The following is a 97,577-nucleotide window of genomic DNA, read 5'->3' as shown; positions in this document are numbered from 1 at the left end:
TTATGGAGAGTTTGATCCTGGCTCAGAGTGAACGCTGGCGGCGTGCCTAATACATGCAAGTCGAACGATGAAGCTTTTAGCTTGCTAGAAGTGGATTAGTGGCGCACGGGTGAGTAAGGTATAGTTAATCTGCCCTACACAAGAGGACAACAGTTGGAAACGACTGCTAATACTCTATACTCCTGCTTAACACAAGTTGAGTAGGGAAAGTTTTTCGGTGTAGGATGAGACTATATAGTATCAGCTAGTTGGTAAGGTAATGGCTTACCAAGGCTATGACGCTTAACTGGTCTGAGAGGATGATCAGTCACACTGGAACTGAGACACGGTCCAGACTCCTACGGGAGGCAGCAGTAGGGAATATTGCGCAATGGGGGAAACCCTGACGCAGCAACGCCGCGTGGAGGATGACACTTTTCGGAGCGTAAACTCCTTTTCTTAGGGAAGAATTCTGACGGTACCTAAGGAATAAGCACCGGCTAACTCCGTGCCAGCAGCCGCGGTAATACGGAGGGTGCAAGCGTTACTCGGAATCACTGGGCGTAAAGGGCGCGTAGGCGGATTATCAAGTCTCTTGTGAAATCTAATGGCTTAACCATTAAACTGCTTGGGAAACTGATAGTCTAGAGTGAGGGAGAGGCAGATGGAATTGGTGGTGTAGGGGTAAAATCCGTAGATATCACCAAGAATACCCATTGCGAAGGCGATCTGCTGGAACTCAACTGACGCTAAGGCGCGAAAGCGTGGGGAGCAAACAGGATTAGATACCCTGGTAGTCCACGCCCTAAACGATGTACACTAGTTGTTGGGATGCTAGTCATCTCAGTAATGCAGCTAACGCATTAAGTGTACCGCCTGGGGAGTACGGTCGCAAGATTAAAACTCAAAGGAATAGACGGGGACCCGCACAAGCGGTGGAGCATGTGGTTTAATTCGAAGATACGCGAAGAACCTTACCTGGGCTTGATATCCTAAGAACCTTATAGAGATATGAGGGTGCTAGCTTGCTAGAACTTAGAGACAGGTGCTGCACGGCTGTCGTCAGCTCGTGTCGTGAGATGTTGGGTTAAGTCCCGCAACGAGCGCAACCCACGTATTTAGTTGCTAACGGTTCGGCCGAGCACTCTAAATAGACTGCCTTCGTAAGGAGGAGGAAGGTGTGGACGACGTCAAGTCATCATGGCCCTTATGCCCAGGGCGACACACGTGCTACAATGGCATATACAATGAGACGCAATACCGCGAGGTGGAGCAAATCTATAAAATATGTCCCAGTTCGGATTGTTCTCTGCAACTCGAGAGCATGAAGCCGGAATCGCTAGTAATCGTAGATCAGCCATGCTACGGTGAATACGTTCCCGGGTCTTGTACTCACCGCCCGTCACACCATGGGAGTTGATTTCACTCGAAGCCGGAATACTAAACTAGTTACCGTCCACAGTGGAATCAGCGACTGGGGTGAAGTCGTAACAAGGTAACCGTAGGAGAACCTGCGGTTGGATCACCTCCTTTCTAGAGTACAAAGTAATAAGTCTCACAACTATTACTTCAATATATAAACTCAATTGATTCTTGTTTAGATTTCAAAGATTGATGATAAAGCTAATTGTTTATGGGGAATTAGCTCAGCTGGGAGAGCGCCTGCTTTGCACGCAGGAGGTCAGCGGTTCGATCCCGCTATTCTCCACCATTTATTAAGGGCCTATAGCTCAGCTGGTTAGAGTGCACCCCTGATAAGGGTGAGGTCACAAGTTCAAGTCTTGTTAGGCCCACCATAAAAAAGATTTGAATAAAAAAGCTTTAAAATCTAAAGCAAGTATATAAAGTAGATTAAATATAAAATATAAACTCTATACTTAGATTTATTTTTATCTTTAACTATAAAAGAATATACTTTTTAATAGATATAAATAGCATATACATTATGTATTTATATTTATAATGATTATGTTAATATATATACTTCCTTTAGGTTTTAAACCTAAATGTTCTTTTTAATTATCATTGTTAAGAGTCACAAGCAAGTTTTAATAAAAACAATTTTACAGGACTTGTTAAAGGATAAAACCTATTTATCTTTTCTTTGGTTTAACTTATATCTTTTAATTATCTTTATTTCTATAATAAAGAGAATATTAGATTTAAGATTTGTAAATTAAAGACAAGTTTCAAACTCACAGCTTAGTTAAGACTAAATCATTTAGTTTTATATTAAGTGTTTGAATGCTTTCCGTCTTAAGATAAAGAAGTCTTATCATAAAAACTTTAACAAGGAAGTGATGCGTTTTAGAATCAATAAAAAAGGTAGAAGTTAGGTTATATCTAACTTTTATGCAAATTGTTTTTTTAGCGATTAAGAATTGAAGCTTTATCTACATTAATTTTTTAATGAATGTTTAGTTTATTTCGTTTTAAGCCTAATATCTTTTAGGTTGGCGGGGTAGGCCTTTAGCTTTGGTTCTTTAGGATGAGCTTTGCTCATCTGCTAAAAGAACATCAAAAGGTAAGCTACTAAGAGCGAATGGTGGATGCCTTGACTGGTAAAGGCGATGAAGGACGTACTAGACTGCGATAAGCTACGGGGAGCTGTCAAGAAGCTTTGATCCGTAGATTTCCGAATGGGGCAACCCAATGTATAGAGATATACATTACCTATATAGGAGCGAACGAGGGGAATTGAAACATCTTAGTACCCTCAGGAAAAGAAATCAATAGAGATTGCGTCAGTAGCGGCGAGCGAAAGCGCAAGAGGGCAAACCCAGTGCTTGCACTGGGGGTTGTAGGACTGCAATGTGCAAGAGCTGAGTTTAGCAGAACATTCTGGAAAGTATAGCCATAGAGGGTGATAGTCCCGTATGCGAAAAACAAAGCTTAGCTAGCAGTATCCTGAGTAGGGCGGGACACGAGGAATCCTGTCTGAATCCGGGTCGACCACGATCCAACCCTAAATACTAATACCAGATCGATAGTGCACAAGTACCGTGAGGGAAAGGTGAAAAGAACTGAGGTGATCAGAGTGAAATAGAACCTGAAACCATTTGCTTACAATCATTCAGAGCACTATGTAGCAATACAGTGTGATGGACTGCCTTTTGCATAATGAGCCTGCGAGTTGTGGTGTCTGGCAAGGTTAAGCAAACGCGAAGCCGTAGCGAAAGCGAGTCTGAATAGGGCGCTTAGTCAGATGCTGCAGACCCGAAACGAAGTGATCTATCCATGAGCAAGTTGAAGCTAGTGTAAGAACTAGTGGAGGACTGAACCCATAGGCGTTGAAAAGCCCCGGGATGACTTGTGGATAGGGGTGAAAGGCCAATCAAACTTCGTGATAGCTGGTTCTCTCCGAAATATATTTAGGTATAGCGTTGTGTCGTAATATAAGGGGGTAGAGCACTGAATGGGCTAGGGCATACACCAATGTACCAAACCCTATCAAACTCCGAATACCTTATATGTAATCACAGCAGTCAGGCGGCGAGTGATAAAATCCGTCGTCAAGAGGGAAACAACCCAGACTACCAGCTAAGGTCCCTAAATCTTACTTAAGTGGAAAACGATGTGAAGTTACTTAAACAACCAGGAGGTTGGCTTAGAAGCAGCCATCCTTTAAAGAAAGCGTAATAGCTCACTGGTCTAGTGATTTTGCGCGGAAAATATAACGGGGCTAAAGTAAGTACCGAAGCTGTAGACTTGCACACAACTTAGATTATTTAAGTTTAGAATATAAAAAACTAAGTTATATGTTTTAAGTTATATTTTTACTGATTTTTATAGAGTAAAGATAGAAACAAAACTTAGTAAAATCAGTAAAAATATTCTTGGTTTAAAGTTTAAGTAGTTTAAGTTGTGTGCAAGTGGTAGGAGAGCGTTCTATTTGCGTCGAAGGTATACCGGTAAGGAGTGCTGGAGCGAATAGAAGTGAGCATGCAGGCATGAGTAGCGATAATTAATGTGAGAATCATTAACGCCGTAAACCCAAGGTTTCCTACGCGATGCTCGTCATCGTAGGGTTAGTCGGGTCCTAAGTCGAGTCCGAAAGGGGTAGACGATGGCAAATTGGTTAATATTCCAATACCAACATTAGTGTGCGATGGAAGGACGCTTAGGGCTAAGGGGGCTAGCGGATGGAAGTGCTAGTCTAAGGTCGTAGGAGCTTATACAGGCAAATCCGTATAACAATACTCCGAGAACTGAAAGGCTTTTTGAAATCTTCGGATGGATAGAAGAACCCCTGATGCCGTCGAGCCAAGAAAAGTTTCTAAGTTTAGCTAATGTTGCCCGTACCGTAAACCGACACAGGTGGGTGGGATGAGTATTCTAAGGCGCGTGGAAGAACTCTCTTTAAGGAACTCTGCAAAATAGCACCGTATCTTCGGTATAAGGTGTGGTTAGCTTTGTATTAGGATTTACTCCGAAAGCAAGGAAACTTACAACAAAGAGTCCCTCCCGACTGTTTACCAAAAACACAGCACTCTGCTAACTCGTAAGAGGATGTATAGGGTGTGACGCCTGCCCGGTGCTCGAAGGTTAATTGATGGGGTTAGCATTAGCGAAGCTCTTGATCGAAGCCCGAGTAAACGGCGGCCGTAACTATAACGGTCCTAAGGTAGCGAAATTCCTTGTCGGTTAAATACCGACCTGCATGAATGGCGTAACGAGATGGGAGCTGTCTCAAAGAGGGATCCAGTGAAATTGTAGTGGAGGTGAAAATTCCTCCTACCCGCGGCAAGACGGAAAGACCCCGTGGACCTTTACTACAGCTTGACACTGCTACTTGGATAAGAATGTGCAGGATAGGTGGGAGGCTTTGAGTATATGACGCCAGTTGTATATGAGCCATTGTTGAGATACCACTCTTTCTTATTTGGGTAGCTAACCAGCTTGAGTTATCCTCAAGTGGGACAATGTCTGGTGGGTAGTTTGACTGGGGCGGTCGCCTCCCAAATAATAACGGAGGCTTACAAAGGTTGGCTCAGAACGGTTGGAAATCGTTCGTAGAGTATAAAGGTATAAGCCAGCTTAACTGCAAGACATACAAGTCAAGCAGAGACGAAAGTCGGTCTTAGTGATCCGGTGGTTCTGTGTGGAAGGGCCATCGCTCAAAGGATAAAAGGTACCCCGGGGATAACAGGCTGATCTCCCCCAAGAGCTCACATCGACGGGGAGGTTTGGCACCTCGATGTCGGCTCATCGCATCCTGGGGCTGGAGCAGGTCCCAAGGGTATGGCTGTTCGCCATTTAAAGCGGTACGCGAGCTGGGTTCAGAACGTCGTGAGACAGTTCGGTCCCTATCTGCCGTGGGCGTAAGAAGATTGAAGAGATTTGACCCTAGTACGAGAGGACCGGGTTGAACAAACCACTGGTGTAGCTGTTGTTCTGCCAAGAGCATCGCAGCGTAGCTAAGTTTGGAAAGGATAAACGCTGAAAGCATCTAAGCGTGAAGCCAACTCTAAGATGAATCTTCTCTAAGCTCTCTAGAAGACTACTAGTTTGATAGGCTGGGTGTGTAATGGATGAAAGTCCTTTAGCTGACCAGTACTAATAGAGCGTTTGGCTTATCTTTAATAAAGCATCACTTCCTTGTTAAGGTTTTTAAGAAAGCTTTGAATATAGATAATATTTAGAGTTTAATAGAAATCTTTCAAGTAAAGTTTATATTAGAACTTGCTCTTAACATTGTTTTTTAAGTATTCTATATAAAAACTTATCAAAGATAAAAGATAAGTAAAGAAGAAAGAAAAACAAAAGAAGAAAGAGAATAAAGAAAAAAGTAAAGAAATAAAAAGATTAAGCTTTATTTTTTAAATTCAATCTTTCAAAGAATATTTAAATAACAATGTCCGTGATTATACAGATGTGGAAACGCCTTGCTCCATCCCGAACCAAGAAGCTAAGCACATCGTGGGTGATGATACTACGCCTTACTGGCAGGGGGAAAGTAGCTCATTGCGGACTTGTTAAATGTCTTCATTGCTTACTTTATATATAAATCCTATGTTTATTTTTATTGTTGTTTTAGATGGTGTTTGAAATAGTGTTTAAAAAAAGAGTTTGTTACTGGTTAGGGTTTTTAGAGAGAATAGGGTGTTTTTAGGGGTTTGGAAAGTTAAGTATATTTGTATGGATTGTATAAATTTAGTTCTTTTAAAAAAGTTGTTTGCGTGATCGGCTACTTGGTTTATTGATAGAATTTTAAATAAAAAATAGAAATTAATATATAAATTCACGATGAAATTGTTAATTTTATTAATTATTAAGTTTAATTAACATAAACTTTATATATAAAAGTTAATATAATTTAAATAAGATAATTTATATCTTAAACTATTTATTTCATAATTATATTATCTTAAAAATTTTATTTATAAGGTGTATCTTATGAAAAAGCTTATTTCTAAGGGAAAGGTTTTAACCCTATTACTTGGGGTGGGATTTGCTTTAAATGTGAGTAGTGCAGAAAATTCAAATGTTCTTATTCAAGGAGAAGCTGCACAAGATGGCGATACTAAACCAAGAACGCTTGAGGGTTATGTGCACCAAGAAGATGCGTTTTTTAAATATCTTAAAGAACATCATCCTATGTTTAAATATGAAAAAGAAGGTCGTATAGTAGGTAAATATGCTATTAGTGATAGGGAAGAAGAATATGTAGAATTTTCTAATGGTCCTACTTTTGCACAGCAAAACAATCTAGCTCATACTTCAGTGACTTATCGTTTAGGAATGGAATCTTTTTTAGATTTTCCAAATAAATTTGTAGGTCCAAAAAAATGTGGTGAATGTCATCCTGCTCAATATAAAGCTTGGGAAAGATCACGTCATGCAAAAACCGTTCGTTTTCCTGATGAGTTTGAAGAAGTAGGAAATGATTTAAAAAAACCTATGTATAACTCACAATCTACTATTTTACCAGATGGAATTTATCCTGATGATGTCTATGCTGTAATTGGAACACCTAGAACAAAATATGGTTTTATTGATAGATGGTTGGTTCGTGGAACTTATCATGTTGAAGATGGAAATCTTAGTAATATGACAGGAAAAATTGTAGCTGGCGGCAATCAATTCTCAAGGCTTTGGAGTGAGTTTTTAACACCTGAAATGACCAAAAAAATAGCAGAATTTTCTCCAGGTTTCCCTACTACTATGGAACAATTTGGAGGTAATGGCTCTCAAGTTTGGGGAACAAATTCTTATGCAGCACAATATCGTAAAAATATGCTTTTTCAGCCTGCAAGTTCTTATTGTGAAACCTGTCATAGTTTTAAATTTGATTTTAAAAGCAAAGAAGAATTTTATAAAGCTTTAGGAAATACTCAAGAGCTTAGAAAACATACAATTTCAAAAGGTATTTCTTGTGAAGAATGTCATGGTGCAGGTGCTCATCTTTATGGTGCTAGAGGTGCAGGTATGCCATCAAACTGCGAAAGATGTCATCAAAGATTTTCTTATAATGAAGAAGATGCTAAGAAAAATCCTAGAAAACCATTTAATGCCTTCTTCAAATCTAGCTGTCCAGCTTGTGGAACTGAAGGTGCGCAAATGTATAGTTCAGCTCACTATGATAAGGGTATGAGATGTTCTACTTGCCACGATCCTCATGAGGTTACTTTCAATGATTGGAAAGATGGATATACTAAAGTAGGGCTTAAAAAAACTTGTACAGATTGTCATGACACACAAGCTAGCTTCTTTAAACAAGGAGGAATTCATTCAAAAGATAATTGTACAGCTTGTCACATGCCAAATATGATGAGTTGTGAAAACTTTGGAGCAGTTCAAAATCCCGATAAAGGTGGATTTGATAATGTTAGAGCTTCTCACATTTGGAAAATAAAAGTTGATAAAACTGCTAAAACTCTTAATCCGCCAGAAGGTAAAGAAAGATCTCCAAAAACTCCAGGATGGACCATCGCTAGAGATGATGATGGAAGATTTTTCCTTGATTTAATGTGGGCTTGTGGACGTACAAGTTTTAGTGATCCAAATTTAATGGGGTCAGGTGCAAGTGGATGTCACAGTGCGGTTCAATCAAATTTACCTAAAAAACTTCATTTTACAGATCAAGAGACTATCTACGACATTGTTGTAGGTTGGCAAAAACCTGTAAAAGATGGATATGAAAATATTCTTAAAGGCGTGAAAGAAATTGATAAAGCTATGGCTGAAAATCCTAAACTTTCTGTAGAGAAAAAATCTCGTGTTATTACTTTGGCAAATCAAGCAAGGGCTATTGCAGAAAAATTGCAAAAAGATGGTTCTTGGGGTGTGCATGGTCCTGTTTACTCCAAAAAAATAGTAGATGAGGCTTTGGTTTATATACAAGAAGCTAAAAATATTTTAAAATAAAATTTTCGCCCATTTTTTGGGCGAGTTTAAGGAGTAAATTTTGAAACAAAGTTTAATAAAATTTATATTGCTTGCTGTTTTTTGTTTTTCAACCCCTTTTTTACTTGCCGACGGAAAAATTCAAATAGGTATAGTTGAAGGTGTAACTCCTATCAGCATGAAAGATGCTGAAAAACTTTTAGGGCAAAAAAATGTATATTTTGTGGATGTTAATTCCAAGGAAGAAAGAGAAGTTGCAGGTAATATACCTAATGCTGTTTTAGTTGATGCGCAAAATTGGCAAAATTTATTACCTGATGATTTTAATGCAACTTTAATTTTTTATGGGTCGAATCGTTTTACTTTTGATGCTTCTAATATTGCAAATTTAAGCCAAAAATTAGGCTATACCCATGTTTATGTTATGTTAGATGGTATAGAATCTTGGGTGCTTTCTGGAAGAAAAGTTCAAAAAGAACAAATAGAAAAATGGCAAAACGCTAAAAATTTAGATGATTTTAAAGATAGTATTCATTCAAGAATGTATTTTGGAGATGTTCCAAGTTGTAGGGATTGCCACGGAAAAGGCGAAGATAAAAAATCTATTCGCTACAATAATGCTGCAAATTTAGATCTTATCAATAAAAACTGTGCAAGTTGTCATAAAGATATAGATAAAGAATTTAAACACAGCATTCATCAAAATATCAGCCAAATACAACTTGATAAAGATGGAAAAAAGAAAAAAATTCCAACTTGTACCACTTGTCATGATATCCACAACAACGATCCGTTAATGAATGCAATGACCTTAAAACAAAGAAGTGATTTTAAATGCGGTGAATGTCATCAAGATAAACAAGATCGCTATCATGATACTTTTCATGGTAAGGCTATGGTATTAAATAGTCCCGGTAGTGCTCCAAAAATCGCAGCCTGTTATGATTGTCACGGCAAACACAATATTTTAAAAGTTGAAGATTTAAACTCAACCCTATCGTCTTTAAATCGTGTTCAAACTTGTGCACAGTGTCATCCAAATTCTAATGAAAATTTTGCCAATTTTATTGCACATGCTGATCATAGTGATGGAGAAAACTATCCTTTACTTCACGGTGCTTATATCTTTATGACCGCTTTAGTGATAGGAGTTTTTGTATTCTTTGGTTTGCATACTTTACTTTGGAGTATAAGACTGATTTTAGCAAGATTTTCACATCCTGCAGAATGGAAAAAAGCAAAAGAAAATGCACACAATGACAAGGTTTTAATCAAACGTTTTTCAACCTTCCATAAAATTCAGCATTTCTTTATGGCGGCAAGTTTCTTAGGACTTGCTTTCTCGGGTTTGCCGCAAAAATTTTATACCGCTCCTTGGGCACAAACCATGATAGATCTTATAGGTGGACCAATCGGTGCAACCATAGTGCATCATATTAGTGCTATTGTTATGTTTATAGTCTTTTTCTCTCATATTGGAGAAATCATACTTGTAAACTGGAAAAGAAGAGATTTAGTGCGTGATCCACAAACAGGAAAACTTGATAAAATGAAAATTTTAAAAGCCCTTTTTGGACCTGATTCTTTAATGCCAAATTGGCAAGACTTTAAAGATATGAAAGCACATTTTAAATGGTTCTTTGGCATGGGCGAAAGACCACAATTTGACCGCTGGACTTATTGGGAAAAATTTGATTATCTAGCAGTATTTTGGGGTATGTTTGTTATAGGACTTTCAGGATTGGTTTTATGGTTCCCTACTTTCTTTAGTACCTTTTTACCAGGTTGGATGATCAATCTTTGTTCTTTAGTGCATTCTGATGAAGCTTTACTTGCAACAGGATTTATCTTTGCAATCCACTTCTTCAATACTCATTTTAGAGCAGATCGCTTCCCTATGGATATGGTAATTTTCTCAGGAACCCAAAGTGAAGCCGAGATTAAACAAGAAAGAAATGCGTATTATCAACGCCTAAAAGAAAGCGGAAAGCTTGAAAGTTTATATGAGAAAAACTCTAAATTTAATTCTTATAAAGGCATTGCTAAATTAGCAGGTTATTTGATGCTGATTACAGGAATGATCTTTTTATTCTTGATGATTTATGCTTTTATAGTGGATTTATTAAAATAATAATTGCCTAGATTTTCTAGGCAATTTTAAATGAAAGGATTTGATGTTAAAAAAACTGATTTTAGGATTTATAATATTATTATTTTGTGCTTGTAATGATGAAAAAATAGATGAAAATATTCTTTCCAAAGGAACAAAAACTACAGAACAATACAAACAAGATACAAACAATCTTGATCTCAACTCTTACAAAGAAATCGCAGAATTTTTTAAAGACAATCAAAATATTGTTTTTTCTGACAAACCTGTGCTAATTATTTTTAGTGCAAATAATTGTGTTTATTGCGATAAATTAAAACACGAAATTCAAAACAACAAAGAAGTTCAAAATATCTTAAAAAACACATATAATTCTTATTATATCAATACAAGTTATCATAAAATTCATAATTACGACAATAAAAAAACAAGCACAGAAGAACTTTCAAGAGAATTTAATATAGACGCTACGCCTACTTTGGTATTTTTTACTCCTAAACATAAAACTTTACTAATTTATCCTGGTTTTATGAGTGCTAAACGCCTTGCTTTGACTATGGAAATTTTAAAAGATGAAAAAAATCAAAAGCTTAATGAAGATGAGCTTTTTAAAACACTTTTTCTAGCATACAAGGAGAAAAATGTTTAAGAAAATCTTTTTTTCCTTTTGGATGAGTCTTATTTTACTTTTTATCTATGCTCTTTCTTGTGCAGTAGCGACTTTTGTCGAAAATGATTTTGGCACAAATGCTGCTAAAGCCTTAGTTTATAATGCTTTATGGTTTGATATCTTACACCTTTTGCTTTTAATCAATCTTATAGGTATTATTTTTATACACAAACTTTTACAAAGAAAAAAATATGCTTCCTTGCTCTTGCATAGTGCTTTTATAGTAATTTTACTTGGCGCTGCAATCACGCGTTATTTTGGCATAGAAGGAGGTATGCACATTAGAGAAGGACAAAGTTCTGATATCATTGTGACAAGAGATGAATTTATAGCCTTAATGCTTTATAATGATGAAGGTAAGGTTGTAGAATATCAATCCTTTGGAGTAGCTTTTAATCCTTTACTCCATAATAGTTTTGAAAAAAAAGTTTCCATGCAGCAAAATAAAACTATAAATTTAAAACTACTTGATTATGAAAAAGCTCCTAATGCAATGAGCAATCCTATCATCAAAATGCAAATTTCTTTTAATAATGAAAGCAAAGAAATTTTACTCACTCCAAATTACAACAATGAAAATGTTTTACCTTTTAGACTAGGAGGTGAAATTTTTGCACTCAACTGGGGTCCTGAAGAGATCAAACTGCCTTTTTCTTTGGCTTTAAAAGATTTTATCCTAGATCGCTACGCAGGTTCTATGAGTCCTTCTTCTTATGCTTCAGATATAGAAGTGATCGATCAAGATAAAAGTTTTGAGTATAAAATTTTTATGAATAATGTTTTAGATTATGGCGGATATAGATTTTTTCAAAGTTCTTATGATCAAGACGAACAAGGCACGATACTTTCAGTCAATAAAGATCCTGGAAAAATTCCAACCTATATAGGCTATACTTTGCTGACTTTAGGTTTTTTATGGATTTTATTTGCTAAAAACTCAAGATTTCAAAAATTATCAAACTATCTTAAAAATCAAAAAAATCTTTTATTAATTCTTTTTTGTCTTTTTGCTTTTAACATAAAAAGTTTTGCCGATGAAAATACCTTAAAGCTTATACAAAATATCAAAGAAAATTCTGCAAAACATTCTATACTTTTTGGAAGCTTACTTGTGCAAGACTTTGATGGCAGGATAAAACCTATCGATACTTTAGCGATGAATTACATCCATAAAATTACCAAAAAAAATGATTTTTTAGGTTTAAACTATAATCAAATTTTTCTTGGTATGATGATGTATCCACAACATTTTAGACAAATAAAAATGATTAGCGTAAAAACTGCAAAGCTAAAAGAAATTTTAGGCGTGGATAAAAATGAAAAATATCTTGCTTACGATGATGTTTTTGATGGAGATTTTTACAAACTTTCAAACTATATAGAAGAAGCAAACCGTAAAAAACCTACTTTAAGAGATCAGTTTGATAAAGATATTTTAGCTCTTGATGAAAAAATCAACACCGCTTTTTATATCTATAGCGGAGAAATTTTTAGAATATTTCCTGATCCAAGCCAAAAAACCTATACTTGGTATTCTCCTGCTACACCTATGCCTTTTGATTTAAAGGATATAGAAAATATACAAAGCTTATTGGCAAAATATTTTTTTGATTTTGAACAAGCTCTTAGTACCAAAGATTTTTCTAAAGCCGATGAAAGTTTAGAAAGACTTAAAAATTTCCAAAATTTTTATGGATCAAATCTTATCCCTACACCTACTCAAATTTCTTTAGAGCTTTTTTTAAATCATTATAATATTTTTGACAATCTCACCCCTATTTATCTTTTACTAGGTAGTATGCTTTTTATCTTATTAGTCTATGAAATTTTAAGCCTTAAAAAAGCTCCAAAAATGCTTAAAAATGCCATTTTTATTCTCATTGCTTTAAGTGTTTTAGCTCATGCTTTAGCTTTAATCTTTCGTTGGTATGTAGGAGATCACGCTCCTTGGAGTAATGCTTATGAAAGTATGGTTTATATAGCTTTTGCTTGTGCTTTTGCGGGACTTGTTTTTTATAAAAGATCTTCTTTAGCACTTTGTACTGCAAGTATTATGGCTGGAATTTCTCTTTTTGTAGCACATCTTGGTTTTATGGATCCACAAATTACAAATCTTGTGCCCGTTTTAAAATCCTATTGGCTTAATATCCATGTTTCTATCATCACTGCAAGCTATGGATTTTTAGGACTTTGCTTTTTGCTTGGAGTATTTAGCTTGATTTTATTTATGTTAAGAAATCCAAAAAAAGCTCAAATAGATCAAAGTATTTTAAACTTACATTGTATCAACGAAATGGCGATGATAATAGGACTTGCTTTACTCACTATAGGAAATTTCTTAGGTGGAGTTTGGGCAAATGAAAGCTGGGGGAGATACTGGGGTTGGGATTCTAAAGAAACTTGGGCTTTAATTTCTATTATTATTTATACTATGATTTTACATCTTAGATTTATCTCAAAATTTAACAATCCTTACACCTTTGCAAGTGCGAGTGTTATAGGATTTTATTCTATTTTGATGACTTATTTTGGGGTAAATTTCTATCTTTCAGGATTGCATTCTTATGCAGCAGGAGATCCTGTGCCTGTGCCTAAATTTTTATATTTTTTCATTGCTTTTACAGTGATTTTAATTTTAGGAGCATTTTTTAAAAGAAGACTTAAAAATCCTGTATAAATTTACCCTTGAAATTTCAAGGGTAAATAAGAAGTTAGAATTCTTTTCTTGTATCCATAGAACCTACGATTTTTCCAGTTTTTGGATCGACCATGATAGCATTTACATCACCCATATAAGGTTCTTTTGTGATTTTATAGCCCATTTTTTCAAGATTGTTTTGCACATCTTTGATGATTCCAAAAGGCTCTGTTCTGATTTCATCAGGTAGCCACTGCATGTGAAATCTTGGAGATTCTACCGCTGTTGATATATCCATTTTATGATCGATCACATTTGAAATCACTTGTAAAACTGTCGTGATGATCCTAGAACCACCTGGGCTACCTACTACCATAAATACTTTTCCATCCTTTAGTATGATAGTTGGACTCATAGAGCTTAAAGGTCTTTTTTTAGGTTCTATAGCATTAGCTTCTCCGCCTACAAGTCCGTATAAATTTGGCACGCCTGGTTTGATTGAAAAATCATCCATTTCATCATTGAGTAAAAACCCTGCCCCTTCAACCGCAGCGCCTGAACCATAACTCGCATTGATCGTATAGGTAATGCTTACAGCATTGCCTTTGCTATCTAGTACAGAATAATGAGTGGTATTATGTCCTTCGTGAATTTGTCCTAAACCAGGTTTTACTTTTGAGCTTGGTAAAGCCTTATCTTTTGGAATTTTTGCATAAATTTCTTTAGCGTATTCTTTGCTTGTAAGTTTATCAAGTGGGATTTTTACAAAATCAGGATCGCCCATGTATTCTGATCTATCCGCATAAGCTTGACGCATAGCTTCAGCCATTATGTGTAAAGTTTTAGAGCTTGCAAAGCCTAAATTTTCTATATTGGCATTTTCCATGATATTTAAAATTTCGATGATATGAGCACCCCCACTGCTAGGTGGCGACATGGAAATGATATCATAACCCCTATAAGTGCCTTCTACAGGTTTTCTCCAAATAGCTTGGTATTGTGCTAGATCTTCTTTGGTGATAATGCCTTTGTTTTTAGCCATATCCGTTGCTATTAAATCAGCGATTTTTCCCTTATAAAAAGCATCAGGACCTTCCTTTGCGATAAGTTTTAAAGTTTTTGCTAGATCTTTTTGGACAAACAAATCCCCGCTTTTATAAGTGCTGCCATCTTTTTTAAGGAAATATTTGCTTGAACTAGGAAATTCTTTAAACATATCTTTAGCTTCTAGCATGGTTTGTTCTTGTCTATCATTGATGAGATAACCTTTTTCAGCTAGTTTTATAGCAGGAGCCATCAAGTCTTTTAGTTTCATAGTGCCGTAGCGATCAAGCATAGCACTCATACCTTTAACCGTTCCTGGTACTCCAGCAGCTAGATAACCTATAGTTGAAGCATCTTTTATAACTTCTCCTTTGCTATCAAGATACATATCTCTGCTTGCTTTTAAAGGTGCCATTTCTCTAAAATCAAGCGTGGTATTTTCTCCATTGGCTAGATGAATGACTGCAAAGCCACCACCACCTATGTTTCCTGCTGCAGGATGCACTACAGCCAAAGCATAACCTACTGCTACAGCTGCATCTATGGCATTTCCGCCTTTGTCAAGAACTTCTTTGCCTATTTTATTGGCTAGCTCGTGACTTGATAAAACAAGTCCTGTGCCCGTTTTATCTTGTATAGGTGGATTAGCTGCACCAAAACTTAGCGTGATTGAAATCGCAAATATAGCTAAATAACGCATTTTACTCCTTTTTAATGATATATAGAATTATTGTAACAAAACTAGGGGTATTGATAAATTTAAAAAATGATATATTTTTATAAAAATATTTAAAATTTTAAAATTTTGTATCAAATATTCTCATTTTATATAATTATTTTTTTATAAAATTACAAAAAGTAACTTTTAAATTTTATACCAAACTTGAGATTTTTTTGCTAAAATATTTAAAATTTATTGAAAGTGTAATATGAAATTTGAAGCTATAAATGAAAAAGAATTTTTAAATCCCTACCACCGCAAAAAGCCTATCTTAGAAACAGAACTAAACGAATTTATCAAAACTTTAAAAGACTATAAAATAAATTTAGAAAATAATCTCAAAAACAACGAAGATTCCCTTGTAGCAAACGCTCTTAGCAAATTTTTTGAAAATTTATCTTTCCAATGTGAAGTAAAAAGCATACATAAAGGCAACAGCGGTATAGACTTGGCCTTAAAAAAAGATGGTCTTACTCAAGTCATCATTGAAGCAAAACTGCCTCATTCTAGAGAATTTTTTAGTCCAAGCAAACCTAATTGCAAGGCTTTGCATGAGTGCATTTTATACTATCTTCGTGAAAGAAAAGCGTTAAATTCATCGCTTAAGCACATCATCATCACGGATTTTTATAGCTTTTTTATCTTTAAGGCGGATTTGTTTGAAGAGCTTTTTAACAAAAGCAAGTATTTTAAAGAAGCTTTTGAAAATTTTGAAAGCAAAAACTCGCTTTTTAAAGGCAATACCGACGAAATTTATCAAGAATTTGAAAAGATTTTAAATGGCGATAGCACTTTAAAAGGGCTTTTTGTGGATTTAAAACCTATCTTAGAACAAGATAAGTTAAGCTTTGGTAAGCTTAAGCCTTTGTTTAAAATTTTTAGCAAAGATTGTTTGCTAAGTGAGTTTAACCCTAACGATGCAAATTCACTCAACAACGCTTTTTACAAAGAACTTTTATACATCTTAGGGCTTTATGAGAGCAAACAAAACTCAAAACTCATCATCACAAAAAGCGAAGAAAGTAAAGAAGAGCAAGGAACTTTCTACACCGCTATAAATTCTAAGCTCAAAGAAGAAAATTTTGAAACCATCTTAAAGCTTTTGATCTTATGGCTTAATCGCATTTTGTTTTTAAAGCTTATAGAGTCAAATTTGGTGCGTTTTAATGATGATAAAAATTTGAAATTTTTAAATTTCAAAAAATCCCTGATTTTGACAAGCTTAGCGAACTTTTCTTTGAAGTTTTAGCCAAAGAAAAAAGCACGAGAAAGAAAAGCGAATTTGCTTATCTGCCTTATTTAAATTCTTCTTTGTTTGAAAAACAAAGCATAGAAAACACGCTTGAAATTTCAAGCTTAAACAATGATTTAAAGCTTTTTTACTATAAAAACACCGTGCTAAAAGATGATAAATGCAAGGCTAAAAAAGGACAAGTGGGGCTTTTGGAATACTTGTTTGAATTTTTAGATAGCTTTGATTTTGGTAGCGATGATGAGCAAAGCGAAATTTTAAGCCAAAAAGAACTCATAAGTTCAAGCGTTTTAGGAAATGTGTTTGAAAAACTCAATGGCTACAAAGAAGGGAGCTTTTACACGCCAAGCTTTATCACTTCTTATATGTGTAAAGAAAGCATCACAAAAGTTGTGCTTGATAAATTCAATGCTCAATTTGATCTTGATGCTAAAGATATAAGCGAGTTAAGAAGATCTTTAAGGAAAGAAGATAAAAAGATACAAAAAGAGCTTTTAAACTCTATAAAAATTTGCGATCCTGCGGTGGGAAGCGGGCATTTTTTAGTTTCTGCTTTAAATGTTATGTTAAGCATTTATGATGAGCTAAATCTTTTTGATGAAGAGTTTTACCTAGAAGTGCAAAACGATGAAATTCTCATCACGGGTAGAAAAGGCGAGTTTATAGAGTATAAACGCCCAAGCGCGCCTAAAGATAAAGCCCATCTTATCCAGCAAGAGCTTTTTTACACTAAAAAAGACATCATAGAAAACAACCTTTTTGGAGTCGATATCAACCCTAACTCATGCGAGATCACCAAGCTAAGGCTTTGGATAGAGCTTTTAAAACATAGTTTTTATCAAAGCTTTGATGATGAGAATTATCACGATCTTAAAATATTGCCAAATATCGATATAAACATAAAATGCGGAAATTCTTTGGTATCTTACTTTGAAACAGGCAAAAGCCTAAACCACTATCCTAACATCAAAGAACGCATCAACAAATACAAACGCACAGTAAAAGACTATAAAGAAGGCTTTTACACAGATAAAAGCCACATCAGCCAAGAGATAAAAAATCTCAAAATTTCTTTTAAAAATTTCTGCTTTGCGGATAAATTTAAAAAAGAAATGAAAGGCTTTAACGATAAATGTGAAAAATACTCTAAAAAATACGGAAATTTCTTAGCCATAAATGATGAAAATTTGAAATTCTTTGTTAGTGCGAATTTGACTCTTTTTGACTTTGATGAAAAAGAAGCCACAAAAGAATTTGCAAATCTTAAAAAAGAATACGACAATATCTTTAACCTAGAAAGCAATCATCCTTTTGAATGGCGTTTTGAATTCCCTGAAATTTTGGACGATGATGGAAATTTCAAAGGCTTTGATCTCATCATCGGCAATCCGCCTTATATAAGACAAGAGGAGCTTAAAGAACTCAAGTCCCATTTAACTAAAAATTATAAGGTTTATAAAGGCACGAGCGATATTTATACTTATTTTTATGAACTAGGATTTAATGTTTTAAAAGATAGGGGGGGGGGTATTGAACTATATCACTTCTAACAAATACACGCGTGCAGGATATGGGGAAGCTTTGCGTGAATTTTTGCTTAAAAATGTTAAGTTTTTAGAATACACTGATTTAAACGGCATAAAAGTTTTTGATAGTGCTACAGTGGATACTTCCATACTTTGTTTTGAAAAATCAAAAAGCAAAGATAATAAATTCAAATACCTTGCCCTAAGCAATGAAATTTTAAAAACTTGTGCTTATGACATTGGCTTATATAAGGACTATGCAGAATTTTCACAAAATTCTTTAAGCAAAGAAAGCTTCACTTTTAGCGATGAGAATACCAGTGCCTTAAAGGCCAAGATAGAACGCATAGGAACTCCGCTTAAAGAATGGTATGGGCTTAATATATATCGTGGAATTTTAACAGGCTATAATGAAGCCTTTATCATCACTACTGAAAAAAGAAATGAAATTTTAGCAAATTGCAAAGATGAAGTCGAAAAAGAACGCACCGCTAAACTCATACGCAAAATGCTACGCGGTAGAGATATAAAAAGATATAGTTACGAGTGGGCAGGACTTTGGGTGATAAATACTCACAATGGTTACAAAAATCAAAATGGAGAAAAAGTAGAAGCGATAAATATAGAGCATTATCCTAGTTTAAAAAAGCATTTTGATGAATTTTATCCACAACTAGAAAAAAGAGCTGATAAAGGCTTGACTCCTTATAATCTTAGAAATTGTGCTTATTTAGATGAATTTGAAAAGGAAAAGATAGTTTGGAACCCAGTAAGCGGAGAATATTTATTTTCTTATATTAAAGAACATATATTTTTTAATAATTCTTTGTTTATGATGACTTTAGATGTTTTTAGTTTGAAGTATATATTAGCTTTTATGAATTCTAATTGTTATAAATGGCTAATTACTTTAAAAACAAATTTAATACAAACAGGTTCTTATGCTTATGGAGCCAAAGATAAAATAGAAAGACTTCCTATACCAAAAATAAATTCAAAAAATGAAAAATTAGCAAATGAGCTAATAAGTCTAGTCGATGAGATTTTAAAAGCCAAAGAGCAAGACAAAAACGCAAATACCCAAGAACTAGAAAATAAAATCAATTCTTTGGTTTATAAACTTTACAACCTAAACGAAGAAGAAATAAAAATCATAGAAGGGAAATAATGGAAGAACTAACAAAAGAACAAATACAAATCATAGAAGAAGAAATAAAACAAATTTTAAAATTAGATTTTTGTTGTTTTGTCGATAATGTATTTTACATTGATTTTGCTCCTAAAATAGAACCTTACGACAATCAAAATAAAACTGCTATCGAAGAACAAAGAATAATACAATGCTCTTATGATGATTTATTGTATTTGTTTAAAACCTATCCTTTAATGTTTAATCATTGTATATTTGATTATAAAATAGATAAGAAAACATCCATAGAACAAATCAAAAAACTTTCTTTTTTAAATTGTAATTTTAAAAAAGAAATTTATTTAAATTTTCAAGAATGCTTAGATATTTTTCAAATGGATAATTGTGTATTTGAAGATAGGGTTGCCATCAAAGGAAAATTTAACGATAATGTTTATTTCAATAATTCTATTTTTAAAAATTACGCTAATTTTCACACTTGTGAATTTGAAAAAACAGCTTGTTTTTATGGGGTGAGATTTGAAAAAGTTCCAAATTTCAGTGCTTGTTATTTTAAGGAACCAAAAGCTGTAAATTTAACAAATGTAAATATAGACAAATTAGATTTTAAATCATTAGAACAATATATAAAAGATAATTATAAAGATGAAAGTTGCAAAAACGAAACCAAAGAAATGCAAGATAAAAAAGAGATTTTTAAAATTCAAAACGAACATCAATTAAGATATGCCAAAAATTTAAAAGACTCTTTCAGGGTTATAAAAGATGTTTTAATTACTCAAAACGATAAATTAGAAGCTCAAGAATGGCATAAATTAGAACTTTATGCGAAAGAGAAAGAGTTAGAAATTCAGTTAGGCGGTGATAACAAAGATAGTATTAGAAATAATCGAAAAATAAAAAAACTGCAAATAAAAAAAATAATTATGAAGTTAATATGTTTTCAAAATTTAAAGATCTAGGCGACATATATGTAAAAATTTGCGATTTTGTTGTTTGTTTTATAATGCTTATAGGAAGATCAATCTTTGGTTTTTTATTATCAATTATTGAGATATTTTGCAATGTTATAAAAAGTATATGCAAAATAATACAAATTATTTTATCTTGCATATTTTGTATAACTTCAATCGACAGAATTTTAAAGCTTGAGTATTTAAAATTTTATAGAAAAATTAGTAGTTCTGGAAAAACAATGCTAGATTATACCTTGTGGTTTGATTACATTTTATTGCAAGTTTATAGAAATACAAGCGATCATCATACAAATTTCTTAAAAATTTTAAATTTTACAATTTTAATGATTTCATCATATGCTATTTTCGGTTTATTATTTTTAAATAATATGGATTTTATATTATCTTTTGATCCAATGACAATAGCTACAACAAATTATATCGTTTTATTAATGTTATTAATTATTTTTATTGACCTTACAAGGCAGTTATATCAATATGGTGCTATTTTATTATTTCTTATTTGTGGTCTTTTTATAATCAGCATAGTATCATTTTTATCGCCAACATGCATTCCAGCTTTTTATTTTTTAATTTATTTTGCAAGCGTATTAATTTCCTATCTTTTATTTATCTGTAAAATTAAACTTTTTATTTTTATTTCGAGATTGTTTGCATATACTTGTCTAATTGGAGTTGTTATTTTAAAACCCCAATTTATCAATCCTTTTGTAGGAATTTTTTCATCAGATAAACTTTATGAAAGTAAATTTGAAAAAAGGTTAAATGACTTAAATGCAAGTGCTATTATAAACCTTGTAAAACTATCTCAAAAAGATTTTAATTTCATTAAAGAATATATAAATATTTCTTTTACGGAATTAAATTCAGCTAAGACTTTGATAATAGCAAATAAAGAAAAATTAAAAGAAATTTTATCTAAAGTGTATAATGATAAATATGTAAGTGATTATAAAAAGGTTTTAAATGAGCTAGAAAATAACACATCAAATGTAAAAAACATCATAGAAGAAATAGACAATAAAAACAACAATAGCGTTGTATCTGCTCAACTTAATAAATTTTTAAAATTAAATTTTAGTCAAGAAATAGATATTTTATATGCGATAAAAAGTAATTTTTCTATATCTGAAAAACTATCACCTGAGCAAATGGCTCTTTTTGATCAAAAAGACAGTCAAGATAAATTAAAAAGTGTCTTGGCTCTTTTGAAATTTAAATCAAGTTTTGAAGGAATTTTGGAAGTAATAAATCAAGATGAAATTATCCAAAACACCATAAAATCTACCAGTGTTTTATATAACATTATCCTTTTGCTTTGTATATTCTCTCTCCAAAAAACCGCACGAAAAAATTCCATAGTGCCAAGTTGAAAGGTTAAGTAAAGGGTTAAAATGAAAGAATTTGATGAAAAATTAGCACAATATGGAATTTTTACTATAAATGTTGTGGAAAATATAGATTTAATTAAAAAAGAAATTGTTTTAGAAAATATCAGTATAGAAAGAATAGATTTTAATATTTTACAAGAAAAAGGCATTAAAAGATTAATTATAAAAAATAGTGAAATTTTAGAAATTTATTTTTCTAAGACAAATAATTTTTTTATATATTTTTTAAATTGCGATTTCAAATGTAAATTAATTGCTAAAAAATGTATTTTTCAAGATCAAGTCAAATTTATAAAATGTATTTTTGAAAAATGTGTCGATTTTAATGCTTCAAAATTTAAATCAAAAGTCAGTTTTGCAATTTCAATTTTTAAAGAAAATGCTAGATTTATAAAAACTGAATTTTTAGCAAAATGTAATAATCATAAAATTATTGAAAATAATTTTAAAGAAGTAAAATTTTGTAATAATGTTACTTTTAGAAGAGCAAAATTTGAATCAAAAGTTAGCTTTGCAATTTCAATTTTTAAAGAAAATGCTAGATTTATAAAAACTGAATTTTTAGCAAAATGTAATAATCATAAAATTATTGAAAATAATTTTAGTGAAACTATTTTTTATAATAAAACTAATTTTTATAAAGCAAAAATTGTTTCAAAAATAGATTTTAAGATTTCTCGTTTTAAAGGTGAGATTAGATTTGCTGAAACTAAGTTTTTATCAAAATTAGATAATGAAATTGCAAATAATTTTAGAGAAGTTGTATTTGAAGATAAGGTTTATTTTAATAAAACAAAAATTAATACTCAAATAAATTTTAAAATGGCAAAATTTAAAAATAATGTTGAATTCGTAAATTTACACAACAATGTTAGTTTTAATAATGTTAATTTTAAAGGCATTGTAAATTTTGAAAATTTAAATATTAATACTTTAAATTTTAAAAATGTTATATTTAACAATATAGTTAGTTTTGATAATATTAGATTTGATAATAATTGTAAGCCAAATTTTGAAAACTGTACTTTTTCTGATCAATTTAATATAGAACATAAATATATAGAATATAAATTTGATGAGATTGAAAAAACACAAGAATATGATAAATTATTAAATTATAGAGATTTATTTAGAAAATTAAAAAGCAATCGTATAGCTCATCATAATCTAATTGACGCTTCAGAATTAAGAGCTCAAGAGCTTTATGCTAGAGAATTAGAATTAAAACATAAAGAAAACAAAAGTTTAAAAGAAAAAATAGAACGATGGCAACTTATCTTTTATCGCAAGCTTTGTGATCATCATACAGATTTGCTTTTAAATTTAAAATGGTTGGTTGTAGTGATAGGCTTGTTCGCTTTACTGTATTTTGTTTCACGAATGATTCAGGATATTAGCTTGTTAAAAGCTTTAAATCAATACGGAGTATGTTTAAGTATAGTTGGTGTTTTTAATTTGCTTTGTTTGTATTGGTTTGGATGTATAAAAAAAATTGATTTTTTTGTGTATCTTAATTTGATTGTAGTTTTATGGGTGATATGTTATATGTCGAAAATAATCTTTGGAATAGTAAATATTATAGGTGATAAGAGTTATAATGGCTTTGAAAATGCTTTGATTACGATTTATACCATACTTTTAGCTTTAGTCCTTTTCTCACTCCAAAAAACCGCACGAAAAAATTCCATAGTGCCAAGCTAAAAAAGATAGGAAGGATAAAATGATGAAAGAAACACCTAAGATCTTAGAAAAATGTTGTGAAGAAACACATCAAAATCATAAGAGTGAAGGTAAAAGTGAAGATGAAATTAAAAAGATTTTGTCTGAAGTTTTATCTATAAATGAACAAAATATATTTACTCCAAGTCATAAAGAAACAAATGGAATAATAAAAAAAATAAAAGAAAAAGAAGACTTTAGGCAAAGCGATGGGTTATTTTCTGATGATGAAAAATGGTATTTGGTTTGTGGCAAAGAAGATAGCAAAATAGATATATCTTTATATAATAATAAAGTAAAGAAGATTCCGTGTAATGTTATTTTTAATAATTACAATATTGATTTACATATAGATGAGTTAAAAGGCGTGAAAAAAGATAATACAGAGACAATTAAAAACCATCTATATTTTTACAATTGTGCTTTTGAAAAAGGATTAATCAAATTAACAAATATTATTTTTGAAAAAACATTAACCTTTAATCAGTGCGTGTTTTATAATAACTTAGACATACATCAAAACCAATTTTTAGATCATTTGGTTTTTATAAATTGCCATGATAATCAAGATAAAAAAATTACATCCTTAGATTTGCAAGAAAACGAATTTAAAGGATATTTTTTTATAAAAAACTGTGCTATAGAAAAAATAAATTTGTGGAAAAATAAATTTAAAAATAGATGTTATTTTATGGATTCTGTTTTTGGAAACAAAAACAATGAAAATATTAAATTAAATTTTTCAAATGCTCATTTTGAAGATAATGCTTATTTTAATAATTCTGAATTTTATAGTTATGCTGATTTTCACGAGTGTGAATTTGATGATATAGCTTGTTTTTATGGAGTAAAGTTTGATAAAACTCCGAATTTTTCTCAAGCGATTTTCAAAGGAAATTTAAATGTTGTAAATACAAATTTAAATTTTACTTTTGATAATTTAGAAGAAAAAATCAAACAAGAATATGAAGATTTTAATAAAAATATAGAAAATAAAAAACCTTTAGATAAATTTGCAAATGATTTTAGAGATTCTTTTAGGATTTTTAAAAGTGCTTTGATAAAAGATAATAATCTTTTAGACGCTTCAAATTTTCATAAATACGAGCTTTATTGTAAAGAGATAGAGCTAAAACAAAATTGGGATAAAAAAGGTGAGAATGTAAAAAATACGACAGATTTAGAAAAAAATGTTTCGAGAATTCGGGATTTTGTGGATTTTTTACTTTTAGGATTTTATAGAAAGCTTTGTGATCATCACACAGACTTTTTAAAGGTTTTTAATAATCTTATATTATTAATTGCTTTGTATGCTTTGTTTGTTTTTGGTTTTACTTGGCTTCACGATGATAAACTAGAAGATACAAGAGCGATTTTAACTTTATTTGGATTTTTTGATAAGCTTAAGTTTTGTTTTGATATCGGAGTTGGTATTTTGATAGTTTTAGGGTTTATTTTAGTATTGTATAAGATAGATAAAAATTTTATCAAGTCTTTTTTGAATATTTTAAAAATTTTTCAATCTTTATCTCATATAAGAAAATGGTTGCTAAAAATCTTTAAAAAAGAAATTTTTGTAAAACTTTCTTTAACATTAAAGATAATATTATTAGATTTAGGATTTTTGGTAGAAAGTTTAATTATTATATTCTTTATCTCTTGTGTTTTTTATGTGTTATTTTCATTATTTGGATTTTTTTTAAATTTAGGTAAAGACTTTGGATATTCACTACTTATAAATACTTTGTTTGTTGGTTTATATATTTATTTAGTTTATACCAAATCTTTGTTTTTTGGTAGATATGTGGTGCTTATCTTTTCATATATAGTATTTATTATAATGCTCATAAAACAACCTAATGTAATTCACCCTTTAATAGGAAAAATCGCAAACGAATCTGATAAATTTTTTAATTATCCAAGCTTAATAGTGCTAAACATATTATATACCATACTTTTAGCTTTAGTTCTTTTCTCACTCCAAAAAACCGCACGAAAAAATTCCATAGTGCCAAGCTAAGCCTTAAAGCTTAGCTTGAAATTTTATCATCAGTCTTTTAAATAGTATTCTATAGTAGAAACCACTCTTATGGTTTTGATGTAAGGGGTGTTTTTATCTCTGTTGCTGATGCTAAATTGTCCTTGAGAAGCCTTTTTTATCTTGCCTAGATGGCTGTTTGAGTCTTGTGCGAATTTTATCGCTGCATTTCTAGCATTGAGCGTTGCTTCTTCTATCATTTGTGGTTTTATCTCATTTAGCTTGGTGTAAAGGTATTCTATGTCATAATCATCGATTTTTGTTACTATGCCAAATTTTGCAAGACTTGAAATGTTTTCTAGTATGCTTTTTCCAAGCTTTACATTTTGAGTATAGATGAGTAAATTCGCAGTGCCTATGTATCGGTATGTAGCTTGAGTGTCGTTGCTATAAGGATCGCTTAAACGATCTATGATATTTGGCGAGTTGTAGCTGATCTCATCTTCTTTTATGCCTTGTTTTTCTAAAAATTTGATGATATTTTCTTTATCTTGTTCTAGTTCTTCGTATAAATTTGTAAGATTGTTGTTTGACCTTGTGAATTTTATAGGAAGTATCAAAGTATCTGCTTCGACTTCTTTTTGGCTTAAACCCTTTACACTTACACTTCTTTCAAGTGTTTTAAAATCACTTAAAGCCTTGTTAAATCCAAAAGCTAGAATCAAACTTGCCAAAACTATGGCTAAAGCCATAAAGATATTATTTGTTTTCATTTTTTCTCCTTTATTTTGATTAGAAAATATATCATATTTGCAACCAATACGCAAGCACACATTACAAAAGCAAGGATTATCGGCGTATTTGCGTTAATAGCCCCAACCACGAAGGAGATAAAGCCTGCAAAACCAAATTGTACCGTTCCAAGCACCGCAGAAGCAGTTCCGCTATGCTCTTTAAACCTTGCCATAGCTAAAGTCGTGGTATTGGGTGCGATGAAACCGAGCATAGCGATACTTGTAAAAATACTAAGTTCAAAAAGCAAGAAATTTGGGTGAAAAAAGGCATTTACAAGTAAAATCACAGTCGATATAAACATTATCATCAAAGCTTTTGCCAAAATTTTTTCGCTTTCGTATTTTAAAACCAATCTCGCATTGATATTTGCACAGATAACAAAACCTAAAGCATTTGCCCCAAAAAGTAAGGCAAATTTTTGCTCACTTAAGCCAAAAAACTGCGTAAAAACAAAGCTTGATCCTGTGATATAAGCAAACATCGCCGCCAAAGCAAAAGAAGCACATAGTATATAAACTAAAAAGCGTTTATCGCTTAAAACAAATTTGTAGCTTTTCATCGCTTCATGATGGGAAAATTTTTTGTTTTTAAGATGAGGTGCGGACTCTTTTAAACCAAAAAGTATCATCAAAAAAAGTAAAATTCCCAAAGCAAACAAAGTCGCAAAAATACTATGCCATGAAAAATACTCTAGCAAAATTCCCCCAAAAGTTGGTGAAAGCATAGGAGCAAGAGAACTAAAAACCATCATCAAAGCAAAAATCCCTGCAGCTTCTTTGATCTCAAACAAGTCATTGACAATAGCCCTTGCGATAACCACACCTGCACAACCCCCAAGTGCTTCAAAAAATCTCAAAGCGATAAAAGCATAAATATCATCGATAATCACACAAAACAAACTCGAAACGATGAAGAAAAATATCCCTACCAAAGCTGGAATTTTACGCCCAAAAATATCACTTAAAGGCCCATATATAAGCTGTCCTAAAGCAAAAGCGATAAAAAAACTTGCGATACTAAGTTGGGTTAAAAAAGAATTAGTTTGAAAACTTTGCTCCACATGAGAAAGTGCAGGCAAATACATATCTGTAGAAAGCGGTGCTATGCTTGACATCAAAGCAAGAATAACGATGAGTTTAAATTTAGCAAAGCCGTGAATTTTGGTGTGTTTTTGCATTTGTAATCCTAATTATTCTAAAAGAATGATTTTAACAAGTCAATCTTAGAATAATCTTTGTTTTTCTATGTTAAATTTAGGGAAAAATTCTAAGGAAATTTTTATGCTAAATTTAAACCAAAATGAACAAATCAAATGCCCAAGTTGTGGAAGTTTTATCGATATCAGCGCTGCTTTATATGCTCAAATTTTAGATAAAGCTAAGCAAGAAATGCTAAAACAAAAAAAAGAATTTGATGATGAGGTAAATGCTAAAAGAGCTGAATACACCAAAGCTTTAAATGATTTAAAAACTCAAAAGATAGAACAAGAAAAACTCATAAGCGAGCAAGTAAGCCAAAAGCTTCTTTTAGAAAAGCAAAAATTTGAACAAGAACTTCTTACACAAAAGCAAAATTTCCAAAAAGAATTCAGCGAGAAATTTAACAAAGAGCATGAAAATGAAATGAAAATCATGCAAGAAGAACTAGAGAAAAAAAGCAAAGAACTTAGCGAGTTTTTAAGCATAAAGGCTGAAAATGAAAAACTTAAAAGAGAACAAAAAGAAAATGAAGAAAGATTGAAATTTCAAGCCAAAGAAGAGGCCTTTAAAGAATTTAAAGAACAAGAAAGCAAAAATTTGGAATTTGAAAGAGAAAAAATGCGTCTTGAATTTCAAAAAAGCACTCAAGAGCAAGATCTTAAATACAAAGAACTAGAAACGAATTTTAAAAGCGTAGCTCAAAAGCTAGAAGACGCACAACGCAGGATAGAACAAGGCTCACAGCAACTCCAAGGCGAAGCAGCTGAACTACTCATAGAAGAATACATACAAAGCGAGTATTTAAGTGATGAAGTAAAAGAAGTGCCAAAGGGCGTAAATGGAGCTGATTGTCTGCATATAGTAAAGGATAATTTTGGAAATATTTGCGGTAGTATTTTGTGTGAGAGTAAACGCACTAAAGAATTTAATAAAGAATGGCTTGATAAACTTAAACTAGACAGTATAGCTGCAAAAAGCGATATAGCGGTTTTGATCACAAAAACTATGCCAAAAGATAAAGAAAAAGCGCATTTTAAAGAAGGAATTTTGATTTGTACTTTTAATGAATTCAAAGGTGTTTTAGCGGTGCTTAGAGAAAGCATTATAAACGCTTACAAACTCAAAAATGCTTTACAAAACAAAGATGAAAAAAATCACATTTTATACGAATACTTAAATTCTAAGGAATTTAACACGCAAATCACTTTTATACTCAAAACTTACCAAAATATGAAAGAAGAGTTAGAAGCTGAAAAAAGGGCTTTGCAAAATATATGGAAAAAAAGAGAAAGAGCTATAGAAAATCTAAGTTTTAATTCCACTGCCATAGTGAGTTCTTTAAATGCGATATTTAGCGACTTACAAGGTGGAAATTTGATAGGCGAAGAAGGGATTAAAAGTCTTGAAAATTTAGCAAAAGATGAGGATTAATTTTGGGCTTAGCCCAAAATTAATCATTCTCCTGGGAAGTGATTTGGATTTTTCCAAGGTCCGTATTTTACTTTTATGTATTCTTTAGGGTCTAAATTTTGTTGCGGTGAGGCAAAATACTCAGGTTTTAATGATGGGGATTTGCTATAAGCTGTATCAAGTCCTGCACGATTTTCTGTAGTGGTTATAGGCATTCTTACAAAACCTGTATTGACATAAGCTGCTATATCTAGTGCATCTTCATCGCTTAATATAGGATTATCTGCACTCGCACCAAAAGGCATGGCTGATTTTAAAAATCTTGCTAAAAATGGTATCATAGCCATGTGTCCACCATCAGGATAGATAAGTAAAGATGGATATAAATGTCCGCTACCTTGTTCGTAATTATCATTTTTTACCCCAAGTCCTCTTTCGCCATGGCAAGCAACGCAATTTTCTTCAAAGAGTTTTTTTCCACGCACAGGGTCAGCTGGGCGATTTGGAAAATTCATCTTAGCGAAAAAATCTCCTTCAAGCTTTACGCCGTCTTTGATACCATAAGCTTCTTTTAGCCATTTAAAATAAGCTAAAATTGCTTTCATTTCTTTAGAATCATTAGGAAATCTATGAGAGTCAGTTCCGCCCATTCCGCGAATTCTATCTTCAACAGAGATGATTTTCATCGTTTCTATATCAAGTCTTGGATAATTGTTTAGGACATTTAAAAATGGAATAACATATTTTTTTGTCCCTGGTAAACCATTGCCGTCATTGTCCATGTGACAGGAAATACAGTTTACTTCGTTGCTTGTCTTTTTTAGCTTGCTATAGGGTCCTAGAGTACTTTCTGTCTTGCTTAAAAGCTCTATGCCATAACGGATTAAATCCCCTTGCTTGCCTTTTGGAACATCATTGATGCTTAAATTTTTATTTGGCCATTCTTGCACAGGTCTTTTGGAAAGTTCCTTAAAATACTCTACTCCTTCCTTGTCGCTTAATTCTTCTCCTACTTTGTAATCACTCACGCTTTTAGCACTAAGACTCAAACTAAGACATAAACCAAGCAATAAAATGTGTTTTTTCATGATTTTCCTCCTTTTTATTTGCAGTTCAAATTGATTTTAGTGTATTTTTTCTTAAATATTAAGCATAATAAGAATAATTTAAATAAAATTAAATTTTAAAGTGTTACTAAAAGTAATATATTTTTAAAGTATATAATTAATATTTATTAAAATTTTATGATATTAACTTTATGTTAATTATTTAAATAGTTTGTTTTTTATAGAGTTTAGATTTTCTTCTAAATTTTTGAAATTGTTTTCTAAATCTTTTTTTATATCTATAAAGAAAGGATTGCTTAAAGTAGCGATAAGATAATGATTTTCTTTAGAAAAGATATGATTTAAAGTGAAATTTTTATCTTTAAGTTTGATATAAATTTGGTCTTCGTTTTCAAAGCTAGGATTTTTGTTTGCACTTAAAATTTCGAGTAAAATTCCGCAAAAAAAGCGTTTGTTTTCGTCCAAAAACTGAATATCATAAATTTTAAAATCCTTAAATTCAAAGCAGTTTTGACTTTTAAATTCTTTCAAATCCTTTGTAAGCCCTAGTTTTAAAAAGTCTTTTTGGCTTAAACTTTGCTTTTTAAATTTCGCCCCAAAACGACGCAAAAACAAATTTAAAGCATCAATTTGTAATTCTTTTTGTGCGAGTTTTAGTTTTTTGGCTGTAAAACGAAAGAAAAAAACACCTACAAAAACAGCTAAAATCACTGCGATTAAGGCATCTCTTATAAAAACAAAGGCTAAAAAACCTACAAGTAAGGCTTCGATAATGCTTAGGAATTTTAAGATTCCTAAGCGTTTAAGTATATAAAGTCTATTATTTTCTAAGCTTTTTAAATCCATTAAGATTTTGCTTTTTCCATTCTTTTTCTTTGAGTTGGATCAAGATAGCGTTTGCGAACACGCACATTTATAGGAGTAACTTCTACAAGTTCATCTTCTTCTATCCACTCTAAAGCTCTTTCAAGGCTTAATTTTCTAGGTGGTACAAGTTTGATTGCATCATCGCTTCCACTCGCTCTTACATTGGTAAGATTCTTTCCTTTGATAGGATTAACATCTAAATCATTTGGGCGAGAGTGCTCACCTATAATCATACCAGTATAAACTTTAGTTTGAGGCTCTATGAAAAGCACTCCACGCTCTTGAAGGTTAAACAAAGAATACCCCAAAGCCACGCCATTTTCCATAGAAATTAAAGCTCCATTGTTACGCTTTTCAACCGCGCCGCTAAAAGGACGGAATTCTAAAAAGCTATGATTCATCACGCCTTCGCCTTTAGTATCGGTTAAAAACTGGCTTCTAAAACCTATAAGTCCGCGTGCTGGAATTTCAAACTCAAGTCTTGTTTGTCCATCGCCTGTTGGTGCCATGGTTTTCATTTCAGCTTTTCTTTTGCCAAGTTTTTCTATTACCGCACCGCTAAATTCCTCAGGCACATCGATAACTAAATGTTCAAAAGGTTCTGTTTTAACCCCATCTTCAACCTTTACGATAACTTCAGGTCTTCCCATACAAAACTCAAAACCTTCACGACGCATATTTTCAGCTAAAATAGTGATTTGAAGTTCGCCCCTACCGCTTACTTTAAATTTGCCTTCGCCTGTGCTTTCGTATTTCATAGCGATATTAGTTTTTATTTCAGCTTCTAAACGTTCAGCAATTTTATTTGAAGTTACATGTTTTCCTTCAGTTCCTGCTAATGGGCCATCATTTACAGAAAATACTATGCTTAAAGTCGGCTCTTCAATGTGTAAAGGATCAAGTGGCATAGGATTGTTTGGATCTACAACGCTATCACCCACATCTAAAGCTTCAAAACCTGCTATAGCTACGATATCTCCACTTCCTGCTTCTTCAATATCCATTTTTTCTAAGCCCATAAAGCCAATGAGTTTTGAAATTCTACCATTTACTTTGGTGCCATCAGCTTTTGCAAGCATTACGCTTTGGTTTTTCTTCACAACCCCATTGAAAATTCTAGCAATGCCTATTTTACCTACGAAATTATCATATCCTAAAGTGAAAACTTGAAGTTGTAAAGGATTGTCATTTGTGCCACTTGGTGCTGGAACGCGTTCAAGTATGGTTTTAAAAAGTGGCTCCATATTATCACTTTCATCGTTTAGATCAAGCTTAGCATAACCATTTTTTGCTGCAGCATAAACTATGGCAAAGTCAAGTTGCTCATCGTTTGCATCTAGGGCTACAAAAAGATCAAAAATTTCATTGATCACTCTTTCAGGATCAGCAGCTGGTTTGTCGATTTTGTTGATTACAACTATAGGTTTAAGCCCTAAAGATAAAGCTTTTTTAACCACGAATTTAGTTTGTGGCATAACGCCTTCTTGAGCATCTACTAAAAGCAAAACTCCATCAATCATTTTTAAAACGCGTTCTACTTCTCCGCCAAAATCAGCATGCCCTGGAGTATCTATGATGTTGATTTTTGTACCTTTGTAATTAATCGCTGTATTTTTTGAAAGTATGGTAATGCCGCGTTCTTTTTCTATATCGTTGCTATCCATAACGCGTTCTGAAATTTGTTCTCTTTCGCTAAAGGTGCCTGATTGTTTTAACAATTCATCTACCATAGTGGTTTTACCATGGTCAACGTGAGCTATAACTGCTATATTTCTAATGTTTTCCAAATTTTCTTCTCCAAAGCTAAATTTTTAAAAGCTTAGATTATACAAAAATTTAACTTAAACTACAAAGTATCAAAACTTGGAACACTTCTTGCTTCAAAAACTTATGAAATTAAAATTTTAAAAAGGAAGTTAAAATGTCAAAACCATTAAATGAAGAGATTTTTGTTGAATTTAAAAGTGATTTAGCTGAGAGAAAAAATGAAGTTTTGCTTCAAGTTTTAGAACTTTTAGAAACTTTTAGATCAGATGAAAACGAAAAAATGGCAAGAATTTCAAGCGAGCTTACAGAAATTTTAGAAAATGAAGAAAATTTAGAGAAAATTTTAAATGCTAAAAATTTAGAAGAGCTTTTAAATATCTTAACTGCTTTAAATGAAGATAAGATGATTAAAGTATATGAAGATTCTTATTTGAAAGAAAAATTTCCTAATGTAATGGTAGATAAATTTTTAAAATAATTTTTTGAAGGAAAAGTGATGTCAAATTTAGCTCCGCAAAATGATGTTTTAAATCTTACGCCGAGTAAAACTTCTACTACTAGTAGTTCTTTTAGTAAAACAAGTAAAAATAAAGAACATGAAAGTAGCGATAGTAAAAATTCAACTCAAGATGATACAGAGAGTTTTTTAAATTCTTTGCTCAATTCTATCGATGAAACTAATGAATTTTTACCTGATCATATGAAGATCAGTCAAAAAGAAGTTGTTAATGAAGCGATGAACAGACTTCAAAAAGGAGCTTTTGATGAGAGTGATAAGATAAGCATTTTCGAATCTGCTTCTTTTATGCAAATTCTTTCTTTATTGGATAAGCTAAAAACAGATACAGCAGATGTTAAACTGGCAAATCTTTCTACTCAACTTTCAAGTCTTATTAAAACAGAGGCTAATTTTAATGCTTTAAAAGGTGCATCAAATCTTAGTGAGCTTTTGGACATAGCTAAAGATTTGGGTTTAAATGTAAAAAATATTAAAGTAGATCGTCTTCTTGATCTTAAAGCAACTTTTCCAAATTTAGATAAGGCTGATTTTTTTAAGGGTGCTGTGGATAATGTTTTTAAAGAAATCATCAATAATAAAATTTCCAATGTGAGTAAAAATTTAAATCACAATTTACAAAATACAACTCATACTACAAGCACTCATTCTACGCAAAAAGCAAATTCTAAAGATAGCGGTTCTTTGCTTTCTCAAACTTTAAAAAATTTAGACTCCATACTTTCATCCAAAGAAAGCAAACACGAAAAAAATGATAAAGTTAAATCAAAAATAGAAGAAGATGTCACAGATGCTAAAAATACTTTAAAAAATATCAAAAATGATGAGTTTGCAAAAAATTTAACAGAAGAGTTGAATATAAAAGATAAAAAAAACCAAGATAATTTAAATAAAGATAACACAAAAGATGCAAAAAATAATGAGCAAATAAAAAAAGATGAAAAAGAATTAAACAACCTAAATAAAGAAAGCAAAGACTTAAACAAAGACTTAAACAAAGATTTTAATAAAGAGTTAAATAAAAATCAAGAAAAAAACAATTTAAATCAAGAGAATATACAAGATCAGAATAAAAATTTAAAGAACAATAATCAAAATTTAAATCTTGATAAAAATTCAAATCAAGAAATTGTCAAAGATGCTCAGAATTTAGTTTCAAATTTAACACAAAAAGATTTTAGTTTAAATAAAGAGCCTAAAAACAACAACAAAGAAAATAAAGATATAAAACAGAATTTCTTTGATCAAAAATTAAATTTTGAAAATTTAAATAAAACTCAAGCAGTTCAAAACAAAGAGAATAATGCTAATTTTAGCAACAATACCAATAAAGAAACTTTTACTCAAGAGCAAACAAAAACGCACAGTGAAAATGTAGATAAAAATAATTTAGATGACTTAAATTCTTTAGTCAAAGATTTAAGTAAAGTAACACAAAACAATGCTCGCAATATCACGCCTAAAGAGACTTTGCAACATTTTTCACAAGATTTAAAAGAGGCTGTAGATCAATATAAAGCACCTATCACTAAACTTAGTATCACTCTAAATCCTAATAATCTTGGAGAAGTGGAAGTAACTTTGATGCAAAGAGGTAATAACCTTCATATCAATTTCAACTCCAATACCAATGCAATGAATTTGTTTATCCAAAATCAAGTCGAGTTTAAAAATTCTCTTGTAAATATGGGATTTACTGGACTTGAAATGAATTTTAGCGATCAAGGTAAAAGAGAGCAAAATCAAAATCAAGGAAAAAATCGTAGTGGATATGGTTTTAAAGATGCTTTAGATGGAAAAAATGAAAGTGAAAAAGTCAATCTAGAGCTTGTTTTAGCGAAGTATTTCTAAGTTGGAACACTTATTGCTTTTAATTAAAAAAGACTGAATGTAAAAAAAGGATTTTATCATGGCGACAACAAATTGGAATAGCAATCTTAACTGGACAAATACTGCTAATACTAACCAAACAAGCAACAAGGATACGAAAGTGGATAATTCATCTAGTAGCAATAGCTCTGGTGTGGTTAGTAATCCAAATGCTACTTTAGACAAAGATGCGTTTTTAAAACTTCTTTTGATAGAGCTTCAACATCAAGATCCAACAGATCCTATGGATAGTGATAAAATGCTTACACAAACCTCACAGCTTAGTGCACTTGAAATGCAACAAAATACCAATACAACTATGCAAAAAATGGTTGAAACTATGGAAAAACTTTCCAATTCTTTTAGCACGAGCATGAGTACTGCAGCAGTGGGAGCTATAGGAAAAATGGCTACGGTAAATGAAAACAAAGTCAAATTAACAGGCGCAGATGAGGTTATTGCACTAAAAATGTATTTGCCTGAAGATTCGGATGATAAAGGAATCACCTTAGAGGTTTATGATAAAAATAATAAGTTGGTATTTAGTGAAAAAAGTAATGAGGGAAAAGAAGTATCAAAAGGTTTATTTACATTAGAGTGGCCTGGTAGAAATAATGATGGTGTTTATGCTGGGGATGGAGAGTATAGTGTTAAAGTGGTTTATAATAATAAAAACGGGGAAAAAATAACTGCAAATTATGGAACTTATCCTATAGAGGGTATTAAATTTGTTGATGGGATTGCTTATGCAAAAATGGGTGGTCAATATGTAAGTTTTGATGATATTGGTGAAATTAGTGATTATAAACTTGGTTCATCTTCAACTTCCGTTGGAGATAGTTCAAGTGGAGACTCAAGTGATGGAGATTCTTCTAATTCTGGATCTACAGAAGATGGTGATAAAGAGGAAAAGGCATAAGCCATGATAAATTCATTTTATAATGGAATTTCTGGAGTTAAAACAAATAGTTTTGGTATTGATATTTATGCAAATAATATAGCTAATGTTAATACTACAGGTTTTAAGTATTCTGATGCTCAATTTAAAGATGTTTTTTATAGCACTATAACCACTCAATCAACTAATCCTGCTCAAGGTGGATATGGCTCAGGATCAGCTTCTTCTAATGTGGTTTTTGAGCAAGGTTCTCTTGTGGCAAGCGATAGCGAATTTGATGTGGCTTTACAAGGAAAAGGATTTTTTGGGGTTTTGGGAGCGGATGGTAATGCTTACTATACTAGAAATGGATCGTTTAAAAGAGATGCAAATGGATATTTGGTAGATTCTTATGGAAATTTTGTTTTAGGAACAATGAACCCTGCTTTTACCGGTATCAACTATAGCGATAGGGTTGCGGGGCTTATGGGGGATTATCTTAACACAGGAACTCCGGTAAATAATGGTTTTACCGTAAATTCAAATAATTCTTTCGGTATAGGCACAACTGCTTCTCAAGGGGCTATTAAAGTACCTGTGAATATGTATTTACCTCCTCAAGTAACTCAAAATGTAAAATGGAGTGGAAGTTTAAATACTAACACAACAACAGAAGTGGTCAAAGTAGATCTTGATCCTGGTAAATTTAACATTACAAAAACCGAAGATGGAAAATATGTAGTTAGCGGTAGTGTTAGCAAAGAAGATGTGTTTAGTGCTAAAGTGGGTGATAGGATCATTTTAAATTTCACTGACGATAATGGCGTAAAAAAAAGCTTTGAAGCAACTTTAGATGAAAATCTTAATTTTAAAAGCAATGAGCTTGATTTAAAAGGATTGGATGAAAATAGCATCAAGCTTGATACAGCTCAAATTTCAACAGAACAACAAAAAGCCAATAAAGATATTTTAGAATCCCCTATTTATAATGCAGATGGAAGTAAAAGTACTTTAAGGGTTACGCTTGAAAGAGTTTTGCCGCAAGAAGGCGATAATATACAATATAAAGCCATTGCTCAAATTTATGATTCTAATGGCAATGCCGTAGGCAATCCAACTGAAGGAAATATGGTTTTTGATAAAAATGGTGCTTTGCTTCAAAACAATATTACAAGCATTGCAAACCCAAATGGCGGAACAATTAATATTGATTTAGGCTCTCCTTATGATGCTAATAAACCTGGTTCGGGTTATAGTGGGATTTATATTAAAGAAGGCGTTGAAAAAAATGTAGTTACACAGCAAGATGGTGTAGCCGAAGGATTTTTTAAACAATATGATATATCTGATGATGGAAGTATTGTAGCACAATTTAGCAATGGTAAAAATGCTATAGTTGGAAAGCTTGCTTTATATAATTTTATCAATGAGCAAGGATTGGCTGCTATGGGCGATAATATCTTTGCTGCAACAGCTAATAGTGGTGATGCAAGTTTTATTATGAAAAATGGACAGATTGTTAATACAGCTAAATTTAAAGGTGGTTTTTTAGAGCAATCTAATGTTGATTTAAGCGTAGAGCTTTCAAATCTTATAGTAACTCAAAAAGCCTTTGATGCAAGCTCAAAAAGCATTACCACAAGCGATCAAATGATACAAAAGGCTATTAATATGAAAAGATAATTTTTAGGAATTATCTTTTTCTAGTTTTTCAAAAATAATTTTAATTTCTTCTATGTCGCTTTCGCTATAATCATGACTTGATTTAATATAGCTTGCTTGTTGCCCTTTTTCAAGATATAAAACCTTTTCATAGTCTTTTAAATTTATATGATGTTTTAGTTCAAGCTCGGTGTTTGTTTTAGGATAAAATTTTAAAAAATTATCCTCTCCAATATTTTCGGCTTTTATGTATATTTTTACATTATAAACCATTTCATCTAAAAAATTTAGCTTTGCGTCAATATGATATTTTAATTTTATAAGTTTTTTATACAAGACACTAAGATGATTATATTTTTTTATGATATCACGATAAAGATTTGAAAATTTCATATCTATAGCATTAAGTTTTTCAGTTTTTTGAAGTTTGATAATCTTGATTTGATTTTTGATTAGATAATCATAGTAATTTTGCATTTGACTTATGATATTATCAAGTTTACTCTTTGTTTTAAGGCTTAAATTTGTAAGATTTTCAGTTTCTGAGTTTGATTTATTATTAATAAAATCTAGTGGAGAAATTACAATATTATTTTTAAATTTTATATTATTTGTTATGATTAGATTTTTTTTGGGATATAAGATATTATCTGCTAATAAATTGCAAATATAAATATTTTCTGCTTCTATTTTTCCACCCATGCAGTTTTCAACAAATACATTTTTGGCTATAACTATCCCGTTTTCTAAATTTTTTATATATACAGTATCAGCTTGCAAAGTTCCTTTGTGTGTTGTAATAAAAATATCTTGTGCAAAAATTTCGCTTTTTGCATGAGTTAGGCCTTTGATGCTGATATTTCTTCCATAAAGTTTTGTCGCTCCAATGCTTCCATTTACTTTTATGTCTGAAGCTTGAACATTTACAATACCTGATTTAACAGCATCATCATTTATATCAAAATTAGTGATTTCTAAGTTTATATTTTCATCAGTATTTGTTTTGATTGAACCGGTTGTTTTAAGTCCTACTTGTGATAATTTTAAATTATTTGTAACGCTATATCCTGATCGGTCTTTATTTAAAAATCCATAATTTGCACTAAAATATTTAATTCTATCTTCTAGTTCTTCTGTATAAATGCTTTCATCTTTTATGATAAAAGGATTATCAAAAAAAGCTATTGGATTTAAATGAAGGATTTCTCCTCTTAAATTTCGTCCTTCTTTTCCAAGAATTCTATAAATGTATTCAAAAAGTAGCTCATTTTTTTCAATAGGTTTACAGTAGTTTCCTTCATCATAGTTAATATTTTCGTCAAAACATTCTTCGTTAACATCTCTATGATAAATAATTTCATCACTTTTATGTTCAATCTTATCTACACCTTTGGCAATTTCAAGCTCTATTTCTTTAATAGATGGACTTTTTTGTATTGATAAGATAAAATCATCAATCTTGTCAAATAAATTTTTTATCAAGTCTTAAGATTAAAAATTTTTGTTTGATCATTACTTTATAAATATTTTGTAAAATGTCAAATTTTAAATTTGGATAGTATTTAAAATTATCCAAAAAATTAATATTGGCCTTAAGATAAGTTAAACTAGGATTAGATTTAAGCTTAACCACGAAACAGTTTTTTTGTGTTTTTGGATAAATTTCTATAAGAAATTTTTGCACCATGGTATTGTAATTTTTTACAAAAAAATCATCCGCATAAAATAAGTCAAAATCCTTTCTTTCATAAGTTTTTGTTTTTGCTGGTTTTATATTAGAACACAGAAGTTTAAAATCTATAATTCTAAAATCAAGAATTTGATCTGTGCTGGCTTGTTCATATTTTAAACTTTCAAAAGGATTGAAAGTTTCTAAAGTTTTTATTTCATAGCTCATCATTACACTCCTATGTTTTCGAGGATATGATTTAACATTTCATAATTTTGATTTAAATCAATATGATCTAAATGCACTAAAATTTGTCCACATTTTTCACATTTTAAAGTATTTTCTTTGCTAACAAGTTCTTCGTGTATGGTTTGTGGAACTGCATGAGTACGCAAATAACAGTTGCAAATATAATCATAGGTTTTTTCAGTCTTTAAATCTTGCCTAATCGATTTTAATTTTATGTATTGCTCTAGATTATAATGAATCTCTTGAAGATGTAGAGCTTTTTTTGTGAAGTTAGCTATCCATAAATCTTCAATAGCAAAATGATCTAAAATCCAATCTTTGGTCAATGTTGAAAGTTCAAATGACATTTTAACAATATCATTTGAGTGTTCTAAAAGTTCTTTAGTCTTTTTTAATAATATTTGATGAGATTTTCTATGTTCTTCAATTAAAGGAAAATCAATGCTTTCCATAAATTTTTCTTCATCTTTGAAATGAATTTTTACATATTGGAATAACTTTGTAAGAATTTGTTTTAAATCATTTTTGTGTTGCACATCATTATCTTGAATTTTTAAAGCTAAATCGTTTGCAATTTCAGCAATTTCAAAAATTAGTTCGTGTTGTTTATCTAATTGTATGTTTTTAATGCTAAAATCTTTACTCCATTTGATTTCCATGATTTTTCCTTAAAAATTTATATAATATATCTATATAATCGTATTTCCTTGAAAAAAACAATAATTTTGCAAATTAAATTTAAAAATTTATACAAAATATAACCAATTTGTTACATATTTATACATTTTTATATTTAGTTTTTATAGCTCAACACTTTTTAAGTATATTATGATATAATTTCTTTGCCTTTTCTTAGACCTGTGCAATGCTATTTTTAAGCACCGCTTCAGGGTGGGAACACAGCAGAGCACTTGATTTTAGTGTGTGCCGCAGTTATCTGGGGAAGGGTTTTCTTCATTTAAAATTCCCTATTTATTTTTCAATTAGACTAGCTTCTTTAATAACGTAAAAAATTATGTATGTTTGTAACAATAAATTAAAAATTTATTTAAAAATTGTAATTTTAAGATTTATTAAAATATTAGTTAATTAAAATTTAAGCATTGTAAATTACATTACCAATATCAAAGGATAAATAATGAACAGAAGTAAAATTCCCTTGTTGGTGCTGTGTATTTTAATTGCAGCTGTGTTTTGGCTTATGCCTACTCCTGTAGGTTTGGAAGATAATTCTTGGCATTTTCTTGGGCTTTTTATTGCTGTGATTATGGCAGTGATTTTGCAAGTAATGCCTTTGGGGGCTGTTTGTATGATAGCTATTGCCATAATAGCTCTTAGTGGCATTACCACTACCCAAAGTTCTGTGCGTGCTACACATATAAAAACTCTTGAGGGAATTGTTTTAAGAGATAATTCTAATATCTATAAAACAACTATGGATGAGGCAGTTGAAGCCACTATTTTGCAGGCTTTAATCAATGCTAATATAAGTAGAAATTTAAAAGCAAAAGTTAATGAAATTTTAAAATCAAGCACAGATATAAATTACCAGATTGAAAATCTAAGTAAAATTTACACCAAGGCTACTTCAAAAACTTCTACGCAACAACTTATTGATGAGACTAAAATTTCAGCTTTAAATACTTTAGCACTTGATTTTTTATCTCAAAAGAGTATAGATGAAAAGGTAAATACTGCTATATCAAATTTAAAATCTAAAACAGGTATAAAAGATGCTTTAAGTGGTTTTTCAAATTCTCTTATTTGGCTTATAGTGATTTCTATTATTGTGGCTCGTGGAGTTATTAAAACAGGACTTGGAGAGCGTTTGGCTTATCATTTTATCAGTATTTTTGGTAAAAAAACCTTAGGTATTGCTTATTCTATAGCTTTTTGTGAAACCATTTTAGCTCCAGTTACTCCTTCAAATACTGCAAGAGCAGGGGCTATCATAAATCCTATAGTTCAAGCTATTGCAAGAAGTTTTAAATCCACTCCTGAAGATGGAACGCAAAATAAAATAGGCACTTATCTTTCTTTGGTAAATTATCAAGCTAATCCTATTTCATCAGCTATGTTTATTACAGCTACAGCTCCAAATCCTTTGGTGGTTGATCTTATAGCACAAGCTACAAATTTAGAAGTGCATTTAACTTGGGGGCAATGGGCTTTAGGAATGTTTTTACCTGGTATAGCTGCTATGCTTTTGATGCCTTTGGTGCTTTATTTTCTCTCTCCACCAGAAATTAAATCCACGCCTAATGCTTCCACTTTTGCTAAAGATAAATTGAAAGAACTTGGAAAAATGAAAAATAGTGAAAAAATCATGCTCAGTGTTTTTGTCTTGCTTTTGCTTTTATGGGCTGGGACTTTTGGTTTGCTTTTTGGAATTTCTCTTGATGCGACTAGCGTGGCTTTGCTTGGGTTGTCTTTGGTGTTGATTAGTGGAGTTTTAACTTTTGGGGAAGTTTTGGCTGAAAAAGCTGCTTGGAATACTTTAGTATGGTTTTCAGCTCTTGTAATGATGGCAACTTTGCTTGGCAAACTTGGTGTTACTCAGTTTTTAGCTGAAGCTTTAGGTGAATTTGCTTCTGCTATGGGACTTGGGGAAATTTCTATTATGATATTTTTAAGCCTTGCTTTTTTATATACGCACTATTTCTTTGCTTCTACTACAGCTCATATATCAGCAATGTTTTTTGTTTTTTATAGCGCAGGGCTTGCCTTAGGAACACCACCACTTCTTTATGCTTTTATTATGATAGCTTCAGGTAATGTTATGATGGCATTAACTCACTATGCAACAGGAACAGCTCCTGTTATTTTTGGAACAGGCTATGTAACTCTTAAAAAATGGTGGAGTATAGGTTTTGTGATTTCCATAGTTGATATAGTAGTGATGATAGCTGTTGGACTTATTTGGTGGAAAATTTTAGGATTTTATTAATAATTTCTAGGAATTAATTCCTAGAAATTATTCTATAAAACCGCTTGCTATGACTTTATCATAATCATAAAAGACTGCCATTTGTCCGCTAGCAAGTCCATAAACAGGATTTTTTAGAGTGATTTTTGCACTTTTATCTTCATAAATTTCTACCTTGCAAGGTGTAGATTTTGAACGATAGCGGATTTTTACTTCGCAATCAAGCTCTTTAGCATCTATAAAAAGATTGATATTTTTTAGCTTAAATTCACTGATTTTAAGTTCTTCTTTGGTTCCTACGATGATTTGATTTTGCTTAGGATTGATTTTTAAAACAAAATGTGGTTCATGTGCCCCACGCACTTCAAAGCCTCTTCTTTTGCCTATAGTATAGTGCATATAGCCCTCATGTTTGCCTACTACTTTTCCGCTGCTATCTAATACTTCTCCAGGAATTTTTGTATCCATAAACTGATCTAAAACTTGCACATAAGTATCTTCAACAAAGCAAATTTCAGAACTTTCCTTTTGAGTGGCAAAAGATTTTAAAACCTCTATAGTGGAAGCAAATTTTTTCACATCTTCTTTTTTCATTTCGCCTAGCGGAAAAATAAGATATTTTAAAGCTTCTTTATCTGCACTGGCTAAAAAATAGCTTTGATCCTTGCTTTCATCTACTGCGGTTTTTATTAAGTTGTTTTCAAGTCTTGCATAATGCCCCGTGGCAAGTTTTTCACAACCTAAACTTTTAGCAAATTCTAAAAGTTTTCCAAGTTTGATAAAACGGTTACATAAAGCGCAAGGATTTGGTGTTTTACCCTCTTTATAAGTATCTACAAAAGGCATATAAACTTTGTTTTTAAAATCTTCTTGTAAGTCTAAAATATGATAAGGAATTTGTAAAAAATTTGCAACTTTTTCTACTTTTTTGATATTTTCTTCGTGGTAATTTGGTTTGCCATGAAGCTTCATATAACAACCTATAACTTCATGACCTAAATTTTTAAGTTTATAAGCAGTGACTGTACTATCAACTCCACCGCTCATAGCGACTAGAATTTTCATTAAATTTCCTTTAAAGTATTAATTATAAAATTCAAGTCGTCAGTGATTTTATACTTTAACTCATCTCCTTTAGAAATCACTTCAAGTTTGAGCAAAGAATTTCTGACGAACTCATCAAAACCTCGCCAAAATTCACCCCCAAACAAAATAATAGGAACATCTTTTTTAAATTCTAGTTGTTTTAATGTAAGAATTTCACACAATTCATCAAGTGTTCCAAAGCCGCCTGGGAAGATCACAAAAGCTAGACTCTTTTCAATAAGAGCCATTTTGCGTATGGCTAAGCTCTCAAAAGTAATATTATATTCTACAAAATCATTAAGTTTTTGCTCGTGAGGTAAAAATATATTAAACCCTACAGAACTCATTGAATTTGTATTATTTTTTTGTGAAAAAGCACCTTCGTTGGCTGCACGCATAATACCTCCTCCTCCACCGCTTATCACACAAAAACCATTTTGAACACATTTTTGTGCCAAAATTTTAGCCTGCTGATAATAAAAATTATCTTCTTTAAGTCTTGCTGAACCAAAAAAAGTTACGGCATTTTTTAGGTTTGGTATGTTAGCAAATTTTTCTAAATCTTGGCTTATTTTTTCATTCATTTTTCAACCTTTAGTTAAAATAAATTCCATTCTAGCTAAAAATTTATAATAAGTTCTTTATTATATAAGTTTTAATAGGTTTATTTTATTAAGATTAGGAATTTAAAGACTTTTAAATCCTTAAGCCTTAATATCTATACTTTTTGGTGCAGAATTTAAAGAAAGGACTTTATTAAATTCTCCTACATCATCATCACTAAATTTCATACCAAAAAGAAGTTCTAATTCTTTACTTGTGTTAAATTTACCTTCTAATAGTTTTTTTACAAGCTCATTCATTTTACTATCATCTTTGTAAGTTTCTTTGTTTTTACTTTCTGCTTGCATAGGTTTAAAAGGCTTTTCTTTGTTTTCTTCTGAATTTTTTTGCGATGAATTAATATTTCTAAAATCGACTAAATATTTTTGTTGAAGCTCAAGATATTTTGTTTTAAATTCGTCTATATTTTTACTTGTATGAAAAACTTTAATATAAGCTTCATCATAACTCACCCCATCAACTTCCATCCAATGGGGTGATTTTGTATTTTCATCTATCCATTTAAATAAGCTTTTAACCTCAGATTCTGAAAATTCATTTTTCCTAAGTTTATCTTCTATTGATCCTTCGACCAATTCTACTTTATCGCTTAGTTTCACATAATCCTTATACATATTTATAAAACTATTACCAAGTTTTTCTCTTGCTTCTTTTGTAAGCTCAGGATTTCCATTTTCGATACTTTCATCTCTAATTTTAGTAAGTGTCTGTAGAGGATTATTTCCAAAATATCTATTAAAAGAACTTAAAGTAATCATCTTGCATACCACCCTCCAAGAGCAGACTCCATTTGCCCTTTGTATTTGTTTGCCATTTCTTTAATAATCATATTATTATTTAACATAGGGCTAGAATTAAATTTATACATTTGCTGATTTTGTGTATCATATGCTCCAACTCCATAAGTGAAAAGAACATAAGGTTTTCCTAAATCAGAAACTTTTACTTGTCTTTTAACTGTATATACAGGAAGGATAGAGAGAGAATTTTGTGTTACTTGTAAAAATGCTGTAAATCTATTTTTACTAGGATTTGAGCAAGATGTTTGATCTATACCACAAAGCCCTTGTGGAGCGTTTGCATTGCCTTGAAGGTAGTTTGCCATATATTGTAATTCTCCTTCAGTGTATTTTGCTATGGCATATAGTTCATCTGCTGGATTCCATTGAGTTCCATTATGTAAGAACACAACTTGATACCCACCCTTAACTTGTTTCATCTCATCTAAATTAAGAGCTTTAACCCCTTGAGAATTATCACTTAAAGCACCATTACTAACTTTAGCTAAAAAATCCCCAGCAAAAGCAGAACTAGCTAACAAAGAACCTAAAATCAATGAACTTGCTAATTTTTTAAGCATAATTTCTCCTTATTTAATTATTTTACTCTTTATTTGAATAATATCACAAATTATATATTAAAATCAAATTTTTTATTTGGAACATTCATTGCTTTTAAAAAAATTTGAAAATATTTAGAAAGGCAACAATGAAAAAGATTTGTTTAGCATTTATGGTTTTAGTTAATTGTGTTTTTGCTAGTGATGAACTAAATATAGACAGTTTATTTAAAAAGCAAATAGGCTTAAGAAGCATTACAAGCTTTTCTTTGCTTAGCACAGGAAATGCAAACTCGTATTCTCTTTATCCTAATATAACAATAGGCGGAGATCCTACAATTTGGAATGATACAAAGCAAGTGTTTTTAACTCAAACTTTCATTTATACCATAACACCTAAGTTTGACATACTTATTTCAGGGGGCGGAAGTTATGCAAGACAAGAATATACAAACTTTTTTACAAATGAGTATTCTAGTAAAAACAGAATAGGTTTTGATAATTTATGGCTAGGTTTTATTTATACAGGCGATAGCATTGCAGATTTAATTCCACAAATTACCTTTCAAACTGCAGTCGTTCAAAGAGAAAAAGCAATCAATCAAACCAAAAACTTTTATCTAAAATCACAAAGCTTACAAGCTAGTTTAAGGGGATATAGCGATCCTGTGGTTTATAGTATTTATACAGGATTTGGTTATAATCAATCAAGAAAATTTAAAACCCTTAAAATAGAGTATGGAAATAGTATTTATGTGGGTGGGGATTTATCTATTATTCTAAGTCCTAAAATTACTTTAGATTTAGGAGCAGAGCAAAGATTTCAAACCGAGCAAAAAATTAATGGTTATCAAAATTCTGAAGTGCGTTCTATTCCAACTTTAAGTTTAGGTTCTACTTATAGCATTAATTCAGATACCGCAGTTTCTGTTAATGCTAGTTTTGGAGGAAGCTCTGCTTCTCCTGATAGTATATTTGGGATAAGCTTATGGAAAAAATTCTAAAAATTTTATTATTTTTACTCATTCTTGCTTTGAGTGCAAAAGCCGAATGGGTAGTTAAGTCTTATCAAGAAATTAAAAACGAAAGAGTAATAAGACAAACTTATGAGCAATCTTGTGGGGCTTCATCTTTAGCAACTTTACTTAATATACTTGATGATCAAAAAAAGTTTGATGAACTTGAACTTTTAAAGATTATGAGCGGACAAGAACTTTATACGGATATGGTAAGCTTTGCAGATTTAAGCGATGCAGTTAAAAAACTGGGCTTTCAAAGCAATTCATATCAAATCAATAGAGAAAACTTGGATAAACTTGTAAATATTCCAATGCTTGTAAAAATTGAAGATGATCCACGCTTTCCACATTTTGTTATAATTATCAATCATAAAGGAAATTATTTGCAAATACTTGATCCAAGCCATGGAGAATATATAAGTTCTAAAAGTCAATTTTTTAGTATTTGGGATAGATATAATAAAGGTGGTTATGCTTTAATTGTTGCTCCTAAAAAAGAGCTAAAACCTTTTAAGTTAAATACTCCAAAATCTTTACATTTTGATTTCAGCCCTTTTAGTTTGTTTTAGTTTTAATTCGTTTATATTTATTATTCTTAATTTGTAGGCTAAAACTTTTTATCTTAGTTGTTCTAATCTTTCTTTTTTAGAACCAATTTCTGTAATTTGAACGCCGAAGTTACCATCGACAATTACTACCTCGCCATAAGCAATTCTTTTATCTCCGATTAAAATTTCAAGCGGATCGTTTGCAAGTTGATTAAGCTCCACAACTGAGCCTATATCCATAGTTAAAACATCTTTTAAAAGCATTTTTTTATTGCCTATACGCACACGAACAGGCAAACGCACATCCATGATAAGATTGATATTTTTAAGCTCTTCGCTAAGCATTATCGCTTTTTCTTCAGCGTTGTGATTAGAATCAGTGCTTGTATTTCCTGTTTCAGCAGGTTTTCCACTTAGAATGTTGTGAAGTGTTTGATCCATGGCTAAAGAAACTTGTTCTTCTAAATCGCCTATTTTTACATCATATAAAAATAATTTTTTAAAATCTTTAAAATCTACGCTTTCAGGCACAAATTCACAAGATTCTATACTAAAATCCATTTTTGGAATGTCTTTTTGAGCTCCTAAAGTTGTAGAAAATGCTGAAATGATATTTTGGATGGCTTCTTTAGCTGCATCCATTTCATCAGGACCTAGTTTATCGTTTTTGGTGATCTCTTCTTCACCCATCATCCATTCACCAATAGCACTCATTAAAACAGCACCGGCTAAAATTCCTATTTTTCCACCATTTGCTATATCAAATATAGCATACACTAAAGGTGCTTTTAAAGTATCACTTGCATTGACATCAAATTCTTTATATTCGCTAAATTCAGCACTTTTTCCTGTTAAACCTTCAATGGTGCTGATGCATTCATTTGTAAACATTTTTAAAAAATCATTGATCATATTTCTTCATCCTCCTCTTCAGGCTCATCATAAACACTAGCTTTAGCTTTACGTTCTTCTTCGTATTTTTCCAAAATTTCTTTGATTTCATCTTTATCTGTGCGTATGAGTTCTAAAATTTTAATAGATTTTCTAAAACGATGCAATCCAATTTGTGCTAAGAAAACATCTTTTTTATCGATGCTTACTATAGCTTTATCATCTGCTTCTCTATCAAGCCTTAAAATATCACCTTGTTTAAGTTCTAAAAATTCATGAACATTAATTAAGGTTTTTCCTAAAATTGCCTCATATACCACTTCAGCACGACCGATTAAAGTTTTAAGTTCTTTGTTACGTGATTTTTTGGCTGAGGTTTCACCCATCATAATATCGCGGTTTGCTAAACGGCTTAATATACTTTCTAAATGTACTACAGGATAGCAGATATTTACCATACCGCTTGAATTTCCTATGATGATTTCCATTACCACCATGATAACAATCTCATTTTGAGATACGATTTGCACAACATTTGGACTTGATTCTTTAGCTTCAATACTAGGATAAATTTCAGTTACAGTAGCCCAGCTTTCTTTAAGTCTTTGCATAATGATACGCAAAATAGAATCAAGCAAATTAAGCTCAATATCCGTAAGCTCACGCGAAGCTTCATAGCTATCACCTTGACCACCTAAAAGCCTGTCTATCATAGGAAAAGCTATGCTTGGATTGATTTCTAAAACACAGTTTCCATCTAAAGGTTTGATAGAAAAAACGTTAAAACTTGTTGGGCTTGGCAAAGACATTAAAAACTCTCCATAAGTCATTTGATCGACTGAATGAAGTTTAGTTTCAACAATACTTCTCATCATCGATGAAATTTGAGAGGCTAAATTTCTTGCTAATTTATCATGTATGCCTTTGATTGTCCTAAGTTGTTCTTTTGAAACTCTGTTGGGACGCTTAAAATCATATACAACGATATTTCTTTCATCTTTTTCATCTTTTGAATTTGAGGCTATGGGTGTGTCGGTGTTATCATCGACAACTTCAAGCAGGGCATCAATTTCTTCTTGGGAAAGTATCTCAGCCATTACACTAGCCTTTCTCTAAGTTTTTTAAGGAGTTTTTTGTGAATTTGTGAAATTCTGCTTTCACTGATTTGTAAAATTTCACTGATTTCTTTTAGGCTTAATTCTTCATAATAATAAAGCTGAATAATTAACTGATCGCGCTCTTTAAGATCATCTAGCACTTTGTGAATTTTTTCTAAAAGTTCTTCTTTTTCAATTTTTTCTAAAGTATTGTCTTCGTTATAAAGTTCGATTTGCTCATCGATGGGCAGGGTATAGCTAATAGCATGAGCTGTTCTTACCTCTTTGATTTTTTCTACATCTAAATCAAGTTTTTTGGCTAGATACTCATCATCAGGTTCGCATTCATTCTCAAGGAAATATTCATCCATGATTGCATCAATATCTTTAATAATTTTACGATTATTTCGACTCATAACATCAAGACTTCTAAGATAATCAAGCATAGAGCCATTAACTCTTTTTCTTGCAAAACCCCAGAAGTTATCATTTTGTTCTTTATCGTAACGGCGTGAAAGCTTTATCATTTCTTCAACGCCTATGCTAATAAGATCATTAACATCTATGCTTGAAGGCAAGCGTTCTTTTAGTCTAAAAGCCATAGCACGTAGGGCTGGCATGTAAGAAAGCACAAGCTCATCTTGCTCTTTCTTTAGCATTTGTGCATAAGCTTTAGGCGGCTCTTTTAGCATTTCTTCGTCTTTCTTTGGATTCATTTTTCTTTAGCTCTTCTCTTTCTTCATTGAGCTTTTCTAAAATTATATCCATTTTCTTTTCACGAATAACTAAATCGTTGATAATATTATTGCTAGTTTTTTCATAATCGTGTTTATTAAAGATTCTACCGCTAATTTTCTTTACATCTATAAAATTCATAATGGCAATATGAACAAAAACATAAAACATAAAAGTAATAAAACAAGTAAAAATCAGTATATCAAAGGCTTCATCTATACTAATAATGCTAAATGCAAGTCCTATAAAAAATCCACAAACAGTAAAAAATGCTACGTAATTTTCTGGCCTCATAATCTCTTCTCTTTATTGCTAAAATCTTTCAATAATTTTTCTAAAAAAACTTGAAAAACTACGATTTGAAACATTATCAAGCACTTTCCGTTCCAATCTATATAAAAGCTTGGAAGCTAGGGCTTTAAGCTCATCACTTGAGGCTGTGTTTTCATCGCTAAATAAAGTTCTTTTTTTAATACTACCACTTACATCTTTAGAAGCGCTTAAATGACCTAAGAATTCTAAATTTAAAGGATTTTTAATGTTTGCATCTGCAACTTTTTTAATATTTTCAAACACTTTTAAAGCTTCATTTTCGTTTTTTACAACATTAAAGAGCATTAGTAAATTTTCTTTTGTCTTAGAAGTTGTTTTTATGGTTGCATACGCATCAGTGATTGCTGCAGGATCAGGAACAGTTACTACTATAACTTCATCAGCCATTTCTAAAAAATTTAAAATATTTCCACCAATACCCGCGCCTGTGTCGATAATAAGAAAATCAAGCTCATCTAAAATACTTGCTTGATTTAAAAATCTCTCGTAAATATTTTTATCATTATATTTTAAAATCTCATCTCCACTTTCGCCTGGGATGAGCCATAAATTTGGCTTAACTTCTATTAAAATATCTTCCAAGGAGCATTCTCCACGTAAAACATGCAAGAGATTTTTTTGTATGCGTACATTTAAAATGACATCCAAATTTGCCAAGCCAATATCAGCATCAAAAAGCCCAACTTTATAGCCATTATTTGCTAAAACATTGGCTAGATTTGCGCTAATCGTACTTTTTCCAACGCCACCTTTTCCACTTGTAATAGCTATAAAATGAGTGTTTTGGGATTTTTTGGTTCCATTTTGACTCATGAGATTGCGAAGTTTATTTGCTTGGTTATTCATTATTTTTTCCTTTATTAAACCCTTCTAAAATACAATGAACTAGAAAATCACTATTGGCTACTTCTAAATCATCTGGCACTTCTTGTCCTGTAGAGAAAAAGCTTAGAGGAATATTCGTTTCATAAATAAGAGAGAAGATATTTCCAAAAACCTTTGTTTCATCAAATTTAGTAATAATCAAAGTATCAATATTTAAGAATGAAAAATTTTTATAAATTTCCATTAAATCTTCATGTTTGGTGTTTGCAGAAACCACTAAATTTACATCAATTTCTGCATTTGAGTGCATTAAAAATTCTTTAGTTTTAGAAAGTTTACTTTGATCGTATTGTGAATTTCCTATAGTATCAACCAAAATTACTTCGCAATTATTTAAGCTTTTTATCGCTTCATCTAAATCCTTTGGTTCTATGCTATCAATAATAGGAAGTTTCATCATTTTTGCATACTGAAAAAGTTGCTCAACCGCACCGATTCTATAAGTATCAAGCGTAATAATACCTGTTTTATAACGCTTATCTCCATAAGCATAGCGAAAAGCTAACTTAGCTAAGGTTGTTGTTTTTCCGACTCCTGTTGGGCCTACTAGCATCATGATTTTTTGTTTTTTTATATCGCTTTCAACACGACAAGGCAAGATATTTCTTAAAAGTGAGTGAAAATATCTTTGAACCGCATCTTTGTTGGTTTTCATAGCAGCTGGCATATTTTCTATAGTTGCCTTCATAATCGCTTCTAGATGATTTTCAAGCATTCCACTTTCTTTGGCTTGTTTATAAATACTTGCAAATTCAGGAGGTATCATAAGATTTTTTCTAGCTTCGGCTTTATCGTCCCACATCATATCTGCAAGAAGATCTATTTTATCGTTAAGCTTGTTGATTTGTTTTTCAAATTGCTTTTCAAAATTTTCTATTTTTTTATTATAATTTAGATTAGGGGTGTAATTTTCTAAAGGTGTGTTTGTGACTTTAGAAATTTCATTACTAACTTCACTTAGCTTTTCTTTAAAATCATCAAAGTCTAGAGTCTTATTTTGATGAGGGTTGATTTTGTTTTGTAGAAAATCTTGATAGGTTTTTTTAGTTAAGTCATTGTTTTTTACAGTGTTTAAATTTCTATTTAAGCGAGTATTTGAGAAATCCAAGACTACATCTTCATCTTCTTGAGGGATTTGAGATCTAATTTTTTCTTCTGCAAGAGAGGTAGAAGATGGTTTTGGCGAGCTTTTTTTTGCAGGTAAAGATTTCCCTTGTTTTTTTAAGTGTTCTTCATAGTCGCTTTCTTCTATGGCTACCATAACCTCATAAAGTGCATTGCGATTTAAGGTTTTAGGACGAATTTGTTTATTTGTTATAATTAAAGCTTTATCTCCGTAATCTTCTTTTACTTTGGGTATAATTTGTTCTGTATCTTCAACAGTAAAAGTATGTATAAGTTGTCCCATATTATATTCCTTATATCATGCCTAAAGGCAAAATTACACTCACTCTTTCTTTAGCCCCTTTATGAGGCACCTCACACCACTTATCACGCTTGACTTTTTGTGAAAAGTATAAAAGATCTAAATCAAGCGTTCTAGGAGCGTTTTTGAAAGTTCTCTTGCGTTTAAATTTTACTTCATAATAAAGTAAAACTTTCAAAAGTGCTCGTGCGTGCAAATTAGTTTGTATCAACATAACAGCATTGGTAAAATCTTTTTGCTCTTTAAAACCAAAGGCTTCATTTATCAACATAGGAGATGTGGATAAAATTTTAAATCTTTTATCATCCATCATTACTCGAAAAAGCATATCAAATCTTTTTTTTTCAGGTTCTATATTGCTTCCTAAGCCTATAAGGGCTAAATATTTAAAAGATCGTATATTTTGACTAAAAAAAGGAAAAAAACGACTTTTTTCAAAGTGTTTTACTCCTTGAATTTTTAGCATTATTATTTATTTGTTTGTTGTGCTTGTTGCATTGCGTGCAAATTTTTTATTTGTTCACAAATTTGAATTACACCCATTAAAGCCAAGTGATAGCCAAAAGGACCAAAACCAACAATAGTTCCAGAGCATACAGGCGCTATAAGACTTTTTTGGCGAAATTCTTCTCTGCGATAAACATTGCTAATATGCACTTCAATTGTAGGCAAAGCTACCGCTGCAATAGCATCTCGAATAGCTATTGAAGTATGAGTATAGCCTGCTGCATTGATAATAATTCCATCAACTGTTCCAAGGCATTCTTGAATTTTGTCTACGATTTCACCTTCAAAATTACTTTGGAAAAAGTCAAGTTCTACATTGCTTTGAGTGGCAGCTATTTTCATTTGCTCATGAATTTGCTCCATTTTCATAGCACCATAAATTCCCACTTCTCTTACGCCAAGCATATTAACATTTGGGCCTTGGATAATCATTATTTTCATGGATTTAACCTTAAAAATTTATTTTTAACCTTATATTATAACATTTTAAAAATAAATTTTTGCTACAATGTAATTTTTGAAAGGAAAATCGTGTTTATAGCTGCTGCAAGATATCTTTTTTTATGTGATGAAGATTTTACGATACTAGAAAATCAAGCCTTTGTTTTTGAAGATAAAATTTTAGAATTAGGTAAATTGGATAATTTAAGAAAAAAATATCCTAAGGCTAAAATCATCAAAACACCTAAAAATTCGGTTATTTTACCTACTTTTATAAATCCTCACACACACTTAGAATTTAGTGCAAATTCAACAACTTTACATTTTGGAGAATTTTTAATTTGGCTTAAAAGTGTTATAAATTCTCGTTCCATGTTAAATGCGCAGGCCAAAGAAGAATTAATACTTCAAAGCATTAAAAAAATGCAAAAAAGCGGTATAGGCACCATAGGTGAAATTTCAAGTTTTGGGAGTGATTTAGATCCTTGTTTAAAGGCTAGTCAAAAGGGGATGCGTGTAGTATTTTTTAATGAAATTCTAGGCACAAATGAAAATCAATTTGAAGATAAAAAACAAGAATTTTTAAAAAGATTTGAAAATTCTTTGAAATTTAAAAATGATTTTTTTATCCCAGCAATTTCGATTCATTCTCCTTATTCAACTCATCCTAGTTTGGCTCATTTTGCTCTTGATTTAGCTAAAAAGCAAAATTTACTAGTTAGTACGCATTTTTTAGAAAGCAAGGCTGAAAATATCTGGCTTAGAGAGTCTAAAGGGGGTTTTAAAAAATGGCTTGAAAATTTTACACTTCACCCTAAGCCTCTTTATACAGCAAAGGATTTTGCTAAACTCTTTAAAGGAGTAAGGACTCTTTTTACACATTGTGTTTATCTAAAAGAATATGAATGGTTAGATAAGAATTTACATTCTATTACACATTGTGCATTTTCAAATCGCCTTTTAAGTCAAAAAAGCTTAGATTTAAAAACGGCTTTAAAAAGTGGATTAAATATCCATTTAGGAACCGATGGACTTAGCTCAAATATTTCATTGTCCTTACTTGATGAAATGCGCGCGAATTTACTTATACATAAGAATTTTGATTTATTAGAGTTAGCATCTAAGCTTTTGCAAATGGTAACACTTTATCCTGCAAGGGCTTTAAATTTAAATTTAGGAGAGCTTAAAAAAGGTAAAATTGCTGATTTTAGCGTATTTGAGCTAGGAGAATGTGATAAAAAGCAAGCTCCTTTGCAGTTTATTTTAAATGCTAAGGAAGTAAATAAATTATTTATAAAAGGAAAAGAATGCAGATTTTAAAATCATTTTTTAAGGCTTTAGGATGCGGTATAAAATTTATCAATACTTATTTTAAAACCTTTGTTTTATTGTTGATTGTTATATGGATTTTAATGCCTAGTGCAAATTCAAGCTCCAATCTTGCAAATTTAGAACGTATTGATTTAAAGGGTGAAATTTTTGATAGCTCTGCGGTTTTAGAAAAAATTATCAATACTAAAAATGATAGCAATATCAAAGGAGTGCTTTTTGTTATAGACTCTCCTGGTGGAGCTTTTGCTCCTAGTATGGAACTAGCTCTAGCTATAAAGGATTTAAAAATTAAAAAGCCCGTGCTTGTCTATGCAAGCGGAACTATGGCAAGCGGAAGTTATTTAGCAGGAGTTGGAGCCAATAAAATTTTAGCCAATCCGGCAAGTTTTATAGGCTCTATCGGTGTGATTATGCAAGGAGCTGATTTAAGTGGATTGGCTAATAAACTCGGTATTAAAGAACAAACTATTCAAGCAGGTGAATTTAAAAGTGCTGGAACTTTTGCAAGAGCTTGGAATGAGAATGAAAGAAATTTTTTACAGGGTTTAATTGATCAAAGTTATGATCTTTTTACAGGTTTTGTTGCTAAGGAAAGAGCATTAGATCTTAACAAAAAAGACCAATGGGCAAATGCAAGAGTGTTTTTAGCTGCCAAGGCTAAGGAGCTTGGTCTTATAGATGAGCTTAGTAATTATGAAAATGCTAAAAAGGAGCTTGAAAAACTTGCTAATGTTTCAAATCCCGTTTGGAAAGAAGAAAATAAGATTGATAAATTTCTTAACCGCCTAGAAGGACAAGCATCAAACTTGATAAGTAAAAGCTTAATCGAAATCGCTTATAAGACTAATAGCAGTTTTATAAACGCTAGATAAAATATATAAATATTTTTATTTAATTTTTGTAATATTTTTATGCAATAATTATTTATATTTTAGATAAGGAGTAAAATAATGAAAAAAAATATTGTTTTTTTTGAAGTTAAAGGTGGGAGTGATAAAGGTGAAGATGGTTATAGAAAAGATACTATACCTATGGTAAATGCCTTAAAAGCTAAGGGTTGGAATGCTGAGGTGATTTTTTTTGAAGTGAGTAAAAAAGATGAAATTTACAAATATGTGAAAGAAAATTTTGATGGTTATGTTTCTCGCATCAATCCTGGCAATCTTAAAGAAGAAAATGAGTATTTTGATATGTTAAGAAAACTTTGTGCTGATAAGCTTGTAGGTATGCCTCATCCTGATGCTATGATAGGTTATGGTGCTAAAGATGCACTTACAAAATTAGCAGATACTGATCTTGTTCCAAGCGATACTTATGCTTACTATGATATTAAGACTTTTAAAGAAAATTTTCCAAAAAGTTTGGCTAAAGGTGAAAGGGTTTTAAAGCAAAATCGTGGCTCTACAGGAGAGGGAATTTGGCGTGTGAGTGTAGAGGGTAATGTTAGTGGAGATAGTTTGCCTTTAAACACAAAAATCAAGTGTACGGAAGCTAAGGATAATCATGTAGAACATAGAGAGCTTGGGGAATTTATGGATTTTTGTGAGCAATATATCATAGGTGATAATGGTATGCTTGTGGATATGACTTTTTTACCGCGCATTAAAGAAGGTGAAATCAGACTTTTAATGCTTTATAACACTCCTGTAAATGTAGTACATAAAAAACCAGCCGAAGATGCCGATGCTTTTTCTGCTACGCTTTTTAGTGGGGCAAAATATCGTTATGATAAGCCAGAAGATTGGAAAACTTTGGTGGATATGTTTTTAGGCGAGCTTCCTAAGGTAAGGGAAAGATTAGGCAATTACGACTTACCATTGATTTGGACGGCTGATTTTATTTTAGATACTGATGAAAAGGGCAATGATAAATATGTTTTAGGCGAGATTAATTGTTCTTGTGTAGGCTTTACTTCTCATTTAGAGCTTGCTGATGAAGTAGCTTCAAATATTATTAATATTGTAAGTAAAACTAAGGCTTAGTTTTTAAGTTTAATGTCCATTTTATTATTGAAAAATGGACATTCTTTTTCTATTGTTTTTAAGTTTGAGCTATATTCTATTGGGAAAAAAATTTCACAAAATGAGCATTTTGTATCTTTGGTTAGTATAGGATAGGAATAGTCAAATTTATCCAAAATAAAATATTTTATTTTTTATCCATTAAATTTCCTTCTTTGACTAACTTATACTTTATTTATTATTTTAACGCATAAATAGTTAATTAGAAATTTTCTGAATATTTTTTATAAAACTGTATGGCTTCTTTACATTTTTTACATTTAAATTTTACACCCTTAAGTTGAATTTTTGATGAATTCCAAAAGGTACATCATGCATTTGTCCTACGCATTCACATGTATAAAGATAAACTGCATTTTCATCATCTTTTTCTTCTTTGACTTCTTCAAAGCTTACCTCCCCCATCATCTTCAGAAGCTAAAGAAGATCTTCTGTATTGTTCAACTTTCATATCTTCATAGAGTATATGTTCTAAAAGCAATTTTTTAGAAACTGTGTAAAGCTTCTCTTTTAAATCATTAGTGGTTTTTATGTTTTGTATAAGATAAGACATATCATGAATGATATTTTATACATGATTTTGTGTTCATTTAAACAAGGATAATGAATTTATTGCATATAATCTTCTTCGTTGCTAAAATGTTCTTTTATTATAGTTAAAAAGTTTTATTAAAATTTCTTTTAACTCATCTCTTTGAACAAATTTATAAACCATATTTTCTATTTTTGCTGCAAGTTCAAAAAGTTTTTGGTGTTGAATGTCAATCATTGTGTCATGAATACTGTATTTTTCATTCCAAGTTGGAATTAGTTTATCCAAAAGCACCTTCTTTAATTTTTGTATTTAAAATTAATTTCATATATTTGAGTGAAATATTATATTTTATTAAAATATTATTAATTGAAAATTATTTATTTTATTTATATTTGTATAATATAAAAAATATATATAATTAATATTAAAAATTAAGACTTACTGATTCTAGTATAGAATCAGTAAATAATAATATGTGCAATTTGTGGCCCATGAACACCAAAAATAGTGATAAGTTCTATATCTGCTGTTCTTGAAGGCCCTGCTATAAATAAGATATTAGTAGGTAAGATTTCATTTTCTTTTTTTACCAAATTTAAAGCCTCGCTAAGACTTTTAACAACATTTTCTTTTTTAAGTAGCACTATACAAAGTTTAGGTGCAAGGCTTAGCATTCTAGGTTGAGTTTTGCTTGAAGGTACAAGTGCAACTCCGTGAGAGCTTACCCCTGCTCTTGCATGAATGATGGAAAAATCACTATGAAAAACCTCAGATCTTAAATTTTCGATTTCTTTATCAAAGCAAATCTTTTTTTCTGCTTTGATTTGTTCTAAATTTAAATTTAATTCCGCCCCATAAATCATACTTTTAAAGCCATATTTTGTGATAATTTCATTGATTTTTTCTTCTAAGGTATTTTTTGTAGCATTTTCAACGATGTATTTGTTATCATTCATTTTTTGTTTCATTTCTGCAAGCATATCTTGGGTGGTTTGGATATGTTCTACAGGATCTATACTTTCAATGCGTGTGAACGTTGTTTCTTTGTAAGCTTTTTTAAGATGTTCTAAAATACTTGCTTTACTTTTGCTTGAAATTTCATCGATTTTACTCATAGCTTACTCCTTCTAGTTTTTGCACTTCTTTATAAAGATCCATTTTAATTTGAGGTAATTCTTTAAAAGCGTGCCATTTTTTAATCACAGGTAAAACGCTTGCGAAATTTTGTACCGTCCAGTTGAAATAATGTGCTTTTGAAAGTGAAAAACGCCATTTATTGCCATTGGTTGCGATATTTTTAAATTGTTTAAAAGCAAAGGCTTCTAAGGCATTGCGATGAACATTATTTGCTCCTAAAGGTGGATTTTTTCCTTGTCCTATTTTATCACATCTTAATTTGCGAATAAGATCAGCCAAAGGAATTTGCACTGGACAAACTTCAGAACAACGCCCACAAAGTGAACAGAAATTTAAAATATCTCCTGTATGATCTATACCAAAAATATTAGGACTGATTACTTCTCCTATAGGTCCTGGATAAGTGGTTTGATAGGCATGTCCGCCGATTTGATCATAAACAGGGCAAAAATTCATACAAGCCCCACATCGAATACAACGCAAAGCCTCATAATAATCCTCATGAGCTAACATTTTAGAGCGATTGTGATCAAATAAAATCACATGCACTTCTTTAGGACCATCTAAATCCCCATTTTTTCTAGGGCCTGTAATGATATTATTATAAGTTGGTATAAATTGTCCTGTGGCTGAAGGAGTGAGTAAAGAAACCATAGTAGCCGCATCTTCAAAGCTTTCCATGACTTTTTCTATGCCGCAAAGTGCGATATGAATATCAGGTGCTGTAGTGCACATTCTACCGTTTCCTTCATTTTCTATAAGCCAAAAAGCTCCTTCTCTTGACATGGCAAAATTGACCCCACTAAGTCCAAGTTTTAAGCCTTCAAAATCTTTTCTTAAATGCTCTCTAGCTACCGCATTTAAACTTTCAGGTTCATTGTTTTCTAAATTCGCTCCTAATTTTTCTTTGAAAATTTCTCCGATTTCATGGCGGTTTCTATGTATAGCAGGTACAACTATATGTAAAGGAGGCTCTTCATTAAGCTGTAAAATAAGCTCTCCAAGATCGGTTTCTATAGCTTTTAAACCTTTTTTTTCTAGGTAGTGATTTAGGCCTATTTCTTCGCTTGCCATAGATTTACCTTTTAAAAGCTTGGTAATATTTTTTTCTTTCATGATTTCATAGACGATTTCACAGGCATCTTCATCACTACTTGCCCAATGCACTTTAATGCCATTTTTTGTAGCATTTTTTTCAAATTCTAAAAGCCTTTCTTCTAAACTCATTAAGGCATTGTTTTTAGCTTGTTTAGCTTTAGCTCTTAAACCCTGCCAGTCTTTAAATCTAGCATCAATAACATTGAGTCTATTTTTTTGTAAAGTATGCATGGCAGTCATTAAATTTTCTTGCATTTGCTTGTCATTGAGTTTAATTTGAACGATTTGTTCGTGAGGAATTTTTTGACTCATAGTCTTTCTCCTTCTAAGCGTTTAAGTAAAAAGTCATATAAATGTATACCTTTTATATCTAAACCCATTCTTTTCATTGTGCCATCTATGTTTAAAAGACAACCTCCATCGCCACTGATGAGATATTTTGCACCGCTATTTTGTATATCTTTGATTTTACTTCTTACCATAGCATTTGAAATTTCAGGCTCTTTTATTGAAAAGGTTCCTCCAAAACCACAGCATTCTTCCTCGTATTGAAGTTCTACTAAGTCTACATTTTTTAGTTTTTTGATAAGATTTTTACTCGCTTGTATGCTTTTTTGCACTCTTAAAGCATGGCAATTAGAATGCCAAGTTACTTTTATAGGTGCACCTTTATCTTCATAGTCTACTTTTAAAACTTCATCAAGGTATTGTGAAAGTTCTATGACTCTAGAGCTAAAATCTTTGACTTTAGAAAATTCAGGTCTGTTTTTAAAAAGTTCTTGATAGTCATGACTCATCATGCCCGCACAAGAACCACTTGGTACAACGATGGGATAATCTTTATCAAATAAATCTATATTATATAAAGCAATCTCACGACTTTCATTGAAATAACCCGAGTTAAAAGAAGGTTGAGCGCAACAGGTTTGATTTTTTTTAAAAATCACTTCAATACCTTCACGCCTTAAAAGTTTTATTGCATTTAAAACGCTTTGTTGCATAGCAGCACTTCCTAAGCATGTGGCGTAAAAATACACCTTTTTCATGATCTCTCCTTTTGGGATAATTTAGGATAAATATTCTAATCCTATAAAAATAAAAGCAAAGTAAATTTTCCAACAAATATTCTAAAAACGAATATTTGTTGAAGCAAAACTTAAATTTTTTAATTATTTCACTATAACTTCAGGGATGATTCCTTGTAAGAAAAAAGCTATAATGTAAGTCCAAATTCCTATTAAAATAATAAAAGCTACAGAATATTTTAATGTGAATTTGAAAAGATCAGATTCTTTTCCTACAAGCCCAACTGCTGCGCAAGCTATAGCAATGCTTTGTGGACTGATCATCTTTCCAACGACCCCACCTACTGAATTAGCTGCTAAAAATAAAGCTTCACTAACACCTAGTTTTTGAGCACTTACTTGTTGCAAGGTTCCAAAAAGTAAATTAGCACTTGTATCAGAGCCTGTTAAAAATACCCCTATCCAGCCAATGATTGGTGAAAAGAAAGAAAAAGCATCACCTGTATGTGCAAAAGCAAGTCCTAAAGTAGTGCTCATACCACTATTTTTAGAAATAAAAGCAAAAGCCACAACTAAACCTATGGTGATACAAGGTATAGCCATTTCTTTTAAAGTAGTCCAAAAGCATTCTGCTGCATCTTCAGCTTTGATTTTTAAAATAGCTATACTTAAAAAAGCTGCAAGCAAAATCGCTGTTCCTGCTTGAGCTACGGTTTTTCCATTGATTAAATCTATACCTAAAGCCAAAGATAAAGGCTTAGTTTCTCCTATGCCTGTGATAGAAGGGCTTAAAATTCCAGTTGTGATATTGCTAAATTGTAAAGTAATGCTTGTATAGCTTAAAATTCCATCCTTATCAAAGAGAGCTTTAAACCAAGGTTGTGTCCAAATGATAATACAAACAATGAGTAAAATAAAAGGCGACCAAGCTTTTAAAATTTGATTAAAGCTTAGAGTGTTATCTTGAGTGAAATTGCTTTCATTATCAAATCTAAAAATATTTTTTGGTTTCCAAAATTTTAAAAATACAGTTGTAACCGCTAAAGAAACTACAGCTGAGATAATATCAGGTAATTCTGCTCCTAAGTGATTTGAGCTTAAAAATTGAGTAGTTGTAAAACTTAGTGCCGCAACTAAAATAGCTGGAAAAGTTTCTTTGACGCCTTTAAATCCATCCATTAAAAAAACTATGAAAAAAGGTATAGTAAGACTTAAAGGAACTAGCATTCTACCTACCATGGCAGAAACTGAATGCTGTTCTATGCCGACAAGATTTGCCATAGCAATAATAGGAATTCCCACCGCACCAAAAGCAACAGGAGCGGTATTTGCGATAAGACAAAGCCCTGCAGCTTGCAAAGGACGCAAACCAAGTCCTACTAAAAGTGCAGCGGTTATAGCCACGGGGCCACCAAAACCTATAGCACCCTCTAAAAATGAACCAAAACAAAAACCTATTAAAATCACTTGAATTCTATGATCCGGAGTAATGCTCATCACGCTTTTTTTAATGATTTCAAAAGAACCCGACTTGATGGAAAGTTTGTAAAGAAAGATTGCCGCGATGATAATCCAAGCTATAGGCCACATACCATTTGTAAAGCCTTGAATAAAACTTGCACCCACTAAATTCCAAGGCATTTTATAGGCAAATAAAGCTACCAAAGTAGCAAGTATAACAGTTAAAAAACCTGCTTGATAACCTTTAAGTTTTAAAACAACCAAACAAACTAAAAAACATAGTATAGGTAAAAATGCCACTAAAGCACTTAGCCAAATGTTTGAAAAAGGGTCGTAAACTTGTTGCCATGTTAAAATTTGCTCCAATTTTTCCTCCTTGATAATTATTTATGTATAAATTTATTGTAACAAAAAATTAAATTAAAATAAAAAAATTATAGAGTAAAGTAAATTATATTGTGTTGTTATTGATTATTTTGTGTATTTTTGTAATATCATAAATATTAAATAAATATAAAAATAGAACAAGAAAAAATCTTATTCTAAAGGGGTAGAAGCTGTTAAAGGTGGAGTTATAATCATTAGTTCGTTTACTTCATAAAAAATTAGGATCTAAGGTGCAAGGGGCTATTCTAAAGCGTTTTTGTGTAGGAATATTCGGATTAAAAAGTTACCATACATTCATCAGATTCCAAAACTAAAGAACGAATTTGCACAGCTAAAGTTGTTGTTGGCATTCATAGAAAATACAGTTTCTAGTTTACTATCTTTTAGATTATCTTGACAAGATTTTGCTCCAAAGGTTCCATCTTCTAGGATGGCCAAACAAAGATCGCTTTCCTTTGGATTTGTAAATTGCACATAACCAAAAGGAAGTTCATCAGCTAATTTATCTTTTTGTTTTAACTCATTGCTTAAAACAATTTCTTTAATATTCCAATTTTGATCAATAGGATCTTTTGAGATATCTCTAAAGGCACTTAAAAAAATTCCCGTTTCCAAGCTTCCTATAGAAACCATTTCGGTAAAATCTTTCAAATCTCCAGTAGGAGTTGCAAAGGCTAAAGTTATAAACATAAAAAATAAAGCAACAATTTTTTTCATATTAAATGTCCTAAAATTTTCTAAAATTAACTGGAAAATGATCTTAAGCTTGCAAGCATCAAAATCACAGCTAAAAGTGGTGGAGTATAGGCTTGTTGTCTGTTTAAATTTCCTGTAATTGTATAATCAAGAGCCCCTCCGTTTGCTTGAGTTGCACTAGTTGGAAAAACCACTCTAATTTTATTTGCTAATCCTCTATCCACTGTATTTGTTTATAGTAGAAGGATCATGGTTAAAATCCCCTGCTATCATCCAGTTAGCTTGAGGTATATTTACAAAATGTGTATTTACGGGCTGTGATAATTACTCCTACATCTGTTCCTTCATTGGCTAAAGCATAGATATTGAAAAAAGCATCACTTCCATCGCGAATTCCTATAATGGGCCTTGAAACTATAGCTAAATTTACACGATTAGCTCCTACATCAACGCGAGAATAATAAATTAAAAACCCTATCAGGTCTTGAAAGAGTCCTCAAATTCTACTCATATTCATCAATAGGCGTTCCACTTTGTTGCACATGGCGTCCTGTTGGAGTGGCTATTCTTAGTAAAGTTCCTATTTCTTGTATCATTAAGATATCTAAGGGGTTTGCTCCACTTGCAAGTTGTCTTATTGCATTATTGTTGATGCTACTAGTTAAAGGTGGGGTAAATAGGAGTAATAAGTGCTAAATCAGCATTGCTAATTAAACTTGGAATTTCTTGATTAGTAGGAAAAATAGGTTCAAGTCCTAGTTTTAAAGAAAAAGAATTAGTATCTTCAAATTCTCCAAATGAACGCCCCAAAGGATTTACATTTTCAAAATTTAGAAGAACATTCATTAAAGAAAAAAATCATAAAAAAAATAAAAACTTTAATTTTTTGCATTAAAAACCTTGATTATGTATTTAAATTTTTTAAGAAAATAATAACATAATTTTCATTATAATTTTCCGCTTCTTAAAATGTTTTATTTTGTTGTTTTTAAAGGTAGAATTTACATGCATCTTAAACACTTATATTTTAGTATTTCTCAAATTTTTAATTTTTACAAAGAAGGTTTTAAAAATTTAACTCTTGGAAAGACCCTTTGGAAAATTATCTTTATCAAACTTTTTGTTATGTTTGTGATTTTAAAACTTTTTGTTTTTGATGTAAATTTTAATTCTATTTTTAAAAGCGACAAAGAAAAAAGCACTTTTGTACTCAAAAATCTTACACTCGAAGGAAAATAAATGAACGAACTTAATAGCGTTGATTGGTCAAGAGCGCAGTTTGCTTTAACTGCACTTTATCATTTTTTGTTTGTGCCTTTAACCTTAGGCTTATCTTTTATCATTGCTATCATGGAGACTATCTATGTAAAAACTAAAAATGAAAGATGGAAAAAAATCACCAAATTTTGGCTTTCATTATTTGCTATAAATTTTGCTATCGGTGTAGCTACAGGTATTATAATGGAATTTGAATTTGGAACAAACTGGGCAAATTATAGCTGGTTTGTGGGAGATATTTTTGGTGCACCTTTGGCGATCGAAGGTATTATGGCATTTTTTTTAGAGGCTACTTTTTTTGCAGTTATGTTTTTTGGCTGGGATAAAGTAAGTAAGGGTTTTCACTTACTTTCAACTTGGTGTGTGGCTATAGGAAGCAATCTTTCTGCTTTTTGGATTTTAGTGGCAAATGGTTGGATGCAATATCCTGTAGGAATGAGCTTTAACCCTGATATAGCAAGAAATGAAATGCAAAGCTTTTTTGAAGTAGCACTTTCTCCTGTGGCTATTTCAAAATTTTTACATACCATAGGCAGCGGTTATGTGATTTCAGCTTTATTTGTAATAGGAATTTCAGCTTGGTTTATGTTAAAGGGACGCCATATTATCGAGGCTAAAAAAAGCTTAGTTGTAGGAGCTAGTTTTGGTTTGGTTTGTTCAATCTTTTTGTTTTTCAGCGGAGATGAAAGTGCTTACCGTGTAACTCAAACTCAACCTATGAAACTTGCAGCTATGGAAGGGGTTTATCAAGGTGAACATCGTGCAGGACTTGTGCCTTTTGGAATTTTAAACCCTAAAAAAACCATAGACAATAACGAAAGTGTGTTTTTATTTGACATTACTATACCTTACGCTCTTTCTATATTAGGAAACCGTGATCCAAATTCTTTTGTTCCAGGAATTGAAGATTTAATCTATGGAAATGAAAGCAAAGGTATAGAACCTATGCAAAATCGTATCGATAGAGGAAAAATCGCTATACAAGCTCTAAAAGACTATAAACTTGCTAAAGAAAACAATGATACAATAGCTATGGCAAATCACAAATCTATTTTAGAAACTCATTTTAAAGATTTTGGTTATGGATATTTAGAAAAACCAAGTGATACTATTCCGCCTGTGGCTTTAACTTTTTATAGCTTTCATATTATGGTTGCTTTAGGAAGTTTTTTCTTTTTACTTTTCATTGTTACACTTTATCTTACTATGGCAAATGATATTGAGAAATTTAGAAAAGTACTTTGGGTGTGTTTGTTATCCATTCCATTGGGTTATATCGCCGCTGAAGCAGGCTGGATTGTTGCTGAAGTAGGCAGACAACCTTGGGCAATTCAAGACTTACTTCCCGTACATATCGCAGCAACACAACTTGGAAAAGTCAATGTTCAAATTTCATTTTGGATTTTTGCAGTACTTTTTACAGCCTTATTGATTGCAGAAGTTAAAATAATACTTACTCAGATTAAAAAAGGTTTTGACGCACATGCAGGACATACTCCACTTATGGGCAAAGGAGAAAAATAATGTTTTTTGGTTTAGAACTTGAAGGTTTGCAAATTTATTGGTGGTTGATTTTAAGTTTGCTCGGTGGACTTTTAATTTTTATGTTTTTTGTCCAAGGTGGACAGACTTTAATCGATGAGCTTAGCAAGGATGAGCTTGAAAAAACCATGCTAGTCAATTCTTTAGGGCGTAAATGGGAGCTTGGTTTTACAACTCTCGTACTTTTTGGCGGAGCAGCTTTTGCAGCTTTTCCACTTTTTTATAGTACCAGTTTTGGCGGAGCTTATTGGGCTTGGCTTTGTATTTTATTTTGTTTTATTTTACAAGCTGTGGCTTATGAGTATCGTAAAAAAGAAAATAATGTTTATGGCTCTAAAACCTATGAAATTTTTCTTAAAATCAATGGATATTTAGGGGTATTTTTAATCGGAGTTGCAGTAAGTAGTTTTTTTAGCGGTTCTGAATTTATCTTAAATGAGCATAATTTTGTTTCTTGGCAAAACCCTTTGCACGGCTTAGAACTTTTACTCAATCCTTTTAATTATCTCTTAGGCTTAGCTTTGGTATTTTTAGCAAGGCTTTTAGGCGCAGCGTATTTTATGAACAATATCAATGATGAGAATATCAAAATAAGAGCTATGAAAAAACTTATGATCAATAGCATTTTGTTTTTACCTTTTTTCTTAGGTTTTTTAGCGTGGATTTTTTTAAAAGATGGTTTTAGCGTAGATGCCAATGGAACTGTAAGCATGAGTGCGAATTTGTATTTATATAATTTCTTAAATCAAATGATTTTTGCTATCTTGCTTGCTATCGGTGTGATTTTAGTGCTTTTAGGTATGATTCAAGGAGCAAAAGGTTGCTCTAAAGCTATTTTTACCCTAGGACTTGGAACGGTTTTAACAGTTTTTGCTTTATTATCAAGCATTGGTTTAGGTCAAAGTGCTTTTTACCCATCTTTAAGTGATTTGCAAAGTTCTTTAACTTTAAAAAATGCAAGTTCAAGCTATTATACTCTAAGCGTCATGGCTTATGTGTCTTTACTTGTACCCTTTGTTTTAGCTTATATTATCTATGTTTGGAATGCAATGGATAAAGTAAAAATTACACGCGAAGAAATCGCAAACGATGATCACGCATATTAAGGAGAAAAAATGTTACATGCTTTGTTTTTATTGGCTTGGCCTTTAGTAATTTATCTAAGCTATAAATTTATAATGCTAAATATCAATCAATTAGAAAAAGATAGCAAACTATAAAGCAAGATAAGATTTAAACCGATATAAGTATAAATCTTTTCAAAATATTGCAATTTGCCCATTTTTGGGCATCTTTTAATCATAAATCTTTTAAAGCTTCATTAGCAGCATCAAGGGCGTGAATAAGGCTTGTGTCAAAAATTTTAATATTTGTATCATTTTTGGATATTAATAAACCAATTTCAGTGCAAGCTAAAAGCACTCCCTTTGCCCCTTTTTCTTGTAGTTTTTTTATAATATTTAAATATTTTTCTTTAGAATCTTGCTTAATTTTACCTTTGCAAAGCTCATTAAAAATAATATCATTAACGATTTTTATATCTTCATCACTAGGAGTAATAACGCTAATATTTTCTTCAATCAGTATTTTTTTATAAAAATCCTGAGTCATTGTGTATTTAGTACCCAATAAACCAATTTTTTGTATGTTTTCTTGTTTTAAAGCCTTAGCAGAACTTTTTGCAATATGCAAAATAGGGATATTTATGTTTTGTTGAATTTCATCAAAAACCTTATGCATAGTATTAGTTGCAATTATTATAAAATTAGCCCCTGCAAGTTCTAATTTTTTAGCACATTGAGTCAAAATTTGTGCAGCTTCTTGCCATTTATCTTGGCTTTGTAAATTTTCTATTTCTTCAAAATTAACACTGTAAAGTAAAATTTTTGCAGAATTTAAAGATTTTAATTTATCATTTATAGCTTGATTTATTGTTTTATAATAAGTAATAGTGCTTTCAAAACTCATTCCGCCTATAATACCAATGGTTTTCATTTTTCTCCTTAAGAATTAATTTTTGAGTTATTTTATTACAATATATTTCATAGAAATACGATTTATTTTTAAACAAATAAATATATTTTAATATTTTTATTAAAATTTAAAATAATTTTTTAAACTATTTTCCAATCTACAGGAATTTTACCAACTTTTTTTAAAAATTCATTAGCTTTTGAAAAATGCTTACAACCTAAAAATCCTGTTCTAGCTAAAGGGCTTGGGTGGGCCGCTTTTAAAATCAAATGCTTAGTATTATCAATCAAAATCTCCTTGCTTTTTGCGTAATTTCCCCAAAGCATAAAAACAAGCCCTGATTTTTCATTGCTTAATTTATGTATTATAGCATCACTAAATTCTTGCCAACCCCACGAACTATGACTAGCTGCTTTACTTGCTTCAACGCTAAGAATAGAATTTAAGAGCAAAACTCCTTGTTTTGCCCAAGAGCTTAAATCTCCGCTTTTTGTTGGAGTGATGTTTAAATCATTTTGCAATTCTTTAAAAATATTATTAAGACTTGGTGGGATTTTTACATTTTTTGGAACCGAAAAACTAAGCCCCATTGCTTGGTTTGGTTGATGATAGGGATCTTGTCCTAGGATAATAATTTTAATTTCTTTTAAGGGACATAAATTAAAAGCATTAAAGATTAAATTTGCAGGCGGATAAATAATTATATTTTGATCAATTGCATTTAGGTATTGTTTTTTGATTTCTAGAAAATATTTTTTTTGAAATTCGTCTCTTAAAAATTCTTTCCAGTCATCATTTATTTTAATCTTATCTATGTTTATTGTAATTTCTTCCATGTTATCCCTAATTATTTAAATTATTAAAAATTTTATTCTAGCAAAAAAAGCTTGCAAAAATATATTAATTTTTTTTGAAGTAAATAAAATTTTTTATATTAATAAAAATTAAATATAAAGACATAATTTAGGATATAAAAATACTTAATTTATTATATTTTGAAAGTATTTTAATTATTAACCAATTATTAACTAAAAATGCAATATCATTATTTTATGATTTAAATCAAAAATTTTTGATTTTAAATTAAAATACTTTTTATGAAAGGTTCAAAATGGGAACAAGAAAAGAACATGATTTTATTGGGGAATTGGAAATCTCTGATGAGGTTTATTATGGAGTGCAAACTTTTAGAGCTGTTGAAAATTTTGATATTTCTCATGATAGATTAAAAGATTTTCCTCGCTTTGTTAGAGCTTTGGCTAGAGTAAAAAAAGCTGCAGCTATGGCAAATCATGAATTAGGTCTTTTGGATAAAAATATCCAAGATGCGATTATTAAAGCGTGCGATAAAATTTTAGAAGGCGGGTATTATGATCAATTTGTAGTAGATATGATCCAAGGAGGTGCTGGAACAAGTACAAATATGAATGCTAATGAAGTTATAGCAAACATAGGACTTGAACTTATGGGTCATAAAAAAGGTGAATACCAATATCTTCATCCAAATGATCATGTTAATTTAAGCCAAAGTACTAACGATGCTTATCCTACAGCTTTACACCTTGCTTTGCATGATTATTTAAGTGATTTGGCAAAAGCTATGGAACATCTAAAAAAAGCTTATGAGAGAAAAGCTGAAGAATTTAAAGATGTTCTTAAAATGGGTAGAACCCAACTGCAAGATGCTGTACCTATGACTTTAGGTCGTGAATTTAAAACTTTTGCCGTAATGATAGGTGAAGATATACAAAGAGTATTAGAAGCTAGAAAATTGATTTTAGAGATCAATTTGGGCGGAACTGCTATTGGAACGGGAATTAATTCTCATCCTGATTATCCGAAGGTTGTAGAAAGAAAAATAAGAGAAGTGACAGGTTTTGAATATACTGTGGCTGAGGATTTGATCGAGGCGACTCAAGATACGGGAGCTTATGTACAAATTTCAGGTGTTTTAAAACGTGTTGCAACAAAACTTTCTAAAGTATGTAATGACTTAAGACTTTTAAGTAGTGGTCCAAAATGTGGCCTTAATGAGATTAATCTTCCAAAAATGCAACCAGGTAGTTCTATCATGCCAGGTAAGGTAAATCCTGTTATTCCTGAAGTAGTTAATCAAGTTTGTTATTTTGTTATTGGAGCAGATGTAACTGTAACTTTTGCTTGTGAGGGTGGACAATTACAACTTAATGTTTTTGAACCAGTTGCAGCATATAGCTTATTTAATTCTATTGTAATGCTAGAAAAAGCAATGTATACTTTAGCTGATAAATGTATAGATGGTATTACTGCAAATGAAAAAATTTGTTCAGACTTTGTCTATAATTCAGTAGGTATAGTAACAGCTTTAAATCCTTATATTGGTTATGAAAATTCAGCTTCTATAGCTAAAGAGGCAATGAACACTGGAAAAAGAGTGGCTGATATTGCGCTTGAAAGAGGGCTTTTAAGTAAAGAACAAATTGATGAAATTTTAACACCATCAAATATGCTAAATCCTCACATGGAAGCTAAAAAATAGCATTTTAGGATTTAATATGGATATAATGATAATTTTGCAAGTAATCGTCCTTCTTGGGGCAATTTTTATCGGTATTCGCCTAGGCGGTATTGCTATAGGTTATGCTGGAGGATTAGGTGTAGTTATACTAGGACTTGTTTTAGGTATGAAACCTGGTAATATTCCTTGGGATGTTATTTTAATTATTGCTGCAGCTATTGCAGCAATTTCTGCTATGCAACAAGCAGGTGGACTTGATTATATGGTAAGGGTGACAGAAAAAATTTTAAGATCAAGCCCTAAATTTATAAATTATTTAGCTCCAGCTTGTGGATGGTTGCTTACAATCTTAGCAGGAACAGGAAATGCAGTATTTTCTTTAATGCCTGTTGTAGTTGATGTTGCAAAATCTCAAAACATAAAACCTAGTGCTCCACTTTCATTAATGGTTGTTTCTTCGCAAATTGGAATCACTGCTTCTCCTGTGAGTGCAGCTGTGGTTTATATGAGCGGAGTTTTAGAGCCACTTGGATGGAATTATCCAACTTTAATTGGAATTTGGATCAGTACAACTTTTATAGCTTGTATGCTTACAGCTTTTATAGTGAGTTTAATCACTCCTATGGATTTAAGCAAAGATAGCGTTTATCAAGAACGCTTAAAAGCAGGACTTGTTAAAGATGCAGGAGCTATTTTACATGGTGAAGATAAACCAGGTGCTAAACTTTCAGTAGGAATTTTCTTGATCACTGTTTTGGCAGTTGTACTTTATGCAACCGCAATTTCGAGCAATATTAAATGGATTGATCCTGTTGTGGTTCCAAGAGATGCAGCTATTATGAGCTTTTTACTTACTGCAGCAACTTTGATCACTTGGCTTTGCAAAGTTGAACCAGGTAAAATTCTTGATACCAGTGTATTTAAAAGTGGTATGACTGCTTGTGTTTGCGTTTTTGGTGTAGCATGGCTTGGAAATACTTTTGTTGCAGGACACGAAGCTTCTATTAAAGAAGTAGCAGGCGACTGGGTTAAACAAACCCCTGCTATGTTAGCAGTTGCATTTTTCTTTGCAAGTATGCTTTTATATTCTCAAGCAGCAACCGCAAAGGCCATTGTACCTGTAATTATCACCGCTTTAGGAATTTCGGCAGCAAATCCGCATGATTCTTATATGCTTGTAGCTTGTTTTGCAGCAGTTTCAGCGCTTTTTGTGCTTCCAACTTATCCAACCTTACTTGGCGCTGTGCAAATGGATGATACAGGAACGACTAGAATTGGTAAATTTATATTTAATCACTCTTTCTTTATACCAGGAGTTTTAGCTATTGCAATTGCTGTAGCATTAAGCTTTGTATTAGCTCCTATGCTTATTTAAATCAAACCCTAGGTTTTTCTCCTAGGGTTAAATTTTTTCATTAGTTTTTAAGTACATACTACGCTATAATATTCATTTTTAATTTTATTTAAGAAAGGAATTTAATGAAGATAAAAGTTGGGTTGATTTTTTCAGGTATTGTTTGCCTTTTTTTAACAGCTTGTGTTAATCAGGTTAAACAAAATACAACATTTGAAAATGCTTTAACACAAAAATATTGTGGTGATGATTTTTTCAATCAAAATTTAGAAAAAATTAAAAAAAATGATGATGTCATTTATACAGGATTAAATGCAGGTTTGATTGCTAGAAATTGTGGTGATTTTAACAAAAGTAATGTATTTTTTGATGCTGCGGAAGAATCTTATAAATATGATGTGGATTTAGAAAATGTAGGCTCTAAAGCAGCTAAATTTGTTGGTACAACCTTGCTTAATGATACTATAGTTGATTATGATGGTTCTTTATATGAAAGAATTATGGTTAATATATATAAAGCTCTAAACTATATGGAAGAAGATGATTATGAAAATGCAAGAGTTGAGTTTAATCGTGCTTTAATGCGTCAAGATAAGGCAAAAGAATATTTTGCTAAAGAAATTGAAAAAAATCGTGCTGATTTAGATAAGGCAAAAGAAGATAAAAATTATGATAAAAATATGAATGAAAATTCAAAAGTTATAGAAGAGCAATATGGCAACTTATTTAAAGAATTTGATACAACAAAAAATTTCATAAATCCTTATGCGACTTATCTTGCTTCAATATTTTTCTTTATGGATAAAGATTATAGAAAAGCTGCAGATTTATTTAGAGAAGTAGCTATTATTTATCCAAAAAACAAAACTATCAAAAAAGAGGCTAAAATTTTTAAAGAATATGCCACAAAAATAAAAGTCAAAAAAGCTAAAAAATATGTTTTTGTAGTTTATGAAAATGGATTTGGTGTAGTTAAGGATGAATTTGCTTTAACCTTACCTTTTATAGTGGATAAAAAAATTATTAGCACAAATATTGCTTTACAAACCTTGAAAAAAAGGGAAGCTTCTTTTGCAAATTTAAATATAAATGGTCAAAATACAAATGATTTTGTAAATTTAGACAATATTGTCGCTACTGAATTTAAAATAAATATGCCTGCAATGATTGCTAAAGCCTTAGCTCAAACTATAATTAAAACCACTTTAAATGTAGCTGTTGCAAATAATGACTCTACAGGTGGATGGCTAAGTCTTGCAACAGCAGTAGCAACTGCTGCAACCAACAAAGCTGATGTGCGTTCTTGGAGAGGTTTACCAAAAAGTATTGCCATAGCAACAATAGAAAACGACGGAAATTTAGAAATCAAAGATCCACAAGGCAATATTTTGTTTCAAAAATCATTGGATAAAAATAAAAATGCTCTTGTGATAGTGCGTTCTTTTGCTCCGTATTTACCTGCAAGTGTTGCTATCATGGAAAAATAAGGCTAAAAGATGAAAAAAATTATTTTATTTATTTTAATGTTTTTACTTGGTGCTTGTACACCAAGTTATCAAATAGTATCAAATCAAAATACTGTAATTTTAGGTTCAAATTTACCAAAAAGTTTAGTAAAACAATTTCAAAAGCGTATAAATAGCAATGGTTATTTAGAATTTGAAGTGATTTTACGCAGTACTTTTGCTAAAGATGTAATTTATAAAGTGGATTGGTTAGATAAAGATGGTTTTGTGCTAAGAGATGTTTTAAATGAGGACTATCAAGCCCTTAGAATTCCAGCAGGACAAGAGGTGATTCTTCGTAAACTTGCATCTGATACAAGAGCGAAGGATTTTAGATTAGAAATTAAAGCAAAAAATTAATCTCATTTTAGGAAGGATAAATCATGAAAAAAACAAAAATTTTAGGAACAGCTCTTATTGGAGCTTTGCTTTTTAGTGGTTGTGCGCAAACAGCTTATACAGATGGAAAGGCAAGTCAGGTAAAAAAAGGCGATGCTTTAACCTTGGGTCTTGATAGACAAGATTTTGAAAGTGCAGCTGAAACTATGATAAATAGTATGTTAAGCGATCCTGCTTTTGCAAATATTAAACCAGGTACAAGAAAGGTTATTGCTATTGGTAGGGTTGTGAATGATACCCCGCAAAGAATCGATACTGAAAAACTTACCGCAAAAATCACTTCTGCATTAAGAAAATCAGGTAAATTTGTTCTAACTTCAGCAGTTGCTGCAGGCGGAGCACTTGATAGCATGAGTGAAGATGTAAGAGAATTAAGAGATAATGATGAGTTTAATCAAAAAACCATAGCAAAAAAAGGGACATTGGTATCGCCTGATTTTTCTCTTGCGGGTAAAATTAGACAAGATAATGTAAAACTTAGCAATGGTAAAACTCAAGTAGAATACTTTTTCTTACTAAGACTTACTGATTTAACATCAGGTTTAGTTTATTGGGAAGATGAACAAACTATTGATAAAACCGGTTCTAGTAAATCAGTTACTTGGTAAAATAAAAATTAATTTATGAATAAAATTTTTAGCTCAAGTGTTTAGCTTGAGCTTTTTTTATGATTTTTAAAAGGATATGAAATGAAAAAAATATTATTTATCGGCTCTTTAGTTATGGCTAGTTTGCTTTATGCGCAAGGTTCCCAGCCTGTAGAGATTACACAAGAAGATATTAAAGCACAAAATGAAATTTCAACTATCAAAGAAGAAAAAACAATTCAAAACAAAGATGTCAAAGAATATTTTGATGAATTTTCAGAAGCAAATGGTATTACTTATGGCGAAACCATAGAGGGAAAAACTTTTTACAATGGTTATGCAGATATAACAGATAAATCTGATTTAGCACGAGGTGGGAGCATAGCCTTTCAAAAAGCTATGTTAAATATTCAAGCAGAGTTTATTAAGGATGCTTTTGGAAGATTGGCAAACCAAAGAATTACAAAATATTTAAGCGATGATTCAAGCAATGCAAGAGAATTTGAAGATTTACCAAAAGGTGGCACACTTTCGCAAATTATGGATAAAGTTACCCAACTTGCGGGTGCAAAACTTGATAAAGCTTTGCAAGATTTAGGTATTAATGTCCAAGGCTTGAGTGAAGAAAGAAAAAAAGAACTTTTTAAAGATGAATTTTTAACCAAAACTTTGGTACAAGCTTATGGAGCAATGAGTGGTTTAGTTCCAGTTCAAACTTTTGTAACGACAACAAAACGTGGTAATTATAGAATAGGAGTTATTGCTGTAATGTCTGATAAAACTAGAATGTTTGCTGATGATATTCAAAAAAATCGTGCACCTAGTATAAAAGGAGGCGGAAAAGCCCTTAAAGAGTTTTTACCAAAAACAGAAAAAGGTTTCATAAGCGAATATGGAATTCGTATGGTTTATGATGAAAAAGGACAGCCTATGATAATTAGTTATGGAATTTGGGGTTATGGTAAAAATTCAACTGATTCTAGAATTTTAGATCGTCTAGAAAGTAGAGCACAAGAACAAGCCTCAATTCAAGCTGATGTAGCTATTAGAGAATTTGTAACTACTCAAATTAATTTAAGAGATGAGTCTCAAATCGGAGATGTTTTAAAACAAAACATAAAACAATCCACAAATATAAATGATGGTGCAAAAGAAATTACTGAAGATATAATAAGTGAGATTGTTGATAAATCCATGAAAACAATAAGCACCTCCACCAAGGGCAATATTAGAGGTATTCGCACTGTAAAAAGATGGAGCTATACTGATGAAAATGGACAAGAATATGTTGGTGCTGTACGCGTATATTCTTATACAAATTATGTCAATACAACACAAGCTGTATCTCCAATAAAACAACAGCAAAATACCAACACGAATACTATTAAAAAATCTTCTTCGATCGGGGACAGAAAATCTCAAATGGTAAACAGCTTAGATGATTTTTAAGGACAAAAAATGAAAATAATTAAAATTCTTTTTTTAGGCTTATTTTTAAGCCTAAGTCTTAATGCTAAAGTTGTGACTACAACTTCAACAAAATCAAGCACAGGCGAAGGCACAGGCTTAACTAGAGAAGATGCGATAAACAATGCCATTATAGAAGCTATAGGAAAAATGAGTGGAGTAAGCATCAATTCTCTTAAGAAATCTAACACTAGCGTTTCAACTGATAATTCAGGTTCAAATATACAAGATAATTACAGCGAGCAAATTTCAAAAGCCACCAAAGGTAGAGCTGATACTTATGAAATCAATAGTGTTGAACAAGATGCAAATGGTAAATATACAGCCAATGTAACGATTTTTAAAACCACAACAACAAAAAAGTATCAAGCTCCAGGTTTAAGTGCAGATAATAGAAGAAGTATTACTGTTTTTGATTCTACTCCAGATGCTGCAAAAAGAGGTATAGGCTCAGCTTTGCAACAAAAAATCATTTCCGATTTATTGCAAAGTCGTAAATTTAATGTTTTAGACCGTGATTCTAGTGGCTATTATGAAATGGAAAAAGCTTTAATCAAAAGTGGCGACGCAGCTAGCGATGAAGTTTATAAACTTAAAAATGTGTTAGCAACAGATTATATTTTATTGTTTTCTATTTCAGGACTTGAAGGTAAACAAAAAACAAGCAATTTAACAGGAAAAAGCAAAACTGAAATTGAAGTTATCGTAGATTATCGTGTGCTTTTATTTGCTACAAGACAAATTAAATTTTCTAATACTTTAAGTATGAAAGTCAATCTTAAAGACAATAGTCTTAGTGCCAATGAAACCGCACTCAAACAAATTGCAAATCGTATTGCAGGAGATATTTTAAATGCAATTTATCCTTTGAAAGTTGCAAGCGTTGAAAACAATGAAGTAGTATTTTCTCAAAGCTTAAATCAAGGTGATATTTATGAATGTTTTGCTCTTGGGAAGGTTATAAAAGATGCTTATACAAAAGAAAATACAGGAAGAGTAGAAAGCAAAACAGGAAGTATTGAAATCACTCGCACAAGCCCTAAACTTTCTTATGCAAAAATCACAGAAGGTAGTGTAAAAGTAGGCGATATTTGTAGACCTTTAATTGGTAGCAATAGTGGAAATGGTTATACTATAGGTCGTGATGCAAATTATGAAACCCAAGAAGGTGGCGGAGTAAATCTAGGCTTTTAAATTTTTAGAGTTTGATTTTTCTCAAACTCTAAATCCTTTCTTAAATTCATCAAAAATTAAAGAAAAATTTTGTAAAATCAAAATTTTATTAAACCACTAAAGCTTTTAAATCCGTTATTGCGGTGCTTTATGGTACTACCAATTTATAAGGAAAAGCAATGTATGCTATTATCAAACACAGTGGAAAGCAATACAAAGTAAGTGTTGGCGATGAGCTAAAACTAGATCACTTTGAAGCTGAAAGCAAAGCAAGTATTGAAGTAAGCGAAGTTCTTGCTATCAATGATAAAGAATTAAAGGTAGGTGCGCCTTTCGTAGCAGGTGCAAAAGTTGTTTTGGAAGTGATCAATCACGGAAAAGATAAAAAAGTTGTGATTTACAAAAAAAGACGTAGAAAAGATTCTAAACTCAAACGCGGTTTTAGAAGACAATTTACTCGCGTTGTAGTAAAAGATATCAAAGCTTAAGGAGTAAAGAATGGCACACAAGAAAGGTCAAGGTTCAACTCAAAATAACCGCGATTCTATAGGTCGTCGTTTAGGTGTTAAAAAATTTGGTGGCGAGTTTGTTAGAGCTGGAAATATCATCATCCGCCAAAGAGGAACTGCAACTCATGCAGGTAACAATGTAGGTATGGGAAAAGATCATACTATCTTTGCTTTGATTGATGGTTTTGTAAAATTCGAAAGAAAAGATAAAGATAGAAAAAAAGTTTCTGTATATCCTGCATAAGTTTTTAGGACGCTTTTTAGCGTCTTGAAAACTTTAAATTTATGAATTTAACTTCTTTTATTTACTCAAATTTAGCTTTATAAATTTAAAGTCAAAGGCAATTTAAATGTTTATTGATAGTGTTAAAATTACTTTAGCTTCAGGCGATGGTGGTAAAGGTGCTGTAAGTTTTCGCCGTGAAAAACATGTTCCACTTGGTGGCCCTGATGGAGGAGATGGTGGAAATGGTGGCGATATTATTTTCGTATGTGATAATAATACCCACACTCTTGTAAATTTCAAAGGCAAAAGAGAATTACGCGCACAAAATGGTGCTGGTGGAATGGGACGCAATAAAAATGGCAAAAAGGGTGAAAATTTAGAACTTATAGTGCCCGAAGGAACGCAAGTTATCGATGCACAAACTAATGAAATTTTACTCGATCTTACCAAAGAAGGACAAAAAGAGCTTTTTTTAAAAGGTGGAAAAGGCGGACTTGGCAACACTCATTTTAAACACGCCACTAATCAACGCCCCGATTACGCACAACCTGGTATAAAAGGAGAAAGTCGCTTAGTTAGACTTGAACTTAAACTTATTGCCGATGTAGGGCTTGTGGGCTTTCCAAATGTGGGAAAATCTACTCTTATAAGCGTTGTTTCAAATGCAAAACCTGAAATTGCAAATTATGAATTTACCACCCTTACTCCAAAACTTGGACTCGTAGATGTAGATGAGTATAATTCCTTTGTTATGGCTGATATTCCAGGGATTATCGAAGGAGCAAGTGGGGGTAAAGGCTTAGGACTTGCTTTTTTAAAGCACATAGAAAGAACGAGCTTTTTACTTTTCGTGCTTGATCCTATGAGAGAAATGCCTTTAAAAGAACAATTTATAGTACTAAGAAAAGAACTTGAAAAATTTTCCAATGAACTTTTTGGGCGTAAATTTGGCATCATGATTTCAAAAAGTGATAGTGTTAATTTAGGAGAAGAATTTGCCGAGCAAATTGCTTTAAACATTAATGAGTTAGAAAATTATCTCAAAGAAATAAATAATCCGCAAAGCTTTTTAATCAAAGTCTCAAGCCTTGAAAAAACAGGACTTAAAGAACTTAAATTCATGCTTTTAGAAGAAATTAAAACTTTAAGAAATAACAAATAAAAATTTTAACAATCTAGGAAGTGTTTTATATTAAAAATTTCAAACACTCCCTATTTTTTCAAAAAATAACTAGTTTATATGAAATTTTGGCTAAAATTATAAAAATTTTTCAAGGAATAAGCATGAAAAGAATAGTTGTTAAAGTGGGTTCTCATGTGATTAGCGAAGAAAACATTTTAAGTTTTGAGCGTCTTAAAAATTTAGTCGCATTTTTAGCTAAACTCATGGAAAAATATGAAGTGATTTTAGTAACTTCAGCGGCTATTTCAGCAGGACACACCAAACTAGATATCGATAGAAAAAACCTCATTAATAAACAAGTTTTAGCCGCTATTGGACAACCTTTTTTAATCAGTGTTTATAACGAGCTTTTAGCCAAATTTAATAAACTAGGTGGACAAATTTTACTTACAGGTAAGGATTTTGACTCTAGAAAAGCTACCAAACACGCAAAAAATGCTATCGATATGATGATAAATTTAGGAATTTTGCCTATTATCAATGAAAATGACGCTACAGCTATAGAAGAAATTGTCTTCGGTGATAATGATAGCTTAAGTGCTTATGCTACGCATTTTTTTGATGCGGATTTGCTTGTGATTTTAAGCGATATTGATGGATTTTATGATAAAAATCCTAGTGAATTTAGTGATGTAAAGCGTTTAGAAAAAATCACTCATATTAAAGAAGAATGGCTACAAGCAACCATAAAAACAGGCAGTGAACACGGAACAGGCGGTATAGTAACCAAACTTAAAGCAGCTAAATTTTTACTTGAACACAATAAAAAAATGTTTTTAGCAAGTGGATTTGATTTAAGTGCGGCAAAGACATTTTTATTAGAAGATAAACAAATAGGTGGAACTTTGTTTGAGTGATTAATTTATTAAATTCTCTTTTAAAATCAAATAAGTTATAATTAAAACTTTTAATTTCACACAAAGCGAAAAAATGAAAAAAATTATTTTTATGGGTACTCCATCTTACGCAACTTGTATTTTAAAAGCACTAGTAGAAAATGAAAATTTTAAACTCGTAGCACTTTTTACCCAGCCTGATAAAGCTGTAGGTAGAAAGCAAATTTTAACTCCAAGTGATACTAAGGCTTTTTTAAGTCAAAATTATCCTAGTATTCCTATTTTTACTCCAAGTTCTTTAAAAGATGAAAATATTATAAGAGAGATTAAGGATTTAAATCCTGATTTTATCGTGGTTGCTGCCTATGGTAAAATTTTACCTAAAGCCATTTTGGATTTAGCACCTTGTGTGAATTTGCACGCTTCTTTACTTCCAAAATACCGTGGTGCCAGTCCGATCCAAAGTGCAATTTTAAACAAAGATGAAAAAAGTGGAGTTTGCACCATGCTGATGGAAGAAGGGCTTGACACAGGTGCTATACTTGAAAGCTTAGAATGTGATATAAAAGATAAAAATTCAAGTGAAGTTTTTGAACTTTTAGCAAATTTGGCCGCTAAGCTCATCCTCTCTACTCTTTTAAATTTCGATAAAATCACCCCTAAAAAACAAGAGGAAAGTCTAGCAACACTTTGTAGAAAAATCAAAAAAGAAGATGGACTTATAAATTTGCAAAATGCAAGAGAACTTTATCAAAAATATCTAGCTTTTACTCCTTGGCCTGGAGTTTTTTTGGAAAATGGACTTAAATTCTTAGAACTTGAACTTGTGGATGAATTAAAACAAAATGCTAGGATGGGTGAAATTTTAGAATTAGAAAAAGAAAGTTTTTTGCTTGCTTGCAAACAAGGAGTTTTGCGTATTAAAAAACTTCAAGAAAGTGGAAAAAAAGTTCTTGATGGTAGGACTTATTTAAATGGAAAAAGGCTTAAAAGTGAAGATAGTTTGTGTTGAAAGTATAGACTCAACTCATCTTTTTTTATGCGAGCAAATACGCAATGGAAAGATTGATGGAAATTTTGCTATTTATGCTTTAGAACAAACAAATGGAGTTGGAAGCAGGGAAAATTCTTGGCAAAGCTCTAAAGGAAATTTACATCTTTCTTTTTGTATTAAAGAAGAAGATTTACCAAAAGATTTACCTTTGGCCTCTGTGAGCATTTATTTTGCTTATTTACTTAAAGAAGTTTTACAAGAAAAAGGTTCTAAAATTTGGCTTAAATGGCCTAACGATCTATATTTAGATGATAAAAAAGCTGGAGGGGTTATAAGTGCTAAAATTTCAAATTTTATCATAGGCGGTATGGGTTTAAATCTGAAATTTTCACCTCAAAATACAGCTTTATGCGATATAGAAATTTCGCTTAAAGATTTAGTGAGTGAGTTTTTGCAAAAAGTAGAAAAAAAATTTTTATGGAAGAATATTTTTAGCAAGTATATGTTAGAATTCGAAAAATCAAGAAAATTTAGCGTCCATCATGAAGGTAAAGTTTTTTCACTTGAAAATTCTTTTTTGTATGAAGATGGTTCAATTTTACTAGGTGATAAAAGGGTGTATAGTTTAAGATGAGCGAAATTATTACAATAGCAAACCAAAAAGGTGGAGTAGGAAAGACTACAACAGCAGTAAATTTAGCCGCTTCTTTAGCTGTGGCTGAGAAAAAAGTACTTTTGATTGATGTTGATCCGCAAGCTAATGCGACTACAGGACTTGGTTTTAATCGTAATAATTATGAGTATAATATTTACCATGTTTTTATAGGAAGAAAAAAGCTTTCAGATATTATTTTAAAAACAGAATTGCCACAACTTCATTTAGCTCCTTCAAATATAGGTCTTGTAGGTATAGAACAAGAGCTTGCTAAAGGTGAAAATAATGAGAAAAAAATGCTGCTTAAAAATCAAATTCAAGAAGTGATTGATGAGTATGATTTTATTATTATTGATTCTCCGCCTGCTCTTGGAAGTATTACTATAAATGCTTTTGCAGCAAGCGATAGTGTAATTATCCCTATACAGTGTGAATTTTATGCGCTTGAGGGTGTAGCTATGGTTTTAAATACAATTAAAATTATCAAAAAAACTATTAATTCTAAACTCAGGGTTCGTGGATTTTTACCGACAATGTATAGCTCTCAAAATAATCTTTCTAAAGATGTTGTAGATGATTTGAAACAAAATTTTAAAAAACAACTTTTTACTATTAATGGAAACGAAGATGACTTTATTGTGATCCCTCGCAATGTAAAACTTGCAGAAAGTCCAAGTTTTGGAAAGCCTATAATTCTTTATGATATTAAATCACCAGGTTCTGTTGCTTATCAAAATTTGGCGTATTCTATATTAGGATAATTATAATGGGGTTAAATAAAGATAAGGGTTTAAGTAGTTTAATCAGTGATATGGATACTGTTTATAGTAAAGAATTGGGTTTTGATAAAAATCAAAGCACTATGATAGAAATTGATCAAATTTCACCCAATCCATTTCAGCCAAGAAAGAATTTTGATCAAGAAGCTTTAGATGAGCTTGCTAATTCTATCAAAGAATTTGGACTTATTCAGCCTATTATTGTATTTAAAAAAAATAATAAATTTATTTTAATTGCTGGGGAACGTCGCTTAAGAGCAGTGAAAGCATTAGGAAAAAAAGAAATTCTAGCTTTTATTGCTGATATTGATGAGAATAAGCTTAGAGAATTGGCTCTTATTGAAAATATACAAAGAGAGAATTTAAACCCTATTGAGCTTGCTAATTCTTATAAGGATTTAATGCAAGTTCATAAAATTACTCAAGAGAATTTAGCAGAACTTATTCATAAGTCTCGTACTCAAATAACAAATACTTTAAGACTTCTGAATTTAGATATTAGAACTCAAGAGTTGATTGCTTCTGGAAAAATTTCTCAGGGTCATGCTAAAGTTTTGGTTGGTTTAGATCAAAAAGATGAAAAAATGTTGGTTGATAGCATAATAGGTCAAAAACTTAATGTTAGAGATACTGAAAAAATAGTTAAAAAAATAAAAAATAATGAAAGCTTACCTAATCAAGAATTTGAAGATGAAATAAAAAAATTAAAACAAATACTAAATCGCTTTGGATTTAACTGCAAAAATAAAAATAATGATTTTGTAATTCATTTAGAAAATATTGATAAAATTAAAAAATTAATCAAAATGCTTGAAAAGCTTTAACCAAAATCTTAGCTTTTTTATGGTAAAATAGTCCTTCGAAAATTCTAACCAAGGAGAATTATGTTTGAAGATATGCATCCTTCCATAATGCTTGCTACTATGGCTATTTTTTTAGCTATGATAGTTATTTTAAATAGTATGCTGTATAAGCCACTTTTAAAATTTATGGATGAAAGAAATGATTCTATAGAAAATGACGAGAATAAAGTAAAAGAAAATTCTCAAGAAGTTTTAGATGTGAATAATGAATTAGAAGCTATTCATATTAACACTAGAGAAGAAATTCAAAAAATTAAACAAGGTGCTATAGCTACTGCTAAAGAAGAAGCGGAGCAAATTCTTAGAAGCAAGAAAGAAGAATTAGAAAGAAAAATGGCCAGCTTTTATGCAGATTTAGCTATTCAAAAACAAGAATTACAAGAACATTTAAACATACATTTACCTGAGCTTAAGCAAGCTTTGCAAAATAACATAAAGAGAATTTAAGAGGAGAGAAATGAGTAAGTTATTCTTTATTATATTTTTGCTACCTTTGTATGCTTTTGGTGCATCAAATGTTAGTGGAGAATATGATATTATTCCAAGGACTATTAATTTTCTAATTTTTGTGGCTATATTGTATTATTTTGTTGCAACTCCATTTAAAAATTTTTACAAAAACCGTATTGTAAAAATTTCTTCTAAGCTTGATGAAATTCAAAAAAAACTTTTAGAAAGTAAAGCTAAGAAATTAGATACGATGAAAAAACTTGAAGAAGCTAAAGCAAATGCTGCTGCTGCTTTAGTTACAGCAAGAAAAGAAGCTGAAATTTTAGTTCAAAATATTAAGAAAGAGACTCAAGATGAGTTAGATTTACTTCAAAAACATTTTGAGGAACAAAAAGATTATGAATTTAGAAAAATGGAAAAAGAATTAGTATCAAATACTTTAAATGAAATTTTTTCTGATCCAAATATGACATTAAAACAGAGTGAAATAATAGAACTTATGATGAAGAAGGTATCTTAAATATGGAAAATATAATTGCAAGAAGATATGCAAAAGCGATAGCTTCAAGAACTGATATAAATGATTTTTATCAGAATTTGTGTATTTTAAATTTTGCTTTTGTTTTGCCAAAATTTAAAAATATTATAGAATCTAATGAGATTAAAAAAGAAAGAAAAATGGAATTTCTTGATTCTTTTTTTGATATTAAAAATTCTAGTTTTCAAAATTTTTTAAGACTTTTGATTGAAAATTCAAGATTAGAATGCATTCCTCAAATAGTTAAAGAACTTGAAAGACAAAAAGCTTTTAAAGAAAATATTTTTGTTGGTATTGTGTATTCTAAAGAAAAATTAAGTCAAGAAAATCTTAAAGATCTTGAAGTAAAACTTAACAAAAAATTTGATGCAAATATTAAATTAAACAATAAAATCAGTCAAGATGATAGTGTTAAAATAGAATTAGAAGAATTAGGTTATGAACTTTCTTTTTCTATGAAAGCTCTTCAAAATAAACTAAACGAATATATATTGAAAATTATCTAAGGAGAAAAAGTAAATGAAATTTAAAGCTGATGAGATCAGTTCAATAATCAAAGAAAGAATTGAAAATTTTGATTTAAATCTTGAAATTGAAGAAACAGGAAAAATTATTTCTGTAGCTGATGGTGTTGCTAAGGTATATGGACTTAAGAATATTATGGCTGGAGAAATGGTAGAATTTGAAAATGGTGATAAAGGAATGGCCTTAAACCTTGAAGAGTCGAGTGTAGGTATTGTTATACTTGGAAAAGGAGAAGGTTTAAAAGAAGGTGCTTCTGTAAAAAGACTTAAGAAATTACTTAAAGTTCCAGTAGGTGAGGCTTTGATTGGCCGTGTTGTAAATGCTTTAGGTGAGCCAATTGATGCTAAAGGTGTGATCAATGCTAATGAATATCGTTTTGTTGAAGAAAAAGCAAAAGGTATTATGGCGAGAAAAAGTGTTCATGAGCCTTTACATACAGGAATTAAAGCTATTGATGCACTTGTGCCAATTGGTCGTGGTCAAAGAGAGCTTATCATAGGTGATAGACAAACAGGTAAAACTACTGTTGCTGTTGATACTATTATATCTCAAAGAGGTCAAGGGGTTATCTGTATATATGTTGCAATTGGTCAAAAGCAAAGTACAGTAGCACAAGTGGTTAAAAGACTAGAAGAACATGGTGCTATGGGATATACTATTGTTGTAAATGCTGGTGCTTCAGATCCTGCAGCTTTACAGTACTTAGCTCCATATACTGGTGTAACCATGGGCGAATTTTTTAGAGACAATGCAAAACATGCTTTAATTGTTTATGATGATTTGAGTAAGCACGCTGTAGCTTATCGCGAAATGTCTTTGATTTTGCGTCGTCCCCCAGGTCGTGAAGCTTATCCAGGCGATGTTTTTTATCTTCATTCAAGATTGCTTGAAAGAGCAAGCAAGCTAAATGATGAATTAGGTGCTGGTTCTTTGACGGCATTGCCGATAATTGAAACACAAGCAGGAGATGTTTCTGCTTATATTCCAACTAATGTTATTTCAATTACAGATGGACAAATTTTCTTAGAAACTGATTTATTTAACTCAGGAATTCGTCCTGCAATCAACGTTGGTTTATCGGTATCTCGTGTAGGTGGGGCTGCTCAAATTAAAGCTACAAAACAAGTTTCAGGTACATTAAGACTTGACCTTGCTCAATATAGAGAGCTCCAAGCTTTTGCACAATTTGCTAGTGATTTAGATGAGGCAAGTAGAAAACAACTTGAACGTGGACAAAGAATGGTTGAACTCTTAAAACAACCACCTTATTCTCCGCTTAGCGTTGAAAAACAAGTAGTTTTAATTTTTGCAGGAACCAAAGGTTTCTTAGATGATATTGCTGTTTCTAGAATTAAAGAATTTGAAGATGGAATTTATCCTTTTATTGAGGCAAAACATCCAGATATTTTTGAGCAAATTCGCTCTAAAAAAGCTTTAGATTCTGACTTGGAAGAAAAACTAGCTAAAGCAATTAATGAGTTTAAAGCAAATCATTTATAAGGTCTTTTATGTCTAATTTAAAAGAAATTAAAAGAAAAATTAAAAGTGTTCATAACACTCAAAAGACTACAAATGCTATGAAGCTAGTTTCTACTGCTAAGTTAAAAAAAGCAGAAGAAGCAGCTAAAAGATCAAAAATTTATGCACAAAAAATCGATGAAATTTTGAGTGAAATTTCATTTCAGATCAATAAAATTGTTCACAATGAAGATGATGTGCGTTTATCTTTGTTCCATAAAAAAGAACAAATTAAAACCGTAGATTTAATATTTATCACTGCAGATAAAGGTTTATGTGGTGGTTTTAATATTAAGACTTTAAAAACAGTAAGTGAAATGCTAAAAGAATATGAAGCAAAAAATATTAATATTCGTCTTAGAGCTATAGGTAAAACTGGGATTGAATATTTTAATTTTCAAAAAATAGAATTGTTAGAGAAATATTTCCATCTTAGTTCTAGTCCTGATTATGAGAAAGCATGTGAAGTAATTCATGCTGCTGTAGATGATTTTTTAAATGGAAATACAGATGAAGTGATTTTAGTTCATAATGGTTATAAAAATATGATTACCCAAGAACTTAAAATCAATCATCTTATTCCAGTTGAACCAAAGAGTATTGAACAGACTCATAATTCTCTTTTAGAGCTTGAACCGGAAGGAACTGAGCTTTTAGAAGATTTAATGAAAACATATTTTGAGTATAATATGTATTATGCGTTAATCGATTCTTTGGCAGCAGAGCATAGCGCAAGAATGCAAGCTATGGATAATGCAACTAATAACGCAAAAGCAAGAGTGAAACAACTAAATTTAGCTTATAACAAAGCAAGACAAGAATCCATTACTACTGAGCTTATAGAAATTATCAGTGGTGTTGAATCAATGAAATAGTAAATTTTAAGGAGAAGATAAATAATGCAAGGATTTATTTCACAGGTATTAGGTCCGGTTGTTGATGTAGATTTTAACGACTATTTACCTCAAATTAATGAAGCAATTGTTGTAAATTTTGAAAGCGAAGGAAAAAAACATAAACTTGTTTTAGAAGTAGCAGCTCATTTGGGAGATAATAGAGTTAGAACTATTGCTATGGATATGACAGATGGTTTGGTAAGGGGCTTAAAAGCTGAGGCTTTAGGTGCTCCTATTAGTGTTCCTGTTGGTGAGAAAGTTTTAGGAAGAATTTTCAATGTTACTGGAGATTTGATTGATGAAGGTGAAGAAATTCCTTTTGATAAAAAATGGGCAATTCATAGAGATCCGCCAGCTTTTGAAGATCAAAGCACAAAAAGTGAGATTTTTGAAACAGGAATTAAAGTTGTAGATTTGCTTGCTCCTTATGCAAAAGGTGGTAAAGTAGGTCTTTTTGGCGGTGCAGGTGTTGGCAAGACTGTTATTATTATGGAGCTTATTCACAATGTTGCATTTAAGCATAGTGGCTATTCTGTATTTGCAGGTGTGGGTGAGAGAACTCGTGAAGGAAATGACCTTTATAATGAAATGAAAGAAAGTAATGTTTTAGACAAAGTTGCTCTATGTTATGGACAAATGAATGAACCACCAGGGGCAAGAAATCGTATTGCTTTAACAGGTTTAACAATGGCTGAGTATTTTAGAGATGAAATGGGTCTTGATGTGCTTATGTTTATTGATAATATCTTTAGATTTTCACAATCAGGTTCTGAAATGTCAGCACTTTTAGGAAGAATTCCATCAGCTGTGGGTTATCAACCAACCTTAGCAAGTGAAATGGGTAAATTCCAAGAAAGAATTACTTCAACTAAAAAAGGCTCAATCACTTCAGTTCAAGCTGTTTACGTTCCAGCTGATGACTTAACCGACCCAGCTCCAGCAACTGTTTTTGCTCACTTAGATGCTACAACGGTTTTAAATAGAGCTATTGCTGAAAAGGGTATTTATCCTGCAGTTGACCCACTTGACTCAACTTCAAGAATGCTTGACCCAAATATCATTGGAGAAGAACATTATAAAGTTGCTCGTGGTGTTCAATCAGTGCTTCAAAAATACAAAGATTTACAAGATATCATCGCCATTTTAGGTATGGATGAGCTTAGCGAAGAGGATAAACTTGTAGTTGAAAGAGCAAGAAAGATTGAAAAATTCTTATCACAACCATTTTTCGTTGCAGAAGTTTTCACAGGTAGCCCAGGAAAATATATAAGCCTTGAAGATACAATAGCAGGATTTAAGGGAATTTTAGAAGGTAAATATGATCATTTACCAGAAAATGCTTTCTATATGGTTGGAAATATAGATGAAGCTATTGCAAAAGCGGATAAATTAAAAGGTTAATTTATGAACGATTTGATTAATTTCGAGATAGTTACGCCTTTGGGTGTAATCTATCAAGGAGAAGTAAAATCTGTTACTTTACCGGGTAGTGAAGGAGAATTTGGTGTGCTTAAAGGACATGCTGCTTTGGTTTCTTCTTTAAAATCTGGAGTAATTGATATTGAAAAAGCTGATTTAAATCATGAATTAATTGCTATTGATGCTGGGCATGCAAAGGTAGATGAAGATAAGATTTGCGTGCTAGCAAAGGGTGCGGTTTGGGTTTGCGGAAGTGATGAAAGTGAGATTGAAAAAAATCTTGCTCAAGCAAAAGATTTGATCAAATCTATGAGTTCTGATAATGCAGCTTTAGCAGCAACTTTTTCAAAACTTGATAATGCAAGGATGCATTAATGAATTTTGAAGCTATATTTCATTTTTTCAATAGTTCAAGTATTATTACTTATATAGTTTTATTATGGCTTTCTTTATATTTTATTTTAGCGTTTAGTATTTTGTTTGCTAGATTGACTTATTTGGCTACATGGAGAAATAAGGAAAAAGAAAGTTTAGAAACTTTGCTCTTGGGTGAGAAGGATTTAAGTCGTACTGATTCGATTTTAAGAAAATGCAATGATACAACTTCAAATCATTTAGAAATCTATAAAAATTTAGCAAGTCGTCGCGCTTCTGCTGGACTTACTTGGCTTAGTATTATTGCTTCAACTTCACCTTTTATAGGTCTTTTTGGGACAGTTATTTCTATACTTGAAACTTTTGGTGGGCTTGGAACTCAAAATTCTTTAAGTATCATAGCTCCTAAAATCAGCGAGGCTTTAGTTGCTACAGGTTGTGGTATTTTAGTGGCAATTCCTGCTTATACATTTCATCTTATCATTAAAAGAAAAGCTTTCGAACTTTTAAGCATTATTGATAGCGAGATTAAAGTTATAAGTTCGAGTAAATAAGGTTAAAAATGCCATTTGATGATGAAAAACCTGAACTTAATATCACGCCTTTAGTAGATATTATGCTTGTATTGCTTGCGATTTTAATGGTAACAGCTCCAAGCATTACTTATGAAGAAAAAATTAATCTTCCACAAGGTAGTCAAAAAAATACTAGCTCTCCAACTGTTAAGAGTTTAATTATTAGTATTAATGCAAAAAAAGAAATTTTTTTAAATCAAGAAAAATACGATTTTATAAGTTTTGCTGACAATCTTGCTCAAAGAAAAGCACAATTTAATACCGAAGATCCGGTTTTTATACGCGCTGATAAAAGCTTAAAATATGACGATGTTATTTTAGTCTTAAGAAGTGTAAAAAATTTAGGATTTAATAAAGTTGCTTTACAGACTGAATAATCATGAAAAATTATGGTTTGAGTAATTTAAATTCGTTTTTACTTGCTTTAGTAATATATATCAGTATAGTAATTCTTGTTTTTTTTAGACTTGTAAGCGAGGTTGAACCTGCTATACAATATACCGATATAAAAGATAGTTTTGTAGATATTGAACTTGCTGAACCATCAAAACAAGTTATTACTCAAAGCAACACTCCTAAAGAAATACAAAAACCAACAGAGCAAATTGATATAGAAAAGCTTTTTGCTCAGACTACAAATAAAACAGTTAAAACTGAAGATATTGACCAAAAGGCAAGTAATTTTAATGAGCTTTTTGGAAATATTAAAGAAATACAAGAAGAAAAGACTACAAAAATTCAATCAAGTGCTAAATCAGGAATTTCTAGTGCTCCAAAACCTCAAGCTTCCGAACTTGTAAAACAACTTAATGATAGTTTACTTCAAGAAGAAAGTTCAACGCAAGGAGAAAACACAAAGGCGCAAAAGATTGGAATTTATGATGAATTTTTAGGGAAAGTTGTGCGTATTATCACTCAAAGATGGACTCAGTATTATCCAAATAGTGAAAAAATTTCTGTTAAGGTAAAAATTTTTATTGATGAAAATGGAAAATTTGGCTATACTTCAGTTGAAAAAAGTGGGAATCCTTTATATGATGCTAAAGTGGCTGAATTTTTAGAAAGTCAAAAAGGTAAATTTATTACTTATCCTCCGCAAAATAAAAATATAAGCATTACCATGAATTTAAGAGATGAAGCAAAAGTTAAAAATGATTAGGAGAAAAAAATGAAAAAAATTGTAGCAATTTTTTTAGTCTTTTTAGGAAGTCTTTGGGCAGAAGATCCAGTGATTGATGTTGTTAATTCTGGTGTAGTTTTACCAAAGATTATTGTTAAAGACAATTCAAATTTAAGTGATGAGAATTTAAAGAAAAGCTTTTATAATATCATTGTGAACGATTTGAAAGTAAGTTCAAACTTTGAAGTTGTTGCTAATGCAACTGAGACAAGTAATTATACTTTTGAATACGCTTTAAATAAAAATGGTAACACTTTGAGTTTAAATGTAAAAATAAAAGCTGGCGGTTCTGATAAGTCAGAGCAAACTTATACTTTAAATGGTTTAGAGCAATATCCATTTTTGGCACATAAAAGCGTCAAAGCTTCTGTAAATGCGTTAGGACTTGCACCTGTTGATTGGATGGATCATAAAATTTTGATCGCGAGAAATTCTAGCTCTAAGAAAAGTCAAATTATTATGGCTGATTATACTTTAACTTATCAAAAAGTTATTGTTGATGGTGGGCTTAATTTATTTCCAAAATGGGGAAATAAAGAACAAACTCTATTTTATTATACAGCTTATGATCATGATAAGCCAACTTTATACCGTTATGATTTAAATACCAATAAAGCTAGTAAAATTTTATCAAGCGGCGGTATGGTTGTAGCAAGTGATGTGAGTGTAGATGGAAGTAAACTACTTGTTACCATGGCTCCAAAAGATCAGCCTGATGTTTATTTATATGACTTAAATACCAAAAATCTAACACAATTAACTAATTATTCTGGTATTGATGTTAATGGAAATTTTATTGGCTCAGATGATAGTAAAGTGGTATTTGTAAGCGATCGTTTAGGATATCCTAATATTTTTATGCAAGATTTAAATAGCAATAGTGCTGAACAAGTTGTTTTTCATGGTAGAAACAATTCGGCTGTTTCGACTTATAAAGATTTTTTGGTTTACTCAAGTCGTGAACCAAATCAAGCAGGTGTTTTTAATATTTATTTGATGTCAATTAATAGTGATTATATTCGTCAACTTACAGCAAATGGAAAAAATTTATTTCCAAGATTTTCTAGTGACGGTGGAAGTATAGTATTTATTAAATATTTAGGTGCGCAAAGTGCTTTAGGTGTTATTCGTGTAAATGCAAATAAGACTTTTTATTTTCCTCTTAGGGTTGGAAAAATTCAATCAATTGATTGGTAAAAATTTCAATTTTAGGTTAAAATTAATTAAAAATTAGATATAATAGTAAGAATTTATTAACTTTGAAAGGTCATAAATGAAAAAAATTCTTTTTACTTCAATTGCAGCTCTTGCAGTTGTTATTAGTGGTTGTAGCACAAAAAGCACTAGCGTAAGCGGTGATAGTAGTGTTGATTCAAATCGTGGTTCAGGTGGAAGTGATGGTTGGGATATTGATTCAAAAATTTCTCAACTTAATGATACTTTAAATAAAGTATATTTTGATTTTGATAAATTCAACATTCGTCCTGATATGCAAAATGTTGTAAGCACGAATGCTAATATCTTTAACACTGAAGTAAGCGGTGTAAGTATTACTGTTGAAGGAAACTGCGATGAGTGGGGAACTGATGAATATAACCAAGCTCTAGGTTTAAAAAGAGCAAAAGCTGTAAAAGAAGCTTTAATCGCTAAAGGTGTAAATGCTGATAGAATTGCTGTTAAAAGCTATGGAGAAACAAATCCTGTGTGCACTGAAAAAACTAAAGCTTGTGATGCGCAAAACAGACGTGCTGAATTTAAATTATCAAGATAATTAATGAAAAAAATATTCACAGTAGCTCTTCTTGGAGCTACTTTACTTTATGCAGAAAGCTCAGCTTTTGGTGCAGGAGATATAACAAGCAATTCTTCTTATGGTTTAACTTCAAATGAAAAATTATTTAAAGAAAAGTTAGATAATTTAAATAATGAAAATATACAAACAAATGCTAGAATTAATGAAATTAACGAAAGAATCGAGGGTTTACAAAGCACTTTAGAAGGTATAAATTCTCAATATGCTAAATCAAATTCTAGATTAAGTCAAGTTGAAGAGAATAATCAAAATATTGAAAATAATTTTACTAGTGAAATTCAAAAATTAAAGGCTTATGTTGAAGAAAGTAGAAAAATTCAAGAAGCTAATAATAAGCAAGTAAAAAAAGTTTTAGCCGAACTTAGTTCTTTAGTAGATGCTATTAATGCAAATTATGTTTCTAAAAACGAATTAAATGATGCAAATTTAAGCGTTAAAACTATTACACCTAGTGTTGTTGTTTCAACTGCAGATTCAAATAGTACCATTGAAAACAATAATACTCAAAATACCCAGGATGATAAAGCAAAACAAATTGATGAATCTTGGAAAAAGAAAAAAAATAATGAAATTTTAGAATTAGCGATAAAAGATGTTGATAAAAATGCTTTTGAAGATTCCAAAGCAAAATTAAATTTTCTCATAACAAAGCAGTATAAACCTGCAAGAGCAAATTTTTGGTTAGGGGAGATCGAGTATAAACAAAAAAATTATAACAATGCTATTGTTTATTATAAAAAAAGTTCTTCTTTGAGTACAAAAGGGGATTATTTCCCAAAACTTTTATATCATACTGCCATTTCATTGGATAAAACAGGTGATACAAAAACAGCAAATGGTTTTTATAAAGCTTTAAAAACTAATTATCCAAATTCACCCGAAGCAAAAGCTTCACCTAATAGAAAATAAATTAAGGAGATAAAATGGCTATAGAAAAAAATAGCGTAGTTTCAATGTTTTATGAGTTAAAAGACGCAAATACAAATGAAGTTTTAGAATCAAATTTATACTCTCAACCTATTTCTTTTATTTTAGGCAAAGGTCAGATTTTAGAAAGCTTAGAAGAAGAAGTGATGAAGCTTGATTGCCCTAGCAATGCTGATGTGGTAATTCAAAAAGAAAAAGGTTTAGGCGAATACGATGAAAATGCAATTCAAACTTTGCCAAAAGAGCAATTTGCAGGTATTGATTTAAAGGTAGGTATGGAGCTTTTTGGCGAAGGTGAAAATGGTGAAACCGTTCGTGTAACTGTAAAAGAAATTGGCGAAAATGATGTCACAATTGATTATAATCATCCTTATGCAGGTCGTGATTTGCTTTTTTCTTTAAATATCGTAGATGCTAGAGCTGCGAGTGAAGATGAAATTCTTACAGGTATTATCGCAGGAAGTCATAGTTGTGGTTGTGGAAGCGGACATAAACACGATCATCATCACGGACACGGTGGCGGCGGTTGCTGTGGCGGCGGCGGTTGTGGTTGTGGTTGTCATTAATGAATACTGCATTTATATTTCCAGGTCAAGGCTCTCAAAGTCTTGGCATGGGAAAAGATTTTTATGAAAACTCTATAAAAGCCAAAGAACTCCTTCAAAACGCAAGTGATTTTTGTAAGATTGATTTTAAACATTTGCTTTTTGAAGAAAACGAAAAACTCAATCAAAGTGAATTTACTCAACCTGCCATCGTTTTAAATTCCTTAATGGCTTATAGTGTTTTGCTTGAAAAAAAATCTGATTTAAGTTCGAAATTTGCCTTAGGGCATTCTTTAGGTGAATTTTCAGCCTTAGCTGTTAATGGTGCTTTTGATTTTTTAGAGGCTCTTTCTTTGGTCAATAAAAGAGGGCTTTTTATGCAAGAAGATTGTGTAAAAGTTGAAGCGGGTATGATGGTTGTTTTAGGGCTTGGTGATGAAAGAGTTGAAGAGCTTTGCCAAAAAGCACAAAAAGAAAATAAGCAAATTTTCGCTGCAAATTATAACTGCGATGGACAAATCGTTGTAGCAGGTTTAAAACCTGATTTAGCAAGTTATGAAAGTGTATTTAAAGAAGCAGGAGCTAAAAGAGCTATGCTTTTAAATATGAGCGTGGCAAGTCATTGTCCTCTTTTGGAAAATGCTTCAGCTAAGCTTTGTGTGGAGCTTGAAAAGGTGTTAAAACCAAATTTTAAAGCCGTAATTTCTAACGCAAATGCCAAAATTTACACAAGCAAAGAAGAAGCCCTTGAGTTTTTAAAAGCACAACTTATCTCTCCTGTGCTTTATAAACAAAGCATTAAGGCATGTGAAAATGAAGTAGATTATTTCATAGAATTTGGCGCAAGTGTGCTTAAGGGTTTGAATAAAAAAATCACTTCAAAAGAAACTTATGCTTTAACAAATATGAATGATATTGATGAATTTTTAAAGGTTATATGATGAAAATAGCAATTTTAGGAGCCATGAGTGAAGAAATCACTCCTTTACTTGAAACACTTAAAGATTATACAAAAATAGAACACGCTAATAATACTTATTATTTTGCAAAGTATAAAAATCATGAACTTGTTTTAGCGTATTCTAAAATCGGCAAGGTAAATTCTACTCTTAGTGCTAGTGTGATGATAGAAAAATTTGGCGCACAAGCTTTGCTTTTTACAGGAGTTGCGGGTGCTTTTAATCCTGAACTTGAAATTGGTGATTTGCTTTACGCAACAAAATTAGCTCAATACGATCTTGATATTACCGCTTTTGGACATCCTTTAGGTTTTGTTCCAGGTAATGAAATTTTTATCAAAACCGATGAGAAATTAAACAATCTTGCTTTAGAAGTTGCTAAGGAATTAAATATCAAACTGCGTGCAGGCATTATTGCAACGGGAGATGAGTTTATTTGCGATGAAGCAAAAAAAGCAAAAATTAGAGAAATTTTCAATGCGGATGCTTGTGAAATGGAAGGCGCAAGTGTGGCTTTGGTTTGTGATGCTTTAAAGGTGCCTTGTTTTATCTTAAGAGCTATGAGTGATAAAGCAGGGGAAAAGGCTGAATTTGATTTTGATGAATTTGTGATCAATTCAGCTAAAATTTCAGCCAATTTTGTGCTTAAAATGTGCGAGAAGTTATGATAAATCTTAGCAAAAAACTCATACGCCAAGTTGCACAAGCTAATGCTAAATTTGGACTTATTAAAGATGGAGATAGGGTTCTTTTAGGGCTTAGTGGCGGGAAAGATTCTTTGGCTTTAGCCCATCTTTTAAATCGTATGCAAGCTCATGCTCCTTTTAAATTTGAACTTGAAGCGGTAACTTTGAGTTATGGCATGGGCGAGGATTATTCTCATCTTCATGCACATTGTGAAGAACACGGCATTAAACATAGCGTGCTTGATTCAAATATTTATGAAGTTTCAGGCGATACCATAAGAGAAAATTCAAGTTTTTGTAGTTATTTTTCGAGAATGCGTCGTGGAGCTTTATATACTTACGCTCTTGAAAAAGGTTTTAACAAGCTTGCTATAGCCCATCATTTAGATGATGCAGCAGAAAGCTTTTTTATGAATTTTATTCATAATGGAGCTTTAAGAACCTTAGCGCCTATTTATCAAAGCAAACGCGGTGTAATTGTGATACGCCCTTTGATTTTTGTGCGAGAAAGACAGCTTAGGGATAATGCTACACAAAATGAACTTAGCGTGATAGGAAATGAATTTTGTCCTGGTATGAAACTCAGCGAAAAAAATGTAAAATTCCCCCACGCTAGAGAAGAAGCTAAACAGCTTTTAGCAAATTTAGAAAAAGATCATCCTAAGCTTTTTACAAGTTTAAAAACCGCTTTTGCCAATTTACACACGGAGAGTTTTTGGCTTCAAAAGGCATAAAAGCATGAAAAAAGCTTTTGTTTTAGTGGATTATCAAAATGATTTTATTGATGGAAGTTTAGGTTTTGATAAGGCTTTAAAAATCAAAGAAAATATTCTTAAAGCCTTAAATCAAATCGATTTTAATAACACGCATTTGCTTTTAACCTATGATACGCATGATGAACATTATCTACAAAGTAAAGAAGGTTTAAATTTACCTGTAAAACATTGTATTAAAGAGAGTTTGGGTTGGCAAATGCCAAAGGAATTTGAACCTTTTTTACAAAAAGCTCATAAAATTTTTTATAAAAATACTTTTGGTAGCTTAGAACTAGCTAATTTCATACAAAAAAGCGATTATGAAGAACTTCATTTTGCAGGGCTTGTTTCTCATATTTGTGTGTTTTGTAATATCATTTTAGCTTTTGGCGCTAAGCCTAATGCAAGGATAATTTTACACCAAAATTTAAGTGCAAGTTTTGATGAAAATTTAGAAAAATCCGCTTTTGATATACTTAGGGCTTATGGTATTGAAATTGTTTAATGCAAGGCTTTATACTTCATACTCAAAAAGTTAAAGATGAGGATTTGATCGTTTATATTTTAAGTCCTAAAATGCTTATTAAGGCTTATCGTTTTTATGGACTTAGACATTCTAGTATTTTAAGCGGCTATAAAATCGACTTTGCTTTAGAAGAAAATCCTAGTTTTTTACCAAGACTTAAAGATGTATTGCATTTGGGATTTTTATGGATTATGCAAAGGGATAAAATGCTTATTTGGCAAGAATTTATCCGTCTTTTATATAGACACTTAAAAGATGTGGAAGAGCTTGATAGTTTTTATTTTGATTTACTTGATGAGTGTGTGAAAAGGTTTGAAAAACAAAATCCAAAGCGTGTTATTGTTGATGCTTATTTAAAAATTTTGGAATTTGAAGGAAGATTGCATAAAGATTTTTTTTGTTTTGCCTGTGATGAGAAAATTCAAAATTCCATTACATTACTAAGGGCTTTTTTACCTTCGCATTCTCAATGTGCTTTAGGATTTGAGTTTGAAGAGAAAAAACTAAAACAATTTTATAGCAGTAAAAATTGTGCGATTTTTGATGATGAAGAAATAGAAAATTTATATCATTTGATTAAGGAAGGTTTATGATATTAAGTAATGAAAAATGTGATTTTTTAGAATCTATAGCAAGTTTTTTAAGTCCTAAAGATGTGGAGCTTGTCTTTGTGGATAGTAAAGAAATGCAAGAAATTAACTTAGAGCAAAGAAAACAAGATAAAACCACTGATGTACTTTCTTTTCCGCTTGAAAATATCGATGAGAGTTTGCCTTTGGGTTCTGTTGTGATTAATGTGGATTTGGCAAAAGAAAAGGCTAAAGAGTTAGGGCATAGCTATGAAGAAGAAATAAGCTTGCTTTTTATCCACGCTATGCTTCATTTGTTAGGTTTTGATCATGAAAATGATAATGGAGAAATGAGAGAAAAAGAGAAAGAACTTATAGAGTATTTCAATTTGCCTAAAAGTTTGATTGTAAGGACTTTGGGATAACTCCACCCCAAAATGGAACAGATCTTGCTTATATTATTTTAATATATATTTAGGTTGAAGGCAGAAAAATCTAAATC

80 protein-coding genes, 2 tRNA genes, 3 rRNA genes, 1 other RNA gene and 7 pseudogenes are annotated in these 97,577 nt (G+C 31.3%); 63 read left to right on the top strand and 30 right to left on the bottom strand.

Annotated features, from left to right (window positions below; genetic code table 11):
• The 9 genes from AJ888_RS06345 to ccsA all read left to right on the top strand — a co-directional run bounded on the left by AJ888_RS06345 (nt 1) and on the right by ccsA (nt 13,782).
• Nucleotides 1–1,512 (top strand): 16S ribosomal RNA (locus AJ888_RS06345).
• 102 nt (nt 1,513–1,614) lie between these two features.
• A tRNA-Ala gene (locus tag AJ888_RS06340) sits at nt 1,615–1,690 on the top strand.
• Nucleotides 1,691–1,698: 8 nt separating this feature from the next.
• Nucleotides 1,699–1,775: transfer RNA gene (locus AJ888_RS06335), tRNA-Ile, on the top strand.
• 726 nt (nt 1,776–2,501) lie between these two features.
• Nucleotides 2,502–5,560: ribosomal RNA gene (locus AJ888_RS06330) — 23S ribosomal RNA — on the top strand.
• A gap of 275 nt (nt 5,561–5,835) precedes the next feature.
• Nucleotides 5,836–5,952: ribosomal RNA gene (rrf, locus tag AJ888_RS06325) — 5S ribosomal RNA — on the top strand.
• Together the 16S, 23S and 5S rRNA genes with 2 tRNA genes alongside form the textbook arrangement of a ribosomal RNA operon.
• Before the next feature lie 423 nt (nt 5,953–6,375).
• Nucleotides 6,376–8,346 (top strand): cytochrome c3 family protein, encoded by a 1,971-nt coding sequence (locus AJ888_RS06320; protein ID WP_002860874.1) that lies wholly within the window; start codon nt 6,376–6,378, stop codon nt 8,344–8,346.
• Nucleotides 8,347–8,386: 40 nt separating this feature from the next.
• Nucleotides 8,387–10,456 carry a rhodanese-like domain-containing protein gene (locus AJ888_RS06315; RefSeq protein WP_002860875.1) on the top strand — a complete coding sequence of 690 codons (2,070 nt, stop codon included), beginning with the start codon at nt 8,387–8,389 and terminating at the stop codon, nt 10,454–10,456.
• A 43-nt stretch (nt 10,457–10,499) separates the two neighbouring features.
• Nucleotides 10,500–11,084 (top strand): SoxW family protein, encoded by a 585-nt coding sequence (locus AJ888_RS06310; protein ID WP_002854502.1) that lies wholly within the window; start codon nt 10,500–10,502, stop codon nt 11,082–11,084.
• A complete protein-coding gene (gene ccsA / locus AJ888_RS06305) occupies nt 11,077–13,782 on the top strand; it encodes a cytochrome c biogenesis protein CcsA (RefSeq protein ID WP_070296201.1) in 2,706 nt (901 codons plus the stop codon). The genes AJ888_RS06310 and ccsA overlap by 8 nt, the downstream gene beginning before the upstream one ends.
• 34 nt (nt 13,783–13,816) lie before the next feature.
• On the opposite strand, the gene ggt is transcribed toward ccsA, so the two are convergent.
• Nucleotides 13,817–15,487 carry a gamma-glutamyltransferase gene (gene ggt / locus AJ888_RS06300; RefSeq protein WP_070296200.1) on the bottom strand — a complete coding sequence of 557 codons (1,671 nt, stop codon included), beginning with the start codon at nt 15,485–15,487 and terminating at the stop codon, nt 13,817–13,819.
• 229 nt (nt 15,488–15,716) lie between these two features.
• On the opposite strand from ggt, the pseudogene AJ888_RS06295 reads away from it, so the two are divergent.
• From AJ888_RS06295 to AJ888_RS06280, 4 genes and pseudogenes are all read left to right on the top strand, one after another.
• A pseudogene (locus AJ888_RS06295) lies at nt 15,717–19,454 on the top strand (class I SAM-dependent DNA methyltransferase).
• Nucleotides 19,454–21,786: pseudogene (locus AJ888_RS09570) on the top strand (pentapeptide repeat-containing protein). Before AJ888_RS06295 ends, AJ888_RS09570 begins: the two co-directional pseudogenes overlap by 1 nt.
• 1,638 nt (nt 21,787–23,424) lie before the next feature.
• Nucleotides 23,425–23,505, top strand: a pseudogene (locus AJ888_RS09640) (hypothetical protein); the annotation flags it as partial.
• 22 nt (nt 23,506–23,527) lie between these two features.
• Nucleotides 23,528–25,543 (top strand): hypothetical protein, encoded by a 2,016-nt coding sequence (locus AJ888_RS06280; protein ID WP_002860883.1) that lies wholly within the window; start codon nt 23,528–23,530, stop codon nt 25,541–25,543.
• 29 nt (nt 25,544–25,572) lie between these two features.
• Here AJ888_RS06280 and AJ888_RS06275 read toward each other — a convergent pair whose 3' ends face one another.
• Both AJ888_RS06275 and AJ888_RS06270 read right to left on the bottom strand, forming a co-directional pair.
• Nucleotides 25,573–26,274, bottom strand: coding sequence for an SIMPL domain-containing protein (locus AJ888_RS06275; RefSeq protein WP_002860884.1), 702 nt, complete (start codon nt 26,272–26,274; stop codon nt 25,573–25,575).
• Nucleotides 26,271–27,473: a multidrug effflux MFS transporter gene (locus tag AJ888_RS06270; protein WP_002860885.1), complete on the bottom strand. Its 1,203-nt coding sequence runs from the start codon at nt 27,471–27,473 to the stop codon at nt 26,271–26,273. The genes AJ888_RS06275 and AJ888_RS06270 overlap by 4 nt, the downstream gene beginning before the upstream one ends.
• Nucleotides 27,474–27,576: 103 nt before the next feature.
• Between AJ888_RS06270 and AJ888_RS06265 the strand changes: the two genes are divergently transcribed.
• The gene (locus AJ888_RS06265) at nt 27,577–28,926 is read left to right on the top strand and encodes a DUF2130 domain-containing protein (RefSeq protein WP_002860886.1); all 1,350 of its coding nucleotides are present in this window, start codon (nt 27,577–27,579) and stop codon (nt 28,924–28,926) included.
• Nucleotides 28,927–28,949: 23 nt separating this feature from the next.
• Here AJ888_RS06265 and AJ888_RS06260 read toward each other — a convergent pair whose 3' ends face one another.
• From AJ888_RS06260 to typA, 3 genes are all read right to left on the bottom strand, one after another.
• The gene (locus AJ888_RS06260) at nt 28,950–29,993 is read right to left on the bottom strand and encodes a c-type cytochrome (RefSeq protein ID WP_002860887.1); all 1,044 of its coding nucleotides are present in this window, start codon (nt 29,991–29,993) and stop codon (nt 28,950–28,952) included.
• A gap of 177 nt (nt 29,994–30,170) precedes the next feature.
• On the bottom strand, nt 30,171–30,818 hold the full coding sequence (locus AJ888_RS06255; protein ID WP_002860888.1) for a hypothetical protein: 648 nt from the start codon (nt 30,816–30,818) through the stop codon (nt 30,171–30,173).
• On the bottom strand, nt 30,818–32,626 hold the full coding sequence (typA, locus tag AJ888_RS06250) for a translational GTPase TypA (protein WP_070296199.1): 1,809 nt from the start codon (nt 32,624–32,626) through the stop codon (nt 30,818–30,820). The genes AJ888_RS06255 and typA overlap by 1 nt, the downstream gene beginning before the upstream one ends.
• Before the next feature lie 134 nt (nt 32,627–32,760).
• Between typA and AJ888_RS06245 the strand changes: the two genes are divergently transcribed.
• The 4 genes from AJ888_RS06245 to AJ888_RS06230 are packed head-to-tail and all read left to right on the top strand — an operon-like array spanning nt 32,761 to nt 37,552.
• Entirely contained in the window at nt 32,761–33,084 is a 324-nt protein-coding gene (locus AJ888_RS06245) for a hypothetical protein (RefSeq protein ID WP_002782892.1), read from the top strand.
• Between the two features lie 15 nt (nt 33,085–33,099).
• On the top strand, nt 33,100–34,974 hold the full coding sequence (locus AJ888_RS06240) for a flagellar hook-length control protein FliK (protein ID WP_079861021.1): 1,875 nt from the start codon (nt 33,100–33,102) through the stop codon (nt 34,972–34,974).
• 58 nt (nt 34,975–35,032) lie between these two features.
• A complete protein-coding gene (locus tag AJ888_RS06235) occupies nt 35,033–35,911 on the top strand; it encodes a flagellar basal body rod modification protein (protein WP_096637118.1) in 879 nt (292 codons plus the stop codon).
• Between the two features lie 3 nt (nt 35,912–35,914).
• Nucleotides 35,915–37,552 (top strand): flagellar hook-basal body complex protein, encoded by a 1,638-nt coding sequence (locus AJ888_RS06230; RefSeq protein ID WP_053872546.1) that lies wholly within the window; start codon nt 35,915–35,917, stop codon nt 37,550–37,552.
• Nucleotides 37,553–37,555: 3 nt separating this feature from the next.
• On the opposite strand, the pseudogene AJ888_RS06225 reads toward AJ888_RS06230, so the two are convergent.
• A pseudogene (locus AJ888_RS06225) lies at nt 37,556–39,428 on the bottom strand (flagellar assembly protein A).
• Between the two features lie 2 nt (nt 39,429–39,430).
• A complete protein-coding gene (locus AJ888_RS06220; RefSeq protein WP_002860894.1) occupies nt 39,431–40,108 on the bottom strand; it encodes a hemerythrin family protein in 678 nt (225 codons plus the stop codon).
• Nucleotides 40,109–40,298: 190 nt separating this feature from the next.
• Here AJ888_RS06220 and ffs point away from each other — a divergent pair.
• An RNA gene (gene ffs, locus AJ888_RS06215) (signal recognition particle sRNA small type) lies at nt 40,299–40,396 on the top strand.
• A 191-nt stretch (nt 40,397–40,587) separates the two neighbouring features.
• Nucleotides 40,588–42,396 carry a DASS family sodium-coupled anion symporter gene (locus tag AJ888_RS06210; RefSeq protein ID WP_002860895.1) on the top strand — a complete coding sequence of 603 codons (1,809 nt, stop codon included), beginning with the start codon at nt 40,588–40,590 and terminating at the stop codon, nt 42,394–42,396.
• A 27-nt stretch (nt 42,397–42,423) separates the two neighbouring features.
• On the opposite strand, the gene mnmA is transcribed toward AJ888_RS06210, so the two are convergent.
• The 4 genes from mnmA to AJ888_RS06190 all read right to left on the bottom strand — a co-directional run bounded on the left by mnmA (nt 42,424) and on the right by AJ888_RS06190 (nt 45,445).
• Nucleotides 42,424–43,440, bottom strand: a complete 1,017-nt coding sequence (gene mnmA / locus AJ888_RS06205; RefSeq protein ID WP_002860896.1) for a tRNA 2-thiouridine(34) synthase MnmA — start codon at nt 43,438–43,440, stop codon at nt 42,424–42,426.
• Nucleotides 43,440–44,045, bottom strand: a complete 606-nt coding sequence (locus AJ888_RS06200; RefSeq protein WP_002860897.1) for a TIGR00730 family Rossman fold protein — start codon at nt 44,043–44,045, stop codon at nt 43,440–43,442. The genes mnmA and AJ888_RS06200 overlap by 1 nt, the downstream gene beginning before the upstream one ends.
• Nucleotides 44,046–44,165: 120 nt before the next feature.
• The gene (locus AJ888_RS06195) at nt 44,166–44,843 is read right to left on the bottom strand and encodes a hypothetical protein (RefSeq protein WP_002860898.1); all 678 of its coding nucleotides are present in this window, start codon (nt 44,841–44,843) and stop codon (nt 44,166–44,168) included.
• On the bottom strand, nt 44,840–45,445 hold the full coding sequence (locus tag AJ888_RS06190) for a hypothetical protein (RefSeq protein WP_002860899.1): 606 nt from the start codon (nt 45,443–45,445) through the stop codon (nt 44,840–44,842). Before AJ888_RS06190 ends, AJ888_RS06195 begins: the two co-directional genes overlap by 4 nt.
• 128 nt (nt 45,446–45,573) lie before the next feature.
• Between AJ888_RS06190 and AJ888_RS06185 the strand changes: the two genes are divergently transcribed.
• Together AJ888_RS06185 and AJ888_RS06180 are read left to right on the top strand one after the other, a co-directional pair.
• On the top strand, nt 45,574–46,428 hold the full coding sequence (locus AJ888_RS06185) for a hypothetical protein (protein ID WP_002860900.1): 855 nt from the start codon (nt 45,574–45,576) through the stop codon (nt 46,426–46,428).
• Complete coding sequence (locus AJ888_RS06180; protein ID WP_002860901.1) at nt 46,413–47,012, top strand: C39 family peptidase; 600 nt, start codon at nt 46,413–46,415, stop codon at nt 47,010–47,012. The genes AJ888_RS06185 and AJ888_RS06180 overlap by 16 nt, the downstream gene beginning before the upstream one ends.
• Before the next feature lie 48 nt (nt 47,013–47,060).
• Here the strand turns inward: AJ888_RS06180 and fliY are convergent, their stop codons facing one another.
• Genes fliY through aroQ form a run of 8 tightly spaced genes read right to left on the bottom strand, consistent with a single transcriptional unit; the run spans nt 47,061 to nt 53,306 of the window.
• The gene (gene fliY, locus AJ888_RS06175) at nt 47,061–47,903 is read right to left on the bottom strand and encodes a flagellar motor switch protein FliY (protein WP_002860902.1); all 843 of its coding nucleotides are present in this window, start codon (nt 47,901–47,903) and stop codon (nt 47,061–47,063) included.
• Nucleotides 47,900–48,979 carry a flagellar motor switch protein FliM gene (gene fliM / locus AJ888_RS06170; RefSeq protein ID WP_002851710.1) on the bottom strand — a complete coding sequence of 360 codons (1,080 nt, stop codon included), beginning with the start codon at nt 48,977–48,979 and terminating at the stop codon, nt 47,900–47,902. Before fliM ends, fliY begins: the two co-directional genes overlap by 4 nt.
• The gene (locus AJ888_RS06165) at nt 48,979–49,671 is read right to left on the bottom strand and encodes an RNA polymerase sigma factor FliA (RefSeq protein ID WP_032603269.1); all 693 of its coding nucleotides are present in this window, start codon (nt 49,669–49,671) and stop codon (nt 48,979–48,981) included. Before AJ888_RS06165 ends, fliM begins: the two co-directional genes overlap by 1 nt.
• Nucleotides 49,652–50,008 (bottom strand): hypothetical protein, encoded by a 357-nt coding sequence (locus AJ888_RS06160; RefSeq protein ID WP_002854547.1) that lies wholly within the window; start codon nt 50,006–50,008, stop codon nt 49,652–49,654. Before AJ888_RS06160 ends, AJ888_RS06165 begins: the two co-directional genes overlap by 20 nt.
• Before the next feature lie 18 nt (nt 50,009–50,026).
• Nucleotides 50,027–50,893 carry a flagella biosynthesis ATPase FlhG gene (flhG, locus tag AJ888_RS06155; RefSeq protein ID WP_002854691.1) on the bottom strand — a complete coding sequence of 289 codons (867 nt, stop codon included), beginning with the start codon at nt 50,891–50,893 and terminating at the stop codon, nt 50,027–50,029.
• Nucleotides 50,886–52,340: a flagellar biosynthesis protein FlhF gene (flhF, locus tag AJ888_RS06150; RefSeq protein ID WP_002860904.1), complete on the bottom strand. Its 1,455-nt coding sequence runs from the start codon at nt 52,338–52,340 to the stop codon at nt 50,886–50,888. Before flhF ends, flhG begins: the two co-directional genes overlap by 8 nt.
• 10 nt (nt 52,341–52,350) lie before the next feature.
• Complete coding sequence (folK, locus tag AJ888_RS06145) at nt 52,351–52,824, bottom strand: 2-amino-4-hydroxy-6-hydroxymethyldihydropteridine diphosphokinase (RefSeq protein ID WP_002851803.1); 474 nt, start codon at nt 52,822–52,824, stop codon at nt 52,351–52,353.
• 2 nt (nt 52,825–52,826) lie between these two features.
• Nucleotides 52,827–53,306, bottom strand: a complete 480-nt coding sequence (gene aroQ / locus AJ888_RS06140) for a type II 3-dehydroquinate dehydratase (RefSeq protein WP_002860905.1) — start codon at nt 53,304–53,306, stop codon at nt 52,827–52,829.
• A gap of 90 nt (nt 53,307–53,396) precedes the next feature.
• On the opposite strand from aroQ, the gene AJ888_RS06135 reads away from it, so the two are divergent.
• The 3 genes from AJ888_RS06135 to AJ888_RS06125 all read left to right on the top strand — a co-directional run bounded on the left by AJ888_RS06135 (nt 53,397) and on the right by AJ888_RS06125 (nt 56,620).
• A complete protein-coding gene (locus tag AJ888_RS06135) occupies nt 53,397–54,626 on the top strand; it encodes a metal-dependent hydrolase (RefSeq protein ID WP_002860906.1) in 1,230 nt (409 codons plus the stop codon).
• Nucleotides 54,614–55,510, top strand: coding sequence for a signal peptide peptidase SppA (gene sppA, locus AJ888_RS06130; protein ID WP_002860907.1), 897 nt, complete (start codon nt 54,614–54,616; stop codon nt 55,508–55,510). Before AJ888_RS06135 ends, sppA begins: the two co-directional genes overlap by 13 nt.
• Before the next feature lie 78 nt (nt 55,511–55,588).
• Nucleotides 55,589–56,620, top strand: a complete 1,032-nt coding sequence (locus AJ888_RS06125) for a Cj0069 family protein (protein WP_002860908.1) — start codon at nt 55,589–55,591, stop codon at nt 56,618–56,620.
• Nucleotides 56,621–56,861: 241 nt separating this feature from the next.
• Here AJ888_RS06125 and AJ888_RS09485 read toward each other — a convergent pair.
• From AJ888_RS09485 to AJ888_RS06080, 8 genes and pseudogenes are all read right to left on the bottom strand, one after another.
• Nucleotides 56,862–57,479: pseudogene (locus tag AJ888_RS09485) on the bottom strand (bacteriohemerythrin).
• Nucleotides 57,480–57,652: 173 nt separating this feature from the next.
• A complete protein-coding gene (locus tag AJ888_RS06110; protein ID WP_002860913.1) occupies nt 57,653–58,309 on the bottom strand; it encodes a lactate utilization protein C in 657 nt (218 codons plus the stop codon).
• On the bottom strand, nt 58,302–59,741 hold the full coding sequence (locus AJ888_RS06105) for a LutB/LldF family L-lactate oxidation iron-sulfur protein (RefSeq protein ID WP_002860914.1): 1,440 nt from the start codon (nt 59,739–59,741) through the stop codon (nt 58,302–58,304). Before AJ888_RS06105 ends, AJ888_RS06110 begins: the two co-directional genes overlap by 8 nt.
• A complete protein-coding gene (locus AJ888_RS06100; RefSeq protein WP_074498180.1) occupies nt 59,738–60,478 on the bottom strand; it encodes a (Fe-S)-binding protein in 741 nt (246 codons plus the stop codon). Before AJ888_RS06100 ends, AJ888_RS06105 begins: the two co-directional genes overlap by 4 nt.
• 120 nt (nt 60,479–60,598) lie before the next feature.
• Nucleotides 60,599–62,281 (bottom strand): L-lactate permease, encoded by a 1,683-nt coding sequence (locus AJ888_RS06095; protein ID WP_002860916.1) that lies wholly within the window; start codon nt 62,279–62,281, stop codon nt 60,599–60,601.
• Between the two features lie 171 nt (nt 62,282–62,452).
• Nucleotides 62,453–63,019 (bottom strand): annotated as a pseudogene (locus tag AJ888_RS06090) (cytolethal distending toxin subunit A/C).
• Nucleotides 63,020–63,029: 10 nt separating this feature from the next.
• Nucleotides 63,030–63,639, bottom strand: a pseudogene (locus AJ888_RS09220) (cytolethal distending toxin subunit B family protein); the annotation flags it as partial.
• A 16-nt stretch (nt 63,640–63,655) separates the two neighbouring features.
• On the bottom strand, nt 63,656–63,844 hold the full coding sequence (locus tag AJ888_RS06080; protein ID WP_002860919.1) for a hypothetical protein: 189 nt from the start codon (nt 63,842–63,844) through the stop codon (nt 63,656–63,658).
• A gap of 159 nt (nt 63,845–64,003) precedes the next feature.
• Here AJ888_RS06080 and AJ888_RS06075 point away from each other — a divergent pair, with 159 nt between their 5' ends.
• Genes AJ888_RS06075 through cydB form a run of 3 tightly spaced genes read left to right on the top strand, consistent with a single transcriptional unit; the run spans nt 64,004 to nt 66,924 of the window.
• Nucleotides 64,004–64,237, top strand: a complete 234-nt coding sequence (locus tag AJ888_RS06075) for a DUF4492 domain-containing protein (protein ID WP_002860921.1) — start codon at nt 64,004–64,006, stop codon at nt 64,235–64,237.
• Nucleotides 64,238–65,800 carry a cytochrome ubiquinol oxidase subunit I gene (locus AJ888_RS06070; RefSeq protein WP_002860922.1) on the top strand — a complete coding sequence of 521 codons (1,563 nt, stop codon included), beginning with the start codon at nt 64,238–64,240 and terminating at the stop codon, nt 65,798–65,800.
• The gene (gene cydB, locus AJ888_RS06065; RefSeq protein ID WP_070296197.1) at nt 65,800–66,924 is read left to right on the top strand and encodes a cytochrome d ubiquinol oxidase subunit II; all 1,125 of its coding nucleotides are present in this window, start codon (nt 65,800–65,802) and stop codon (nt 66,922–66,924) included. The genes AJ888_RS06070 and cydB overlap by 1 nt, the downstream gene beginning before the upstream one ends.
• A 193-nt stretch (nt 66,925–67,117) precedes the next feature.
• Here the strand turns inward: cydB and AJ888_RS06055 are convergent, their stop codons facing one another.
• Both AJ888_RS06055 and ung read right to left on the bottom strand, forming a co-directional pair.
• Nucleotides 67,118–67,813, bottom strand: coding sequence for an aspartate/glutamate racemase family protein (locus AJ888_RS06055; protein WP_002860924.1), 696 nt, complete (start codon nt 67,811–67,813; stop codon nt 67,118–67,120).
• Between the two features lie 119 nt (nt 67,814–67,932).
• Complete coding sequence (gene ung, locus AJ888_RS06050; protein ID WP_002860925.1) at nt 67,933–68,628, bottom strand: uracil-DNA glycosylase; 696 nt, start codon at nt 68,626–68,628, stop codon at nt 67,933–67,935.
• A gap of 275 nt (nt 68,629–68,903) precedes the next feature.
• On the opposite strand from ung, the gene aspA reads away from it, so the two are divergent.
• The 35 genes from aspA (at nt 68,904) to ybeY (ending at nt 97,500) form a co-directional block, all read left to right on the top strand.
• A complete protein-coding gene (gene aspA / locus AJ888_RS06045) occupies nt 68,904–70,310 on the top strand; it encodes an aspartate ammonia-lyase (protein ID WP_002854440.1) in 1,407 nt (468 codons plus the stop codon).
• A gap of 16 nt (nt 70,311–70,326) precedes the next feature.
• Nucleotides 70,327–71,664 carry an anaerobic C4-dicarboxylate transporter gene (locus AJ888_RS06040; protein WP_002860926.1) on the top strand — a complete coding sequence of 446 codons (1,338 nt, stop codon included), beginning with the start codon at nt 70,327–70,329 and terminating at the stop codon, nt 71,662–71,664.
• A 104-nt stretch (nt 71,665–71,768) separates the two neighbouring features.
• Nucleotides 71,769–73,130: a COG3014 family protein gene (locus AJ888_RS06035; RefSeq protein ID WP_002860927.1), complete on the top strand. Its 1,362-nt coding sequence runs from the start codon at nt 71,769–71,771 to the stop codon at nt 73,128–73,130.
• A 9-nt stretch (nt 73,131–73,139) separates the two neighbouring features.
• The gene (locus AJ888_RS06030; RefSeq protein ID WP_002860928.1) at nt 73,140–73,508 is read left to right on the top strand and encodes a DUF1425 domain-containing protein; all 369 of its coding nucleotides are present in this window, start codon (nt 73,140–73,142) and stop codon (nt 73,506–73,508) included.
• 23 nt (nt 73,509–73,531) lie between these two features.
• Nucleotides 73,532–74,155 carry a penicillin-binding protein activator LpoB gene (lpoB, locus tag AJ888_RS06025; RefSeq protein WP_002851945.1) on the top strand — a complete coding sequence of 208 codons (624 nt, stop codon included), beginning with the start codon at nt 73,532–73,534 and terminating at the stop codon, nt 74,153–74,155.
• An 81-nt stretch (nt 74,156–74,236) separates the two neighbouring features.
• Complete coding sequence (locus tag AJ888_RS06020; protein WP_002860929.1) at nt 74,237–75,583, top strand: DUF6844 domain-containing protein; 1,347 nt, start codon at nt 74,237–74,239, stop codon at nt 75,581–75,583.
• Between the two features lie 9 nt (nt 75,584–75,592).
• On the top strand, nt 75,593–76,795 hold the full coding sequence (locus AJ888_RS06015) for a CsgG/HfaB family protein (RefSeq protein WP_002860930.1): 1,203 nt from the start codon (nt 75,593–75,595) through the stop codon (nt 76,793–76,795).
• A 158-nt stretch (nt 76,796–76,953) separates the two neighbouring features.
• On the top strand, nt 76,954–77,262 hold the full coding sequence (rplU, locus tag AJ888_RS06010; RefSeq protein ID WP_002778820.1) for a 50S ribosomal protein L21: 309 nt from the start codon (nt 76,954–76,956) through the stop codon (nt 77,260–77,262).
• 10 nt (nt 77,263–77,272) lie between these two features.
• Nucleotides 77,273–77,527, top strand: coding sequence for a 50S ribosomal protein L27 (gene rpmA, locus AJ888_RS06005; RefSeq protein ID WP_002800974.1), 255 nt, complete (start codon nt 77,273–77,275; stop codon nt 77,525–77,527).
• Nucleotides 77,528–77,633: 106 nt separating this feature from the next.
• Complete coding sequence (gene obgE, locus AJ888_RS06000) at nt 77,634–78,671, top strand: GTPase ObgE (RefSeq protein ID WP_002860931.1); 1,038 nt, start codon at nt 77,634–77,636, stop codon at nt 78,669–78,671.
• 122 nt (nt 78,672–78,793) lie between these two features.
• Nucleotides 78,794–79,549, top strand: a complete 756-nt coding sequence (proB, locus tag AJ888_RS05995) for a glutamate 5-kinase (protein ID WP_002860932.1) — start codon at nt 78,794–78,796, stop codon at nt 79,547–79,549.
• 73 nt (nt 79,550–79,622) lie between these two features.
• The gene (gene fmt / locus AJ888_RS05990) at nt 79,623–80,540 is read left to right on the top strand and encodes a methionyl-tRNA formyltransferase (protein ID WP_002860933.1); all 918 of its coding nucleotides are present in this window, start codon (nt 79,623–79,625) and stop codon (nt 80,538–80,540) included.
• Nucleotides 80,503–81,156 (top strand): biotin--[acetyl-CoA-carboxylase] ligase, encoded by a 654-nt coding sequence (locus AJ888_RS05985; protein ID WP_002860934.1) that lies wholly within the window; start codon nt 80,503–80,505, stop codon nt 81,154–81,156. Before fmt ends, AJ888_RS05985 begins: the two co-directional genes overlap by 38 nt.
• Nucleotides 81,153–81,938 (top strand): ParA family protein, encoded by a 786-nt coding sequence (locus tag AJ888_RS05980; protein WP_002851697.1) that lies wholly within the window; start codon nt 81,153–81,155, stop codon nt 81,936–81,938. The genes AJ888_RS05985 and AJ888_RS05980 overlap by 4 nt, the downstream gene beginning before the upstream one ends.
• A gap of 5 nt (nt 81,939–81,943) precedes the next feature.
• Nucleotides 81,944–82,780, top strand: coding sequence for a ParB/RepB/Spo0J family partition protein (locus AJ888_RS05975; protein WP_002860935.1), 837 nt, complete (start codon nt 81,944–81,946; stop codon nt 82,778–82,780).
• A gap of 60 nt (nt 82,781–82,840) precedes the next feature.
• Nucleotides 82,841–83,266, top strand: a complete 426-nt coding sequence (locus tag AJ888_RS05970; RefSeq protein WP_002860936.1) for a FoF1 ATP synthase subunit B' — start codon at nt 82,841–82,843, stop codon at nt 83,264–83,266.
• A 10-nt stretch (nt 83,267–83,276) separates the two neighbouring features.
• Complete coding sequence (locus AJ888_RS05965) at nt 83,277–83,789, top strand: F0F1 ATP synthase subunit B (RefSeq protein WP_002860937.1); 513 nt, start codon at nt 83,277–83,279, stop codon at nt 83,787–83,789.
• Between the two features lie 2 nt (nt 83,790–83,791).
• A complete protein-coding gene (locus tag AJ888_RS05960) occupies nt 83,792–84,313 on the top strand; it encodes a F0F1 ATP synthase subunit delta (RefSeq protein WP_002860938.1) in 522 nt (173 codons plus the stop codon).
• A gap of 13 nt (nt 84,314–84,326) precedes the next feature.
• Nucleotides 84,327–85,832 (top strand): F0F1 ATP synthase subunit alpha, encoded by a 1,506-nt coding sequence (atpA, locus tag AJ888_RS05955; protein WP_002860939.1) that lies wholly within the window; start codon nt 84,327–84,329, stop codon nt 85,830–85,832.
• Nucleotides 85,833–85,840: 8 nt separating this feature from the next.
• Nucleotides 85,841–86,725 carry an ATP synthase F1 subunit gamma gene (gene atpG, locus AJ888_RS05950; protein ID WP_002860587.1) on the top strand — a complete coding sequence of 295 codons (885 nt, stop codon included), beginning with the start codon at nt 85,841–85,843 and terminating at the stop codon, nt 86,723–86,725.
• 24 nt (nt 86,726–86,749) lie between these two features.
• Complete coding sequence (gene atpD, locus AJ888_RS05945) at nt 86,750–88,147, top strand: F0F1 ATP synthase subunit beta (RefSeq protein ID WP_002860940.1); 1,398 nt, start codon at nt 86,750–86,752, stop codon at nt 88,145–88,147.
• A 3-nt stretch (nt 88,148–88,150) separates the two neighbouring features.
• Nucleotides 88,151–88,540: an ATP synthase F1 subunit epsilon gene (gene atpC / locus AJ888_RS05940; RefSeq protein ID WP_002851752.1), complete on the top strand. Its 390-nt coding sequence runs from the start codon at nt 88,151–88,153 to the stop codon at nt 88,538–88,540.
• Nucleotides 88,540–89,094 (top strand): MotA/TolQ/ExbB proton channel family protein, encoded by a 555-nt coding sequence (locus tag AJ888_RS05935; protein WP_002854361.1) that lies wholly within the window; start codon nt 88,540–88,542, stop codon nt 89,092–89,094. Before atpC ends, AJ888_RS05935 begins: the two co-directional genes overlap by 1 nt.
• A gap of 8 nt (nt 89,095–89,102) precedes the next feature.
• Nucleotides 89,103–89,492 (top strand): ExbD/TolR family protein, encoded by a 390-nt coding sequence (locus AJ888_RS05930; protein ID WP_002860941.1) that lies wholly within the window; start codon nt 89,103–89,105, stop codon nt 89,490–89,492.
• Nucleotides 89,493–89,494: 2 nt separating this feature from the next.
• The gene (locus AJ888_RS05925; protein WP_002860942.1) at nt 89,495–90,274 is read left to right on the top strand and encodes a TonB C-terminal domain-containing protein; all 780 of its coding nucleotides are present in this window, start codon (nt 89,495–89,497) and stop codon (nt 90,272–90,274) included.
• A gap of 9 nt (nt 90,275–90,283) precedes the next feature.
• A complete protein-coding gene (tolB, locus tag AJ888_RS05920) occupies nt 90,284–91,492 on the top strand; it encodes a Tol-Pal system protein TolB (RefSeq protein ID WP_002860943.1) in 1,209 nt (402 codons plus the stop codon).
• A gap of 76 nt (nt 91,493–91,568) precedes the next feature.
• Entirely contained in the window at nt 91,569–92,066 is a 498-nt protein-coding gene (gene pal / locus AJ888_RS05915; RefSeq protein WP_002851617.1) for a peptidoglycan-associated lipoprotein Pal, read from the top strand.
• Between the two features lie 3 nt (nt 92,067–92,069).
• The gene (locus tag AJ888_RS05910; protein ID WP_002860944.1) at nt 92,070–93,017 is read left to right on the top strand and encodes a tetratricopeptide repeat protein; all 948 of its coding nucleotides are present in this window, start codon (nt 92,070–92,072) and stop codon (nt 93,015–93,017) included.
• A 14-nt stretch (nt 93,018–93,031) separates the two neighbouring features.
• On the top strand, nt 93,032–93,601 hold the full coding sequence (locus AJ888_RS05905) for a peptidylprolyl isomerase (protein WP_002860945.1): 570 nt from the start codon (nt 93,032–93,034) through the stop codon (nt 93,599–93,601).
• A 47-nt stretch (nt 93,602–93,648) separates the two neighbouring features.
• Nucleotides 93,649–94,521: an ACP S-malonyltransferase gene (locus AJ888_RS05900; protein ID WP_250482846.1), complete on the top strand. Its 873-nt coding sequence runs from the start codon at nt 93,649–93,651 to the stop codon at nt 94,519–94,521.
• Nucleotides 94,518–95,207, top strand: a complete 690-nt coding sequence (pfs, locus tag AJ888_RS05895) for an aminodeoxyfutalosine nucleosidase (protein ID WP_002859787.1) — start codon at nt 94,518–94,520, stop codon at nt 95,205–95,207. Before AJ888_RS05900 ends, pfs begins: the two co-directional genes overlap by 4 nt.
• Nucleotides 95,204–95,959, top strand: a complete 756-nt coding sequence (locus tag AJ888_RS05890; protein ID WP_002860947.1) for a tRNA 2-thiocytidine(32) synthetase TtcA — start codon at nt 95,204–95,206, stop codon at nt 95,957–95,959. The genes pfs and AJ888_RS05890 overlap by 4 nt, the downstream gene beginning before the upstream one ends.
• A 4-nt stretch (nt 95,960–95,963) precedes the next feature.
• Complete coding sequence (locus AJ888_RS05885) at nt 95,964–96,485, top strand: isochorismatase family cysteine hydrolase (RefSeq protein ID WP_002785057.1); 522 nt, start codon at nt 95,964–95,966, stop codon at nt 96,483–96,485.
• Nucleotides 96,485–97,099: a recombination protein RecO gene (recO, locus tag AJ888_RS05880; protein WP_002851895.1), complete on the top strand. Its 615-nt coding sequence runs from the start codon at nt 96,485–96,487 to the stop codon at nt 97,097–97,099. Before AJ888_RS05885 ends, recO begins: the two co-directional genes overlap by 1 nt.
• On the top strand, nt 97,096–97,500 hold the full coding sequence (gene ybeY / locus AJ888_RS05875) for an rRNA maturation RNase YbeY (protein WP_002860948.1): 405 nt from the start codon (nt 97,096–97,098) through the stop codon (nt 97,498–97,500). The genes recO and ybeY overlap by 4 nt, the downstream gene beginning before the upstream one ends.
• Nucleotides 97,501–97,577: the final 77 nt, after the last annotated feature.

The organism is Campylobacter sp. BCW_6467 (genome assembly GCF_001762855.1).
In the GTDB taxonomy this organism is placed as follows: domain Bacteria; phylum Campylobacterota; class Campylobacteria; order Campylobacterales; family Campylobacteraceae; genus Campylobacter_D; species Campylobacter_D jejuni.
Note: the sequence above shows the minus strand (reverse complement) of the source record. Positions and strands in the feature narration are given on the sequence as shown.

Bases quoted from the DNA above. Each gene is read 5' to 3' on its own strand.
- AJ888_RS06320 (WP_002860874.1), top strand. From the start codon at position 6,376: ATGAAAAAGCTTATTTCTAAGGGAAAGGTTTTAACCCTATTACTTGGG.
- AJ888_RS06310 (WP_002854502.1), top strand. From the start codon at position 10,500: ATGTTAAAAAAACTGATTTTAGGATTTATAATATTATTATTTTGTGCT.
- ccsA (WP_070296201.1), top strand. From the start codon at position 11,077: ATGTTTAAGAAAATCTTTTTTTCCTTTTGGATGAGTCTTATTTTACTT.
- ggt (WP_070296200.1), bottom strand. From the start codon at position 15,487: ATGCGTTATTTAGCTATATTTGCGATTTCAATCACGCTAAGTTTTGGT.
- AJ888_RS06280 (WP_002860883.1), top strand. From the start codon at position 23,528: ATGAAAGAAACACCTAAGATCTTAGAAAAATGTTGTGAAGAAACACAT.
- AJ888_RS06275 (WP_002860884.1), bottom strand. From the start codon at position 26,274: ATGAAAACAAATAATATCTTTATGGCTTTAGCCATAGTTTTGGCAAGT.
- AJ888_RS06270 (WP_002860885.1), bottom strand. From the start codon at position 27,473: ATGCAAAAACACACCAAAATTCACGGCTTTGCTAAATTTAAACTCATC.
- AJ888_RS06265 (WP_002860886.1), top strand. From the start codon at position 27,577: ATGCTAAATTTAAACCAAAATGAACAAATCAAATGCCCAAGTTGTGGA.
- AJ888_RS06260 (WP_002860887.1), bottom strand. From the start codon at position 29,993: ATGAAAAAACACATTTTATTGCTTGGTTTATGTCTTAGTTTGAGTCTT.
- AJ888_RS06255 (WP_002860888.1), bottom strand. From the start codon at position 30,818: ATGGATTTAAAAAGCTTAGAAAATAATAGACTTTATATACTTAAACGC.
- AJ888_RS06245 (WP_002782892.1), top strand. From the start codon at position 32,761: ATGTCAAAACCATTAAATGAAGAGATTTTTGTTGAATTTAAAAGTGAT.
- AJ888_RS06235 (WP_096637118.1), top strand. From the start codon at position 35,033: ATGGCGACAACAAATTGGAATAGCAATCTTAACTGGACAAATACTGCT.
- AJ888_RS06230 (WP_053872546.1), top strand. From the start codon at position 35,915: ATGATAAATTCATTTTATAATGGAATTTCTGGAGTTAAAACAAATAGT.
- AJ888_RS06220 (WP_002860894.1), bottom strand. From the start codon at position 40,108: ATGGAAATCAAATGGAGTAAAGATTTTAGCATTAAAAACATACAATTA.
- AJ888_RS06210 (WP_002860895.1), top strand. From the start codon at position 40,588: ATGAACAGAAGTAAAATTCCCTTGTTGGTGCTGTGTATTTTAATTGCA.
- mnmA (WP_002860896.1), bottom strand. From the start codon at position 43,440: ATGAAAATTCTAGTCGCTATGAGCGGTGGAGTTGATAGTACAGTCACT.
- AJ888_RS06200 (WP_002860897.1), bottom strand. From the start codon at position 44,045: ATGAATGAAAAAATAAGCCAAGATTTAGAAAAATTTGCTAACATACCA.
- AJ888_RS06195 (WP_002860898.1), bottom strand. From the start codon at position 44,843: ATGATTACTTTAAGTTCTTTTAATAGATATTTTGGAAATAATCCTCTA.
- AJ888_RS06190 (WP_002860899.1), bottom strand. From the start codon at position 45,445: ATGCTTAAAAAATTAGCAAGTTCATTGATTTTAGGTTCTTTGTTAGCT.
- AJ888_RS06185 (WP_002860900.1), top strand. From the start codon at position 45,574: ATGAAAAAGATTTGTTTAGCATTTATGGTTTTAGTTAATTGTGTTTTT.
- AJ888_RS06180 (WP_002860901.1), top strand. From the start codon at position 46,413: ATGGAAAAAATTCTAAAAATTTTATTATTTTTACTCATTCTTGCTTTG.
- fliY (WP_002860902.1), bottom strand. From the start codon at position 47,903: ATGATCAATGATTTTTTAAAAATGTTTACAAATGAATGCATCAGCACC.
- fliM (WP_002851710.1), bottom strand. From the start codon at position 48,979: ATGGCTGAGATACTTTCCCAAGAAGAAATTGATGCCCTGCTTGAAGTT.
- AJ888_RS06165 (WP_032603269.1), bottom strand. From the start codon at position 49,671: ATGCTAAAAGAGCCGCCTAAAGCTTATGCACAAATGCTAAAGAAAGAG.
- AJ888_RS06160 (WP_002854547.1), bottom strand. From the start codon at position 50,008: ATGAGGCCAGAAAATTACGTAGCATTTTTTACTGTTTGTGGATTTTTT.
- flhG (WP_002854691.1), bottom strand. From the start codon at position 50,893: ATGAATAACCAAGCAAATAAACTTCGCAATCTCATGAGTCAAAATGGA.
- flhF (WP_002860904.1), bottom strand. From the start codon at position 52,340: ATGGGACAACTTATACATACTTTTACTGTTGAAGATACAGAACAAATT.
- folK (WP_002851803.1), bottom strand. From the start codon at position 52,824: ATGCTAAAAATTCAAGGAGTAAAACACTTTGAAAAAAGTCGTTTTTTT.
- aroQ (WP_002860905.1), bottom strand. From the start codon at position 53,306: ATGAAAATAATGATTATCCAAGGCCCAAATGTTAATATGCTTGGCGTA.
- sppA (WP_002860907.1), top strand. From the start codon at position 54,614: ATGCAGATTTTAAAATCATTTTTTAAGGCTTTAGGATGCGGTATAAAA.
- AJ888_RS06125 (WP_002860908.1), top strand. From the start codon at position 55,589: ATGAAAAAAAATATTGTTTTTTTTGAAGTTAAAGGTGGGAGTGATAAA.
- AJ888_RS06110 (WP_002860913.1), bottom strand. From the start codon at position 58,309: ATGAGTAAAATCGATGAAATTTCAAGCAAAAGTAAAGCAAGTATTTTA.
- AJ888_RS06105 (WP_002860914.1), bottom strand. From the start codon at position 59,741: ATGAGTCAAAAAATTCCTCACGAACAAATCGTTCAAATTAAACTCAAT.
- AJ888_RS06080 (WP_002860919.1), bottom strand. From the start codon at position 63,844: ATGAATGTTCTTCTAAATTTTGAAAATGTAAATCCTTTGGGGCGTTCA.
- AJ888_RS06075 (WP_002860921.1), top strand. From the start codon at position 64,004: ATGCATCTTAAACACTTATATTTTAGTATTTCTCAAATTTTTAATTTT.
- AJ888_RS06070 (WP_002860922.1), top strand. From the start codon at position 64,238: ATGAACGAACTTAATAGCGTTGATTGGTCAAGAGCGCAGTTTGCTTTA.
- cydB (WP_070296197.1), top strand. From the start codon at position 65,800: ATGTTTTTTGGTTTAGAACTTGAAGGTTTGCAAATTTATTGGTGGTTG.
- AJ888_RS06055 (WP_002860924.1), bottom strand. From the start codon at position 67,813: ATGAAAACCATTGGTATTATAGGCGGAATGAGTTTTGAAAGCACTATT.
- ung (WP_002860925.1), bottom strand. From the start codon at position 68,628: ATGGAAGAAATTACAATAAACATAGATAAGATTAAAATAAATGATGAC.
- aspA (WP_002854440.1), top strand. From the start codon at position 68,904: ATGGGAACAAGAAAAGAACATGATTTTATTGGGGAATTGGAAATCTCT.
- AJ888_RS06040 (WP_002860926.1), top strand. From the start codon at position 70,327: ATGGATATAATGATAATTTTGCAAGTAATCGTCCTTCTTGGGGCAATT.
- AJ888_RS06035 (WP_002860927.1), top strand. From the start codon at position 71,769: ATGAAGATAAAAGTTGGGTTGATTTTTTCAGGTATTGTTTGCCTTTTT.
- AJ888_RS06030 (WP_002860928.1), top strand. From the start codon at position 73,140: ATGAAAAAAATTATTTTATTTATTTTAATGTTTTTACTTGGTGCTTGT.
- lpoB (WP_002851945.1), top strand. From the start codon at position 73,532: ATGAAAAAAACAAAAATTTTAGGAACAGCTCTTATTGGAGCTTTGCTT.
- AJ888_RS06020 (WP_002860929.1), top strand. From the start codon at position 74,237: ATGAAAAAAATATTATTTATCGGCTCTTTAGTTATGGCTAGTTTGCTT.
- AJ888_RS06015 (WP_002860930.1), top strand. From the start codon at position 75,593: ATGAAAATAATTAAAATTCTTTTTTTAGGCTTATTTTTAAGCCTAAGT.
- rplU (WP_002778820.1), top strand. From the start codon at position 76,954: ATGTATGCTATTATCAAACACAGTGGAAAGCAATACAAAGTAAGTGTT.
- rpmA (WP_002800974.1), top strand. From the start codon at position 77,273: ATGGCACACAAGAAAGGTCAAGGTTCAACTCAAAATAACCGCGATTCT.
- obgE (WP_002860931.1), top strand. From the start codon at position 77,634: ATGTTTATTGATAGTGTTAAAATTACTTTAGCTTCAGGCGATGGTGGT.
- proB (WP_002860932.1), top strand. From the start codon at position 78,794: ATGAAAAGAATAGTTGTTAAAGTGGGTTCTCATGTGATTAGCGAAGAA.
- fmt (WP_002860933.1), top strand. From the start codon at position 79,623: ATGAAAAAAATTATTTTTATGGGTACTCCATCTTACGCAACTTGTATT.
- AJ888_RS05985 (WP_002860934.1), top strand. From the start codon at position 80,503: ATGGAAAAAGGCTTAAAAGTGAAGATAGTTTGTGTTGAAAGTATAGAC.
- AJ888_RS05980 (WP_002851697.1), top strand. From the start codon at position 81,153: ATGAGCGAAATTATTACAATAGCAAACCAAAAAGGTGGAGTAGGAAAG.
- AJ888_RS05975 (WP_002860935.1), top strand. From the start codon at position 81,944: ATGGGGTTAAATAAAGATAAGGGTTTAAGTAGTTTAATCAGTGATATG.
- AJ888_RS05970 (WP_002860936.1), top strand. From the start codon at position 82,841: ATGTTTGAAGATATGCATCCTTCCATAATGCTTGCTACTATGGCTATT.
- AJ888_RS05965 (WP_002860937.1), top strand. From the start codon at position 83,277: ATGAGTAAGTTATTCTTTATTATATTTTTGCTACCTTTGTATGCTTTT.
- AJ888_RS05960 (WP_002860938.1), top strand. From the start codon at position 83,792: ATGGAAAATATAATTGCAAGAAGATATGCAAAAGCGATAGCTTCAAGA.
- atpA (WP_002860939.1), top strand. From the start codon at position 84,327: ATGAAATTTAAAGCTGATGAGATCAGTTCAATAATCAAAGAAAGAATT.
- atpG (WP_002860587.1), top strand. From the start codon at position 85,841: ATGTCTAATTTAAAAGAAATTAAAAGAAAAATTAAAAGTGTTCATAAC.
- atpD (WP_002860940.1), top strand. From the start codon at position 86,750: ATGCAAGGATTTATTTCACAGGTATTAGGTCCGGTTGTTGATGTAGAT.
- atpC (WP_002851752.1), top strand. From the start codon at position 88,151: ATGAACGATTTGATTAATTTCGAGATAGTTACGCCTTTGGGTGTAATC.
- AJ888_RS05935 (WP_002854361.1), top strand. From the start codon at position 88,540: ATGAATTTTGAAGCTATATTTCATTTTTTCAATAGTTCAAGTATTATT.
- AJ888_RS05930 (WP_002860941.1), top strand. From the start codon at position 89,103: ATGCCATTTGATGATGAAAAACCTGAACTTAATATCACGCCTTTAGTA.
- AJ888_RS05925 (WP_002860942.1), top strand. From the start codon at position 89,495: ATGAAAAATTATGGTTTGAGTAATTTAAATTCGTTTTTACTTGCTTTA.
- tolB (WP_002860943.1), top strand. From the start codon at position 90,284: ATGAAAAAAATTGTAGCAATTTTTTTAGTCTTTTTAGGAAGTCTTTGG.
- pal (WP_002851617.1), top strand. From the start codon at position 91,569: ATGAAAAAAATTCTTTTTACTTCAATTGCAGCTCTTGCAGTTGTTATT.
- AJ888_RS05910 (WP_002860944.1), top strand. From the start codon at position 92,070: ATGAAAAAAATATTCACAGTAGCTCTTCTTGGAGCTACTTTACTTTAT.
- AJ888_RS05905 (WP_002860945.1), top strand. From the start codon at position 93,032: ATGGCTATAGAAAAAAATAGCGTAGTTTCAATGTTTTATGAGTTAAAA.
- AJ888_RS05900 (WP_250482846.1), top strand. From the start codon at position 93,649: ATGGGAAAAGATTTTTATGAAAACTCTATAAAAGCCAAAGAACTCCTT.
- pfs (WP_002859787.1), top strand. From the start codon at position 94,518: ATGATGAAAATAGCAATTTTAGGAGCCATGAGTGAAGAAATCACTCCT.
- AJ888_RS05890 (WP_002860947.1), top strand. From the start codon at position 95,204: ATGATAAATCTTAGCAAAAAACTCATACGCCAAGTTGCACAAGCTAAT.
- AJ888_RS05885 (WP_002785057.1), top strand. From the start codon at position 95,964: ATGAAAAAAGCTTTTGTTTTAGTGGATTATCAAAATGATTTTATTGAT.
- recO (WP_002851895.1), top strand. From the start codon at position 96,485: ATGCAAGGCTTTATACTTCATACTCAAAAAGTTAAAGATGAGGATTTG.
- ybeY (WP_002860948.1), top strand. From the start codon at position 97,096: ATGATATTAAGTAATGAAAAATGTGATTTTTTAGAATCTATAGCAAGT.